Annotated in this window: 94 protein-coding genes, 1 tRNA gene and 2 pseudogenes (1 of these 97 only partly in view); 54 read left to right on the top strand and 43 right to left on the bottom strand. The window is 75.0% G+C overall.

Annotation, left to right across the window (positions count from 1 at the left end; all coding sequences use genetic code 11):
* From ACWD3O_RS06025 to ACWD3O_RS06010, 4 genes are all read left to right on the top strand, one after another.
* Positions 1-80 carry the 3' end of a hypothetical protein gene (locus ACWD3O_RS06025; protein WP_451408407.1) on the top strand. Its footprint begins 121 nt before the window's first position, so the window shows 80 of its 201 coding nt (coding positions 122-201); the start codon falls outside the window, past its left edge; the stop codon is at positions 78-80.
* A 161-nt stretch (positions 81-241) separates the two neighbouring features.
* Positions 242-3,241 carry a helix-turn-helix transcriptional regulator gene (locus ACWD3O_RS06020; RefSeq protein ID WP_451414977.1) on the top strand — a complete coding sequence of 1,000 codons (3,000 nt, stop codon included), beginning with the start codon at positions 242-244 and terminating at the stop codon, positions 3,239-3,241.
* A gap of 9 nt (positions 3,242-3,250) precedes the next feature.
* On the top strand, positions 3,251-3,934 hold the full coding sequence (locus ACWD3O_RS06015; RefSeq protein WP_451408408.1) for a maleylpyruvate isomerase family mycothiol-dependent enzyme: 684 nt from the start codon (positions 3,251-3,253) through the stop codon (positions 3,932-3,934).
* A 90-nt stretch (positions 3,935-4,024) separates the two neighbouring features.
* Positions 4,025-4,738, top strand: coding sequence for a copper homeostasis protein CutC (locus ACWD3O_RS06010; RefSeq protein WP_451414976.1), 714 nt, complete (start codon positions 4,025-4,027; stop codon positions 4,736-4,738).
* Between the two features lie 24 nt (positions 4,739-4,762).
* Here the strand turns inward: ACWD3O_RS06010 and ACWD3O_RS06005 are convergent, their stop codons facing one another.
* Together ACWD3O_RS06005 and ACWD3O_RS06000 are read right to left on the bottom strand one after the other, a co-directional pair.
* On the bottom strand, positions 4,763-6,775 hold the full coding sequence (locus tag ACWD3O_RS06005; RefSeq protein ID WP_451415046.1) for a HelD family protein: 2,013 nt from the start codon (positions 6,773-6,775) through the stop codon (positions 4,763-4,765).
* Between the two features lie 282 nt (positions 6,776-7,057).
* Positions 7,058-7,561, bottom strand: a complete 504-nt coding sequence (locus ACWD3O_RS06000) for a GNAT family N-acetyltransferase (RefSeq protein WP_451414975.1) — start codon at positions 7,559-7,561, stop codon at positions 7,058-7,060.
* Between the two features lie 277 nt (positions 7,562-7,838).
* On the opposite strand from ACWD3O_RS06000, the gene ACWD3O_RS05995 reads away from it, so the two are divergent.
* Entirely contained in the window at positions 7,839-8,228 is a 390-nt protein-coding gene (locus ACWD3O_RS05995) for a VOC family protein (protein ID WP_451408411.1), read from the top strand.
* 136 nt (positions 8,229-8,364) lie between these two features.
* Complete coding sequence (locus ACWD3O_RS05990; RefSeq protein ID WP_451408412.1) at positions 8,365-10,008, top strand: DNA repair helicase XPB; 1,644 nt, start codon at positions 8,365-8,367, stop codon at positions 10,006-10,008.
* Positions 10,009-10,108: 100 nt separating this feature from the next.
* On the opposite strand, the gene ACWD3O_RS05985 is transcribed toward ACWD3O_RS05990, so the two are convergent.
* Positions 10,109-12,904, bottom strand: coding sequence for a helicase-associated domain-containing protein (locus tag ACWD3O_RS05985; RefSeq protein WP_451408413.1), 2,796 nt, complete (start codon positions 12,902-12,904; stop codon positions 10,109-10,111).
* Positions 12,905-13,096: 192 nt separating this feature from the next.
* Between ACWD3O_RS05985 and ACWD3O_RS05980 the strand changes: the two genes are divergently transcribed.
* Positions 13,097-14,164, top strand: a complete 1,068-nt coding sequence (locus tag ACWD3O_RS05980) for a hypothetical protein (RefSeq protein WP_451408414.1) — start codon at positions 13,097-13,099, stop codon at positions 14,162-14,164.
* Positions 14,165-14,209: 45 nt separating this feature from the next.
* On the opposite strand, the gene ACWD3O_RS05975 is transcribed toward ACWD3O_RS05980, so the two are convergent.
* Positions 14,210-15,613, bottom strand: a complete 1,404-nt coding sequence (locus ACWD3O_RS05975) for an MFS transporter (protein ID WP_451414974.1) — start codon at positions 15,611-15,613, stop codon at positions 14,210-14,212.
* A 497-nt stretch (positions 15,614-16,110) separates the two neighbouring features.
* Here ACWD3O_RS05975 and ACWD3O_RS05970 point away from each other — a divergent pair, with 497 nt between their 5' ends.
* The 4 genes from ACWD3O_RS05970 (at position 16,111) to ACWD3O_RS05955 (ending at position 19,299) form a co-directional block, all read left to right on the top strand.
* A complete protein-coding gene (locus ACWD3O_RS05970; RefSeq protein WP_451414973.1) occupies positions 16,111-17,043 on the top strand; it encodes a DUF3027 domain-containing protein in 933 nt (310 codons plus the stop codon).
* A 141-nt stretch (positions 17,044-17,184) separates the two neighbouring features.
* Positions 17,185-17,676 (top strand): DUF2771 domain-containing protein, encoded by a 492-nt coding sequence (locus ACWD3O_RS05965; protein WP_451414972.1) that lies wholly within the window; start codon positions 17,185-17,187, stop codon positions 17,674-17,676.
* 19 nt (positions 17,677-17,695) lie between these two features.
* Positions 17,696-18,439 (top strand): futalosine hydrolase, encoded by a 744-nt coding sequence (locus tag ACWD3O_RS05960; protein ID WP_451414971.1) that lies wholly within the window; start codon positions 17,696-17,698, stop codon positions 18,437-18,439.
* Positions 18,436-19,299, top strand: a complete 864-nt coding sequence (locus ACWD3O_RS05955) for a 1,4-dihydroxy-6-naphthoate synthase (protein WP_451414970.1) — start codon at positions 18,436-18,438, stop codon at positions 19,297-19,299. The genes ACWD3O_RS05960 and ACWD3O_RS05955 overlap by 4 nt, the downstream gene beginning before the upstream one ends.
* A gap of 27 nt (positions 19,300-19,326) precedes the next feature.
* Here ACWD3O_RS05955 and ACWD3O_RS05950 read toward each other — a convergent pair whose 3' ends face one another.
* On the bottom strand, positions 19,327-19,710 hold the full coding sequence (locus ACWD3O_RS05950) for a cold-shock protein (protein WP_356130014.1): 384 nt from the start codon (positions 19,708-19,710) through the stop codon (positions 19,327-19,329).
* A gap of 153 nt (positions 19,711-19,863) precedes the next feature.
* Here ACWD3O_RS05950 and ACWD3O_RS05945 point away from each other — a divergent pair, with 153 nt between their 5' ends.
* Entirely contained in the window at positions 19,864-20,157 is a 294-nt protein-coding gene (locus tag ACWD3O_RS05945) for a hypothetical protein (protein ID WP_451414969.1), read from the top strand.
* On the opposite strand, the gene ACWD3O_RS05940 is transcribed toward ACWD3O_RS05945, so the two are convergent.
* The gene (locus ACWD3O_RS05940) at positions 20,130-20,801 is read right to left on the bottom strand and encodes an HAD family hydrolase (RefSeq protein WP_451414968.1); all 672 of its coding nucleotides are present in this window, start codon (positions 20,799-20,801) and stop codon (positions 20,130-20,132) included. The two genes, ACWD3O_RS05945 and ACWD3O_RS05940, sit on opposite strands and share 28 nt — an antisense overlap.
* A gap of 85 nt (positions 20,802-20,886) precedes the next feature.
* On the opposite strand from ACWD3O_RS05940, the gene ACWD3O_RS05935 reads away from it, so the two are divergent.
* Positions 20,887-24,024: a sacsin N-terminal ATP-binding-like domain-containing protein gene (locus ACWD3O_RS05935; protein ID WP_451414967.1), complete on the top strand. Its 3,138-nt coding sequence runs from the start codon at positions 20,887-20,889 to the stop codon at positions 24,022-24,024.
* 98 nt (positions 24,025-24,122) lie between these two features.
* A complete protein-coding gene (thpR, locus tag ACWD3O_RS05930) occupies positions 24,123-24,704 on the top strand; it encodes an RNA 2',3'-cyclic phosphodiesterase (RefSeq protein WP_451414966.1) in 582 nt (193 codons plus the stop codon).
* 141 nt (positions 24,705-24,845) lie between these two features.
* Here thpR and ACWD3O_RS05925 read toward each other — a convergent pair whose 3' ends face one another.
* The gene (locus ACWD3O_RS05925; RefSeq protein WP_451408424.1) at positions 24,846-25,844 is read right to left on the bottom strand and encodes an aldo/keto reductase; all 999 of its coding nucleotides are present in this window, start codon (positions 25,842-25,844) and stop codon (positions 24,846-24,848) included.
* 50 nt (positions 25,845-25,894) lie between these two features.
* Complete coding sequence (locus tag ACWD3O_RS05920; protein WP_451414965.1) at positions 25,895-26,587, bottom strand: GDSL-type esterase/lipase family protein; 693 nt, start codon at positions 26,585-26,587, stop codon at positions 25,895-25,897.
* Positions 26,588-26,648: 61 nt separating this feature from the next.
* Here ACWD3O_RS05920 and ACWD3O_RS05915 point away from each other — a divergent pair, with 61 nt between their 5' ends.
* On the top strand, positions 26,649-27,656 hold the full coding sequence (locus ACWD3O_RS05915; RefSeq protein WP_451415045.1) for a WD40 repeat domain-containing protein: 1,008 nt from the start codon (positions 26,649-26,651) through the stop codon (positions 27,654-27,656).
* 96 nt (positions 27,657-27,752) lie between these two features.
* Here the strand turns inward: ACWD3O_RS05915 and ACWD3O_RS05910 are convergent, their stop codons facing one another.
* The gene (locus tag ACWD3O_RS05910; protein WP_356130000.1) at positions 27,753-28,016 is read right to left on the bottom strand and encodes a DUF2530 domain-containing protein; all 264 of its coding nucleotides are present in this window, start codon (positions 28,014-28,016) and stop codon (positions 27,753-27,755) included.
* Positions 28,017-28,200: 184 nt separating this feature from the next.
* Here ACWD3O_RS05910 and ACWD3O_RS05905 point away from each other — a divergent pair, with 184 nt between their 5' ends.
* Positions 28,201-29,652 carry an NCS2 family permease gene (locus ACWD3O_RS05905; protein ID WP_451408427.1) on the top strand — a complete coding sequence of 484 codons (1,452 nt, stop codon included), beginning with the start codon at positions 28,201-28,203 and terminating at the stop codon, positions 29,650-29,652.
* A gap of 56 nt (positions 29,653-29,708) precedes the next feature.
* Here the strand turns inward: ACWD3O_RS05905 and ACWD3O_RS05900 are convergent, their stop codons facing one another.
* Positions 29,709-29,942 carry a hypothetical protein gene (locus tag ACWD3O_RS05900; protein ID WP_451408428.1) on the bottom strand — a complete coding sequence of 78 codons (234 nt, stop codon included), beginning with the start codon at positions 29,940-29,942 and terminating at the stop codon, positions 29,709-29,711.
* Between the two features lie 143 nt (positions 29,943-30,085).
* Between ACWD3O_RS05900 and ACWD3O_RS05895 the strand changes: the two genes are divergently transcribed.
* On the top strand, positions 30,086-30,526 hold the full coding sequence (locus ACWD3O_RS05895) for a MarR family winged helix-turn-helix transcriptional regulator (protein ID WP_451408429.1): 441 nt from the start codon (positions 30,086-30,088) through the stop codon (positions 30,524-30,526).
* 28 nt (positions 30,527-30,554) lie between these two features.
* On the top strand, positions 30,555-31,919 hold the full coding sequence (locus ACWD3O_RS05890; protein WP_451414964.1) for an MFS transporter: 1,365 nt from the start codon (positions 30,555-30,557) through the stop codon (positions 31,917-31,919).
* Between the two features lie 161 nt (positions 31,920-32,080).
* Here ACWD3O_RS05890 and serC read toward each other — a convergent pair whose 3' ends face one another.
* Positions 32,081-33,199 carry a phosphoserine transaminase gene (gene serC, locus ACWD3O_RS05885; RefSeq protein ID WP_451408431.1) on the bottom strand — a complete coding sequence of 373 codons (1,119 nt, stop codon included), beginning with the start codon at positions 33,197-33,199 and terminating at the stop codon, positions 32,081-32,083.
* Between the two features lie 152 nt (positions 33,200-33,351).
* Here serC and ACWD3O_RS05880 point away from each other — a divergent pair, with 152 nt between their 5' ends.
* The 11 genes from ACWD3O_RS05880 to ACWD3O_RS05830 all read left to right on the top strand — a co-directional run bounded on the left by ACWD3O_RS05880 (position 33,352) and on the right by ACWD3O_RS05830 (position 48,394).
* Positions 33,352-36,411, top strand: coding sequence for an FAD-binding and (Fe-S)-binding domain-containing protein (locus ACWD3O_RS05880; protein ID WP_451414963.1), 3,060 nt, complete (start codon positions 33,352-33,354; stop codon positions 36,409-36,411).
* 87 nt (positions 36,412-36,498) lie between these two features.
* Positions 36,499-37,464 (top strand): EamA family transporter, encoded by a 966-nt coding sequence (locus ACWD3O_RS05875; protein WP_451414962.1) that lies wholly within the window; start codon positions 36,499-36,501, stop codon positions 37,462-37,464.
* 75 nt (positions 37,465-37,539) lie between these two features.
* On the top strand, positions 37,540-38,016 hold the full coding sequence (locus ACWD3O_RS05870) for a GNAT family N-acetyltransferase (RefSeq protein ID WP_451414961.1): 477 nt from the start codon (positions 37,540-37,542) through the stop codon (positions 38,014-38,016).
* A gap of 202 nt (positions 38,017-38,218) precedes the next feature.
* Positions 38,219-39,013, top strand: coding sequence for a TIGR03084 family metal-binding protein (locus ACWD3O_RS05865; protein ID WP_451414960.1), 795 nt, complete (start codon positions 38,219-38,221; stop codon positions 39,011-39,013).
* The gene (locus ACWD3O_RS05860; protein ID WP_451414959.1) at positions 39,010-40,710 is read left to right on the top strand and encodes an acyclic terpene utilization AtuA family protein; all 1,701 of its coding nucleotides are present in this window, start codon (positions 39,010-39,012) and stop codon (positions 40,708-40,710) included. The genes ACWD3O_RS05865 and ACWD3O_RS05860 overlap by 4 nt, the downstream gene beginning before the upstream one ends.
* Positions 40,707-42,311: an acyl-CoA carboxylase subunit beta gene (locus ACWD3O_RS05855; RefSeq protein ID WP_451414958.1), complete on the top strand. Its 1,605-nt coding sequence runs from the start codon at positions 40,707-40,709 to the stop codon at positions 42,309-42,311. Before ACWD3O_RS05860 ends, ACWD3O_RS05855 begins: the two co-directional genes overlap by 4 nt.
* A 17-nt stretch (positions 42,312-42,328) precedes the next feature.
* Complete coding sequence (locus tag ACWD3O_RS05850; RefSeq protein ID WP_451415044.1) at positions 42,329-44,242, top strand: acetyl/propionyl/methylcrotonyl-CoA carboxylase subunit alpha; 1,914 nt, start codon at positions 42,329-42,331, stop codon at positions 44,240-44,242.
* Positions 44,239-45,399, top strand: a complete 1,161-nt coding sequence (locus ACWD3O_RS05845) for an acyl-CoA dehydrogenase family protein (RefSeq protein ID WP_451408438.1) — start codon at positions 44,239-44,241, stop codon at positions 45,397-45,399. The genes ACWD3O_RS05850 and ACWD3O_RS05845 overlap by 4 nt, the downstream gene beginning before the upstream one ends.
* A gap of 75 nt (positions 45,400-45,474) precedes the next feature.
* On the top strand, positions 45,475-47,040 hold the full coding sequence (locus tag ACWD3O_RS05840; protein WP_451414957.1) for a 4-coumarate--CoA ligase family protein: 1,566 nt from the start codon (positions 45,475-45,477) through the stop codon (positions 47,038-47,040).
* Positions 47,037-47,780, top strand: coding sequence for an enoyl-CoA hydratase family protein (locus ACWD3O_RS05835; RefSeq protein WP_451414956.1), 744 nt, complete (start codon positions 47,037-47,039; stop codon positions 47,778-47,780). Before ACWD3O_RS05840 ends, ACWD3O_RS05835 begins: the two co-directional genes overlap by 4 nt.
* Positions 47,768-48,394, top strand: a complete 627-nt coding sequence (locus ACWD3O_RS05830) for a TetR/AcrR family transcriptional regulator (RefSeq protein ID WP_451414955.1) — start codon at positions 47,768-47,770, stop codon at positions 48,392-48,394. The genes ACWD3O_RS05835 and ACWD3O_RS05830 overlap by 13 nt, the downstream gene beginning before the upstream one ends.
* A gap of 21 nt (positions 48,395-48,415) precedes the next feature.
* Here the strand turns inward: ACWD3O_RS05830 and pdxH are convergent, their stop codons facing one another.
* A complete protein-coding gene (pdxH, locus tag ACWD3O_RS05825; protein ID WP_451409005.1) occupies positions 48,416-49,135 on the bottom strand; it encodes a pyridoxamine 5'-phosphate oxidase in 720 nt (239 codons plus the stop codon).
* Between the two features lie 165 nt (positions 49,136-49,300).
* On the opposite strand from pdxH, the gene ACWD3O_RS05820 reads away from it, so the two are divergent.
* Entirely contained in the window at positions 49,301-50,404 is a 1,104-nt protein-coding gene (locus tag ACWD3O_RS05820) for a citrate synthase 2 (protein WP_451414954.1), read from the top strand.
* Positions 50,405-50,802: 398 nt separating this feature from the next.
* Positions 50,803-52,302, top strand: a complete 1,500-nt coding sequence (locus tag ACWD3O_RS05815; RefSeq protein ID WP_451414953.1) for a PAS domain-containing protein — start codon at positions 50,803-50,805, stop codon at positions 52,300-52,302.
* A 16-nt stretch (positions 52,303-52,318) separates the two neighbouring features.
* Here ACWD3O_RS05815 and ACWD3O_RS05810 read toward each other — a convergent pair whose 3' ends face one another.
* Positions 52,319-53,080, bottom strand: a complete 762-nt coding sequence (locus tag ACWD3O_RS05810) for an SIS domain-containing protein (protein ID WP_451414952.1) — start codon at positions 53,078-53,080, stop codon at positions 52,319-52,321.
* Between the two features lie 254 nt (positions 53,081-53,334).
* Between ACWD3O_RS05810 and ACWD3O_RS05805 the strand changes: the two genes are divergently transcribed.
* Together ACWD3O_RS05805 and ACWD3O_RS05800 are read left to right on the top strand one after the other, a co-directional pair.
* A complete protein-coding gene (locus tag ACWD3O_RS05805; RefSeq protein WP_451408445.1) occupies positions 53,335-54,027 on the top strand; it encodes a metal-dependent transcriptional regulator in 693 nt (230 codons plus the stop codon).
* Between the two features lie 774 nt (positions 54,028-54,801).
* On the top strand, positions 54,802-55,764 hold the full coding sequence (locus ACWD3O_RS05800) for an alpha/beta fold hydrolase (protein ID WP_451408446.1): 963 nt from the start codon (positions 54,802-54,804) through the stop codon (positions 55,762-55,764).
* A gap of 37 nt (positions 55,765-55,801) precedes the next feature.
* On the opposite strand, the gene ACWD3O_RS05795 is transcribed toward ACWD3O_RS05800, so the two are convergent.
* The 3 genes from ACWD3O_RS05795 to ACWD3O_RS05785 all read right to left on the bottom strand — a co-directional run bounded on the left by ACWD3O_RS05795 (position 55,802) and on the right by ACWD3O_RS05785 (position 59,108).
* Entirely contained in the window at positions 55,802-57,376 is a 1,575-nt protein-coding gene (locus ACWD3O_RS05795; protein WP_451414951.1) for a transporter, read from the bottom strand.
* Positions 57,377-57,501: 125 nt separating this feature from the next.
* Positions 57,502-58,269, bottom strand: coding sequence for an ABC transporter ATP-binding protein (locus ACWD3O_RS05790; protein ID WP_451414950.1), 768 nt, complete (start codon positions 58,267-58,269; stop codon positions 57,502-57,504).
* 140 nt (positions 58,270-58,409) lie between these two features.
* On the bottom strand, positions 58,410-59,108 hold the full coding sequence (locus tag ACWD3O_RS05785; protein ID WP_451414949.1) for a bifunctional DNA primase/polymerase: 699 nt from the start codon (positions 59,106-59,108) through the stop codon (positions 58,410-58,412).
* Between the two features lie 224 nt (positions 59,109-59,332).
* Here ACWD3O_RS05785 and ACWD3O_RS05780 point away from each other — a divergent pair, with 224 nt between their 5' ends.
* From ACWD3O_RS05780 to purU, 4 genes are all read left to right on the top strand, one after another.
* Entirely contained in the window at positions 59,333-60,715 is a 1,383-nt protein-coding gene (locus ACWD3O_RS05780; protein WP_451414948.1) for a transcriptional regulator, read from the top strand.
* Positions 60,716-60,890: 175 nt separating this feature from the next.
* On the top strand, positions 60,891-62,345 hold the full coding sequence (locus ACWD3O_RS05775) for a hypothetical protein (protein ID WP_451414947.1): 1,455 nt from the start codon (positions 60,891-60,893) through the stop codon (positions 62,343-62,345).
* A 142-nt stretch (positions 62,346-62,487) separates the two neighbouring features.
* Positions 62,488-62,934, top strand: a complete 447-nt coding sequence (locus ACWD3O_RS05770; protein WP_451408451.1) for an SCO4402 family protein — start codon at positions 62,488-62,490, stop codon at positions 62,932-62,934.
* Positions 62,935-63,072: 138 nt separating this feature from the next.
* Positions 63,073-63,954: a formyltetrahydrofolate deformylase gene (gene purU / locus ACWD3O_RS05765; protein WP_451408452.1), complete on the top strand. Its 882-nt coding sequence runs from the start codon at positions 63,073-63,075 to the stop codon at positions 63,952-63,954.
* A 25-nt stretch (positions 63,955-63,979) separates the two neighbouring features.
* Here the strand turns inward: purU and ACWD3O_RS05760 are convergent, their stop codons facing one another.
* Both ACWD3O_RS05760 and ACWD3O_RS05755 read right to left on the bottom strand, forming a co-directional pair.
* Positions 63,980-65,302, bottom strand: coding sequence for a zf-HC2 domain-containing protein (locus ACWD3O_RS05760; protein ID WP_451414946.1), 1,323 nt, complete (start codon positions 65,300-65,302; stop codon positions 63,980-63,982).
* Positions 65,299-65,886, bottom strand: a complete 588-nt coding sequence (locus ACWD3O_RS05755; RefSeq protein ID WP_451414945.1) for a sigma factor — start codon at positions 65,884-65,886, stop codon at positions 65,299-65,301. The genes ACWD3O_RS05760 and ACWD3O_RS05755 overlap by 4 nt, the downstream gene beginning before the upstream one ends.
* Positions 65,887-66,244: 358 nt before the next feature.
* On the opposite strand from ACWD3O_RS05755, the gene ACWD3O_RS05750 reads away from it, so the two are divergent.
* Complete coding sequence (locus tag ACWD3O_RS05750) at positions 66,245-66,619, top strand: STAS domain-containing protein (protein WP_451408455.1); 375 nt, start codon at positions 66,245-66,247, stop codon at positions 66,617-66,619.
* Positions 66,620-67,056: 437 nt separating this feature from the next.
* Positions 67,057-67,551 (top strand): ATP-binding protein, encoded by a 495-nt coding sequence (locus ACWD3O_RS05745; protein ID WP_451409007.1) that lies wholly within the window; start codon positions 67,057-67,059, stop codon positions 67,549-67,551.
* 707 nt (positions 67,552-68,258) lie between these two features.
* On the opposite strand, the gene ACWD3O_RS05740 is transcribed toward ACWD3O_RS05745, so the two are convergent.
* Positions 68,259-69,260 carry a GlxA family transcriptional regulator gene (locus ACWD3O_RS05740; RefSeq protein WP_451408456.1) on the bottom strand — a complete coding sequence of 334 codons (1,002 nt, stop codon included), beginning with the start codon at positions 69,258-69,260 and terminating at the stop codon, positions 68,259-68,261.
* Between the two features lie 168 nt (positions 69,261-69,428).
* Here ACWD3O_RS05740 and ACWD3O_RS05735 point away from each other — a divergent pair.
* Positions 69,429-70,719: pseudogene (locus ACWD3O_RS05735) on the top strand (MFS transporter).
* A gap of 50 nt (positions 70,720-70,769) precedes the next feature.
* Here the strand turns inward: ACWD3O_RS05735 and ACWD3O_RS05730 are convergent.
* Positions 70,770-71,948, bottom strand: coding sequence for a flavin-containing monooxygenase (locus ACWD3O_RS05730; RefSeq protein ID WP_451408457.1), 1,179 nt, complete (start codon positions 71,946-71,948; stop codon positions 70,770-70,772).
* Positions 71,949-72,166: 218 nt separating this feature from the next.
* Positions 72,167-72,817, bottom strand: a complete 651-nt coding sequence (locus tag ACWD3O_RS05725; RefSeq protein WP_451408458.1) for a TetR family transcriptional regulator — start codon at positions 72,815-72,817, stop codon at positions 72,167-72,169.
* A 121-nt stretch (positions 72,818-72,938) separates the two neighbouring features.
* On the opposite strand from ACWD3O_RS05725, the gene ACWD3O_RS05720 reads away from it, so the two are divergent.
* Positions 72,939-73,661: a VOC family protein gene (locus ACWD3O_RS05720; RefSeq protein WP_451408459.1), complete on the top strand. Its 723-nt coding sequence runs from the start codon at positions 72,939-72,941 to the stop codon at positions 73,659-73,661.
* Between the two features lie 261 nt (positions 73,662-73,922).
* A complete protein-coding gene (locus ACWD3O_RS05715) occupies positions 73,923-76,358 on the top strand; it encodes an outer membrane protein assembly factor BamB family protein (protein WP_451408460.1) in 2,436 nt (811 codons plus the stop codon).
* Between the two features lie 271 nt (positions 76,359-76,629).
* Here ACWD3O_RS05715 and ACWD3O_RS05710 read toward each other — a convergent pair whose 3' ends face one another.
* On the bottom strand, positions 76,630-77,214 hold the full coding sequence (locus ACWD3O_RS05710) for a hypothetical protein (RefSeq protein WP_451408461.1): 585 nt from the start codon (positions 77,212-77,214) through the stop codon (positions 76,630-76,632).
* Between the two features lie 119 nt (positions 77,215-77,333).
* The gene (locus ACWD3O_RS05705) at positions 77,334-79,925 is read right to left on the bottom strand and encodes a bifunctional FO biosynthesis protein CofGH (protein ID WP_451414944.1); all 2,592 of its coding nucleotides are present in this window, start codon (positions 79,923-79,925) and stop codon (positions 77,334-77,336) included.
* A 223-nt stretch (positions 79,926-80,148) separates the two neighbouring features.
* On the opposite strand from ACWD3O_RS05705, the gene ACWD3O_RS05700 reads away from it, so the two are divergent.
* Both ACWD3O_RS05700 and ACWD3O_RS05695 read left to right on the top strand, forming a co-directional pair.
* Entirely contained in the window at positions 80,149-82,218 is a 2,070-nt protein-coding gene (locus ACWD3O_RS05700) for a LamG-like jellyroll fold domain-containing protein (RefSeq protein WP_451414943.1), read from the top strand.
* 369 nt (positions 82,219-82,587) lie between these two features.
* Entirely contained in the window at positions 82,588-83,706 is a 1,119-nt protein-coding gene (locus tag ACWD3O_RS05695) for an ADP-ribosylglycohydrolase family protein (RefSeq protein ID WP_451414942.1), read from the top strand.
* A gap of 137 nt (positions 83,707-83,843) precedes the next feature.
* Here ACWD3O_RS05695 and ACWD3O_RS05690 read toward each other — a convergent pair whose 3' ends face one another.
* From ACWD3O_RS05690 to ACWD3O_RS05680, 3 genes are all read right to left on the bottom strand, one after another.
* Complete coding sequence (locus tag ACWD3O_RS05690) at positions 83,844-84,053, bottom strand: DUF397 domain-containing protein (RefSeq protein WP_451408464.1); 210 nt, start codon at positions 84,051-84,053, stop codon at positions 83,844-83,846.
* 270 nt (positions 84,054-84,323) lie between these two features.
* Positions 84,324-85,178: a helix-turn-helix domain-containing protein gene (locus ACWD3O_RS05685; RefSeq protein ID WP_451408465.1), complete on the bottom strand. Its 855-nt coding sequence runs from the start codon at positions 85,176-85,178 to the stop codon at positions 84,324-84,326.
* A 282-nt stretch (positions 85,179-85,460) separates the two neighbouring features.
* Positions 85,461-86,228, bottom strand: coding sequence for a GOLPH3/VPS74 family protein (locus tag ACWD3O_RS05680; RefSeq protein ID WP_451414941.1), 768 nt, complete (start codon positions 86,226-86,228; stop codon positions 85,461-85,463).
* Between the two features lie 215 nt (positions 86,229-86,443).
* Here ACWD3O_RS05680 and ACWD3O_RS05675 point away from each other — a divergent pair, with 215 nt between their 5' ends.
* Positions 86,444-89,539, top strand: coding sequence for a D-alanyl-D-alanine carboxypeptidase (locus ACWD3O_RS05675; RefSeq protein ID WP_451414940.1), 3,096 nt, complete (start codon positions 86,444-86,446; stop codon positions 89,537-89,539).
* Between the two features lie 198 nt (positions 89,540-89,737).
* Positions 89,738-91,666 carry an MFS transporter gene (locus tag ACWD3O_RS05670; RefSeq protein ID WP_451414939.1) on the top strand — a complete coding sequence of 643 codons (1,929 nt, stop codon included), beginning with the start codon at positions 89,738-89,740 and terminating at the stop codon, positions 91,664-91,666.
* Here the strand turns inward: ACWD3O_RS05670 and ACWD3O_RS05665 are convergent.
* Complete coding sequence (locus ACWD3O_RS05665; protein WP_451414938.1) at positions 91,663-92,574, bottom strand: MerR family transcriptional regulator; 912 nt, start codon at positions 92,572-92,574, stop codon at positions 91,663-91,665. The genes ACWD3O_RS05670 and ACWD3O_RS05665 overlap by 4 nt on opposite strands.
* Before the next feature lie 102 nt (positions 92,575-92,676).
* Positions 92,677-93,180: a glutathione peroxidase gene (locus tag ACWD3O_RS05660; protein ID WP_451408470.1), complete on the bottom strand. Its 504-nt coding sequence runs from the start codon at positions 93,178-93,180 to the stop codon at positions 92,677-92,679.
* A gap of 181 nt (positions 93,181-93,361) precedes the next feature.
* Here ACWD3O_RS05660 and ACWD3O_RS05655 point away from each other — a divergent pair, with 181 nt between their 5' ends.
* Both ACWD3O_RS05655 and ACWD3O_RS05650 read left to right on the top strand, forming a co-directional pair.
* The gene (locus ACWD3O_RS05655; RefSeq protein WP_451414937.1) at positions 93,362-93,955 is read left to right on the top strand and encodes a dihydrofolate reductase family protein; all 594 of its coding nucleotides are present in this window, start codon (positions 93,362-93,364) and stop codon (positions 93,953-93,955) included.
* A 309-nt stretch (positions 93,956-94,264) separates the two neighbouring features.
* Positions 94,265-94,687, top strand: a complete 423-nt coding sequence (locus ACWD3O_RS05650; RefSeq protein ID WP_451414936.1) for a hypothetical protein — start codon at positions 94,265-94,267, stop codon at positions 94,685-94,687.
* Positions 94,688-95,372: 685 nt separating this feature from the next.
* On the opposite strand, the gene ACWD3O_RS05645 is transcribed toward ACWD3O_RS05650, so the two are convergent.
* On the bottom strand, positions 95,373-95,627 hold the full coding sequence (locus tag ACWD3O_RS05645) for a hypothetical protein (RefSeq protein ID WP_451414935.1): 255 nt from the start codon (positions 95,625-95,627) through the stop codon (positions 95,373-95,375).
* Between the two features lie 304 nt (positions 95,628-95,931).
* Between ACWD3O_RS05645 and ACWD3O_RS05640 the strand changes: the two genes are divergently transcribed.
* Positions 95,932-96,702 carry a DUF1206 domain-containing protein gene (locus ACWD3O_RS05640; protein ID WP_451409010.1) on the top strand — a complete coding sequence of 257 codons (771 nt, stop codon included), beginning with the start codon at positions 95,932-95,934 and terminating at the stop codon, positions 96,700-96,702.
* Positions 96,703-96,752: 50 nt separating this feature from the next.
* Here ACWD3O_RS05640 and ACWD3O_RS05635 read toward each other — a convergent pair whose 3' ends face one another.
* Positions 96,753-97,598 (bottom strand): helix-turn-helix domain-containing protein, encoded by an 846-nt coding sequence (locus tag ACWD3O_RS05635; protein ID WP_451414934.1) that lies wholly within the window; start codon positions 97,596-97,598, stop codon positions 96,753-96,755.
* Between the two features lie 113 nt (positions 97,599-97,711).
* Between ACWD3O_RS05635 and ACWD3O_RS05630 the strand changes: the two genes are divergently transcribed.
* On the top strand, positions 97,712-98,314 hold the full coding sequence (locus ACWD3O_RS05630; protein ID WP_451414933.1) for an NADPH-dependent FMN reductase: 603 nt from the start codon (positions 97,712-97,714) through the stop codon (positions 98,312-98,314).
* Positions 98,315-98,384: 70 nt separating this feature from the next.
* On the opposite strand, the gene ACWD3O_RS05625 is transcribed toward ACWD3O_RS05630, so the two are convergent.
* Positions 98,385-99,698 (bottom strand): DMT family transporter, encoded by a 1,314-nt coding sequence (locus ACWD3O_RS05625; protein ID WP_451414932.1) that lies wholly within the window; start codon positions 99,696-99,698, stop codon positions 98,385-98,387.
* Between the two features lie 41 nt (positions 99,699-99,739).
* The gene (locus ACWD3O_RS05620; RefSeq protein WP_451414931.1) at positions 99,740-100,336 is read right to left on the bottom strand and encodes a TetR/AcrR family transcriptional regulator; all 597 of its coding nucleotides are present in this window, start codon (positions 100,334-100,336) and stop codon (positions 99,740-99,742) included.
* 91 nt (positions 100,337-100,427) lie between these two features.
* Between ACWD3O_RS05620 and ACWD3O_RS05615 the strand changes: the two genes are divergently transcribed.
* Positions 100,428-101,453 (top strand): GNAT family N-acetyltransferase, encoded by a 1,026-nt coding sequence (locus ACWD3O_RS05615; RefSeq protein WP_451414930.1) that lies wholly within the window; start codon positions 100,428-100,430, stop codon positions 101,451-101,453.
* A 72-nt stretch (positions 101,454-101,525) separates the two neighbouring features.
* Here ACWD3O_RS05615 and ACWD3O_RS05610 read toward each other — a convergent pair whose 3' ends face one another.
* Positions 101,526-101,981 (bottom strand): Lrp/AsnC family transcriptional regulator, encoded by a 456-nt coding sequence (locus ACWD3O_RS05610; protein ID WP_451408481.1) that lies wholly within the window; start codon positions 101,979-101,981, stop codon positions 101,526-101,528.
* A gap of 127 nt (positions 101,982-102,108) precedes the next feature.
* Here ACWD3O_RS05610 and ACWD3O_RS05605 point away from each other — a divergent pair, with 127 nt between their 5' ends.
* The 3 genes from ACWD3O_RS05605 (at position 102,109) to ACWD3O_RS05595 (ending at position 103,822) form a co-directional block, all read left to right on the top strand.
* Positions 102,109-103,137, top strand: a complete 1,029-nt coding sequence (locus ACWD3O_RS05605) for an alcohol dehydrogenase catalytic domain-containing protein (protein WP_451414929.1) — start codon at positions 102,109-102,111, stop codon at positions 103,135-103,137.
* 74 nt (positions 103,138-103,211) lie between these two features.
* Positions 103,212-103,499: a type II toxin-antitoxin system RelE/ParE family toxin gene (locus ACWD3O_RS05600; RefSeq protein ID WP_451414928.1), complete on the top strand. Its 288-nt coding sequence runs from the start codon at positions 103,212-103,214 to the stop codon at positions 103,497-103,499.
* A complete protein-coding gene (locus ACWD3O_RS05595; protein ID WP_451414927.1) occupies positions 103,499-103,822 on the top strand; it encodes a helix-turn-helix domain-containing protein in 324 nt (107 codons plus the stop codon). Before ACWD3O_RS05600 ends, ACWD3O_RS05595 begins: the two co-directional genes overlap by 1 nt.
* A 47-nt stretch (positions 103,823-103,869) precedes the next feature.
* On the opposite strand, the pseudogene ACWD3O_RS05590 reads toward ACWD3O_RS05595, so the two are convergent.
* From ACWD3O_RS05590 to ACWD3O_RS05545, 10 genes and pseudogenes are all read right to left on the bottom strand, one after another.
* A pseudogene (locus ACWD3O_RS05590) lies at positions 103,870-103,965 on the bottom strand (DUF6578 domain-containing protein); the annotation flags it as partial.
* Positions 103,966-104,093: 128 nt separating this feature from the next.
* Positions 104,094-104,546, bottom strand: coding sequence for a hypothetical protein (locus ACWD3O_RS05585; protein WP_451414926.1), 453 nt, complete (start codon positions 104,544-104,546; stop codon positions 104,094-104,096).
* Positions 104,547-104,884: 338 nt separating this feature from the next.
* Positions 104,885-105,445: a Uma2 family endonuclease gene (locus ACWD3O_RS05580; RefSeq protein WP_451414925.1), complete on the bottom strand. Its 561-nt coding sequence runs from the start codon at positions 105,443-105,445 to the stop codon at positions 104,885-104,887.
* Between the two features lie 247 nt (positions 105,446-105,692).
* A tRNA-Arg gene (locus ACWD3O_RS05575) sits at positions 105,693-105,765 on the bottom strand.
* A gap of 103 nt (positions 105,766-105,868) precedes the next feature.
* Entirely contained in the window at positions 105,869-106,588 is a 720-nt protein-coding gene (locus tag ACWD3O_RS05570) for an ABC transporter ATP-binding protein (protein WP_451414924.1), read from the bottom strand.
* On the bottom strand, positions 106,581-107,699 hold the full coding sequence (locus ACWD3O_RS05565; RefSeq protein WP_451415043.1) for an ABC transporter ATP-binding protein: 1,119 nt from the start codon (positions 107,697-107,699) through the stop codon (positions 106,581-106,583). The genes ACWD3O_RS05570 and ACWD3O_RS05565 overlap by 8 nt, the downstream gene beginning before the upstream one ends.
* Positions 107,700-107,743: 44 nt before the next feature.
* Positions 107,744-108,643, bottom strand: a complete 900-nt coding sequence (locus tag ACWD3O_RS05560; RefSeq protein WP_451415042.1) for an ABC transporter permease — start codon at positions 108,641-108,643, stop codon at positions 107,744-107,746.
* 106 nt (positions 108,644-108,749) lie between these two features.
* A complete protein-coding gene (locus ACWD3O_RS05555) occupies positions 108,750-109,718 on the bottom strand; it encodes an ABC transporter permease (protein WP_451415041.1) in 969 nt (322 codons plus the stop codon).
* A 68-nt stretch (positions 109,719-109,786) separates the two neighbouring features.
* On the bottom strand, positions 109,787-111,388 hold the full coding sequence (locus tag ACWD3O_RS05550) for an ABC transporter substrate-binding protein (RefSeq protein ID WP_451415040.1): 1,602 nt from the start codon (positions 111,386-111,388) through the stop codon (positions 109,787-109,789).
* 195 nt (positions 111,389-111,583) lie between these two features.
* Complete coding sequence (locus ACWD3O_RS05545) at positions 111,584-112,894, bottom strand: M6 family metalloprotease domain-containing protein (protein ID WP_451414923.1); 1,311 nt, start codon at positions 112,892-112,894, stop codon at positions 111,584-111,586.
* Positions 112,895-113,208 lie beyond the last annotated feature (314 nt).

Below are 113,208 nucleotides of genomic sequence, written 5' to 3'. Positions count from 1 at the left end.
CCGCCGGACACCGGGTGACGCGGTGGCGCCGGTACCGCCGCCCGGCGACCACCGCCCGCACCCCCCGCCCCACCACGTGACCGTCCCGCACCGCACCACCCCCACCGGCGACCCGGGCACGGGCCGTGCGGTGGGGTCCACCGGGGCCCGGGGACCGGGTGTCACCGCTACGGGAACCGGTACAGGAGCCGGTACAGGAACCGGTACCGGAACGGGTGCCGTCGGTGTGGACGCCTGTGCGATGCTCCCGGGCGTGGAGACCAGGAACGTGAGCCCTGTGTTCGTGGGGCGGGCCGACGAGCTGCGGGTGCTCGGCGAGGCACTCGACCGCGCGGACGCCGCCGAGCCGCAGGCGCTGCTGCTCGGCGGCGAGGCCGGGGTCGGCAAGACCCGGCTGGTCGAGGAGTTCGCCGCCGGGGCCGCCCGCCGGGGCGCGGTCGTCGCGGTCGGCGGCTGCGTGGAGATCGGGGCGGACGGCCTGCCGTTCGCGCCCGTCTCCACCGCCCTGCGGGTGCTCCGCCGCGAGCTGCCCGCCGAACTGGCCGCGGCGGTCGCCGGCCGCGAGACCGAACTGGCGCGGCTCCTGCCCGAGTTCGGCGACGCCCCGCTCGGACGGCACGACGACGAGGGCACGGCCCGCCTCTTCGAACTGACCGCCCGCCTGCTCGAGGACCTCTCCGCCACCCGCACGGTGGTCCTGGTCGTCGAGGACGTCCACTGGGCCGACACCTCCACCCGTCACCTCCTCGCCTACCTCCTGCGCACCCTGCGCACCGGACGGCTGCTGATCCTCGCCACCTACCGCAGCGACGACGTGCACCGCCGCCACCCGCTGCGCCCGCTCCTGGCCGAACTGGACCGCCTGCGCACCGTGCGCCGGATCGACGTCAGCCGCTTCAGCCGCGACGAGGTCGCCTCCCAGCTCGCCGGCATCGACGGCGCCGCGCCCGCGTCCGACCGGGTCGACGAGATCTACCGGCGCTCCGACGGCAACGCCTTCTTCGTCGAGGAACTCTCCTGCGGCGACCGCGCCGACAGCCTGCACGACCTGCTCCTGGTCCGCGTCGAGCGGCTCCCGGACGATGCCCAGCGGGTGCTGCGGATCCTCGCCGAGGCCGGGTCCCTGGTGGAGCACCGGCTGCTGGCCGCCGTCGCCGAGCTGACCGAGGACGGCCTGAACGACGCGCTGCGGGCCGCCGTCGGCGCCAACCTGCTGCTCGCCGAGGCGGAACAGGACGGTTACCGGTTCCGCCACTCCCTGGTGCGCGAGGCCGTCGCCGACGACCTGCTGCCCGGTGAGCGCGCCCGGATCAACCGGCGGCTGGCCGAGGCCCTGCGGACCGATCCCACCCTGGTCGCCGCGGACCGGCGCGCCACCCGCCTGGCGGGCTACTGGTACTGCGCGCAGGACGCCGCCAGGGCCCTGCCCGCCGTGCTGGCCGCCGCGCGCGAGGCGGGCTGCCGCTACGCCTACGCCGAGCAGCTGCGGATGCTGGAGCGGGCGCTGGAGCTGTGGGACGTCGCGCCCGAGGAGGTCAGGGCGGGGCTGCGGTGCTCCGACCTCGGGGAGGCCCCGCCCTACGGCACGGACGAGGGGCCCGGGGCGCCCGGGAGCCCGGCGTCGTGCCCGGACCAGGCAGACCTGCTGGCCCGGGCCGTGGTCGCCGGGCGGCTGTGCGGGGAGCGGGAGCGGGCGCTCAGACTGACCCGGCGCGCGCTGGAACTGCTCGACGAGCGGCGGGACCCGCTGCGCGCCGCCTGGTTCTGGGACCAGAGCTCCACGCTGACCCAGGAACTGGCCCGCGGCGACGGCCGCGCGGAACTGGCCCGGGCCCGGGAGCTGACCCGCGGGTTGCCGCCCTCCCAGGTGCACGCCTGGGTGCTGGCCAACGCCGCGTCCTGGGCGATGGTGCGCCACCAGGGCCCCGAGGCGATCGCCTCCGCCGAGGAGGCCGTCGCGTACGCCCGCGGCATCGGGTCCCTGCCCGTGGAGCTCAACGCGCGCATCACGCTGGCCTGCATGCTGGTGCACGCCGGCGACCTGGACCGCGGACTGCGCGAGCTGTTCCGGGTCCGGGACGAGGCGGGCGCCGCCGGTCTGGCGCAGCCGGCCGCCCGGGTGTACGTCAACCTGCCCGCGCAGCTGGAGTCGGTCGGCAGGTCCCGGGAGGCCGTGGCGATGCTGGAGGAGGGGGCCGGGTTCACCCGCCGTTACGGCCTGGTCGTCTCCGGCGTCTGGGTGCACGCGAACCTCGCCGAGTCGCGGTACTCGCTGGGCGACTGGGACGGCGTGCTGGAGGCCGCCGGCCGGGCCCGGCGGATCGGCCACGCGATCGAGGCGCAGGGGGCGGCCCGCCTGGTGACCGCCTTCGTCGCCCTGCACCGGGGGTCGCTCGACGAGGGCGAGCGGCTGCTGGGCGAGGCGCGGGACCTGCTGGCCAACAGCGACCGGCTGCCGCAGACGACGGTGCCGCTGGCCTGCGCCCGGATCGTGCTGGCGACCGCGCGGGGCGACGGGGGGCGGGCGCGGGAGGCGCTCCCCGCCGTGCTGGACACCGGACTCCCGCTGGGCGCCCCCGCGCACAACTGGCCGCTGCTCGTCGAGGCGGCGGAGGCGGAGATCGCCGCCGGAGCGGCCGATCCGCGCACGCTGGAGAGGCTGCGCGGCGCCGCCCGGAGGGAGGCCGCCGTCGCGCCGGTGTGGCAGGCGCACGAGCTGTGGCTGCGGGCGGCGCTGCGGCGGGCCGAGCGGGGCGATGGCCACGGTGACCCCCGGGCGGCGGCGGACGTGGACGCGTGGTCCGAGGTGGTCACCGCCTTCGAGCGGCTGGAGCGGCCGTTCGACCTGGCCCGGGTCCGCCTGCGGCTGGCCGAGGCCCTGACCGCGCGCGGCGGCGACGGCGACCGGGAGCGGGCCGCCGACCTCGTCAACCTGACCGCCGCGACCGCGCGGCGGCTCGGCGCCCGTCCTCTGGCCGCGGCGGCCGAGGCGCTGCTGCCCGCCCGGCCGGCCTCCGCGCAGGACGCGCCCCACGGGCTGACGGCCCGCGAGCGGGAGGTGCTGCCGCTCCTCGCGGCGGGCCGGAGCAACCGTCAGATCGCCGAGCGGCTCGTCATCTCTCCCAAGACGGCGAGCGTCCACGTCTCCAACATCCTGGCCAAGCTGGGCGTCGCCACCCGGGGTGAGGCCGCCGCGCTGGCCCACCGGAGAGGACTGGTGACCAACGGGGACCAGTCCTAGCGTGGCCGTATGACGACACCTGCCGACGTACGACGACTCGAACGCGATCCGGAGCTGCCGGGCAGGCTGCTCACCGTCGAACGGGACGCGCTGGTCCCGCTGTTGCGGTCCCGTCAGGAAGCCGACTTCGCCGTCCCGGTGCCCGCCTGCCCCGGGTGGACGGTGCGGGACGCGCTCGCCCACTGCGGGGCGGTCCTCACCCGTCTGGTGGAGGGCCGGTGGGAGAAGGGGACCGGCGGGCCCGAGCACAACGCCCGCGACATCGCGGAGCGGGCCGACTGGCCGGTGGCGCGGATCGTGGACGAACTCGAGCGGGGCCTGGGCGAGGCCGGTCCCGCGATCGCCGCCCAGGGCGGCGATCGCGACGGCGTGGCGCTCGGCGAGTGGATCCACGCCGGTGACGTGCGCGAGGCGTGGGGGCTGCCCGGGGCCTACGCCGGGCCCGGCCAGGCGGACGCGCTGGCGCTGCTGGCCTGGGTGACGCGGACCCACCGCCTCGTCCCGGTCCACGCCGACCTGGACGGCTACGACGAGCCGCTGCGGCTGGGCGACGGCACGCGGGCGCCCGGGCGGTACATCGGGGACGCCGCGACCCTGGTCCGCCTGTACTCCGGCCGGCCGGCGGCGGGATCCCCGTACGAGCTCGCCGGGGTGGGCGAGGAGGAGTTGAACATCTTCCGCCGACGGCGCTGACCGTCCGCGGCCGGGCGCGTACGCTAAGGGTCCCATTGGACTAGACCTCTGCGGCGAGCGGGAGGTGCGAGGTGCGAGGTACCCATGCCGGTGAGTGAGCGTGCGGAGCGGTCGGAGCGGTCCGTGCTGGAGGTGATCGCCCTGGACGCCGAGGACGCGGTCGCCGCGCAGGAGGGCGGCGCGGACCGGCTGGAGCTGGTGACGGACATGGCGGCCGACGGGCTGAGCCCGACGGCCGCCGTCTTCGCCTCGGTGCGGGCGGCGGTGGACCTGCCGGTGCGGGTGATGCTGCGGCTCGCGGACGGCTTCTCCGCCGGGGGCGACCCGGGCGTCACCGAACTGGTGCGCCGGGCCCGGGAGTTGCGCGAGGCCGGGGCGGACGAGTTCGTCCTCGGGTTCCTGGACGAGGGCGGGTCGCTGGACATCGTGGCGATGGAACGCGTGGTCGGCGCCCTGGACGGGTGCGCGTGGACGTTCCACCGGGCGCTGGACCACGCGGCGGACCGGAACGCGGTGCGGAAGGGGGTGGCGCTGCTGCCGGGGGCGGACCTCTGCCTCACCGCGGGCGCGGCGGGCGGGGTGTCCGACGGGCTCGCCGTCCTCCTCGCGGAGGCCGCGGGGGCGGCGCCGGGTGATCCCGGGCTGATGGCGGGCGGAGGGCTGCAGCTCGAGCACGTTCCGGTGCTGCGGGCGGGGGGCGTGCGGGCGTTCCACGTCGGCGGGGCGGTCCGCGACGGCGGCTGGGCCGGTCCGGTCTCCGCCCCCGCCGTCCGGACCTGGCGCAGTGCCCTCGACACCGTGTGACCCGCCGCGGGCCGGCCGCGGAGGTCAGGCGAGGTGGGGCGGGAGGGGGCCGGTGTGGGTGATGAGAAGGCCGGAGACGGCTCGGGTGAGGGCGACGTACAGCCGCCGCAGCCCCGTCCGCTCGTCCGGCTCCCCGTCCACCACCGCCGCCGGCTCGTCCAGCACCACGTAGTCGTACTCCAGCCCCTTCGCCAGCGACGCGGGGACCAGGGTGAGCCGCGCGCTCGCCGTGGTCTCCTCGCCGGGGGAGAGGTATCCGACCCCCGCCGCCGCGAGCGCGTCGGCCAGCACCGGGACCCGCGCGTCGGCGGCGATCAGACCCACCGACCCCTCGTTCCGCAGCAGTTCCCCGCACGCCGCGACGACCGCCTCCGCCGCCTCGACCCGGCGGATCTCGAAGAACCCGGGGTTCTCCCGGACCGACGCCACCGGCGTGAGCCCCGGCGCGATGTGCGGCAGCAGCCGCGAGGCGTAGGTGATGACGTCCGTCGGCACGCGGAAACCGGCGGTGAGCTCCTCGATCACCCCGTCCGGCTTGCCCAGGTGCCGCAGCGCCTCCTCCCAGGTCCGCGTCGCCCACGGCGTGGTGCCCTGCGCCAGGTCGCCCAGGACCGTCGCCGAGCCGGTGGTGCAGCGGCGGCCCACCGCCCGGTACTGCATGGGGGAGAGGTCCTGGGCCTCGTCCAGCACCACGTGCCCCAGCGAGGGCGTGCGCCGCACCAGGTCCGCCGCCTCGTCGATCAGCACCGCGTCCGCCGACGACCACTTCGCGGACCGCACCGACCGCGCCGGCCGGGTCCACAGCAGCAGCTTCCGCTCGTCCTCGTCGAGCACGCCCTCCGACTGCGCGGCCAGGAACTCCGGGTCGGAGAGCAGCCGCAGCACCAGCTTCGCCGGGTCGACCGGCGGCCAGATCGCCTTGACCGCCGCCTTCACCGCCGCGTTGCGGGCGACCGCGTCCTGCACCCGGTCGTCCGGCGCCTCCCCCGACTGCTCCATCCGCACCAGCACCGCGTGCGCGATCCGCTGCGGCAGCGCCTCCCGCGCCGCGCCGTAGCGGATGTCCCGCGCGAGCAACTCCCGGACGATCTCCTGCAGTTCGTACGCCGGGATGCGCCACCGCCGTGAGCCGCGGACCACCACCACCGCCTCCTCGGGCAGGGTGACGTGGGACCGCAGGGCCCGCCGCAGCACCTGCGCCATCCGCACGTCGCCCTTGAGCAGCGCGGTGGCCGGTTCGTCGACGCCGCGCACCTCGACGTGGGCGACCAGGTCGTCGACGGTGGCCTGCCGGACCTCCAGCTCGCCCAGGGCGGGCAGCACCTGCTCGATGTAGTGGAGGAAGGAGCGGTTCGGCCCGACGACCAGGGTCCCGGTGCGGGCGAGCCGGTCCCGGTAGGCGTACAGCAGGTACGCCACGCGGTGCAGGCCCACGGCGGTCTTGCCGGTGCCGGGCCCTCCCTGCACGCAGACCGTGCCGCCGAGCCCGGCGCGGACGATCTCGTCCTGCTCCGGCTGGATGGTGGCGACGATGTCCCGCATCGGGCCGACGCGGGGCTTCTCGATCTCCTGCTGGAGGAGCCGGCTGGTGCTCTCCGCCTCGGCGGGGTCGGTGAGGTGCTCGTCCTCGTAGGCGGTGAGCTCGCCGCCGGTGTAGCCGAAGCGGCGGCGCAGCCCGATGTCCATCGGGTCCTTCCGGGAGCCCCGGTAGAACGCCTGGGAGACCGGGGCGCGCCAGTCGACGACCATCGGGTCGCCGTCCGCGTCGTGGACGTGCCGCCGCCCGATGTAGAACCTGCGGTCGACGGCGTCCGCCCCCGGCCGCCCGGTGTCCGTCCCCGGCTGTCCGTCCGGCGCGTCCTGCGAGCGGTCGGTGCCCGGGGCGTGCAGGAAGTCCAGGCGGCCGAAGAACAGCGGGGTGTCGCTGAGGTCGGCGAGCGCCTTGATCCGCTCGTCGATCTGCCGGCCGAGCACCTCGGCGTTCACCCAGTTGGCCGTGACGTCGCGGATGTCGAGGGCCTCCACGTCCTCCCGCATCGTGCGCAGCGCGGCCCGTGAGGCCGCGAGGTGGGCCCGCTCCCGGGCGAGGGCGTCGTCGGACGGGCTCGATGAGCTGGACAAGGCATGCCTCCGGTCGTACCTGGTGAACTGCGGTGCGGTGACGGCCGCCGGGCGCGAGGCGCGGGGGCGGCCGGGCCGGCCGGTTTCCGTCCGGTCGGCGGCACTCCGGGGCACGGAGGCGGGGAGACGCGGGATCTTACGCCTCCCGGCGGGAACGATGCCAACGCGTTTTCCCGCGGCTCCCGCCGGGACGAGGGCTCAGGCCTCCGCGGCGTCCCCGGAGACCGTCCGGCGGTACACCTGCCGGGAGCCTCCCTCGGGGCCGGGCGCGGCCGGCTCGCCGGCGGTGAAGCCGAGCCGCTCGTAGAAGACCCGGGCGCCGCTCTCCACCGCGCCGGGGTGGTCGGCGCCGAAGGTGACGACCTCCAGGACGGCCGGGCGCCCGGTCACGAAGCGCGCCGTGGCCCCGTCCAGCAGGGCGCGGCCCACCCCGGTCCCCCGCGCCGCGGCGGAGACGACCAGCCAGTCGAGGTGGTGCGCCCGCGCGGATCCGGCGTCGGCGGGGTCGAACAGCAGCCCGCCGAGGGGGACCGGCGCCCCGTCGCCGTCCTCGGCCAGCAGCGCCGTCCCCCGGGTCAGATGGGTGCGCAGCGCCCGGTGGAACCCCGGCTCGGCGACCATCGGACCGAACCACCGCTCCACCTCCGCGGCCAGCCCGAGGAACCCGTCCAAGTCTTGCTCGCCCGCCACCCGTATCCGCATCACCCCAGCATGGCACCACCCCCCGACGCCCCGCCCGCGGCGCCCCGCCCGCGCCCGCGCCGCTCGCACGGCCCGCAGCGCCCCGCCCGCGCCCGCGCCGCACGGCACCGCCCGCGGTGAACCGCTCGTGCCGCCCCGCCCGCGGCGCCCCGCCCGCGCCGCTCGCACGGCCCGCGGCGCCCCGCCCGCGCCGCCCGCACGGCACCGCTCGCGGGGAACCCGTACCGCCCGCGGCGAACGCCGGGACGTGGGCGCCGGGCCGTCCTAGGGTGCCCGCATGGCCACCATCAAACAGGTCTCCCTGGGCGTGGACGACGACCGGCGGGCGGGCGAGTTCTGGCGGCGGGCGCTGGGCTACGTGCGGCGTCCCCCGCGGTTCGAGGGCGACGAGTGGATCGTCCTGGAGCCGCCGCCGGGCGAGCCGGGCGCCGCCCTCGCCCTGGACACCAGCGAGAGCCCCGCCGAGCGGTTCCCCCGGATCCACCTGGACCTGGACGCGGGGGAGCGGGACCTGGACGAGGAGGTGGACCGCCTGGTCGCGCTGGGGGCCCGGCGCGTCGACTGGCCGTACTACCCGGACGTCCTGCCGCCCGGCGCGCTGCCGTACGTCGTCCTGGCCGACCCGGAGGGCAACCGCTTCTGCGTCGAGGGCCACCGGCGCCGCTGACCCCTGCCGCCCCGGCGGCCGGGGCCGGCGCGGAGCCGGCGGCGCGGGTGGCCCGCGTCACTCCACCCGCGTCCCCGCGTGATGCACACTGGACGTTTGGCCGGCAAGGGGCGGCCATGAGGGAAAGGTGGCGCTGTTGAACGGTCCGCTGATCGTGCAGAGTGACAAGACGCTCCTGCTGGAGGTCGACCACGAGCAGGCCGACGACTGCCGTCGGGTCATCGCGCCCTTCGCCGAACTGGAGCGGGCGCCCGAGCACATCCACACCTACCGCATCACCCCGCTCGGCCTGTGGAACGCCCGCGCCGCCGGGCACGACGCCGAGCAGGTCGTCGACGCGCTGGTCACGTACAGCCGCTACCCGGTGCCGCACGCGCTGCTGGTCGACATCGCCGAGACGATGGACCGCTACGGCCGGCTGACCCTCTCCAAGCACCCCGTGCACGGCCTGGTGCTCACCACCACCGACCGGCCGGTGCTGGAGGAGGTGCTGAAGTCCAAGCGGATCGCCCCGCTGGTCGGCGCGCGGATCGACGCCGACTCGGTGGCCGTGCACCCGTCCGAGCGCGGCCAGATCAAGCAGACCCTGCTGAAGCTGGGCTGGCCCGCCGAGGACCTCGCCGGGTACATCGACGGCGAGGCCCACCCGATCGACCTGCACGAGGACGGCTGGCAGCTGCGGCCCTACCAGAAGCAGGCGGTGGAGAACTTCTGGCACGGCGGCAGCGGCGTCGTCGTGCTGCCCTGCGGCGCGGGCAAGACGCTGGTCGGCGCGGGCGCCATGGCCGAGGCGAGGTCGACCACGCTGATCCTGGTCACCAACACCGTCTCCGCCCGGCAGTGGAAGGCCGAGCTGGTGCGGCGGACCTCGCTCACCGAGGACGAGATCGGCGAGTACAGCGGCACGAAGAAGGAGATCCGGCCGGTCACCATCGCCACCTACCAGGTGCTGACGACCCGCCGGAAGGGCGTCTACCCGCACCTGGAGCTGTTCGACTCCCGCGACTGGGGGCTGATCCTCTACGACGAGGTGCACCTGCTGCCCGCCCCGGTCTTCAAGTTCACCGCCGACCTCCAGGCCCGCCGCCGCCTCGGCCTGACCGCCACCCTGGTCCGGGAGGACGGCCGCGAGTCCGACGTCTTCTCGCTGATCGGGCCCAAGCGGTTCGACGCGCCGTGGAAGGAGATCGAGGCGCAGGGCTACATCGCGCCCGCCGACTGCGTCGAGGTCCGGGTCAACCTCACCGACTCCGAGCGGCTGGCCTACGCCACCGCCGAGACGGAGGAGAAGTACCGGTTCTGCGCGACCACGGCCACCAAGCGGAAGGTGACCGAGGCACTGGTCCGGAAGTTCGCCGGGCAGCAGATCCTGGTGATCGGCCAGTACATCGACCAGCTCGACGAACTCGGCGAGCACCTCGGCGCGCCCGTCATCAAGGGCGAGACCAGCAACGCGCAGCGGGAGAAGCTGTTCGACGCGTTCCGCAACGGTGAGATCAACGTGCTGGTCGTCTCGAAGGTCGCCAACTTCTCGATCGACCTGCCGGAGGCGACGGTCGCCATCCAGGTGTCGGGGACCTTCGGTTCCCGGCAGGAGGAGGCGCAGCGGCTGGGCCGGGTGCTGCGGCCCAAGGCGGACGGGCACCAGGCGCACTTCTACTCGGTGGTCGCGCGCGACACCGTCGACCAGGACTTCGCCGCGCACCGGCAGCGGTTCCTGGCCGAGCAGGGGTACGCCTACCGCATCGTCGACGCGGACGAGGTCCTGGCCGCCGACTGACCGCCCCGCCGTCCTCCCGCCCCGCCGTCCTCCCGGCGGGCACGTCCTCCCGGCGGGCACGTCCTCCGGGAGGGCGGCGGGCGGCGTCCGCGGTCCGGCGTCACGCGTCCTCGTCGGCGAGTTCCGCCGCGCCCGTGATGCGGTGGAGGGGGTAGGTGCGGACGCCCGAGGCCGTGTGGTCGTGGGCGGTGACGAAGCCGCCCTCGACGCTGAGCGGCGTCAGGAGCCGCTGGGTGGCCACGCCCTGCGCGTCGAGGTGGCCGATCAGCACGCGGGTGCCGGTCATCACCGCCATCTGCAGGGTGGCCAGCGTGTCCTCCGCCGCCGACCGCGGCAGGTCGCCCTGCGGGATCTCCGGCGCCTTCAGCGGCGCGGTCGCGGCCTCGTCGCCCGCGCGGATCGCCCGCAGGGCGGCGGACAGCTGCGGGCCGTCCGGCAGCGGCGGGCCCTCCGGCACCGGCTGCGGCAGGGCGCGCGGGGGCGTGCGGTGGGCGGCGGCCCGCGCGATCAGGACGTCGCCCTCCGGTGACTCCGCGGCGGGCGCGAAGCCCATCGAGCGCAGCCCCTCCAGCAGCGTCGACGGGTCGGTCCGTGCCGCCAGGACGGTCGGCGCCAGCCGCCGCAGGCCCAGCCCGGCGGACCGCCCGTCGGCGAGGATCTCCTCCAGCACCTTCTCGTCGTCGCACCGCACGTACGAGGAGGACGCGCCCACCCGCAGCACGCCGTGCCGCCGGGCGACGTCGTCGATCAGGTAGGCCAGCGGCTGCGGCACCGGGGTGCGGGAGTGCGCGGCGAGGAAGGCGTGCAGGTCGGCGGCGGTGCGGCCGGAGTCCAGCGCGCGCCGGACCGAGCCGGGCGTGAAGCGGTAGACGGTGGCGCCGCCCTTGGACTCGACCTCGGCGAGGAGGTCCAGCGTCTCGGCGAGCGGCCGCTCCAGCGGGCCCGGCGCCACCGCCGTCAGGTCCGCCTGGAGCAGGACGTGGTCCAGCGGCGCAGGCAGCAGCGGGGTGAGCACCCGGGCGGCGGTGTCGGCGGCGACGGCCTGCTCGGCGGGCGGCAGCGGCGCGGGGACCGGTTCCGGGCGGCCCCCGGCCCGGTGGTGGCGGTGCACGGGGAGTCTGCCGCCCGGGCCGGTGTCCTCGGCCGCGGTGTCCTCGGCCCCGGTGCCGGCGGCGCCGCCCGCGAACCCGCGCGGGGGCCCGGGCTCCCGGACTCCAGGCTCCCGCACCCCGGCCTGCGGGAACCCGGGCTCTGCGGTCTCGGGCCCCGCGATCCCGGGCTCCGCGACCTCGGACTCCCCGGCCCCGTGGCCCCCGGCCTGCGGGGCCTCGGACTCCCCGGCCCCGGCCTGCGGGGCCTCTCCGAGGACCAGTGCGCGGCCGTGCGAGGAGAGCGCGCCGCGCCCCGTGACGCCGAGGCGTTCGGCCTCCTCCAGCGTCCACCGGGCGATCCGGGTCCGCAGGTCCTCCTCACCGCCCGTCGTGCCGCCGCCCGAGGAACCGGCGGAGCCGTCGGCCCGCCGCAGCGGGCGCTCCCACCGCAGCCGCCGCAGCAGCGACGGCTCGTCCGGCGACGCCCCGGCGGGCAGCGCGGCCAGCAGCGTCAGCACCCGGTGCCGCACCTCGGGCGCGGCGGACCGGTCCAGGCCGGGGCCCAGCGCGGACAGGGCGCGGTCCTTGGCGTCGCGCCCGCCGACCACCCCCGCCGTGCGGGTCCCCGTCAGCCAGGGCAGGGCGAGCCGTGCCCACCGCTCGGCCGGCGGGCGGTCCAGCCACTCGTCGGACGCCGGGGTCGGCGCGTACCGCTCGTCGGCCTCGCCGTCGGAGGCGATCAGGCCCGCGCCGAAGGCGACCTCCAGCCAGAACGCCGCCTCCGGCTCGGAGACGCCCAGCGCCCCCGCCGTCCGCTTCAGGTCCCGCACGCTGAGCCCGCCGGCCCGCAGCACGGCCGGGCCGCCGCCGTCCCACGTCTTCAGCAGCTCCTCGACCGTGGACAGCGCCTGGTACGCCTGCCCCGCCGCCGTGGCGTCGACGACCTGCGGGGCGTGCGGGGCGGCGATCTCCACGGCCGGCGGGAACGGCTCGGTGACCCGGTGGGCGCGCCCGCCGCGCAGGTGCAGCGCCACCTCGCGGGGCAGCACCACGGTGCCGGGGGTGATCGGCAGCAGCAGCCCGCGGTCCATCAGCCAGCGCAGCCGCGGCGCCGGATCGTGGGTGACCTGGCCGTAGGGCGGCCCCCACACCAGGCGGTCCAGGATCTCCAGCGAGTCGGCGGGCGCGTCGGACAGCAGGTCCGACATCCGCTCCGGGTCGGTGAAGAGCCCGGTCAGCGCGGCGACGGCGGAGACCGCGTCGTGGGTGGACGACAGCCCGGCGGTGGCCAGGATGTCCTGCACCCGGTTCGGCGACATGGGCACGGCGGCCTCCGCGACCGTCGGTCCCAGGCCGGTCGGCGAGGGCTGCCGGGGCGAGGGCGCGAGCAACTCGCGCACCGTCCGCACCAGACGCAGGTGGCCGTCGTCCCCCCAGACCAGGGCCTGCTCCCGCAGCTTGTCCACGGCGTACGGCAGGGCGCGCGCCACGGGCGACTCGGCGGCCTCCGGGTCGTCGCCCTGCTCGCCGGCCATCAGCCGCAGCAGCTCCCCGTAGGAGGCGGGGTCGGCGGCGACGGCCAGCGCCTCCGCGGTCTGCAGCGTGAAGCGGTCCAGCCGCTCCAGGGCGCGCGTCACGGAGGCGCGGGTGCCGGCCCGGGTGGCCAGCTGCGTCAGGTCGGTGGGGACGGGGGTCACCAGATCGGGGCGGGCGCGCAGCAGCGCGGACAACGACGCGTCGTCCCGGGCGCGCAACGCCTCCGCGAGGGAACGGGGGGTTGCCGCCGGCTTCTCCTCGGTGCTCATCCGCCCAACGGTAGTGGGTGGGACCGTCACTGCCCGGGCAGGGCTGTGGAGGGGCAGGCAGGGCGGCGGGTCCGGGAGTGTCCCGGGCCGCGTCCGGGGATGGTGACGGGACGTCTGCGCTAGCGTGCCCGGAGGGCGGCCCGGGGGTGCGCGGGGCGGGCGCGCGGGCGGTGTTCACGGGAGGTGGAGCGGGTGGGTATCGAGAGCGACCGGCTGGTCTACGACTACCTGAGCCGGGTCGGTGACATCGCCCAGCAACGGCAGTTGCCGTCGGCGGCACGGATGCGACTGGTGACGGAGCTGCGGGGCGAGATCGACCGGCGGCGCGCCAAGGCGATGGGCGACAGCCCGGCCGCGGTGAAGCGGATCCTGGACCGGATCGGGCCGCCCGACGCGGTGGTCGCCGCGGCGGGCGGCCCGGTCCCGGCCCAGCGGAAGGAGCCCGACCCGGCGGCGCCCACGCCGCCGCCCTCCCCTGGACGGGCGGAACGGGCGGAACGGGCGGGTCCCCCCGCCCCCGGGCGGCCGTCGGACCGGGCACCCGACCCGGCGTCGGCGCCGGCGCCGGAGCCGGACTCGGAGCCGCTGTCTGGCGCCCGCGCGGGCGGCGGGCGGCTGTGGGGTCTGCGCAGGAGCGTGCCGAAGCAGCGCACCGACGAGGTGCCGGCCGCCGCCCCGGCGGCCGACTGGTGGCGGGTGGACCCCGCCGCCGGGGCGGACGAGGTCCCGGGCTTCACCGGCGGCGTGGAGATCCCCGAGATGCTCAAGCCCCCGCCGCGCGAGAAGCGGGACGGCGGGACCGCCGCCCCCGGTGCCGCCTCCGGTGCCGCCGCCCCCGGGGCGGAGGCGGCGGCGGTGGCCGCCGCGCCCCGGCGGCGCTGGTTCGGCCTGGCCACGCGCAAACGGAGCGCCGGCACCGGGCGCGGCCTCGGCAGCCCCGTCCTGGTGACGGCGGCCGCGCTGCTGATCGCGGGGGCGGCCGTGGGGCACCTGATCCCGCTGGCGCTGGGCTGGCTCGTGGTGTGGGGCTCCCGGCGGCTCGGTCCCGCGGAGACCCGGTGGGCGCTGATGATCATGCCGGGCACCGCCGTCGCGGGCGGCATCGCCTGGCTGTGGGGCCGTGGCGAAGGCCGCTGGGGCGCCCCCCTCCGCGAGGGCGAACTCGCGGCCGCCCTCACGGAGACCGGCCCGGTGGTCCTGCGCGTCGCCGCCGTCCTCTCCGCCCTCTACGTCCTCCACACCGCCCGCCGCCGGCCCTGAACGGCGGCACCGGCGCGCGCCCTGTGACCCGGCGGAGGCCGACCGTCAGGCCAGGTGGCGGCCCGTCGAGCCGGCGGAGCGGAGGAGGCCGCGGGCGGTGACGGCCCAGCCGGTGCCGACGACGGCCGCGGCGACGGCGAGGCCGAGGGGGCCGACCAGCGGCAGGGAGATGCCGATGGCGCCGCCCACCACCCAGGCCATCTGCAGCGTCGTCTCGGACCGGGCGAACGCCGAGGTCCGCACCTGCTCGGGGACGTCGCGCTGGATCATCGCGTCCAGCGACAGCTTGGACAGCGCCTGGGCGAAGCCCGCGACCCCCGCGAGGACCGCCACCATCGCCGCGCCGAAGAACGCCGCCGCCAGCGCCGCCGCGAGGACGACCAGCGCGACCACCGTCACGATGATCCGCTCCGGCGCCCGCGCCCTCAGCCACGCCCCGACGGCCGTGCCCAGGGCGTTGCCCGTGCCGGCCGAGACGCCCACGACACCCATCGAGACCGCCACGGACTGCCCGCTCATCGGATGCTCGCGCAGCAGGAACGCCAGGAAAAACAGCAGGAACCCGGAGAGGATCCGCTGCGAGGCGTTCACCACCAGCCCGTGGGTGACGCCGGTGCCGACCGTGCGCAGCGCCAGCCGGGGCCGGTCCTCCGGCCGGCGCCGGTGCGGGCCGTGCAGGTGCTCGGGGTCGGCCGCGAGCAGGGCCGGTTCCTCGCCCTTCGCGGAGTCCACCTTCTTCGGCAGCGACAGCGACAGCATCGTCCCCGCGACGAAGACGGCGCACGCGGCGTAGAGCGGCCACCGGGGGCCGATCAGGTGCAGCCCCGCGCCCACCGGCGCGGCCACGCCGGTGGCCACCAGCCCGCCGAGGGTCACCCGGGAGTTGGCCTTGACCAGCGAGAACCGCCGGGGCAGCAGCCGCGGCACCACCGCGCTGCGCACCACGCCGTAGGTTCTGGAGCACACCAGCACGGCCAGCGCCGCCGGATAGAGCTGGATGCCGCCCCCGGCCACCGCCCCGGTGAGGATCAGCGCCAGCACCGCCCGCGCGCCCATCGCGCACGCCATGGCGGCCCGCCGGCCCCAGGGGATGCGGTCGATCAGCGGCCCGATGACCGGGGCGAGCAGCGCGAACGGCGCCATGGTGATCGCCAGGTACAGCGCGACCCGGCCGCGCGCCTCGTCGGTGGGGACGGAGAAGAAGACCGTGGAGGCCAGCGCCACGGTGATCAGGACGTCGCCCGCGCCGTTCACCGCGTGCAGCTCGATCAGCCTGCCGAGGCCCGACTCGCCCGCGCCGTGCGCGTGGGTGACCCGGCGGATCAGCCGGCCCACGCCGCGGAACGGCGACTTCAGCGCACGCCCGACGGCGCCGAGCGCTCCGCCGTCGCGGTCCGCTCCGCCGGTGGTCCGTCCCCGGCTCGCGCGGGACGTGCGTACGGCTGCCACTCCGTCATAGTGCCCCGCCGACGGCGGTTATGCGCTGTTCCGTCCGGGCGGTTCGGACGGTGGGGCCGGCCGCCGGACTCCCGCCACGCCCGCGCCGGACCCCCGAGGGCCCCTCGCCGGGCCTCCGTCGGACCCCGGAGGAACCCTTGCCGGGCCTCCGTCGGACCCCCGAGGAACCCATGTCGGACCCCTGCCGGACCCCTGCCGGGCCCCCGCGGGACCCCCGTCGGGGGCCCGGCGGGACCGTCCGCGGAGGATCCAGATCGCCGGAACCGCCCGCCGGTGTGGGCCGACGGCCACGGAGAAGGTAGCGTTCGGTTGCGCGCCGTGGTGGTTGTACTCGGCCGCGCGCCTGAACTTCATCCCGCAGAATGGATGACATAGGTGCGCCCGAGCGCGATCGGGCGCGGACGTCGACGCGGCCCTCCGGTCCGCTCCGTCCGCCCCGCCGCCGTATGCGCGCACCCGTGAGACGGCGTAGGAGAGAAGCGATACCTGTGAGCGCAGCGACAACGCGAAGCCGCACCCCCGACCGCCTGTGCGCCGAGGCCGTCGACCTCGCCCGCGCCGCAGCCGAGGAGACGGCCGCCCCGGGAGTCGTCGGCGAGCACGTCGGCATGGTCTCCGAGGGGGACCGGGTCGTCACGCACTTCTTCGAGTGCCGGGAACCCGGCTACCGCGGCTGGCGCTGGGCCGTCACGGTGGCCCGTGCCTCCCGCGCCAAGATCGTCACCCTGGACGAGTCGGTGCTGCTGCCGGGGCCGGACGCGCTGCTCGCCCCCGAATGGGTGCCGTGGAGCGAACGGCTGCGCCCCGGCGACCTCGGCCCGGGCGACCTGCTGCCCACCAACGCGGACGACCTGCGGCTGGAGCCCGGCTGGACCGGCGAGGACGAGCCGGCGCCGAACTCCGCGGTCTCCGACGAGATGGCCGCGCTGGTGGAGGCGGAGGACGCCGAGGTCGCGGGCGCGGGGCCGGCCGAGCTGCCGGTCTCCCCGGCGCGGGGCACGATCGCGGCGGTCGCCGAGGAACTGGGGCTGCGGCGGGCGCGGGTCCTCTCCCGGTACGGGCTGCACAGCGCGGCCGACCGCTGGGAGGACTCCTTCGGACCGAAGACGCCGATGGCGCAGGCGGCACCGGCCACCTGCGTGAGCTGCGGGTTCCTCGCCCGGGTGGGCGGCTCGCTGGGCCAGGCCTTCGGGGTCTGCGCCAACGAGTTCTCGCCCGCGGACGGACGGGTGGTGTCCCTCGGGTACGGGTGCGGGGCGCACTCGGAGGCGGCCGTCATGCCGAAGGCGCCGCGGCCGGCGCCGCCGGTGCTGGACGAGACGCGGGTCGAGTCGATGGTCCTGCACCCCGTCACCGTCCCCGGCGAGGGTTCCGTCCCCGCCACGGCCGACTCCTCCACCGAGGACCTCGGCCACTCCTGACCCACCGCCCGCCCCCGCCCCCGCCCCCGCCTGCGTCCGGGCCCGGCGGCGGCTCGTGGCGCGCGCGTCGCGGGTCCCCGGGCGGGCGGCTCGCCGACCCCGCGTGACCTTGTCGTTGCCAAGGGCAGATAGCCTTCGGGCATGACCTCGTTGCACTCCGCCGCGCGCCGCCGCCGAGCCGTCGCCGCCGTCGGCGCCGTTTCCGCCGGGCTGCTCGTCCTCACCGCCTGCGGCGACAAGCCGTCCCCTGTCGCCACCGTCACCGTGGGTTCGGACTCGGTCCACTCCGAGGCGTCCTGCTTCGACCACGGTAAGGAGATCAAGCAGGAGGAGCTGACCACCTGCCTCCAGGACAAGGACGTCCGCACCCTGCGCGTCGACCAGGACGAGACCGTCCGCTTCGGCGTGGACCCGGAGATCGCGGAAAGCCGCTGGGTGATCCTGATGAACGGCCGCCCGCTCGTCGAGGACAGCGGCCGCACCTACCGGACCATCCCGGCCAGCGTCTTCTTCAGCTCCCAGTACGGCGCCCAGGGCAACGCCACCACCGTGGCCATCCAGTCGCTCGACCCGGACGACAAGGCCAAGACCACCGGCCTGTGGACGTTCAAGCTGCAGCGCGGCGACAACTGACCGCCTGCCGGACCGACGTATGACCCGTGTGCTCGTGGCCACCGCCGTCCCCGCGGAAGGGGACGCGGTGGCCCGCGCGTTCGGCCCCGGCGCCGGGGAGTCCCGGCTGCCCGGCGGCCTGACCCTGCGCCACCTCCCCGACGGCACGGGACGGCAGACCCGGGAGGACGGCGACGGCGCCGCCCTCGACCTCCTCGCCGCCGGTGTGGGCCCCGCCCTCGCCGCCGCCTCCACCGCGACCGCGCTCACCGCGGCCGCCCTGGCCGGCGCGCCCTACGGCCTGGTCGTCTCGGCCGGCATCGGCGGCGGCTTCGCGCCCGCCGCGCCCGTCGGCTCCCTGGTGCTCGCCGACGAGATCACCGCCGCCGACCTCGGCGCGGAGACCCCCGACGGCTTCCTGCCCGTCACCGAGCTCGGCTTCGGCACCGTCACCCACCGTCCGCCGCCCGCCCTGGTCCGCGCCGCGGCCGAGGCCACCGGGGCCGCCGTGGGCCCGGTGCTCACCGCCTCCACCGTGACCGGCACCGCCGCTCGGGCGGGACTGCTGCGCACCCGTCACCCCGGCGCGCTGGCCGAGGCGATGGAGGGCTTCGGCGTCGCCGAGGCGGCCGCCGCGCACGGCGTGCCGGTGCTGGAACTCCGGGCCGTCTCCAACCCCGTCGGCCCCCGCGACCGCGCCGCCTGGCGGATCCCCGAGGCGCTGGCGGCGCTCACCACCGCCTTCGCCCGACTCGCGCCCGTCCTGAGGAGCTGGAGACCATGACCGACACCCTCCGCATCGCCTACTCGCCCTGCCCGAACGACACCTTCGTCTTCGACGCCTGGGCCCACGGCCGGATCCCCGGCGCGCCCGCCCTGGACGTCACCTTCGCGGACATCGACATCACCAACGGCATGGCCGAGCGCGGCGAGCTGGACGTGCTGAAGGTGTCGTACGCGGTGCTGCCGTACGTGCTGGACGAGTGGGCGCTGCTGCCCTGCGGCGGCGCGCTCGGCCGGGGCTGCGGCCCGCTGGTCCTCACCCGGGACGCCGCCGCCCCCGCCGACCTCGCGGGACGCACCGTCGCGGTGCCCAGCGAGCGGTCCACCGCCTACCTGCTGTTCCGGCTGTGGGCGGCCTCCGAGGTGCCCGGCGGCGTCGGCGAGATCGTGGTGATGCCGTTCCACGAGATCATGCCCGCCGTCCGCGACGGCCGGGTGGACGCCGGACTCGTCATCCACGAGGCCCGGTTCACCTACCGGAACTACGGCCTGACCAAGCTGGCCGACATGGGCGAGCACTGGGAGGCCACCACCGGCCACGCCATCCCGCTCGGCGCGATCATCGCCAGGCGGTCCCTGGGCGCGGACACGCTGAACCGCCTCGCCGACGCCGCCCGCGCCTCGGTGCGCGCCGCCTGGGCGGACCCGGAGGCGGCGCGGCCGTACGTGATGGAGCACGCGCAGGAGATGGACCCGGCCGTCGCCGACCAGCACATCGCCCTGTACGTCAACGAGTTCACCGCGGACCTCGGCGAGGAGGGGTACGCGGCGATCCGCGGCCTGCTGGACCGCGCGGCGGACCAGGGCCTCGTCCCGGCCCTCAAGCCCGACGCGTTCACCCTCCCCGCGGCGGACGTCTAGACCGGCCCAGGACAGGCCGGACCGGTCCTAGACGTCCAGGTCGTCGGCGACCGCCCGCAGCAGCGCGGCGACCTTCTTGCCCACCGCCTTGTCGGGGTAACGCCCCCGGTCCAGGCCCGGCACCATCCCCTCCAGCAGGGTGGTGAGGTCCTGGATGATCGAGGCCAGCTCGGCCGGCTTACGGCGCTGGGCCGCGGCCACGGACGGGGCGGGCTCCAGCAGGCTCACCGCGAGGGCCTGCTCGCCCCGCTGGCCCGCCACCACGCCGAACTCGACCCGCTGGCCGGGCTTGAGGGCCTCGACGCCGACGGGCAGGACCGAGGAGTGGACGAAGACGTCACCGCCGTCGTCGCGGGAGAGGAAGCCGAAGCCCTTCTCCTTGTTGAACCATTTGACCTTGCCGGTGGGCACGTCCGTCGTCCTCGTCCTCGTACTGATCGGTTGCGGTGGGGGGTGGGGGCCGACAAAGCGGCCGTTTCCCGGTTGTTCCAGGCTAAGGGGCCCCGTACCGGGGACAAGTCGTCCCCCGGCCGTTTCCCCCTGGCTGGGAACTACCCTGGTCGGGTGCGCGAACAAACACCAATGAATTCCGGCGACCGCCTGGTCCGCATCGGCGGAATCGTCTTCGTCCTCGGCGCGGTGGCCACCCTGGTCACCGTGGCGCCCCTGTTCCTGGGCACCACGCCGTTCCCCGTCCACATGTTCCTGCTGAGCATGCTGATGGGCGTGGGCTTCCTGATCGCCGCCGTCGGCGTGTTCCGGACCGCCGCCGACGGGCGCCGCGCGGCGCGCGCGGCGCGCGAGGCGGCCACCGCCCGGGCGGCGTCCGCTCAGGCGGCTTCCGGCTCCGGCAGGTAGGCCGCCAGCCAGGCGGGGAACTCCGACAGGTCCGCCAGCACCACGTCGGCGCCCGCCTCGCGCAGCTCCTCGGCCGGGCAGGGGCCGGTCGCCACCGCCACCGACAGCGCCTCGGCGCGCCGCGCGCCCAGCACGTCGCCCACGTGGTCGCCGACGTAGACCGTGGCCCCCTGCTCGCGCAGCGCGTCCGCCTTGGCCTCCGCCCACAGGCCGCCGATCACCGCGTCCGCGTCGATCCCCAGATGCGCCAGGTGCAGCCTGGCGTTGGGCTCGTACTTGGCGGTGACGACCACGGCCCGGCCGCCCGCCTCCCGCACGGCGTCCACCGCGGCCCGCGCCCCGGCCATCTCGGGCGTCGCCGCGACCGCGTACCGCGGGTACATCGACCGGTACAGGTCGGCGACCTCCGCGATCCGCTCCTCGGGAAACCAGTACGCCAGCTCCGTCTCCAGCGGGGGCCCCAGGCGGGTCACCGCCAGATCCGCGTCGACGAACGTCCCGGTGCGCTCCGCGAGCGCCGTGTAGCAGGCGTGGATGCCCGGCCGGGAGTCGATCAGGGTCATGTCGAGGTCGAAGCCGACCGTCACGGTCGGCCGGGTCGTCGGCGGGGTCGTCGTCGGGGTCGTCGTCCGGTTCGTGTTCACCCCGCCATCCTGCAGGTACCCGGTGACGGGCAGGTGAACGGGTTCACGTCGTGGACCGCCCCGCCGTGGCGTTAGCCTCCTTCCCGTGAACGTGACGAGCACCGACCCCGGAGCCCCGGACCCGTTCGGCACGGCGCGCCTCCGCCGCGCCGTCCTGGACACCTGGACCACCGCCCCTCCCCGCTTCCGTGAGGACGCCAACGCCGAGGAGGACCTGGTCCTCGGCGGCTACCGCGACCGACTGGTCGTCGAGCTCGCCCAGAACGCCGCCGACGCCGCCGCCCGCGCCGGCGCGCCCGGCCGTCTCCGCCTCACCCTGCGCGACGGCGTGCTGGTCGCCGCCAACACCGGCGCCCCGCTGGACGCGGCCGGTGTGGAGTCGCTCTCCACCCTCCGCGCCTCCGCCAAACGCGGGACCGACACCGCCGTCGGCCGCTTCGGCGTCGGCTTCGCCGCGGTGCTCGCGGTCACCGACGAGCCCGCCGTGGTCTCCCGCCACGGCGGCGTCCGCTGGTCCCTCGCCGAGTCCCGCGACCTCGCCACCGCCGAGGCCGGCGCCCAGGGCAGCGCGGGCCTCGCCGAGGAGATCCGCCGCCGCGACGGCCACGTCCCGGTGCTGCGCCTGCCCCTCCCGGCCGAGGGCACCGCCCCCGACCCGTACGACACCGCCGTGATCCTCCCGCTGCGGGACCCCGCAGCCGAGGCCCTGGCCACGCGGCTGCTGGACGCCGTGGACGACGCTCTGCTGCTCGCCCTGCCGGGGCTCGCGGAGGTCGTCGTCGAGACCGACGGGGAGCCGCCGCGGGTGCTGAGCCGCCGCGCCGAGGGCGACCGGGTGGTCGTGGAGGACTCCCGGTCCGGCGCCGCCACCGTCTGGCGGGTCGTCGCCGACCACGGCGGACTGGACGAGCGGCTGCTCGCCGACCGCCCCGTCGAGGAACGCCTGCGCCCGCACTGGTCGGTGACCTGGGCCGTCCCGGTCGACGAGGCCGGCGCGCCCGCCCGCCCCCGCACCCGGGCCGTCGTGCACGCGCCGACGCCGAGCGACGAGCCGCTGGGCGTCCCGGCCCTGCTGATCGCCACCTTCCCGCTGGACACCACCCGGCGCCACGTCGCCCCCGGGCCGCTCACCGACTTCCTGGTGGACCGCGCCGCCGCCCTCTACACCGACCTGCTCGCCGCCTGGCGTCCGGTCGGCGAGGGCCTGATCTCCCTGGTCCCCGGCCCGCTCGGCAGGAGCGAGCTGGACGGCGCGCTGCGCGCCGCCGTCCTGGAGCGCCTGCCCCGCACGCCCTTCCTGCCGCCCGCCCTCCCGCCGCGCGGCGACGGCTCCGACAGCGACCTCCCCGAGGCGTTGCGTCCCCGGGACGCGGAAGTCGTCGAGGGCGCGGGCGCGGAGACCGTCCGGGTCCTCGCCGAGGTGCTGCCCACCCTGCTGCCCGCCGGGCTGGAGCGCCGTACCGAGCTGCGGTCGCTGGGCGTCGCCCGGATCGCGCTGACCGAGGCGGTGGACCGGCTGGCCGGGCTGGAGAAGTCCCCCGCGTGGTGGCGCCGGCTCTACGACAGCCTGCTGGGCGTCGACCCGGACCGGCTCACCGGCCTGCCGGTGCCGCTGGCCGGGGGCGGGCGGACGGTCATCGGGCCGCGCCAGGTGCTGCTGCCCACCCCCGACGGTCCGCGCGTCGCCCCGGAACTCCTCGGCCGCCTCGGGCTCAAGGTCGCCCACCCGGACGCCGCCCATCCCCTGCTGGAGAAGCTGGGCGCGCTGCCCGCCACCGCCCGCTCCGTCCTCACCACCGGCCAGGTCCGGGCCGCCGTCGCGGCCTCGCTGGACGACGAGGGCGCCGGCTGGGACGAGGACGCCCTGGACCCCGACGAACTCGCCGACCTGGTCCTCACCCTGGTCCGCGACGCCGCCCTGGAGCCCGGCGAGGAGCCCTGGCTGGGTGCCCTGGCGCTGCCCGACGAGGACGGCGAGCTCGCCCCCGCCGGTGAACTCCTCTTCCCCGGCAGCGCCTTCGCCCGCGTCGTCCGCGAGGGCGAACTCCTCGCCGTCGACCAGGAGCTGGCCGACCGCTGGGGCGAGGAGACCCTCGCCGCGTGCGGCGTGCTGGCCGGCTTCGCCCTGGTCCGCGCGCACGACGTCGTCCTCGACCCGGACGAACTCGAGCCGCGCGACGGGGACTTCGCCGAGCCGGACGACGCGGGCCTGCTGGACGCGGTCGACGTGTGGTGCGAGGACGTCCTGGACCGGTTCCCCGGCACCCCCGTGCCGCCGGTCGCCACCGAGCTGGTCGCCGTCCGCGACCTGGAACTGGTCGACGACGACCACTGGCCCGAGGCGCTCGCCCTGCTGTCCCGCCCGCCGCTGCGCGACGCCCTGACCCAGCCGGTGCGGGTGCTGATGCCGGACGGCACCCACGAGACCGTGCGCCCGTACACCGCCTGGTGGCTGCGCGGGCATCCGGTGCTGGACGGCCGCCGCCCGGCCGGCCTGCTCGCCGCCGGGGGCGACCCGCTGCTGCGCGGCCTCTACGACGAGGCGGACGCCACCGGCTTCGACGACGCCCAGGTCCTGCGCGCCCTCGGGGTGCGCACCACGGTGGCCGCGCTGCTCGACGAGCCGGGCGGCCCCGCCGAACTGCTCGACCGCCTCGCCGACCCGGACCGCCGGGTGACGTCGGCCCAGCTCCACGGCCTGTACAGCGCGCTCGCCGAGCTCGACCCCGAGCGGGTGGGGCTGCTGCCGGACGAGCTGCGCGCGGTGGTGGACGGCCGGGTGGAGGTCGTGGACGCCGCCTACGCGGTGGTCGCGGACGCGCCCGACCTGCTGCCGCTGATCGCCGGGACCCCGCTGCTGCCGGTGCGGCCGGGCCTGGCCGCCGGTCTCTCGGAGCTCTTCCAGGTACGCCGCCTCGGCGACACGGTCCCCGGCACGGTCACCTCCCTGGGCGTGGAGCACGAGGTCCCGGAGGCGGTGCGGGCGCTGCTGGGCCCGGCCGTGCCGGAGTCGTACGTGGAGCACGAGGAGCTGGTGGTCGACGGGACCGAGCTGGACTGGCGGTTCACCTCCGACGGGACCGTCCACGCGGCCACCCTGGAGGGCGTCGCCGCCGGGCTCGCCTGGGCGGCCCGCCAGTGGCCGCGGCGCTTCGAGGTCGCCGCCCTGCTGGAGGACCCGACCCGCACCGAGGAACTGGCCACGGCACGCTGGTTCGACTGACCGGGAGGCGCCGCGGGACCGGGAGGCGCCGCGGAAGCGGGCGGCTCGCCGGAGAAAGCGGATGGCGCCCGGGCCGCCCGCGCCGTCACCCTGGTGCCATGCGCCTCTTCGCCGCCGTGCTCCCCCCGCAGGACGTGATCCAGGACCTCGCGGAGGCCGTGGCCCCGCTCAGGGAGCTGCCCGCCGGGCGGGACCTGCGCTGGACCACCCCCCGGAACTGGCACCTGACCCTCGCCTTCTACGGGGAGGTCGACGAGGAGCTGCTGCCCGCCCTGCGCGAGCGGCTGGCCCGCGCGGCGGCGCACACCGGGCCGTTCGCGCTGGCCCTGGGCGGCGCGGGCCAGTTCGGCCGGGGCCGCGCGGTCTGGGCCGGGGTGCGGGGCGACGTGCGGGACCTGCGGTTCCTGGCCTCGCGCACCGAGGCCGCCGCCCGCAAGGCCGGCGTCGGCATGGAGGACCACCGGCGGTACCGCCCGCACCTCTCCCTCGCCCGCTCCGGCCGCGGCTCCGTCCCGCCGGACGTCCGGCCGCTGCTGGACGCCCTGGACGGCTACCGGGGCCGTTCCTGGACCGTCGACGAGCTGGCCCTGGTCCGCAGCCGGCTGCCGCGCTCGGGGATCCCCGGCGAGCAGCCGCGCTACGAGACGGTCGCCCGCTGGCCGCTGGACGCGTCCGGTTAACCTCGATGGCGTGGATTCCAAGACCCGTAACCGGATCATGGCCGGTGTGCTCGTACTGATGTTCGTCGTCGTCGCCCTCGCCTCGGCCGTCGGCCGGTAGGCCGGCCCACGGCCCACGGCCGACGGCCGAGGCTCAGGGGATCACCAGGCGAACGCCTCCGGGGTCGGGCCCGGGCCGGGGAAGATCTCCTCCAGCCCGTCCAGCACCTCCTCGCCGAGCTCCAGCTCGATCGCCCGCAGCGCCGACTCGAGCTGGTCGATGGTGCGCGGGCCGACGATCGGACCGGTGACGCCGGGCCGGGTCAGCAGCCAGGCCAGCGCCGCCTCGCCCGGCTCGATGCCGTGCTTGTCGAGCAGGTCCTCGTACGCCTGCACCTTGTCCCGCATGGCCGTGTTGGCCAGCGCGTCGGCGGAGCGGCCGCTCGCCCGCCGCCTGCCCTCGCTCTCCTTCTTCAGCACGCCGCCCAGCAGACCGCCGTGCAGCGGCGACCAGGGGATCACGCCCAGCCCGTAGTCGCGGGCGGCCGGGATCACCTCCATCTCGGCGCGGCGCTCGACCAGGTTGTAGAGGCACTGCTCGCTGACCAGGCCGATGGTGGTGCCGCCGCCGCGGCGCGAGGCGACCTCGTTGGCCTGGGCGATCTTGAAGCCGGGGAAGTTGGAGGACCCGACGTAGAGGACCTTGCCCTGCTGGACCAGGACGTCCATCGCCTGCCAGATCTCCTCGAACGGCGTCCGGCGGTCGATGTGGTGGAACTGGTACAGGTCGATGTAGTCGGTGTTCAGCCGCTTGAGGCTGGCGTCCACGGCCCGGCGGATGTTCAGCGCGGAGAGCCGGTCGTGGTTGGGCCAGGGCCTCTCGTCGGCGCTCATGTTGCCGTAGACCTTGGTGGCCAGCACCACCTTGTCGCGGCGGTCCCCGCCCTTGGCGAACCAGCTGCCGATGATCGACTCGGTGCGGCCCTTGTTCTCGCCCCACCCGTACACGTTGGCCGTGTCGAAGAAGTTGATCCCGGCGTCCAGCGCCGCGTCCATGATCGCGTGGCTGTCGGCCTCGTCGGTCTGCGGTCCGAAGTTCATGGTCCCGAGGACCAGCCGGCTGACCTTGAGACCCGTGCGTCCCAGCTGTGTGTACTTCATGGTCCCCCAGCCAACTCCCTGACGGGGCGTGGGGCAAGAGGGACTCGGCGTCACTCCGGGACGGGCTCGTACCGCTCTCCCAGCTCCCACGCCTCGTACATGGTGTCGGCGAAGGTCGCCGCCAGCTTGTGTTCGCCCGCGGCGTTGGGGTGGGTGCCGTCGTAGGTGTCGTGGTCGATGTCCCAGCCGGGCGGGACGGGGGCGAGCAGGACGGGGGAGGGATCGGTGTGCAGCTCGGCGACCTCCTTGGCGAGGAGCTCGTTGAAGCGGGCCACCTCGCGGGCGAAGTCCTCGTCCCCGGCGGCGCGGACGTTGGGGATGACCGGGAGCATCACCATCCGCACCCCCGGCCGGGCCTCGCGCGCGTCGATCACGAAGCGGCGGACGTTGTCGGCCGTCTGCCGGGCGTTGGTGTAGAAGCCGAGGTCGATCAGGCCCAGCGAGATCAGCAGCACGTCGGCCCGGTGCGCGCGGACGGCGTCGCCGATCAGCGGCAGCATGTGGTGCCACCCCTCGCCCCAGCCGGCCAGGTGGGCCCGGGGGAACGCCGGGTCGACACCGGGCGCGTACGCGTACGAGTCGGGGCCGTCGGTGACCGGGTCGTGGAGCGCCTCGCGGGGCCCGACGATCCGGAAGGGGGCGTCCAGCGTGGCCCGCAGGTGCTGCCACATGCGGTAGCGCCAGGTGTGCTCCCCCGCGCTGCCGATCGTCATGGAGTCCCCGACGGGCATGAACCTGAGCATCCGATCATGATGCCCCGTTCCCGGCCCACGACGCGACGTGAGGGGGGACACTGGGCGCATGCTGCGTCGATCGCTCGCGTCCCGCGCCGGGGCCGTCGTCCTGGCCGCCGCCTGCGGGGCGGTCGGCCCCGCCGGTGCCGCGCCCGCCGCGGCGGAGGAGACGGACGGGGGCTTCACCCTCCAGGACCCGCGGATCACCGAGTCCAGCGGCCTGGCCGCCTCCCGCCGCCATCCGGGGATCTACTGGACGCACAACGACAGCGACGACGGCTCCCGGGTCTTCGCCGTGGACGGCCGCACGGGCCGCACGGTGGCCACCGTCACGCTCGCGGGGGTCGGGCAGGCGCGGGACGTGGAGGCGGTGTCGGTCGGCCCGGACGGGCGGGTGTACGTCGGGGACATCGGCGACAACTTCGACGGCGGATGGGACCACGTCTGGATCTACGCCTTCCCCGAGCCGAAGGAGCTGCGGGACGCCACGGTGCGGGCCACGCAGTACGTGGTGCGGTACGAGGGCGGGGCGCGGGACGCCGAGTCGCTGGCCGTCCACCCCCGGACCGGGCGGGTCTACATCGTCGACAAGCGGCGCGACGGGGACGGGCGGCTCTTCGCCGGACCGGAGCGGCTGTCCGCGTCGGGGGTGAACGTCTTCCGGCCGGTGGCCGAGGTGGGGGTGTGGGCGACGGACGCGGCGTTCTCGCCGGACGGGTCGCTGCTGGCGGTGCGGGGCTACCTGGAGGGCGTCCTGCTGGACTGGAACGCGGGGCGGCCCGAGGAGCGGGAGCGCCTGTCGCCGCCGTTCCAGGGACAGGGGGAGTCGCTCGCGTTCACCGCGGACGGGACGCGGCTGCTGTTCGGCAGCGAGGGGGAGCGCAGCCGGGTGGTGGCCCGGCCCGCGCCGCGGGGGGCCGGACCCGACGCGTCCGGCCGGCCCGCGCCGTCCCCGGCGGAGGGCGCTCCCGCCGGGACCGCGCCCGGCGGTTCCGGCGGTATCACCCTCGGTGGCGTGGCGCTGATCGCCGTGGTCGTCGGGCTCTGGGCCGCCGCCCGCCGTCGCCGCACCGGCTGACCCGGCCACCCGGCCACCCGGGGTACGCCGCCCGGACCGTGCCGGTTGCGCCGTGGCGGACGGGGCGTCAGCGTGGGGGAGGTGGCGTGAATTGGGTCACGGAGCGGGGTGGCGCTCCGCCGCGGCGCGCCGGAGCGCGGCATCGCGTTTGCGGACGTACCAGATGCCGATCAGGCCGAGCCCGCCGCCGGCCAGGCACGTCCAGACCCACCACGCGTGCCCGTTGTCGTCGAACCAGCCGTAGAAGGGGAGTTGGACGAGGAAGAGGACGAACCACAGGATCGTGCCGCCGGTGATGGTGGCTACCACGGGCCCCTCCAGGGGCTCCGGCGCCTCGTGCTTGGGGGTCCACTTCGCCATGGCGTCAGTCTACGAGGCACCTCGCACCCGCTTTCGACCTTCCTCACCTGCATGCCCGGAGATTCGCTAACGCGAGGTTTATATGTTCATACTGTTGGAGACACCGCCTGGCTGATATGCGTCGTAGAAACCTACGAGAGCCGCCGGACGGACCCCCAGCCCCCATGCACATCTGAGGTCCCGTATGTCCACCTCGGCCACCGCCACGGCCACCGCGCCCGAGCAGCCGGGCCAGCAGCCCCGGTTCGGCGCCCTCGACCGCTTCTTCAAGATCTCCGAGCGGGGCAGCACCCTGTCCCGTGAGGTCCGCGGCGGCTTCGCCACCTTCTTCGCGATGGCGTACATCATCGTGCTGAACCCGATCATCCTGGGCAGCGCGAAGGACATGTACGGGAACCAGCTGGACAACGCCCAGCTGGTGACCGCGACCGCGCTCTCCGCGGCCTTCTCCACCCTCCTGATGGGCGTCATCGGCAACGTCCCGATCGCCCTCGCCGCGGGCCTCGGCGTCAACACCGTGGTCGCCCTGCAGCTCGCGCCGCGGATGTCGTGGCCGGACGCCATGGGCATGGTCGTGCTGGCCGGTTTCGTGGTGATGCTGCTGGTCGCCTCGGGTCTGCGGGAACGCGTCATGAACGCCGTGCCGTTCGGGCTGCGCAAGGCGATCGCCATCGGCATCGGCCTGTTCGTGCTGCTGCTCGGTCTGGTCGACTCCGGCTTCGTCACCCGGATGCCGGACGCCGCGAACACCACCGTCCCGCTGCAGCTCGGTGTCGGCAACCAGCTCCTCGGCTGGCCGGTCCTGGTCTTCGTCCTGGGCGTGCTGCTCACCTTCGCGCTGATGATCCGCAAGGTGCCCGGCGCCATCCTGATCTCGATCGTCGCGATGACCGTGGTCGCGATGGTCATCCACGCCGTCGCCGACGTGAAGAGCTGGGGCCTGACCACGCCCGAGTGGCCCGGCAACCCCTTCGCCGCCCCCGACTTCAGCCTGGTCGGTCAGGTCAGCCTCTTCGGCGGCTTCGAGAAGGTCGGCATCCTCACCGGCGTGCTCTTCGTCTTCACCGTCCTGCTGTCCTGCTTCTTCGACGCCATGGGCACGATCATGGGCATCAGCGACGAGGCGAAGCTGACCGACGCCCAGGGCCAGATGCCCGGCATGAACAAGGTGCTGTTCATCGACGGCATCGCGGTCGCCGCCGGCGGCGCCACCTCCTCCTCGGCCACCACCTGCTTCGTGGAGTCCACCGCCGGTGTCGGCGAGGGCGCCCGCACCGGTTTCGCCAACGTGGTCAGCGGCGCTCTCTTCGCCGTCGCGCTCTTCCTGACCCCGGTCGCCACCATGGTGCCCTCGCAGGCCGCCACCCCGGCGCTGGTCGCCGTCGGCTTCCTGATCCTGGCGGGCAACATCAAGGAGATCGACTGGAGCGACTGGTCGATCGCGATCCCGGCCTTCATCACCATGCTGGCGATGCCGTTCACCTTCTCCATCACCACCGGCATCGGCCTGGGCTTCATCACCTTCGCGGTGCTGCGCCTGGCGACCGGCCGCGCCAAGGGCGTCCCGGCGGCGATGTGGGCGGTCTCGGCGGTCTTCGTCTTCTACTACCTGATGCCGGCCCTCGGCCTCGCCTGATCCACCTGCTCCACCCCGGGCGGCCCAGGTGCATCGCCTGGCGGCCCCCGGACCGGCTACGGCCCCGCGTTCCCGTGCGCGGGGCCGTAGCCGTACAACTTCTCCGTCTCCTCGACCGCGGCGCGGAACCGCCGGTCGAAGTCGTCCCTCACGAGCGTCCGGACCACGTAGTCCTGGACGCTCATTCCGCTTCTCGCCGCGTGTGTGCGGAGACGGTCGAGCAGGTCCCCGTCGACACGCAGGCTGAGCACACCGGAGTCGGTGCTGCCCGTCGACCGCGTCGTCTGCATGGGGACGAGAGTCGCGCCGGCTCCCCGAAGGTGTCTCGTTCACATGGCCGGGACCACTCGATCGGGTGATCTCGCACACCCTCCTGCCGTCAACCGCCCCCTCGGGTGTTCCTTAGGTTGAGTAATGAGTTACGCTAAGGAACATGCTGGACCTCACCCACGGCGACGACGCGGACGCCGTGAACGACCTGCGCTCCGCCGTGATGCGCCTGGCCCGTCGGCTCAAGCACCAGCGGGTGGACGAGTCGCTGAGCCCCACCGAGATGTCGGTGCTCGGCACGCTCGCCCGGTGCGGCCGGGCCACCCCCGGCGAGCTGGCCCGCAAGGAGCACGTGCAGCCGCCGTCCATGACCCGCATCGTCGCCCTGCTCGAGGCGAAGGGGCTGGTCCGTCTGGAGCCGCATCCGGACGACCGCCGGCAGAAGGTCGTCTCCCAGACCGACGCGGCCGAGGCGATGCTCGAGGAGAGCCGCCGCAAGAGGAACGCGTTCCTCGCGTCGCTGGTGGACGAGGGACTCGACGAGGAGGAATGGGCGAAGCTCCGTGCCGCGGCGCCGGTGCTGGAGAAGCTCGCCCATCTGTGAGCAGGACGCCATAAGGAGGCGAGACCTTTTGAGTTCGGGATCCGGAGCAGACTCCGCCCCCGCACCGATCGCACCCCGACCCCACCGCACCACCCCCCGTGAGCCCCGCCGGGGCTCCATGTTCAGTTCGCTCCGGATCAGGAACTACCGGCTCTTCTTCGCCGGCCAGGTCGTCTCCAACATCGGCACCTGGATGCAGCGCATCGCCCAGGACTGGCTGGTGCTGAGCCTCACCGGCTCGTCCACCGCCGTCGGCATCACCACGGCCCTGCAGTTCCTGCCCATGCTGCTCTTCGGCCTCTACGGCGGCCTGCTGGTCGACCGGCTGCCCAAGCGGCCCACCCTGCTCGTCACCCAGTCCTCCATGGCCGTCACCGGCCTCGGCCTCGCCGCGCTCGTGCTGAGCGGACACGTCGAGGTGTGGCACGTCTACCTGGCCGCCTTCCTGGTCGGCATGGCCACCGTGGTGGACAACCCGGCGCGGCAGACCTTCGTCTCCGAGATGGTCGGCCCCGGCCAGCTCCAGAACGCGGTCGGCCTCAACTCCGCCAACTTCCAGTCCGCCCGCCTGGTCGGGCCCGCCGTGGCCGGTGTGCTGATCACCGGCATGGGCACGGGCTGGGCGTTCCTGATCAACGGCCTCTCGTTCGCCGCGCCCATCGCGGGCCTGCTGATGATGCGGGACCGGGAACTCCACCCGGTGGAGCGGGCGCCGCGCGCCAAGGGCCAGCTGCGCGAGGGCATCCGCTACGTCTCCGGGCGGCCGCACCTGTACTGGACGATCGTCCTGATCGGCTTCGTCGGGGCCTTCGGCTTCAACTTCCCCGTCGTCCTGTCCGCCTTCGCCGACGACGTCTTCCACACCGGGGCGGGCGGCTACTCGCTGTTCAACACGCTGATCGCCGTCGGCTCGCTGGTCGGCGCGCTGCTCGCCGCCCGGCGCGGCCACGCCCGGCTGCGGCTGCTGATCGCGGCGGCGCTCGCCTTCGGCGTGCTGGAGGTGGCGGCGGCGCTCAGCCCCGAGATGTGGATGTTCGCGGTGCTGCTGGTGCCGATCGGCGCGTTCAGCATGACGGTGAACGTCACCGCCAACACCGGCATCCAGATGGCGACCGAGCCGGCGATGCGGGGGCGGGTGATGTCGCTCTTCATGATGGTCTTCCTGGGCGGCACGCCGATCGGGGCGCCGCTCGCGGGATGGGCCACGGACGTCTACGGGCCGCGCGCCGGATTCGCGGTGTGCGGGGCGGTGGCCGCGGTCTCCGCGGTCGCCGTGGGCATCGCCCTGGCCCGCGTCGGGCACCTCCGCCTCTCCGTCACCTGGCGGGGCGCCCACCCGAGGCTCCACGTGATCCCCCGCGACCGGGAGGTTCAGCCGGCCCCGGCCGGCTGAACCCGCCCGGGGGACGCGCGGGCCCCGTCGGGGCGGCGCGGAAGCCCTGGCGGGCGGCGCGTGAGGAAGCGGCGCACGGGAAGCGACGCACGGGAAACGGCGCCGCGTTCGGTCGGAACGCGGCGCCGTCTCGTCGTGGACCTACGAGGGTCCGGGGCGGATCAGAGGTGGTCGATGACGTGGTCGACGCAGGCGGTGAGCGCCGCGACGTCGGCGGGGTCGATCGCCGGGAACATCGCCACCCGCAGCTGGTTGCGGCCCAGCTTCCGGTACGGCTCCGTGTCCACGATGCCGTTGGCGCGCAGCGCCTTCGCCACGGCCGCCGCGTCGATCTCCTCGGCGAAGTCGATCGTGCCGATGACCTGCGAACGCTTCGCCGGGTCCGTCACGAACGGCGTCGCGTACTTCGACGCCTCCGCCCACCCGTACAGCGTCCGCGAGGACTCCGCCGTGCGGGAGACGGCCCAGTCCAGGCCGCCCTGGCCGTTGATCCACTCGAGCTGCTCGTTCAGCAGGAAGAGGGTGGACAGCGCCGGCGTGTTGTACGTCTGGTTCTTGCGGGAGTTGTCGATCGCCGTCGGCAGCGAGAAGAACTCCGGGACGTGGCGGCCGGAGGCGTGGATCCGCTCGGCGCGCTCGATCGCCGCCGGGGAGAACACGCCGATCCACAGGCCGCCGTCGGAGGCGAAGGACTTCTGCGGGGCGAAGTAGTAGACGTCGGTCTCGGAGACGTCGACCGGCAGACCGCCCGCGCCGCTGGTCGCGTCGACCAGCACCAGCGCGCCCTCGTCCGCGCCCGCCACCCGGCGGATCGGCATGGCGACACCGGTGGAGGTCTCGTTGTGGGTGAAGGCGTAGACGTCGACACCCGGCTCGGCCTTGGCTTCGGGGTGGTCGCCCGGCTCCGCGGAGACCAGCGTCGGGTCGCCGAGCCACGGGGCGAGCTTGGAGGCCTTGGCGAACTTGGAGGAGAACTCGCCGAAGGTGAGGTGCTGCGAACGGTTCTCGATCAGACCGTGCGTCGCCACGTCCCAGAACGCGGTGGAGCCGCCGTTGCCGAGGACCACCTCGTAACCCTCGGGGAGCGAGAACAGCTCGCGGATGCCTTCCCGCACCTTGCCGACCAGGTTCTTGACCGGGGCCTGGCGGTGGGAGGTGCCGAGCAGGGAGGTACCGGTCGCGGCGAGAGCGTTCAGCGCCTCCGTCCGCACCTTGGAGGGGCCAGCGCCGAATCGTCCGTCGGCGGGCTTGATGTCAGCGGGAATCTGGATCTCAGCCACGTGCGCGAGCGTAGCCGTTCGCGAAACCCGGACGAAACGCGGTCCGGCCGCTGAGACGCCGTGTCCACGCCCGACGGTGCCGTGTCCGCGTTCTGACGGAGGGTCCGGCACCCGCGCCTGCCGGGGCCGTCCGCGCGGGGCATGCTGGGGGGATGCACGCTTCGGGAACCGGGGACACGCACGCTCTGGAGACGGCGCTGCGCGCCGCGGTCCGCGGCGAGGTCGCATTCGACGCGACGGCCCGCGCGCTGACCACCATGGACGCCTCCAACTACCGGCGGGTGCCGCTGGGCGTGGTCGCCCCGCGCGACGCCGACGACGTGGCGGCGGTGCTGGAGGTGTGCCGGGAGCACGGCGTCCCGGTGGTGCCGCGCGGCGGCGGGACCTCCATCGCGGGGCAGGCTACCGGCACCGGCGTGGTGCTCGACCTCACCCGGCACATGAACCGCCTGGTGTCGGTGGACGCGGAGGCCCGCACCGCCGTCGTGCAGCCGGGGCTGGTGCTGGACCGGCTGCAGGAGGCCGCCGCCCCGCACGGCCTGCGGTTCGGGCCCGACCCCTCCACCCACGGCCGGTGCACGCTGGGCGGAATGGTCGGCAACAACTCCTGCGGCTCCCACTCCGTGGCCTGGGGGACGACGGCGGACAACGTCGAGTCGCTGACGGTGCTCACCGCGCGCGGCGCCCGGCTCCGCCTCGGCCGCGGCCGGCGCGGCGCGCCGGACGGCCTGATGGACCTGGTCGACGCCGAACTGGCCCTGCTGCGGACCGGGTTCGCGACCGGGCCGCCGCGCCGGATCTCCGGCTACGCGCTGGACGCGCTGCTGCCGGAGCGCGGCGGCGACGTGGCCCGGTCGTTCTGCGGCTCCGAGGGCACCCTCGGGGTGCTGACGGAGGCCACGGTGCGCCTGGTGGAGTCGCCGCCGGCCCGCGCGCTGGCGGTGCTCGGCTACGCCGACGAGTCGGCCGCCGCGCAGGCCGCCGCAAGCCTCCTGCCGCACCGCCCGCTCACCGTGGAGGGCATGGCCACCGATCTGGTGCCGTCCGCCGAGGGGCTGCCGCGGGGCGGGGCCTGGCTGTTCGTGGAGACCGGCGGGGCCAACGGGACCGAGGCGCGGGCCCGCGCCGAGCGGATCGTGCGGGCGGCCGACGTGCTCGACGCGCTGGTGGTCACCGACCCGGCCGCGCAGCGCGCCCTGTGGCGCATCCGCGAGGACGCCTCCGGCACCGCCACCCGGATGCCGGACGGCACGGAGGCCTGGCCCGGCTGGGAGGACTGCGCGGTGCCGCCCGCGCGCCTGGGCGCCTACCTGCGGGACTTCCGCCGCCTGATGGCCGAGCACGGCCTGCGCGGCATCCCGTACGGGCACTTCGGGGACGGCTGCGTCCACGTCCGCGTCGACTTCGACCTGCTGACGGAGCGGGGCGTCGCGCGCTACCGCCGGTTCTCCGAGGAACTGGCGGACCTGGTGGTCGCGCACGGCGGCTCGCTCTCCGGGGAGCACGGCGACGGGATGGCGCGGGCCGAGCTGCTGGAGCGGATGTACGGGGCGGAGGCGGTGCGTTTGTTCGAGCGGGCCAAGGGCGTGTGGGACCCGGACGGCCTGCTCAACCCGGGTGTCCTGGTCCGCCCGGAACCGCTGGACGCCAACCTCCGGTTCGCCGTGCTGCCCCGCGAGCCGGTCGACGTGGAGTTCGGCTACCCCGCCGACAACGGCGACTTCCGCGCGGCCGTGCGGCGCTGCGTGGGTGTCGCCAAGTGCCGCACCACCACGGTGGCGGGGAGCGGGGTGATGTGCCCGTCGTTCCGGGCGACCGAGGCGGAGGAGCACTCCACCCGGGGCCGGGCGCGGCTGCTCCACGAGATGCTGGCCGGCGAGGTGATCACCGACGGGTGGCGGTCCGAGGAGGTCCGCGACGCGCTGGACCTCTGCCTGTCCTGCAAGGGGTGCCGCAGCGACTGCCCGGTGGGCGTCGACATGGCCACCTACAAGGCGGAGTTCCTGCACCACCACTACGCGGGACGGCGCCGGCCGGCCGCGCACTACGCCCTGGGGTGGCTGCCGGTGTGGCTGCGGGCGGTGGCCCGGACGCGGCTGGCGGGGGTGGTCAACGCGCTGGCCTCGGTGCGGCCGCTGGCGGCGGCGGGCAAGCGGCTCGCGGGGGTGGCGCCGGAGCGGCCCGTCCCGCGCCTCGCCACCGAGACGTTCACCCGATGGTGGGGCAGGCGCACGGGGGGTGGGGTTCACCCGCGGGGGGTGTGGACGGGGAGCCCTCGGAGGGACGGCGTTCACCCTGAGGGGGTGTGGAAGGGGGAGTACGCGCGAGAAGGCGTTCACCCCCAGGGGTTGTGGAAGGGGGAGTCTGCGCGGGACGGCGTTCACCCCGGCGAGGGGCGGACCGTCGTGCTCTGGCCCGACACCTTCACGGACCACCTCTCGCCCTCCGTCGGCCGGTCCGCCGTACGGGTGCTGGAGGCCGCCGGGCTGACGGTGGTCCTGCCGCCGGTGACCCGGCCGGGCGGCCCGCGGATCGCCGACGGCCGGACCACCGGCCCCGGCGGCGCCCTCGCCGTCCTGACCACCGCCGTCCGCCGCCGCGGCAGGGTCTGCTGCGGCCTCACCTACCTCTCCACCGGCCAGCTCGACCGGGCCCGCACGGTGCTCCGCCGCACCCTCGACCTGATGGAACCGGTGCTCGACGCCGGCCTCCCCGTCGTGGTCCTCGAACCGAGCTGCGGGGCCGCGCTCCGCAGCGACCTGCCCGAGCTGCTGGCCGACGACCCGCGCGCCGAGCGGCTGGCCGCCGCCGTGGTCACCTTCGCCGAGGCCCTGGAGCGGTACGCCCCCGACTGGACGCCGCCCCGCCTGGACCGCCCGGTGGCCGGCCAGACCCACTGCCACCAGCACGCCGTCCTCGGTGACGCCGCCGACCGCCGGCTGCGGGAGGCGGCGGGCCTCACCGGCGACCTCTCCGGCGGCTGCTGCGGCCTGGCCGGCAACTTCGGTTTCGAGCGCGGCCACCACGAGGTGTCCGTCGCCTGCGCCGAGGACCAGCTGCTGCCCGCCGTCCGCGCCGCCGGGGAGGACGCCGTGCTGCTCGCCGACGGCTACTCCTGCCGCACCCAGCTGGACCACCTGGCGGGTGAGCGCGCCCGCCACCTGGCGGAGGTCCTGGACCAGGCACTGGACCAGGCGCCGCGTAAGGACTGAAACGGTTTTACGCAGCTGACATTCGACGCTTACCCTCATGACCGACGACCCTCCCGCACCACCGCGCACCCACCAGGACGGCACCTCGTGAACGCACCCCGCACCGACCGGCCCCTCGCGGGCGCCACGGCGACCGGAGCCGGGCCCGCCCCCGCCTCCTCGCCCGCCCCCGCTCCCGAGGCCGGTGGCCGCTCCGCGCTCGGCCCGGTCGGCCTGGTGATGGGCGGCGTGGTCTCGGTGCAGTTCGGCAGCGCGCTGGCCGTGCAGTTGATGGACCGCACCAGCGCCCTGGGTGTGGTGGCCATCCGCCTGGTGGTCGCGGCCGTGCTGCTGCTGATCGTCTGCCGCCCCCGGCTGCGCGGTTACTCGCGGGCCGACTGGGGCACGGTGATCGCCTTCGCCGCGACCCTGGCGGGCATGAACGGCCTCTTCTACCAGGCCGCCGACCGGATGCCGCTGGGCCTGGCGGTCACCCTCGAGGTGCTGGGCCCGCTGGCGCTCTCCGTGATCAGTTCCCGGCGGCTGGTGAGCCTGCTGTGGGCGGGACTGGCGCTGGCCGGCGTCTTCCTGCTCGGCGGCGGCGACTTCTCCGGCCTCGACCCGGTGGGCGCGGCGTACGCGCTGGGCGCGGGCGTCATGTGGGCGGGGTACATCGTCTTCAGCGCCCGCACCGGCCGCCGCTTCCCCCAGGCCGACGGGCTGGCCATCGCCATGGCCCTCGCCGCGCTGCTCGTCCTCCCGCTGGGCGTCGGCTCCGCGGGCGCCGAACTCCTCGACCCGGTGACGGTGGGCCTCGGCGCGGGCGTGGCGGTCCTGTCGTCCGTGCTCCCCTACACCCTCGAACTGATCGCCCTGCGCACCCTCGCGGCCTCCGCCTTCTCCATCCTGATGAGCCTGGAACCCGCGGTCGCCGCCCTCGCCGGCTTCCTGATCCTCCACCAGACCCTCGGCGTCGCCCAGGCCGCCGCGATTGGCCTGGTCGTCGCCGCCAGCATGGGCGCGGTCCGCACCCAGGTCGGTGCGGTGAAGCTGAAGCCGTCGGACACGGCGTAGGCGCGCGGCCCGTACCCGGCCGAGGCGGCGGGAAAAACACCGGCCGGGTGCCCGCCGACCGCCTAGGGTGCCCGCATGGACGAGGGACTGAGGCTGGAGCCGGTGACGGCGCGGAACTTCGACGCGGCGGTCGCGATCGAGGTGGCGCCGGCGCAACGGCGGTTCGTGTCGCCGGTGGTGAAGTCGCTGGCGGAGGCGTACGTGTCCCCGGAGAGCGCCTGGCCGCGGCTGATCCTCGACGGGGAACGGCCGGTGGGGTTCCTGATGGCGTTCCTCGACATCGACTGGCTCGACGACGGCAGCCGCCGCGACGTCCGGTCCGGGCTGTGGCGGCTGAACATCGCCGAGGGCGAGCAGCGGCGCGGCTACGGCGCCTTCGCGGTGCGGGCGGTGGCGGAGGAGATCCGGCGGCGGGGCGGTTCGCTCTGCCACGTCACCTGGGAGCCGGGGGAGGACGGGCCCGAGGGGTTCTACCTCGGGCTGGGCTTCCGGAAGACCGGCGAGGTCAGCGGCGGTCAGACCGTCGGCGTGCTGGACCTCACCGCGTCCTGACCCGGCCCCGCGCGGGCACGCCTGCCGGCCCCGCGCGGCCGCCTGCCGGCCCCGCGCGGGGCCGCCTGCCGTTCCCGCGACGCCGCAAAAAGCAGGCGCAAAAAATCAAGCATGCACGCTTGATTGTTTCCCGTCCCGCTGCCATGCTCCGGAGCGCACCACCCCGCACATCGCCGTGCCCGGAGGGAGCAGGACGCCGAAGATGGACGATCCGACGTCGTCGGTGATCGACGACATGCGTGAGGAGTTCGAGGAACTCGACGCCCTCGTCGCGGAGGTGGACGACGCCCGGTGGGCGGCCCCGACTCCCGCGCCCGGCTGGGGCGTCGCCCACCAGATCGCCCACCTGGCCTGGACCGACCGGGCCGCGCTGGCCGCCATCGGCGACCAGGAGGCGTTCCGCGCGGAGGTCGAGCGGGCCCTCGCGGACGTCGACGGGTACATGGACGCGCAGGCCGCGCTGGGCGCCCGGAAGCCGCCCGCGGAGCTCCTGGCCGGCTGGCGGGAGGGCCGCGCGGCGCTGGAGGAGGCGCTGCGGCGGGTGCCGCGGGGCGCGAAGATCCCGTGGTTCGGGCCCCCCATGTCGGCCGCCTCGATGGCCACCGCCCGGCTGATGGAGACCTGGGCCCACGGCCAGGACGTCGCCGACGCGCTGGGCGTCACCCGCCGCCCCACCGGGCGGCTGCGGCACATCGCACGGCTCGGGGCGCGGACCCGTGACTTCGCCTTCCTGGTGAACGGCCTGGCGGTGCCCGCCGAGGAGTTCCGCCTCGAACTCGCCTTCCCCGACGGCGAGGTGTGGACCTTCGGGCCCGAGGACGCCGCGCAGCGGGTCACCGGGCCGGGGCCGGACTTCTGCCTGCTGGTCACCCGGCGCGCCCACCGCGCGGACCTGGACCTGCGCGCGGAGGGCCCGGACGCCGACCGGTGGCTGGACATCGCGCAGTGCTTCGCCGGGCCGCCCGGCGGCGGCCGCGCCCCGAGGGAGGCGGCGTGACCGTGCCGCCGCCCCTGCGCATCGGCAACGCCTCCGGTTTCTACGGGGACCGCTTCGACGCCGTGCGCGAGATGCTCACCGGCGGCGAGCTCGACGTGCTGACCGGCGACTACCTCGCCGAGCTGACCATGCTGATCCTGGGCCGTGACCGGCTGAAGGATCCCGAGGCCGGCTACGCCCGCACCTTCCTGCGCCAGCTCGAGGAGTGCCTGGGCCTCGCCCACGAGCGCGGCGTGCGGATCGTCGCCAACGCCGGCGGGCTCAACCCGGCGGGCCTGGCCGCCCGGGTCCGCGAGCTGGCCGAGCGCCTCGGGCTGCCGGTGCGCGTCGCGCACGTCGAGGGCGACGACCTGACCGCCGCGCACCCCGGCGCGCTCGCCGCCCACGCCTACCTCGGCGGCTTCGGCATCGCCGCCTGCCTGCGGGCCGGCGCCGACGTCGTGGTGACCGGCCGGGTCACCGACGCCGCCCTGGTCACCGGCCCGGCCGCCGCCCACTTCGGCTGGACCCCACGGGACCACGACGCCCTCGCGGGAGCCGTCGTCGCCGGACACGTCCTGGAGTGCGGCACCCAGGCCACCGGCGGCAACTACGCCTTCTTCGGCGACGTCGAGCCGCGCCGCCTGCTCCGCCCCGGCTTCCCGCTGGCGGAGATCCACGCCGACGGCACCTCCGTCATCACCAAGCACCTCGGCACCGGCGGCGTGGTCGACGTCGGCACGGTCACCGCGCAGCTGCTCTACGAGACGGGCGGCGCCCGGTACGCGGGGCCGGACGTCACCGCGCGGCTGGACACCGTCACCCTCGCCCAGGACGGCCCGGACCGGGTCCGGATCGGCGGGGTGCGGGGCGAGGCGCCGCCGCCGACGCTGAAGGTGGGCGTCAACCGGTTCGGCGGGTTCCGCAACCAGGTCGAGTTCGTGCTCACCGGCCTGGACGTGGAGCGCAAGGCCGAGCTGGTGCGGGCGCAGATGGAGGACGCGCTCGCCCGGGCCGGGTCCCGGCCGCGCGAGGTGTCCTGGGAGCTGGTGCGCACCGACCGGCCCGACGCGCCGACCCAGGAGACGGCCAGTGCGGTCCTGCGCCTGGTGGTCCGCGACCCCGACCAGCAGGCCGTCGGCCGCACGCTCAGCAGCGCGGGCATCGAGCTCGCCCTGGCCAGCTACCCCGGCTTCCACGTCACCGCCCCGCCCGGCAAGGGCGCGCCCTACGGCACCTTCCACGCCGCCCACGTCCCCCAGGGCGACGTCCCGCACGTCGCCGTGCTGCCCGACGGCACCCGCGAACCGGTTTCGCCGGCACCGGAGACCCGGGAGCTCGCGGCGGTCCCCGCCCCCCCGCTGCCCGGACCGCCCGCGCCGGGGCCGTCCCGGCGCGCTCCGCTGGGGCTGGTGGCGGGCGCCCGCAGCGGCGACAAGGGCGGCGACGCCAACGTCGGGGTGTGGGCCAGGACGGACGAGGCCTGGCGGTGGCTCGCCCACACCCTCACCGTCGACCGGTTCACGGCGCTGCTGCCGGAGACCGCACCGCTCACCGTCACCCGGCACCCGCTGCCGAACCTGCGCGCGCTCAACTTCGTCGTCGAGGGGATCCTCGGCGAGGGCGTGGCCGCGCAGCACCGCTTCGACCCGCAGGCCAAGGCGCTCGGCGAATGGCTGCGCGCCCGATGCCTGGACATACCGGAGGCCCTGCTGTGACCGTGCTGCCCACGGCCCTGGACACCGACAGCCCCGAATACGCCGCCCGCCGGGCCGCCCTGCTGGAGAAGCTGACCGCCCTGGACGCCGAGCACGCGAAGGCGCTGGCGGGCGGCGGCGAGAAGTACATGGCCCGCCACCGCGAGCGCGGCAAGCTGCTCGCCCGGGAGCGGATCGAGCTGCTGGTCGACCCGGACACCCCGTTCCTGGAGCTCTCCCCGCTCGCCGCCTGGGGCAGCGAGTACCCGGTGGGCGGCTCCATGGTCACCGGGATCGGCGTGGTCGAGGGCGTCGAATGCCTGATCACCGCCAACGACCCGACCGTGCGCGGCGGCGCCACCAACCCGTGGGGGCTGAAGAAGGCGCTGCGGGCCGACGAGATCGCGCGGATCAACCGGCTCCCGGTGGTCACCCTGGTCGAGTCGGGCGGCGCGGACCTGCCCTCGCAGAAGGAGATCTTCATCCCCGGCGGCCAGGTCTTCCGCGACCTGACCCGGCTGTCCGCGGCCGGCATCCCCACCGTCGCCGTGGTGTTCGGCAACTCCACGGCCGGCGGCGCGTACATCCCCGGCATGTCCGACCACGTGATCATGGTGAAGGAGCGGGCCAAGGTCTTCCTCGGCGGTCCGCCGCTGGTGAAGATGGCCACCGGGGAGGAGAGCGACGACGAGTCGCTGGGCGGCGCCGAGATGCACGCCCGCACCTCCGGGCTCGCCGACCACTTCGCCGTGGACGAGCGGGACGCGATCCGGCAGGCGCGGCGGGTGGTCGCCCGGCTCAACCACCGCAAGGCGTACGCCGATCCGGATCCGGCCTTCGTCGAGCCGCCGAAGTACGACCCGGAGGAGCTGCTCGGGATCGTCCCGGAGGACCTGAAGACGCCGTTCGACCCGCGCGAGGTGATCGCCCGGATCGTCGACGGCTCCGACTTCGACGAGTTCAAGCCGCTCTACGGCACCAGCCTCACCACCGGCTGGGCCACCCTGCACGGCTACCCGGTGGGCATCCTGGCCAACGCGCAGGGCGTGCTGTTCAGCGCCGAGTCGCAGAAGGCCGCCCAGTTCATCCAGCTCGCCAACCAGCGCGACATCCCGCTGCTCTTCCTGCACAACACCACCGGCTACATGGTCGGCAAGGAGTACGAGCAGGGCGGCATCATCAAGCACGGCGCGATGATGATCAACGCGGTGTCGAACTCGACGGTGCCGCACCTGTCGGTGCTGATGGGCGCCTCCTACGGGGCCGGGCACTACGGCATGTGCGGGCGGGCCTACGACCCGCGGTTCCTGTTCGCCTGGCCGAGCGCCAAGTCCGCCGTGATGGGCCCGCAGCAGCTCGCCGGCGTCCTGTCCATCGTGATGCGGCAGTCCGCCGCGGCGAAGGGACAGCCCTACGACGAGGAGGGCGACAAGGCGCTGCGGGCCATGGTGGAGCAGCAGATCGAGGCCGAGTCGCTGCCGGTGTTCCTCTCCGGGCGGCTCTACGACGACGGGGTGATCGACCCGCGCGACACCCGGACCGTGCTCGGCATCTGCCTCTCCGCGATCCACACCGCGCCCTTCGAGGGCGCGCGCGGCGGCTTCGGCGTCTTCCGGATGTAAGGGCGGTAACAGCGTTGATCACCAAGCACCTCATCACCAAACTGCTGGTCGCCAACCGGGGCGAGATCGCCTGCCGGATCTTCCGCACCTGCGCCGGGCTGGGCATCCGCACCGTCGCCGTGCACTCGGACGCCGACGCCGGGGCGCTGCACGTCCGCAGCGCCGACGAGGCGGTCCGGCTGCCGGGCTCGGCGCCCGCGGACACCTACCTGCGCGGCGACCTGATCGTGAAGGCCGCCCTCGCGGCGGGCGCCGACGCCGTGCACCCCGGGTACGGATTCCTGTCCGAGAACCCGGAGTTCGCCCGGCAGGTGCTGGACGCCGGGCTGATCTGGGTCGGGCCCCCGCCGGAGGCCGTCGAGGCGATGGCGTCCAAGACCCGCGCCAAGGAACTGATGGGCATCGAGCCGCTGCGCGAGGTCACCGAGGCCGACCTGCCCGTCCTGGTGAAGGCGGCGGCGGGCGGCGGCGGCCGCGGCATGCGGATCGTGCGCCGGCTGGACGACCTGGAGGCAGAGGTGACGGCCGCGCGGGCCGAGGCGCTGAGCGCCTTCGGCGACGGCGAGGTCTTCGTCGAGCCCTACCTGGAGGGCGGCCGCCATGTCGAGGTGCAGGTCCTGGCCGACATCCACGGCACGGTGTGGGCGCTGGGCACCCGCGACTGCTCGCTCCAACGCCGTCACCAGAAGGTGGTCGAGGAGGCCCCGGCGCCCGGCCTCGCGCCCGGACTCGTCGACGAGCTGCACGCCCTGGCGGTGCGCGCCGCCCGCGCGGTCGACTACGTCGGCGCCGGCACCGTCGAGTTCCTGGTCGCCGACGGCACCGCCCACTTCCTGGAGATGAACACCCGCCTCCAGGTCGAACACCCCGTCACCGAGGAGGTGTTCGGGCTCGACCTGGTCGCCCTGCAGCTGCGGATCGCGGAGGGCGAGCCGCTGGACGCCGAACCGCCCGCCCCGCGCGGGCACGCGGTGGAGGCCCGCCTGTACGCCGAGGACCCGGCCCGGGGCTGGGCCCCGCAGACCGGGACGCTGCACCGGATCGCCTTCCCGGAGGCCGCGGGCGTCCGGGTCGACACCGGGTTCGCCGACGGCGACACGATCGGCGTGCACTACGACCCGATGCTCGCCAAGGTCGTCGCCCACGCCCCCACCCGCGCCGAGGCGGTCCGCAAGCTGGCCGGCGCGCTGGAGCGGGCCGCCGTGCACGGGCCGGCCACCAACCGGGACCTGCTGGTGCGCTCGCTGCGCCACGAGGAGTTCCGCACCGGCCGGACGGACACCGGCTTCTACGACCGGCACCTCGCCGGGCTCACCGCGGCGGCCCCCGACCCGCACGCCCCGCTGGCCGCCGCCCTGGCCGCGGCGGCCGGGCGGAGCGGCCGGTTCGGCGGAGGGTGGCGGAACGTTCCCTCGCAGCCGCAGACCCGGCGGTACCGGGTGGGGGAGACCGAGCACGAGGTCGCCTACCGGTGGACCCGCTCCGGCCTCGCCGCGGACGGCGTGCGGGTCGTGCACGCCGACGCGTCCCGGGTCGTGCTGGAGACCGACGGCGTCCGGCGCGGATTCGACGTCGCCCGGTACGGCGCGTCGGTCTTCGTGAACGGCACCGCGCTCACCGAACTGCCGCGCTTCCCCGACCCGGAGTCCCGCCGGGAGCCCGGGTCGCTGCTGGCGCCCATGCCCGGCACCGTCGTCCGCGTCGCCGACGGGCTCACCGTCGGGTCCGCCGTCACCGAGGGACAGCCGCTGCTGTGGCTGGAGGCCATGAAGATGGAGCATCGCGTCACCGCTCCCGCCGCCGGCACCCTCACCGCGCTGCACGCCGCCCCGGGCCGCCAGGTCGAGATGGGCGCCCTGCTCGCCGTCGTCCAGGAAAGCCCGCAGACCGAGCAAGACACCACCCCGGAACCCGCTGAGGAGAACCAGTGAGCGTTGTCGTCGAGACCGAGGAGCACCTGGCGCTGCGGCAGGCCGTCGCCGCGCTGGGCCGCCGTTACGGGCGGGCGTACGTGACCAAGGCCCTGGAGGAGGGCAAGGGACCCGAGGAGCTGTGGAACGAGGCGGGCAAGCTGGGCTACCTCGGGGTGAGCCTGCCGGAGGAGTACGGCGGCGGGGGCGGCGGCATCTACGAGCTGTCCCTGGTGCTGGAGGAGCTCGGCGCGGCCGGCTGCCCGCTGCTCCTGCTGGTGGTCTCCCCGGCCATCTGCGGCACGATCATCGCCCGCTTCGGTACCGAGGAGCAGAAGCGGGAGTGGCTGCCGGGCCTCGCCGACGGCAGCCGGATCATGTCCTTCGGCATCACCGAGCCCGACGCCGGCTCCAACAGCCACCGGATCACCACGACCGCGCGGCGCGAGGGCGACCAGTGGGTGCTCAACGGGCGCAAGGTCTTCATCTCCGGCGTGGACATCTCCGACGCCACCCTGATCGTGGGCCGCACCGAGGACGCCCGCACCGGCAGGCTCAAGCCCGCGCTGTTCATCGTCCCGCGGGACACCCCCGGCTTCCAGCGCACCATGATCGACATGGACCTGGCCGCAGCCGAGAAGCAGTTCGAGCTGGTCCTGGACGACGTGCGGCTGCCCGCCGACGCGCTGGTCGGCGACGAGGACGCCGGGCTGCTCCAGCTCTTCGCCGGGCTCAACCCGGAACGGGTGATGACCGCCGCCTTCGCGGTCGGCATGGCCCGTCACGCGCTCGGCAAGGCCATCGAGTACGCCAAGGAACGCCAGGTCTGGAAGACCCCCATCGGCGCCCACCAGGCGATCCAGCACCCCCTCGCCGTCGCGCACATCGAGCTGGAGACGGCCAAGCTGATGATGCAGAAGGCCGCGCACCTCTGCGACGCCGGCGACGACCTGGCCGCCGGGGAGGCCGCCAACATGGCCAAGTACGCGGCCGGCGAGGCCTGTGTGAAGGCGGTGGACACCGCCGTGCACACGCTGGGCGGCAACGGCCTCACCAAGGAGTTCGGCCTCGCCTCGCTGGTCAACGCGGCGCGGGTGGCGCGGATCGCCCCGGTCAGCCGGGAGATGATCCTCAACTTCGTCTCGCACCAGACGCTGGGTCTTCCCAAGTCGTACTGACATGGCCATATTTGGCGGCCACACCCCAGCCGGGGCGTGCGTTTCGTGCACAGCGTCGTGCGACAAGGAGCCCTGATGTTCCGCAGCGAGTACGCAGATGTCCCCGCCGTCGAGGAACCCATCCACGACGTGGTGCTCGGCCGGGCCGCCGAACGCGGCGACCTCCCCGCCCTGATCGACGGGGTCGACGGCATGACCCTCACCTACGCCCAGGTCGACGCCTTCCACCGCAAGGTGGCGGCCGGCCTGGCGGAGGCGGGCCTGGCCGTGGGGGACGTGCTCGCCCTGCACAGCCCCAACACGGTCGCCTTCCCCATCGCCTTCTACGCCGCCACCCGGGCGGGCGCGGCCGTCACCACGGTCCACCCGCTGGCCACCGCCGAGGAGTTCGCCAAGCAGCTCACGGACTCCTCGGCGCGCTGGATCGTCACCGTCTCGCCGCTCCTGGAGACGGCGAAGGCCGCCGCCGGGATCGCGGGCGGCATCCGGGAGATCCTCGTCTGCGACACCGCCCCCGGCCACCGCTCGCTGATGGACTTCCTCGGCACCACCGCCCCCGAACCCCGGGTGGAGATCGACCCGGCCGAGGACGTGGCCGTCCTGCCGTACTCCTCGGGCACCACCGGCACGCCCAAGGGCGTCATGCTCACCCACCGCTCCATCGCCACCAACCTGGCGCAACTGGAACCGGTCGTGCCGACGGGGGAGGGCGAACGCATCCTCGCCGTGCTGCCCTTCTTCCACATCTACGGGCTCACCGCCCTGATGAACGCCCCGCTCCGGCTGGGCGCCACCGTCGTGGTGCTGCCCCGCTTCGAGCTGGAGGCCTTCCTCGCGGCGATCGAGAAGCACCGGATCACCGCGCTGTACGTCGCCCCGCCGATCGTGCTGGCCCTCGCCAAGCACCCCGCGGTGGACGGCTACGACCTGTCCTCGGTGCGGTACGTGATCAGCGCCGCAGCCCCGCTGGACGCCGAACTGGCCGAGGCATGCCGGGCCCGGCTCGGCGTGCCGCCGGTCGGCCAGGCGTACGGCATGACCGAACTGTCGCCCGGCACGCACGTCGTCCCGCCGTTCGCCGAGGACGCCCCGCCCGGGACGGTCGGCAAGCTGATCCCCGGCACCGAGATGCGGATCGTCTCGCTGGACGACCCGGGCGAGGACGTGGCCGCCGGGGAGACCGGCGAGATCCTCATCCGCGGCCCCCAGGTGATGAAGGGCTACCTGGGCCGCCCCGACGCCACCGCCGCGATGACCGACGCCGACGGCTGGCTGCACACCGGCGACGTCGGCCGCGTCGACGCCGACGGCTGGCTGTTCGTGGTGGACCGGGTGAAGGAGCTCATCAAGTACAAGGGCTACCAGGTCGCCCCGGCCGAACTGGAGGCCCTGCTGCTCACCCACCCCGGCATAGCCGACGCGGCGGTGATCGGGGTCTACGACGACGACACCAACGAGGTCCCCGCCGCCTTCGTGGTCCGGCAGGCCGGGGCCGGGGAACTGACCGCGGCGGAGGTGACGTCCTACGTCGCCGAACGCGTCGCGCCCTACAAGCGGGTGCGGCGGGTCACCTTCGTCGACGCCGTGCCGCGAGCGGTCAGCGGCAAGATCCTGCGCAGAGAACTGAGGGAGAACGCATGACGGAGCCCACCGAGGTACGCCGGTCGGACGAGCGGGGCGTCGCCACGCTCACCCTGGACTCGCCGGGCAACCGCAACGCCCTGTCGTCGGCCCTGGTCGGGCGGCTGTCTCAGCTGCTCGCCGAGTGCGCCGGGGACGACGGCGTGCGGGCCGTGGTCCTCGCCCACACCGGCACCACCTTCTGCGCGGGCGCCGACCTGCGGAACCCGCCGACCCCGCAGGAGCTGGTCGGGCTGCTGCGGCAGATCCTCGAGCTGCCCAAGCCGGTCCTCGCGCGGATCGACGGGCACGTCCGGGCGGGCGGGCTCGGGCTGCTGGGCGCCTGCGACATCGTGGCGTCCACCTTCGCCTCGGACTTCGCGTTCACCGAGGTGCGGATCGGGGTGGCGCCCGCGGTCATCTCGCTCACCCTGGTGCCCCGCGTCCACCCGCGGGCGCTGACCCGGTACTACCTCACCGGGGAGAGGTTCGACGCCGAGGACGCCGCCGCGATCGGTCTGGTCACCGAGACGCACTACGACCTGGACGAGATCCTGGCCCCCGTGCTGGACGGCATCCGCCGCGCCTCCCCCCAGGCCCTCGCGGAGACCAAGGCGCTTGTCACGGCTAAGGTGCTGGAGAACTTCGACCGGGACGCGGAAGCCCTGTCCGCGCTCTCGGCCCGGTTGTTCTCCTCCGACGAGGCGCGGGAGGGGATGACCGCCTTCCTCGAACGACGGGATCCCGCGTGGGCGATGTGAACCAGGTGTCCGCCGTCGCGCGCGCCCCCAAGCAGGACCGCAGCCGGGCCACCCGGCGGCGGCTGCTGGAGGCCGCGGTGGCCTGCCTCGCCGAGCACGGCTGGGCGGGCTCGACGGTGGCCGTGGTCGCCGAACGGGCCGGCGTCTCCCGCGGCGCCGCCCAGCACCACTTCCCCACCCGCGAGGACCTCTTCACCGCCGCCGTCGAGCACGTGGCGGAGGAACGCTCCACCGCCCTGCGGGAGTTGTTCCCGCACGGCGCGGCGGGGGACCGCCGGGCCGTGGTCGCGGAGATCGTGGCCCTGTTCACCGGGCCGGTCTTCCGCGCCGCCCTCGCCCTGTGGGTGGCCGCCTCCAACGAGGAGCAGCTGCGCCCCCGGGTCACCGAGCTGGAGGCCCGCGTCGGCCGGGAGACCCACCGCACCGCGGTGGAGCTGCTGGACGCCGACGAGTCCCGGCCGGGCGTCCGCGAGTCCGTGCAGGGCCTGCTGGACATGGCCCGGGGGCTGGGCCTGGCCAATCTGCTCAGCGACGACACCGCGCGCCGCGAACGCGTCGTCGCCCAGTGGGCCGCCCTGCTCGACGAGGCGCTGGGACCACCCCGCACCCGCTGACGCCCCGGCCGCCGGGCGCCCTCAGGGGCTCAGCCGCTCGATCCGCCAGCCGCCGCCCGGCAGGGCGACGTAACGGAGCCGGTCGTGCAGCCGGTTGCCGCGGCCCTGCCAGAACTCCACGCTCTCCGGCGCGACCCGGAACCCGCCCCAGTGCGGCGGCACCGGCACCTGCTCGTCGGCCGGGTACCGGGCGTCCAGGTCGGCGAAGGCCCGGTCCAGCTCCTCCCGCGAGCCGATCACCGTGGACTGCTCGCTGGCCCAGGCGCCGAGCTGGGAGCCGTGCGGCCGGGTGCGGAAGTAGGCGGCCGTCTCGTCCCGCCCGGTGCGGACGGCCGTGCCGGTGACGATCACCTGCCGGGCCATCGGGTACCAGGGGAACAGCAGCGAGACGTGCGGGTTCTCCGTCAGCTCGCGGCCCTTGCGGGAGCCGTAGTTGGTGTAGAAGACGAACCCCTGCTCGTCGATGTGCTTGAGCAGCACGGTCCGTGAACTGGGGCGGCCCTCCGCGTCGGCCGTGGACACCACCATCGCGTTCGGCTCGAACACCGCCGGGTCCTCCGTGGCCTCCCGGAACCAGCGGCCGAACTGCTCCACGGGCGTGCCGGCCAGGTCGGACCGGAGCAGCCCCTCCGCCTGGTAGTGCCGGCGCATCGCGGCGGGATCCGGCGCGGGGGCGCGAACGGTGTCGTCGGACCTGTCGAGGGCGGCTTCTCGGTCGTTCACGCGATCATCTTGCCGTATCCGCAGGCACGTTCGGGTCGCGGACGGGTGAAGCGCGCGCGACGGGTGGAGGAATCGTGTGCGGCGCCCCACGGGTGGCACTCAGTGCCGCGCCTCTCCCCAAATGTGGCACTCCTGGATACGATCCGGGCTACGGGGCAGACCACAACCGTCGAGGAGCCGCACATGTCCGACTTCGTTCCCGGGCTCGAGGGAGTCGTCGCTTTCGAGACGGAGATCGCCGAACCGGACCGGGAGGGCGGGGCCCTTCGCTACCGGGGCGTCGACATCGAGGACCTGGTGGGCAAGGTCGGCTTCGGCCACGTCTGGGGTCTGCTGGTCGACGGATCGTTCAACCCCGGCCTGCCGCCGGCCGAGCCGTTCCCCATCCCGGTGCACTCCGGCGACGTCCGCGTCGACGTCCAGGCGGCGCTCGCGATGCTCGCCCCGGTGTGGGGCCTCAAGCCGCTGCTGGACATCTCCGTGGAACAGGCCCGTGACGACCTGGCCCGGGCCGCCGTGATGGCGCTGTCCTACGTGGCCCAGTCGGCGCGCGGCCAGGGCGTGCCGATGGTGCCGCAGCGGGAGATCGACAAGGCGAACTCCATCGCCGAGCGGTTCATGATCCGCTGGCGCGGCGAGCCCGACCCCAAGCACGTCGCCGCCGTCGACGCCTACTGGACCTCGGCCGCCGAGCACGGCATGAACGCCTCCACCTTCACCGCCCGCGTGATCGCCTCCACCGGCGCGGACGTGGCGGCGGCGCTCTCCGGCGCGGTCGGCGCGATGTCCGGCCCGCTGCACGGCGGCGCGCCCTCGCGGGTGCTGGGCATGATCGAGGAGATCGAGCGCACCGGCGACGCCGAGGGCTACGTCCGCGGCGCGCTGGACCGCGGGGAGCGGCTGATGGGCTTCGGCCACCGCGTCTACCGGGCCGAGGACCCCCGCGCCCGCGTCCTGCGGCGCACCGCGCGCGAACTCGGCGCGCCGCGCTTCGAGGTCGCCGAGGCGCTGGAGAAGGCCGCGCTGGCCGAGCTGCACGCGCGGCGCCCCGACCGGGTGCTCGCCACCAACGTGGAGTTCTGGGCGGCCATCGTCCTCGACTTCGCCGAGGTCCCGGCGCACATGTTCACCTCGATGTTCACCTGCGCCCGCACGGCCGGCTGGTCCGCGCACATCCTGGAGCAGAAGCGGACGGGGCGCCTGGTGCGGCCCTCGGCGCGGTACGTCGGTCCCGGCGCCCGGCCGGTCGCGGAGATCGACGGCCACCAGGACATCGCCCGGGGCTGAGACGTCCCGGGCCGAGGCGTCCGGGGTCGGGCGGCCCCGGGTCGGGACGTCAGGGTCGGGACGTCCTAGGCCGAGGCGCCCGGGGGCGGACACGGAACGACCCGCGAGCTCGGTCCCACGGAAGGGGGGCCGGCCGGACGTGCCGGCGAGCTCGCGGGTCGGGTGACTGCTGGGTCTGGGCCGAGGCCCCTGACCGGCGTACTCGTGGTCACGGGCCGTCAGCCCGCAGCCACCTCACGCGTCCGGGTGTCACTCATGTACCCGATCACCTCCTTTCCCGTGTAGCCCCACCGTACGACCGCGCCCGGCCCGGGACAACGCCTTTTCCGCCCCGCCGTCTCCCGGGGGGTGCCGTCTTGGGCGAAAGCCCTGTTCACGGGTACCGCCCGTGGGTTTGAATGGGAGCCCCACGGCCCAGCACAGGGGGTACCACCGTGACCGCTCCCACCGGCGAGGACCAGTGCGGCGACCGGCTGCTGGCCGCCCTGCTGAACGGCATGGACGCCGCGCTCTGCGCCTTCGACGCCGACGGCGTGGTGACCCACTGGAACCGTGAGGCGGAGCGGATCCTCGGCTGGACCGCCGCCGAGGCGGTCGGCCGCCGCGGCCTGTCCGGGTGGGCGGTCCGCCCCGCGGACGCCGCCGACACCGAAGCCCGGCTGACCGCCGCCATGCACGCCGACGGGCGCCGCGTCCACGACTTCGCGCTGCTCACCAAGGACGGCGGACGGGTCCTGGTGCGCACCCAGTCCGCGGCCGTCCCCGGACCGGACGGGACACCCGCCGGCGTCTACCTGGCCTTCGGCCCGGCCGACGCCCAGACCGACCTGGAACGCTCGCTCGCCCTGAGCGAGGCGCTGTTCCAGGAGGCCTCCTGGGGGGTCGTCCTGCTCGACGCGGACCTGCGCCCCGCCGTGGTCAACACCCACGCCGCGCGGGCCTTCGGGCGGGCGCGCGGGGGGCTGCTCGGGCGTCCGCTGGGGGAGGTGCTGTCCGAGGGCGTGCGCGAGGTCGAGTCCGCGCTGACCCACGTGCTGGCCCAGGGCACGCCCCCGGCGCCGGCCGACCTGTGGGTCACCGTGCGCGCGGAACCGGGGACCGGCTCGGGTGCGGGTGCGGGGTCCGGCTCCCGTCCCGGCGCGGGCTCCGGCTCCGGCTCGGGTTCCGGCTCCCGTGCCGCCTCCGGCTCCGGTCCCGCCTCCGCCTCCGCCTCCGGTTCCGGTTCCGGGGAGGGGGCCGAGGAGCGGCGGCGTTGCTGGCGCAGCGGCTTCCTGCGCCTCGCCTCGCCGCTGACCGAGGAGCCGGTGCCGCTGGGCGTGGCCTGGCTGTTCCAGGACGTCACCGAGGCCCGAGTCACCGAGCGGGAGGCCGCCGTCACCCGCTTCCGCGCCGCCCAGTTGCACCGGGCGTCCCGCGCGGCCGCCGAGTGCGAGGACCCGGCCGAGGCCGCCGCCGTCCACCTCGACTTCGCGCTGGCAGGCTTCGCCGACCACGCGCTGCTGGACCGGGCGGCCGGCGGGGCGGTGCCGGACGACGAGGGGACGCCCGTCCGGCTGGTCCGCGCGGTGGCCACGCCGTTCGGTACGCCGGGGGCCGGGGAGCCGGCCGACCGGTCCGGGCTCCCGGTGCCGTATCCGCCGGGGCATCCGGCGCTGCGGTGCGCGGAGCGAGGAGGGACGGTGCGGGTGTCGGCCGCCGCCGGCTTCGCCCGGCAGTGGCCGCCGGGCGCCGCGCACGCGCTGTGCGTCCCGCTGCGCAGCCGGGGCCGCACGCTGGGCGTCGTCACCTTCCTCCGCGGTGCGGCGCGGGGGCCCTTCGGCCGCCACGACGTGGCCCACGGCGAGGACGTGGCCGGCCGCGTGGCCACCGCCCTCGACCTGGCCTCCGTCCTCGCCTGACGCCAGGCGCGTCAGTTCAGTGCTGGTGGTGGATGCGGTCGCGGTAGCGCGCGAAGACCTCGTCGTTCCACGCGCGGCCCCCCTCCACGTTCCCGGACCGCAGCAGCGGGGGCTCCACCCCCCGCGCGACCAGCCCGGCCGCCGCCACCGCCATGACCGCCTGCATGACCGCCGACGTCACCACCGTGGAGGCGGACGCGAACGGCGCCCCGGCGCCCTCCAGCGTCAATTCCGCGTCCCCCACCGCCACCTTCGAGTCGATCACCACGTCGCAGTGGTCCTTGAGGAAGGTGCCCGAGGGGTTGGCCGGCGCGGTCTCCCGGGCGTAGGCGAGGGAGGTGACCCCCACCACCCGCACGCCCCGCTCCCGTGCCCGCGAGGCCATCTCCACCGGCAGCGCGTTCCGCCCCGACAGCGAGATCACCACCAGCAGGTCCCCGGCCCGCAGCGGCGAGACGTCCAGCACCGTCGTCGCCAGCCCCTCCACCCGCTCCAGCGCGGAGCCGAGCGTGGCGGGGCGCACGTCCACCCCGGTCAGCCCGGGCACGGACAGCAGGTTCATCAGCGCCAGCCCGCCCGCCCGGTAGACCACGTCCTGCGCGGCCAGCGACGAGTGCCCCGCGCCGAAGGCGAACAGCCGACCGCCCTCGGCCACGGTGTCCGCGACCAGTTCCCCGGCGGCGGTGATCGCCTCCGTCTCCTCCTCCCGGACCCGACGCAGCAGCCCCGCCGCCGCGTCGAAGTACCGGCCGACCAGATCGTCCCCGAGACCGCTCACCGCAGGCTCCCTCCTGTGTGCCGATGATCACGGTGAGGTCTGGACCACAGTGGTGTCAACGGGGGGCATCTCCCGTTCCCCGAGGGGCAGACGGGAACCGAACCGGCGTGGACGGGTTCCTCCGGCGGGGCACGGTTGTCCGCCGCATGCGTAAGAATTGGTTGCGGAGTCGGCGCGCCGCCCGGAGCAGCCGGGCAGGCCTGACCGCCGAGGCTGCGCGCGGCTTATCGACAGATGTATTGCGAGGGGCACGTATGTCCGGACTGATCGACACCACGGAGATGTATCTCCGCACCATCCTCGAGCTGGAGGAGGAAGGTGTGGTCCCCATGCGCGCCCGGATCGCGGAGAGGCTGGACCAGAGCGGGCCCACGGTCAGCCAGACGGTGGCCAGGATGGAGCGGGACGGCCTGCTCTCCGTGGCCAGCGACCGTCATCTGGAGCTGACCGACGAGGGCCGGCGGCTGGCCACGCGGGTCATGCGCAAGCACCGGCTGGCCGAGTGCCTGCTGGTGGACGTCATCGGCCTGGAGTGGGAGCAGGTGCACGCCGAGGCCTGCCGCTGGGAGCACGTGATGAGTGAGGCCGTCGAGCGTCGCGTCCTCGAACTGCTCCGGCACCCGACGGAGTCGCCCTACGGCAACCCGATCCCGGGCCTGGAGGAACTCGGCCAGGAGGCGGCGGCCGACCCGTTCCTCGACGAGGGCATGGTCTCGCTGGCCGAGCTGGAGCCCGGCCGCGAGGGCAAGACGGTCGTGGTGCGCCGGATCGGCGAGCCCATCCAGACGGACGCGCAGCTCATGTACGCGCTGCGCCGGGCGGGCGTGCAGCCCGGTTCGGTGGTCAGCGTGACCGAGTCGCCCACCGGCGTGATGGTCGGCAGCGGCGGCGAGGCCGCCGAGCTGAACAGCGAGATCGCGTCGCACGTCTTCGTGGCCAAGCGCTGACGCCTCTCCGGCGCGGCGGCCTCGTGCCGTTCCCGCCGCCGGGCTCGCTCCGTACGCCTGCGCGCGCCGCCTGAGCGGGGCGGCGGGCCGGCGGGGCGGGTCATGAGCGTTCCGCCCCCGCTCGCGCCCCCGCCCCCGCTCGTGCCCCGCCTCCGCTCGTGCGAAGTCGAGAGCTTGGGGGAGTGTGTGCCGGCCCCCGCGACCGGCGAGTACGGCTCGCCGGGCATGCCTTGGGTGCGCGTCCGCAGGGCGGGTGCCGCGGCGGTTTCCCCGCGGATCCCGGCCCGGTGGGGCCGGCGACCGCGTCCCCGGGGGCGTCCGGTACGCCCCAAGGCGCCGCCCCCGGTCGTCGCGCGCGCCGTCTTTCGCGCCGTTCGCCTTTCCAAGGAGGCCGCCGGTGCGGCAGTGTGGTGTGCGAGGCATATGACCCGAGGACCCCGCCCCGAGGGGCGACCCACGCGACAGGGCCCCGGCGCGGCGCAGGCCGTGCCGGGGCCCGTCCTCCCCTGTGCCGACCCGGAGCCCCGAGCTCTCGAGGTCGGTCCTTCCCGCGGACCCCTGTCCCCGAGTGGTCCGCCCCCCGCTCAAGATCTCCCCCCGCCGACAGCGGTCAATCCCCGGCCGTGGTCACTCGAACGAGGGGTGTCGGCGATATGAGGCCGCGTTTTCGAATGCATCTTCGATAGTCTGCGAGGGATGGCGCAAAGCAGCGCACAACCGGTCAGACAGCCGTAAGGATGGGCGCGTGTCAGGGCGCGCATGGAGGGGGCACGGATGGCACGGCGGATCGATCTGACCGGAGCGGGTGGCCTGCGCCTGGCCGCCTGGGAGTTCGCCGACCCCCCGAAGCCGGCCGGGCAGGCCGGCTCCCCGGGGCCGGACGACGGCGGAGCGGGAGGTTCCTGGCCCGGCGAGGGCGGCGGTGCCGGGCCGGTGGCGGGCGGTGGGCCGGCCGTCCGGCAGGCCGAGGGCCCCGGGGTGCTGTTACTCCACGGGCTGCTGGGCCGGGCGTCGCACTGGGCGGAGACCGCCCGCGGCCTGGCCGGCGACTGCCGCGCGGTGGCGCTCGACCAGCGGGGGCACGGGCTCAGCGCGCATCCGGCCGGCACCGCCGGGCTGACCCCGGAGGCGTTCGTGGCCGACGCCGCGGCCGCCCTGGAGCAGCTGAGGCTCGGCCCCGCCGTGGTGGTGGGACACGGCATGGGCGCCCTGATCGGCTGGCGGCTCGCCGCCGAGCGGCCGGACCTGGTGCGCGGTCTGGTCCTGGCGGAGATGAAGGCCTCGGCCCTCGGGGCGGCGCTGCAGCGGGAGTGGGAGGACTGGCTGGCGGCCTGGCCCACGCCCTTCGCCACCCTGGAGGACGTCCGCGAGTGGTTCTCCCGCGACCCCTGGGTGGAGCGGCCCAGCAGGGCGCGCGCCTCCTACTTCGCCGAGGTCATGACGCAGGCGCCGGACGGCTGGCGTCCCGTCTTCGACCCCGAGCAGATGCGGCAGGTCCGCCGCGGCTTCGCCTTCGACGCCCACTGGGAGGAGCTCGCCCAGGTGCCCTGCCCCACGCTGGTGGTGCGCGGGGTGGACGGCCACCTCGGCCGGGCGGAGGCGCACGAGATGGTCCGCGTCCTGCCCCGCGGCGAGTACGCCGAGATACCCGACGCCGGCCACCTCCTCCACCACGACCAGCCCGCGGCCTGGCGGGAGGTGCTGAACCCCTTCCTGCAGGGCGTGCTGACGTCCTGAGCGCCCGCGCGGACGGGGGCGGGCGGCGGCGCCGCGCTCAGCCCTTGCTGACGGCGGCCAGGATCTCCGGCAGCCGCTCGGCCGCCCTGGGCGCGACCAGCCGCAGCCCGGCCACCGTCAGCAGGGCGCCGTACGCGGCGCCCACCGGCAGCAGCAGCCAGCTCCACGCCGCGGCGTGCCCGGCGACGTGCATCCAGACGGTCAGCGTGATCACCGGCGCGGAGAGCACCGCGGCGGCGGCCGTCCCGCCGACGATCGCCATCCACACCAGGCCCACCTGCCCCGGCGCCACGTTCCGGTTGCCCTCCGGTGGGATGGAGTACGGGAGGCGCACGGAGGCCCACGCCCCGGTCGCCGTCATGGAGCCCAGCAGCGCCAGCGACAGCCCCACCGTCTCCGGGAGCTTCGCCCAGTCGTCGAGCACCGCCACGGTCGCCACGCACACCAGCACCGCGTACGGCACCGCGTAGGACAGCAGCGCCAGCGCCCGGCCCCACAGCTCGCGCAGGGCGTCCCGGGGCGAGGAGACGGCCATCGCGACCATCCAGAAACCCGAGTAGTCCTGGCCGAACTGGTTGTACATCATCGAGCCGAGCATCCCCGCCGCGAAGCAGGCGAAGTACACCGACCCCGACCCCTGCAGCGCGTTGAACAGCGGCACGATCAGCCCGACGGCCAGTGAGATCACCAGCGCCGCACGGGTCTTGGGGTCGCGCCAGGCGTAGCGCAGGCTGCGTTCCATCACCGTGCGGACCCGGCCGGCCGGTGCCAGCCGGGTCACCCAGGAGCCGCCCGGGCGGCCCGCGCGGGCGGCGGCCGGTTCCGCGGCCTGCAGCGTGGAGGCGTCCGGGGCGGTCATCAGCCGGGTCAGCGTGGCCGACCACCACCCGAGCGCCAGCGCCAGGGCGAGCCCGGTCAGCGCCAGCTGGACCGCCGCCGTGCCGTACGCGCCGTCGCCCGCCGAGTCGACCGCGCCGATCGCCGAGGCCGGCGGCACCCAGCGCAGCACCTCGGCGTACGGGTCGAGCTGCGCCAGCCCGGAGGCGCCGAGCCGCTGCACGCCGAAGTTGACGCCCTGCGCGCCGATCGCCACGATCAGGCCGCTGACCACGGCCAGGTCACGCCCCCGGCGGCTGGCCAGCAGCCGGGTGTTGGCGGTGACCACGGCGCGGGCCAGCGCCACACAGGTCAGCAGCGCCAGCGCCACCGCGACCACGCCGGTCACCGCCCCGGCCGCCCCGCGGGCCACGGCGACCGCCGAGCCGGCGAGCAGGCAGAGCGTGAACAGCGGGCCGATCCCCACCAGCGACGCCGCCAGCAGCGCCCGCACCAGCGGCCGGGGCCGCAGCGGCAGCAGCACCAGACGGGTCGCGTCCAGGGTCTCGTCGCCGCTGGACGAGAAGAGCGGCATCACCGCCCAGCCCAGCGCCAGCAGCGCGGTGAGCGGCACCACCACCGACGCGGCGTGCGGATGCCCGCGCAGCAGGAGCAGCCCCAGCAGCTGGAGCGCCGCCAGCAGCAGCACCACCACCGCCGAGGCGATGTACGCGGCGCGGCGGCCCGCGGACTGGCGGAGCCCGTTGCGCAGGAGCGACAGCTTCAGCCGCACCATCACCCCGGTCACCCCGCCCGGCCGCCGCACGCCGCCCCCGGGCGCCCCGACCGGCCCCACGCCGGCCCCGGCATCGACCCCGGGCGCCCCGACCGGCCCCACGCCGCCGCCGGGGTCCGGCCCGGTCACCGGGAGCCGCCCAGCCAGTCCAGGCTGCTCCCCGCGTCCCGGCCGCCGGCCCCCACCAGTTCCAGGAACGCCTGCTGCAGCGAGGGCGCCTCGCCGCGGACCTCCTCCAGCGTCCCGGCGGCCCGGATCCGCCCGGCGGCCAGCACCGCCACCCAGTCGCACAGCGACTCCACCAGCTCCATCACGTGGGAGGAGAACACCACCGTCGCCCCGGACGCGGTGTACCGCTCCAGGACGGTCCGGATGGTCTGCGCGGACACCGGGTCGACGCCCTCGAACGGCTCGTCCAGGAACAGCACCTCGGGGTTGTGCAGCAGCGCGGACGCGAGTCCGATCTTCTTCCGCATCCCGGTCGAGTAGTCGACGACCAGCTTGTCCCGGGCGCCGGACAGGTCCAGCACCTCCATCAGCTGCGCCGCCCGCCGGTCGGTCTCCTCGCCCGGCATCCCCCGCAGCCGTCCCGCGTACGACAGCAGCTCGCCCCCCGACAGCCGCTCGAAGAGCCGCAGCCCCTCCGGCAGGACACCGATCCGCGCCTTCACCTCGGCCGGGTCGCGCCAGACGTCGTGCCCGACGACCTGCACCCGGCCCTGGTCGGGGCGGAGCAGTCCCGTGATCATCGACAGGGTGGTGGTCTTCCCCGCGCCGTTCGGCCCGACCAGCCCGACGAACCGCCCCGCGGGCAGCTCCAGGTCGATCCCGGCCACGGCGACGTGATCACCGAAGCGTTTCCAGAGGCCTTCCACCCGCACGGCGGTGTTCATCTCGTCCCCTCCGCAGAACCGGACCCGGTGACGCCCCGACCCTATGCCGTTCCGCCGCCGTCCTCACCCCCGAGGACGCCGCTCCCGCACGCGCCCCCGCACGCGCCCGAGGACGCCGCCCCCGCACGCCCGTCGGCGGGCTACCGCGTGGAGGCGTAGGTGAGCGCGGGAAGGAGCGCGGCGGCCTCGGGGAGGGCGTGGGAGAACGGGGCACGGACCCATTGGGCGGGCCCCCGGGAGCCGTGACGGGTGGGCGGCGCGGTGATCCAGCCGCCGTCGCCCATGGCCACCAGGTCGAGGCGCTCGGGGGACCGGACGGCGGCGCGGACCTCGCGCGCGACGCGGGCCACCGCGCCCGGGAGGACGAGGAAGCGCATCCGCCCGTCCGGCGTGAGCAGGACCGGTCCCGCGGCCTCCGGCGGGCCCAGGCGCTCCAGGCGGGCCAGCGCCAGGAAGCCGGCCGTCTCGGACACCTCCAGGACGTCGAAGCTCCGCCCCGTGGGCAACAGGACCGCCGCGTCCGGCCGGGCGCCCCACAGGCGGCGGACCACCGCCCCGCTCGCCGTGGCCCGGCCCGCCCAGTCCGGGCCCTCCGGGTGCGCCCCCGGCAGCGGGCAGGACGCGTCACCGCACGAACAGCGCACCACGCCGGCCGTCGTCTCCAGCGCCACCCCGGGGACGACCTGCCACCGCAGGTCCTCCGCGTAGCGCGCCGCGGCCTCCTGCGGGGACACGGACGCGGGCGCGGGCCGGGAGGCCCCGCGGGAGGACGGCGGAACGGCCTCGCCCCGCTGGTGCGGAATAGGTGTGACTTCGGTGCCGGAGATCGTATTTTCCACGCACGACTCAACTCCCCTCACACGTCCGGGTTACGCGGGACACGCGGACAGGTGACGGCGGTGCCGGGGAGCACGGGGCGCACAGGTGCATTCGAGGGGGCGCGCGGGCGGCGGGCGAGCGGGCGCTGGGTAGCCACTGGGGGGCCCGCCCCGGCACCCCGGGCGGACCGCTCCAAGGGGTCCACCGTCAGGCAGTACCAGCACCCAGTTACCAGGGGGTACTCATGGCCGCCAGGCCACTCGTCGCACGGCAGCCCAACGAACGGCTGCAGGCGCTCATCCAGGAGGCGGGCTGCTCCAACGCCGGGCTGGCCCGCCGGGTCAACCTGTGCGGCGCGGAACACGGTCTCGACCTCCGTTACGACAAGACCTCGGTCGCGCGCTGGCTCCGCGGCCAGCAGCCCCGGGGGCGCGCGCCCGCCGTCATCGCGGAGGCGCTCGGCCGCAAGCTGGGGCGCACCGTCACCATCGACGAGATCGGCATGGCGAACGGGAAGAACCTTGCCACCGGGGTGGGCCTGCAGTTCGCCCCCACCGTGCCCGGGGCGGTGGAGCAGGTCTGCGAGCTGTGGCGCAGCGACGTCGGGCGGCGCGACTTCCTGGCCGGCACCTCGGTCGCGGCGTCCGCCCTGGTGGAGCCCAGCCGGGACTGGCTGATCTCCTCGCCGGACCCGCAGGTCGCCCGCTCGGTGGGCGCCCGGGTCGGCCCCTCCGACGTGGCCGCGGTGAAGGCGATGACGCAGGCCCTGGTCGACCTCGACCACCGCTTCGGCAGCGGGCACGTGCGCCCGGTGCTGGTCCACTACCTCAACAGCGTGGTGTCCGGGCTGCTGTCGGGGTCCTACCGGGAGGCGGTGGGACGCGACCTGTTCGCGGCGGTCGCCCGGCTGACCGAGCTCGCCGGGTACATGGCGGTGGACACCGGGCAGCCGGCGCTCGCCCAGCGCTACTACATCCAGGCCCTGCGCCTCGCCCAGGCGGCGGGCGACCGCGGCTACGGCGGATACGTGCTGGCCGCCTCGATGAGCCACCTGGCGGCGCAGCTCGGGAACCCGCGCGAGATCGCCCAGCTCGCCCGTGCCGCCCAGGAGGGCGCACGCGGCCGGGTCACGCCCCGCGCGCAGGCGATGTTCCACGCCGCCGAGGCGCGCGGGCACGCGGTGCTGGGCGACGCCGCCGCCGCGGACGCGGCGTGCGGGCGGGCGCTGGACGCCATGGAGGGGGCCGGGGCGGCCACCGACGCCGGGGACGACCCGGTGTGGATCGGCCACTTCGACGAGGCCTACCTCGCCGACGAACTCGCCCACTGCCACCGGGACCTCGGGCGGGCCGAGCAGGCGGAGCGGTACGCCCGGCAGTCCCTCGACGGCCACCCGCAGACCCGGGCCCGCAGAAGGGCCATCGGCCAGGTGCTGCTCGCCACGGCCCAGCTCCAGCGGCGCGAGCTGGAACAGGCCTGCGCCACCGCGCTGGTCGCCGCGGACCTGCTGGGATCACTGCGCTCCAACCGGGGCGCGGAGTACCTGGACGACTTCCGGCACCGTCTGGACCCGTACCGGGCCGAGGCGCCGGTCCGCGCCTTCACCGAGCGCCTGGCGGCGGCCTGAGGCCCCCGGCAGGCGCCCGGGGAGGGCCCGGGCCGATGCGCCTCGGGCCCACCGGGACCGGGTCCCAACTGCCCTGCTCACAGGGGGCGGTGGGAGGTTGGGTGGAGGGCACGGAGGACGAACGGGTAGCGTGAGTCGACGATTCCGTTAGTCCCCCATGTTGTAGGAGCCCCCGGTGACGCAGAGTGGACACGGCGGTCCGTGGACGCCGGAACAGCCGGACCCGACGCCGTACCCGCGCGACCCGCAGGCCGATCCGGGCCGGCACGGCGGCGGCACGGACGGCGCCGCGGACGGCGGCGGCTGGGGGAGCTCCGCACCCGAGATCTACACCGGTGCGCCCGGGCCCGGCCCGCTGCCCCCGGAAAGCCCGGCGGGCGCGGCCGGGTACGGCGGGGGAGAGGCCACGCAGTACCTCCCGCCGGTGCCGCCCGGGCCGTCGGACCCGTCCCGGCCCTCCGGTCCGGGCGCGTTCCCGGTGTCCCCGATGCCCCCGGCGGCCCCCGTGCCGATGCCGCCCGCGTCGGGCGGGTACGGCGACGAGCAGGCCACCCAGTACATACCGCCGATACCCGCGGCGGACGACGCCGCCGCCACCCAGTACCTTCCGCCGGTCGCCGACGTCGACCAGGCCACGCGGTACCTGACGCCGGTCCCGGGGAGGACCGCCGGCGACGGCCGGCCGGCCCGGCAGCCGCAGCAGCAGGGCATGGACCGCGACACCCAGATGCTCCGCCGGGTCTCCGCCCCCGGGCCGCAGTCGCCCGCAGCGGGCGCGGGCGACGCCGAGGCTACCCAGTACCTGCCGCCCGTTCCCGGTGGCCCGGGCGGCCCCGGTGGCCCCGTCGGCACCGGCGGTGGCGACAACCGGCAGACCCCGGCCGAGTTCGACAACCTGTTCCGCGCCGACGCCCCGCGTCCCGCCCCCGGCCGGGCCGTCTCCGGCGGCCAGGACCGGCCCGCCTCCGGCCGCCGCGGCGGGGGCCGCGTCCCGCTGCTCGCCGCGGCCGGCGTCGGCATCGTGGTGCTGGGCATCGGCATCGGCGCCCTGATGGACGGCGGCGGCGGGGACGGCACCCCGGTGGCCGCCGAGTCCGGTGCCGCCGCGCCCGCCTCGGACGAGAAGCCCGCCGAGGACCCCGAGAAGGCCGAGGACGACGAGAAGGCCCAGGTCAAGGCGCAGGCCGAGGCCCTGGACCAGCTCCTCGCCGACAGCGGCGACAGCCGGGCCGCGGTGGTCGGGGCGGTGGAGGACGTCAAGAAGTGCCACAAGCTGGGCGAGGCCGCCCAGGCGCTGCGCGGTGCGGCCCAGCAGCGCGCCGACCTGGTGACCCGCCTCGGCGAGATCGAGGTCGACCGGCTCCCGAACCACGCCGCCCTCACCTCCGCGCTCACCAAGGCGTGGCAGGCGTCGAAGTCCGCCGACGAGCACTACGCGAACTGGGCCGACCAGGTGGCCCGTGAGCGCGGCAAGCTCTGCAAGCGCGGCCAGGCCCGCAGCACCCCGGAGACCCGCGCCGCCGCCCAGCAGAGCGGGGTCGCCACCACGGAGAAGCAGAAGGCGTCGAGCCTCTGGAACCCCATCGCCAAGGAGTGGAAGCTCACCGAGCGGCCCCCGCTGCAGCTGTGACCTGCGGATCCGGCGCGCGCGGCGACCTCGGGCACGGGCGGCCGCCGGTGCCCGCGGGCCCCTCCGACGGTGACGGAACGTACGATCGGGACTCGTGCAAACTTCGGTGAACTCTTCCCGTCCTGGGCGTCGCTCCTCCACCATGGGCGTCATGCCCCTCAACGACATGCCGTGGTGGCGCTGGCGCGGGAACGTCCGGTCGGCGCTGCACATGCTCTCCGACCCGAACTTCCAGCAGAACGTCTGGCTGGCCGGGGTGGACGGGTACGGCGACGTCACGGACGCCGTGTACCGCCTGGTCGAGGACACCTGGCTGGACAACTGGTCGGCCGAGAAGTACGTCGGGACGATCTTCCGGGACTCGCAGGAGGCCGCGCTGGTCGACACCGCGGTGCTGCGGGTGCTGCGGATCATGCACCAGGTCGGGCCGGACGCGCCGGTGTCGGCGTACATGGCGCACCCCGGCTGGCCGGAGGCGGTGCGCGCCGCACGGGACGCGCACGTGCGGATGGCCGTGGGCGACGGGGACGACCCCGACGCGCCCCCGCAGTCCCTCGAGGTCCTGCGCATCCTCACGCGCGTGGCCTGAGACCGGGCGGGGGCGGTCCCGCGGCACCTCCCGGGGACGCCCCGCGGGACCTCCGGGCGTGCCCCGCGGGACCTGGGGGGACGTCCCGCATCCGGACACGCACGCGTCGGCCGGGACCGATGTGGGACCCTGGCGGGCATGAGTGAACAGTCCACGTCCGCCACCGCACCTGTCGAGCAGTACGTCCTCACCCTGGCCTGCCCGGACAAGCAGGGCATCGTCCACGCCGTGTCGAGCTACCTCTTCATGACCGGCTGCAACATCGAGGACAGCCAGCAGTTCGGCGACCACGACACGGGACTGTTCTTCATGCGGGTGCACTTCTCGGCCCCCGCCCCGGTCAGCGTGGAGAAGCTGCGGGCCAGCTTCGCGGCGATCGGCGACTCGTTCCACATGGACTGGCAGATCCACCGGGCCGGCGAGCGGATGCGCGTCGTGCTGATGGTCAGCCGCTTCGGGCACTGCCTCAACGACCTGCTCTTCCGGGCGCGCACGGGCGCCCTGCCGGTCGACATCGCGGCCGTGGTCTCCAACCACACCGACTTCGCCGAGCTGGTGGGCTCGTACAACATCCCGTTCCACCACGTGCCGGTGACGCGCGACACCAAGCAGGACGCGGAGGCGCGGCTGCTGGAGATCGTGCGCGAGGAGGACGTGGAGCTGGTCGTCCTCGCGCGGTACATGCAGGTGCTCTCGGACGACCTGTGCAAGCAGCTCAGCGGGCGGATCATCAACATCCACCACTCGTTCCTGCCGAGCTTCAAGGGCGCGAAGCCGTACCACCAGGCGCACGCGCGGGGTGTGAAGCTGATCGGGGCGACGGCGCACTACGTCACCGCGGACCTCGACGAGGGGCCGATCATCGAGCAGGAGGTCGAGCGCGTCGGTCACGAGCTGACGCCCGAGCAGCTGGTCGCGGTCGGACGGGACGTGGAGTGCCAGGCGCTGGCCCGCGCGGTGAAGTGGCACGCGGAGCGGCGGGTGCTGCTCAACGGCCACCGCACGGTGATCTTCTCCTGAGACCCGCTCCGTCCCGCGGCCCGGTCTACAGGCGGCTCAGGGACGCCGCCGCGTGGAGGACGTCGCTGACGGCGGACTTGTCGCCGGTCTGACCGGCCGCCGCGTCCCTGGGGCGGATGTGGCCGGCCACGAGCTGCGCGAACTCCTCGTCGTCCAGCACCACCTGCGCCACCACGTGGTTCTCCGATGGGAGCGCGGCGGGGGAGTCGAGCGGGATCAGCCACTCGCCGCCGCCGCGGCCCTCGATCTCCAGGCACAGGCTGCGGCCGGGACGGCCCGCGGAGACCAGGTGGCGGGCGCCCGGGGCGGGCTGCGCGGCACGGCCGGCCCTGCGCCGGGCGGCGAGAGCCTCCGGGAGCCGTCGGGCCGCCAGGTCGATCATGGCGTGCAGGTGGCGCGGGGCCGGCGGCCGGTACGGGTAGTTCACCGCGTCCGCGATGTCGCCGCCGTGCACCCAGCAGGCGAAGGACCGCTCCAGCAGGGCGTCCCGCAGCGGGATCTCGCACGGCCCGTAGGCGACGGGCAGGCCGCCGGACGTGCCGCCGGTGTACGAGGCGGTCCGCACCAGTTCGTGGCTCTGGCTCCGCCACGGGTCGCGCACCTCAAGGGTGGGCGGGCGGTTGAGCGCGGCCCAGTAGGCCCGGGTGCGGGAGGTCGGGGTGCCGGAGCCCGCGGTGAGGGCGACCCCGGGCAGCGCGGACAGCGGGTCGGCGAGGCCCAGGGCGAGGGCGACCAGGCCGTCCACGGCCATCAGGTGGGCGATCACCTTGGCCACGGTGGCTCGGTGCTGGCGCTCCTCGTCCTCCTCGATCCAGCGCAGCCGGACCGGGGCGTGCCACTCCGCCTCGTCGATGTCCTGCAGCAGCGCGTCGAGGCGCGCGGTCTCCGCGTCGTAGGGCGCGGCCCAGTCGGGGACCGGGATGCGCGGCGGGCGGCGGTCGAGGCAGCCGTCCAGCACCCGGGTGCGCAGCAGCGGGTCGAGGTCCAGGCTCTCCGGCCGCTGGAGGAGCGGGACCGCGTCACGCAGCGCGCGTGCCTCCTCGGCGCAGCGGTGGCAGCCGGACAGGTGCGCGTCGACGGCGGCCGTCTCGGCGGGGCTGCAGACGGAGAGCGCCCACGCGCCCAGCAGGGACTTCAGCTCGGCGTGCGTGGCGGGGGCCGCGGCGGCCCGGCCGTCGCCCGCCGTCCCGGCCCGGGCGGTGCCCGGGGCGGTGGTTCCCGACCGGTGACCGGCGTGGGGCCGGTTGGCGTGGGCGTCCGTGGCGGGGCGGCGTCCGGGCACGCGGTCCCGCGCCGCCGGGCCGTCGTCCCGGGGGTCCTCGTGGCGCGCGCCCGGGTCGCCGTTCATCCGGTGCCTCCCGGCCGCGGCGGGGCCACCGTGCGGGCCGTGGACAGCAGCTGGAGGCCCAGGCGCATCCGGCGGCGGGACTCCTCCTCGGTGACGCCGAGGTCGGCGGCGGCCCCGCGGTAGTCCCGGCGGTGGTGGTAGGCGAGGTGCAGCGCGTCCCGCAGCGGGGTGGGCATGGAGGTCACGATGTAGTCGGCGCGGGCCGCGACGGCCGCCTCGCGGACCTTGGTCTCCAGCTCCTCGCGGGCCGCGGGGTCCTCCGGGTCGGCGCCCTCGCGGAGCAGCGCCGCCGCGCCGGCCGCGTGCAGCCGCCGGACCGCGAGGGTGCGGGTCAGCTCGGAGAGCCAGCTGCGCATCGGGCCCTGCCGTGGGTCGTAGGCGGAGGGGTTCTCCCAGACGTGGGTGAAGACCTCGCGGGTGACCGCGTCGGCCGCCCGCTCGTCGTCCAGGACGCGGTTGGCCAGCCCGTGGACCAGCGAGGCGTACCGGTCGTACAGCTCGCCGAGGGCCGCGGCCTCGCCGCGCTCCAGCCGCTGCCGCAGCTTCCGGTCCGCGCGGACCGGTCCGTCCGTGGCGTTCGCCACAGTCCCCTCCCTTCGTCGTCCCCCGTGCCCCGTTCCACCGCGCCCCCGCGTCGGCGGGAGTCTCCTCCGACGAATGTAGTCGGCACCCGGTGCCGCGCAGGGCTCTTCGCGGTAAACCCGCCTCCTGGGAGCGTGCCCACGTGGTAAGGGTCGCGCGTTGCGGGCCGGGCGGCAGCAGGTGTGCGCCTTGTCCCCCGACAACGACCACAAGTGGGCTGTGTGTGAGGATTTTCGATCGAATAAGGCCGGAAGTGGCCGGTCGATGCCTGGTTCTCCCGGTCGGACCCTGTGTTTCATGGAGGTGTCGTGGGGCAGGGGCGCTGCCACGAGTCCGCCTCCGGCGAGTTAGGGGCATGAAGTGGCGTTCACGGTGACCGGCACCGAGCACGGCGAGTGGGTGGTGCTCCGGGTGTGCGGCGAGATGGACCTGATGACCTCGCCGGAACTGCGCCGGCGGGTGCACGACGCGGTGGCCGCGGGGCACCGCAGCGTGGTCGTCGACCTCTCCGGCGTGTTCTTCTGCGACTCCAGCGGCGTCGGCGTGCTCATCGCGACCCGGCGGCTGCTGCGGTCCTGCGGCGGCCGGCTGCGGCTGGTGCTCCCCGCCGCGGGCGCGGAGGACGGCTCGCACGTCAACCGGGTGCTGGGCGCGCTCGGTGTACGGCGGCTGTTCGAGGTCTTCCCGGACGCCGAGGCCGCCCTGGACGACGACGTGCGCCCCATGTCGGCGTGAGCCGGGGCCCGGTCGGGATGGCGGCCCCCGCAACACGCCGGAGAGGCGCAGCAGTTGACGGCGGGGTTCCGCGCCGCTCTCACCCTTGCGTGGTCACGAAGCGCACGTCACGCAGCGTTGTCGCCGCGCGGTCACGGAGAGTTGACGCGTCGCGCGGGAGGGCCGGGGCCGGCTGCCGCCCGGAAGGGCGGGCCGCTCGGGTACCTTGGGTGAAATGCGAGAGATGCCAGGGCCCAACGGCCCTAGCGCGAGGACGCCTCGCACGGCGGGAGTCGTCGCACAGTATGCCGCACGGGTACTCCTTCGCGCTGGAATATGCCCGAAGCGCTTGTTGGGGTGACTCAGTGTCAACCATGCTGTGCGTCAAGGGAGTCACGGACCGTGACTCCGTGTCGTGTCCGCCGGTTCGGATGGTGTGAGCGGTGCAGGTGCTTCAAGTGCAGTTGGAGATCCGGCCCGACCCCGCGGAAGTGGGGAGGGCCCGGAGATGGGCCCGGTCGCGGCTCGTGGGGTCCGGCATGGACGCGGACGAGTCGCTGGCCGAGACGGTGATCCTGCTCGTGTCCGAGCTGGTGACCAACGCGGTGGTGCACACGGGGTGCCCCGCGGTGCTGCGGCTGGTGCTGCCGGCCGAGGGCACCGACGAGGCCCCCGTCGGCGTGATGCCGCCGGTGCGCCTCGAGGTCGCCGACGCGGACTGCCGGGCGCCGGTGCCCCGATGTAGCGACGAGGACGAGACGGGCGGCCGCGGGCTCGCCCTGGTGGACGGCCTCGCGGACCGCTGGGGCTGGATCCGGGAGGGCGCGGGCAAGCGGATCTGGTGCGAACTGGACCGCGGGGCGCAGGTCGCCGCGACCCCCGGGAAGGCGGCGGCCGTCGGATACGGCACGGGTGTCGCCGCGTGCGGGGGGCTCGCGTACGAGGCGGTCTGACGACCCCGCCTCCCCGGCCGCCGGTACGCCCACCGCCGACCGCGCGCGGCTCCGAGCGGCGCGTGCGTGCGCCGCGTGTCCGTCGCCGCGTGTCCGTGCGGCGCGTACGTGGGCCGCGTATCCGGGTGGCGCGTAAGCGAGCGCCGCGTTTTCGTGGGGCCGCGTGTCCGTGCGGCGCGTATCCGGGTGGCGCGTAAGCGAGCGCCGCGTTCTCGTGGGGCCGCGTGTCCGTGCGGCACTTGTGCGGGCCGCGCATCCGGGTGCCGCGTATCTGAGCGCCGCGTTCTCGTGGGGTCATGTATCCGTGCGGCGCGTATCCGTGCGGCGCGTACGTGGGCCGCGTATCCGGGGGCGTATGAGTGCCGGACGTGTCTGTCCCGCGCGATCCGTGGGCAGCGTCTCCGCGCCGCGTGCGTCCGGGCGGCGCGTACATGGGCCGCGTGCATCCGGCGGCGAGCATCTGTGGGCCCACCGTCCCAGCCGCCGGCGACCGCACCCGACCGTGCGCCTCCGTGCGAAGCGCGCGCCGCGTCACCGCGCTGTTCGTCTCCGCCGGTCCCCGTGCGGCGCGTACCCGCTGCCGCTCTCCCTGCCGCCGCCCGTCCGTGCGGCGCGTGCCGGCGCCGTGAGCCCGTGCCGGGCGTCCGGGCCCCGCGCAGGGGCGGTCCGTCCGGGTCGGGAAGTTGTCCACAGGGTGTGGACAAGGTTCAGCGGGTGGTGCGGAAGGTGCGGCGGTAGGTGGTCGGGGTGACGCCGAGGACCGCGCGGACGTGCTGGCGCAGTGACTGCACGCTGCCGAAGCCCGCGTCGCGGGCGATGCGCTCCACGGACAGGTCCGTGGTCTCCAGCAGGTGACGCGCCCGCTCGACCCGCTGGCGGGTCAGCCACTCCCCGGGGCTCACCCCGGTCTCCTCGCGGAAGCGCCGCGTGAAGGTCCGCACCGACAGCGACTCCCGCTCCGCGAGGTCCCGCAGCCGTACCGGCTCGTGCAGCCGCTCCAGCGCCCAGGCCCGCGCCCGGGCCGTCCCCGACGCCCGCGCCTCCGGCACCGGCCGCCGCACGTACTGGGCCTGACCGCCGTCCCGGTGGGGCGGGACCACCGTGACCCGCGCCACCTCCGCGGCCACCGCCGCGCCGTGGTCGCGCCGCACCAGGTGCAGGCAGAGGTCGATCCCCGCCGCCACCCCGGCCGAGGTCAGCACGTCACCGTCGTCGACGAAGAGGACGTCGGGGTCCACCCGCACCCGGGGGAAGAGCCGCTGGAAGTGCTCGGCGTGCGCCCAGTGGGTGGTGGCCGGACGGCCGTCGAGCAACCCCGCCGCGCCCAGCACGTAGCTGCCGGTGCAGATGGACACCAGCCGCGTGCCGGGCCGGACCGCCGCGAACGCGGCCGCGAGCTCGTCGGTGAGCACGCCCTCGTGCACCGCGCTCCGCTCGTGCGCCGCCGGCACCACCACCGTGTCCGCGGTGGCCAGCGCCTCGGGGCCGTGGTCCACCCGGACCGCGAAGTCCGCGTCGGTCCGCACCTCGCCCGGCGCGCCCGCCGCGCAGGTCGTCACCTCGTACAGGCGGCGCCCGTCCGCGGACCTCGCACGGCCGAAGATGCGGTGCGGTATGCCCAGTTCGAAGGGGATCAGCCCGTCCATCACCAGCACCGCCACCCGGTGCCGGTCCGGGACCCGCCCCGGGTGCGCCTCGTCCGCCGTCATGCCCGGATCGTAGCCCTGGCCCGATCCTGTCGAACAGTGTCCCCCGGGCCACTCGTCCGGCCGCGGCCGGACGCCGATGCTGGTGCGGTGACCCAGACGGACCCCGCCTCACCCGCCCTCGCCCCGGCCGCCGGTCCCGCGCCCGCGACCGTGCCCAAGCCCGCGACCGTGCCCGAGCCCGCGACCGCGCCCGGCCCCCCGCCCCGCCGCCGGCCGCGCGTTCCCCACCGCGCCTGGCTGGTGGTGGCCGTCGCCTTCGTGACCATCATCGGCGCCGCCGCCTTCCGCACCCTGCCCGGACTGGTGACCGGGCCGCTGGAGCGGGACTTCGGCTGGTCGCGCGGCACCATCGGCGCGGCGGTCTCCGTCAACCTGGTGCTCAACGGCCTCATCGCGCCGTTCTCCGCCGCGCTGATGGACCGGTTCGGCATCCGCCGGGTGGTGACCGGCGCGCTCACCCTGATCGCCGTCGGCGTGGGCACCGCCGTGGTGATGCGCGAGGCCTGGCAACTCCTGCTGCTCTGGGGCGTGTTCGTCGGGCTCGGCACCGGCGCGCTGGCCACCGGTTTCGCGGCCACCGTCACCAACCGGTGGTTCGCCGAGCGCCGCGGCCTGGTCTCCGGCGTCCTGACCGCCGCGGGCGCCTCGGGACAACTGGTGTTCCTGCCGTTCCTGTCCTGGCTGGTCGTCTCCCACGGCTGGCGGCCCGCCGCCGTCACGGTGGCGCTGGCCGCGCTCGCGGTGGTGCCGTTCGCCTGGCTCCTGATGCGCGACCATCCGTCCGACGTGGGCCTTCCGCTCTACGGCGCCCGCGAGGTGACGCCGCCGCCCGCCCCGGTCCCCGGGGTGGCCCGGCGGGCGCTGCGGGTGCTGGGCCGGGCCGTGCGCACCGGACCGTTCTGGCTGCTGGCCGGGTCCTTCGCCATCTGCGGGGCCTCCACCAACGGCCTGGTGCAGACCCACTTCGTGCCCGCCGCCCACGACCACGGGATGCCGGTCACCGCGGCGGCCTCGCTGCTCGCCGTCATCGGCGTCTTCGACGTGATCGGCACCGTCGCCTCCGGCTGGGCTCACCGACCGGTTCGACTCCCGGCGGCTGCTCGCCGTGTACTACGCGCTGCGCGGCCTGTCGCTGCTCTTCCTGCCGATGCTGCTGGCGCCGGCCGTGCACCCGCCGATGATCTTCTTCATCGTCTTCTACGGCCTGGACTGGGTGGCGACCGTGCCGCCCACCATCGCGCTGTGCCGTGAGCACTTCGGCGAGGACGGGCCGATCGTCTTCGGCTGGGTCCTCGCCTCCCACCAGGCCGGCGCGGCGACCGTCGCCTTCCTGGGCGGCGCGGCCCGCGACGTCTTCGGCAGCTACGACGTCGTCTGGTACGCCTCCGGCGCCCTGTGCGCGGCGGCCGCGCTGATGGTCCTGGTCGTCCGCCGCCGCACCGCGCCGCCTGCCTTGTAGGCGGGACGTTCCCCGGCGGGATCGCCGGGAGCGCGTCCGGTGACGGGGGCTCAGCGCGCCGCGCGGGCGATGGCCCTGGCCACCCGTTCGGCGTCGCGGGAGAGTTCGCGCAGCGTGCCGCTGATGGGAGTGGTGAACCCGGTGAAGAACAGGCCGGGCGCGTTCTTGGGGGCGCGGGGGCCGTGCGCGGTGGGAAGCCCGCGGGCGTCGAGGACGCCCAGGTGGCCCACCAGGTCCTCCAGGCCGCGGACGTAGCCGGTGGCGGCGACGACGGCCTCCGGGGTGATCCGGGAGCCGTCGGCCAGCAGGACCTCCGCCCCGTCGAAGCCGTCCACCGCGGCGACGACCTCGACCTTCCCCTTGCGGACCGCGTCGATCAGGCCGACGTCCTGTACCGGGATCGCCCCCTGGCGCACCCGGGAGTACAGCCCGGTGTCCGGCCGCGGCAGGCCGTGCGCGGACAGGTCCGGGACGCTGATCCTCGCCATCGCGCGGGCCAGTCGGTCCACCACGGGCACCGGCAGCCGCCGCACCAGGATGGCGGTGTTCTGCGCGGGCCAGCCCGCGGTGGAGCGGCGCACGATGTGCGGCGCCGTCCGCACCGCCAGGCGGACCCGGGCCGCGCCGCCCTCCACCAGGTCGACGGCGAGTTCCGCGCCGGTGTTGCCGACGCCCACCACCAGCACGTCCCGCCCGGCGAAGGCGGTGCCGGAACGGTAGGCGCCGGCGTGCAGGAGTTCGCCGGTGAAGCCGTCCCGCCCGGGCCAGTCGGGCGTGCGCGGGGTGTGGTTGTAGCCGGTGGCCACCACCACCGCGCTGCCGGTCAGCTTCCGCCCGCCGGTGGCGTGCAGCACCCACGTACCGCCGGAGTCCTCCTCGGCCCGCTCCAGGCGGGTCACCTCGACCCCGGTGACGACCTCCAGACCGTGGTGCTCGGCGTACGTCTCCAGGTAGCGCACCATGTCGTCGCGGGCCGGCCACCGGCCGAAGGACCGCGGCATCGCCAGCCCGGGGAGCGAGGACCGCTTCCGGGTGGTGTGCAGGCGCAGCCGGTCGTAGTGGCGGCGCCAGGAGTCACCCACCCGGTTCGCCTTCTCCAGCACCACGGCGCGGATGCCGCGGGCCCGCAGCGCCTGTGCGGCCGCAAGACCTCCCGGGCCGCCGCCGATGACGTAGACGGGATGCCGGGCAGGGGGCCGGGAGTCCTGGGGGACGGGCTTTTCGAGCATGATGCCGAGATTTTATTCGGATGAGCACTTGATTGGTCTCGGTCAAGATCGGAATTGATTCCGAATCGGTCACGCTCAGGAGTGAATTGTGGATGACGGGAAGAGCGGTGACGGGGCCGCCGGCCGATATCGATCACCGCGTCGCGGAAGGCCCGCGCGGCGGTCCGGATGACAGGACGGGAGAAGGCGCGGGCACCACGGGAGAGGCCGCCGCGGAGTTACCTGGTCGGCTTCTTCCCGGTGACGCCCAGGTGCACCAGCTGCGCCAGGCTGGGACGCAGTTCGGCGGCCTTGTAACCCCAGCCCGTGTGGCCGCCCTTCTGGTGCGAGGCCGCAGCGGAGAGCATGGCGATCAGCGAGGCGGCGGTCGCGGCCGGGCTCACGTCCTGATCGACCTTGCCCTTGGAGCGCAGGCCCTCGATCGCCTCCGTCAGGCCCTTGTGGAGGGTGCCCAGGATGCGCAGGCGGAGCTTGGAGAACCGTTTGTCCCCTTCGGCCGCGGCCAGGTCGACGACCCGCAGGATCGCGTCGTTGGCCCGCCAGAAGTCCATGAACCCGTCCACGAGTTCCTGGGCCGTCTGCCATCCCGCCCGGCCCGTCCAGGACCGGCCCTCCAGTAGGCCGCCCAGGCCGGCGCCGCCGGCCGCCAGGTCCTCGGCGATCTCCAGGACGGCGCTCTCGACGTCCGGGAAGTACTGGTAGAAGGTCGCCGGGGAAGTGCCTGCCTTGCGCGCCACGTCGATGACCTTGACGTCGCGGTAAGGGGCCGAACCGAGCATTTCTCCGAGGCAGTCCAGCAGCTTCTGCCGTGTCGCCTGCCCTCGCCGACCAGCCACGCGGCCGTCGACCGTGCGTACGTGTCCTGTCATGTCGTCAGCTTATCGACGGCCGATTCCCGCGCTATTCGGCAGACTGCAAATGGGGTGCGGGTGCTCTGCGTGACCGTTCCGGGGCCGCTAACTTGGCGCTATGGCCGAAAATGGGGCATCCGTGAATACGGAGGGCGGCGATGCCGCCATGGGCGTTCCCTGCTGGGTGGACGCCTCGCTTCCCGACGTCGAGGCGGGCAAGCGTTTCTACGGGGAACTCTTCGGGTGGAGTTTCGACCCGGTGGGACCGCGCGGGATGGAGGGCGGCCCGCTCGGTGCCGCCTGGGCGCACCGGGAGGGCGAGCCGGTGGCCGCCCTGCTGCCCAAGCGGGACGGGCGGATGCCGACGGTGTGGACGGTGTACCTGTGCACCCGGGACGCGACGGCGCTGTCCCGGCGGATCACCGAGGAGGGCGGGCAGCTGATCGCCGCTCCCGTGCCGATGGGCCGGCTGGGGCGGCAGGCACTGGCGGTGGGACCGGAGGGCGCGGTCTTCGGCCTGTGGGAGCCGGCCGCCCACGACGGCTTCGGCCGGCGGCGGCCGGCCGGCGGCGGTTTCGCCCGGGCGGTGCTCCACACCCGCGCCCCGGAGGAGGCCCGGCCGTTCTGGCAGCGGGTGTTCGGCGGGCTGCGGGACGGCATCGCCCCCCTGGCGGGCGTTTTTCCGGAAGTCATGCCGTCGCACTTTCTGGTGCATTTCTCGGTGGGGGATCTGGAGGCCGCCCTGGGGGCGGTCTACCGCCTCGGCGGCCGGGTGCAGGCGCAGCCGTTCACCACCGACCGCGGCAGGGTCGCCGTGGTGACGGACAACCAGAACGCGTCGTTCGCCCTGCTGGAGGGCTGACGGCGAGGGCCGCACCGCCCGCCGCGGGCCCCTCGGGCCGGTGGCGGGCGGGCCGGGACGGTGTGCCGGCGCCCCGGCACCGTCTCCCGGGCCTGTGACGGGCGCACCCGGCGATCGAAATCCGTCCCCGGGTTCGCGCGGCGCCGCTCGGGCAAGGAAGAATCGGGGTGCGTGCCGCCGCGGCGGTGCGGTGGTGAGACGCTGCACGGGGTCGCGTACAACACGAAGGCGACGCGGCTCTCACGGGGAGGTGGCAGGCAAGTGGTGGATCAGCTGACACAGACCGATCCGCGTCGGATCGGTCCGTTCGAGGTTCTCGGACGGCTGGGCGCCGGAGGCATGGGCCTGGTCTATCTCGCGCGCTCGGCGTCCGGGCGGCGGGTGGCGATCAAGACCGTGCGGACGGAGCTCGCCGAGGACCAGCTGTTCCGCGTCCGCTTCACGCGCGAGGTGGAGGCGGCCCGCGCCGTCTCCGGCTTCTACACGGCCGCGGTGGTCGACGCCGACCCGCGCGCCGCCGTGCCCTGGCTCGCCACCGCCTACGTGCCGGCGCCGTCTCTCGAGGAGATAGTGAACGAGTGCGGCCCGCTGCCCGTGCAGGCGGTCCGCTGGCTGGCCGCGGGCGTCGCCGAGGCGCTGCAGTCCATCCACGGCGCGGGCCTGGTGCACCGCGACCTCAAGCCGTCCAACGTCCTGGTGGTGGAGGACGGCCCGCGGGTCATCGACTTCGGCATCGCCTCCGGCGTCTCCTCCACCCGCCTGACCATGACCAACGTCGCCGTCGGCACGCCCGCCTACATGTCGCCCGAGCAGGCCAAGGACTCCCGCAGCGTCACCGGCGCCAGCGACGTCTTCTCGCTGGGCTCCACCCTGGTCTTCGCCGCCACCGGGCACCCGCCGTTCCACGGCGCCAACCCGGTGGAGACGGTGTTCATGCTGCTGCGCGAGGAGCCGGACCTCGAGGGCCTGCCCGACGAGCTGCGGCCGCTGATCGACGCCTGCATGAAGATGGAGGCCCCGGCCCGGCCCACCCCGGCCGACCTCCAGGCGCAGCTCGCCCCGCACCTGTTCGGGGCCGGCTCCGACGACAGCGGCACCGCCTCGGCGTGGCTGCCGGAGCGGGCCGTCCACCTCATCGAGCAGCGCCGCAACGGCGGGCGCACCACCACGGTGACCGCGCCCCCGCACGGCCCCGGTCCGGGCCCGCGCCCCGGCCCGGCGCCCGGTCCCGGCGTGGTGCCGCCGCGCCCGCCGCACGACCCGCCGCCGCTCCCGCCGGTGCCGCCGCACGGCCCGGGCGCCGGGCACGGCGGCCCCGTCCCGCACCCCTCGCTGCCCAGCGGATCCCCCGACCGCGGGCCGGTGCTGCTGCCGGGCGCCCGGGTGCCGATCGGGCCCGGCCCGCGGGTCGCCGAGGTGCGCGCCGCGGTCGCCACCCGGCCGCCGCTGGCGGAGGCGGGGCTGGCGGCCTCCTGGGCACGGCCCCAGCAGGGCGCGGCGCCGGTGCCCGCGCAGCAGCCCGGGCAGGCCGGTGCGGCGCGGACGGAGGACCAGCCGGACGGGCGGGGCGGCTGGCGGCCGTGGCGCTTCCGGATGTCCAACGACGTCTGGGGCACCCCCGAGGTCGCCGACGACCTGGTGTACGTCACCTCCTTCGAGGTGCACGCGCTGGACGTGCAGACCGGCCGGCGCCGCTTCAAGACCCGTGACGTGGCCTGGTCGATGAAGGTCGCCGACGGGCGGATCCACGCCTCCGACGGCCCCACCCTGTTCGCCCTGGACGCCCGCGACGGCTCCGACCTGTGGCGGCTGTCCGCCGACGCCTGGGTGTACTCGCTCCAGGCCGACCGCGGCCACGTCCTCACCGGGACGCGCGGCGGAGGCGTGCAGGCCTGGGACGCCGCGACCGGGCGCCGGCTGTGGCACCTGACCGGCGCGCAGACCGACTTCGAGACGCCGGAGGCCGGGCCGGCGCTGTACGACGGCACCGCGTACGTCTGGCAGGACGCCCGGCTGCGGGCCTTGGACGTGCGCACCGGCGAGGAGCGGTGGTCGTACCCCGTCGGCGACGCGGCGTCCTGCGGCGGCGTGCCGGTGCGGCTGCGGCCCGCCTCCGACGGGTGCGTGTACGTGTCCGCGGGCACGCGGGTGCTGGCGATCAACGTGTCCAACGGCCACGTGCACTGGCACTTCGAGGCGCCCGCGGTGTTCCTCGGCCCGCCGGCCTTCGTGCCGGGCGCGGCGGTCACGGGCGGCGGCGTGTACCTCGCCGACTACCTCGGCACGGTCTACGCGCTGGACGCGGCGGACGGGCGGGACCGGTGGCGGATCGCCACGGAGGCGCGCTCCTCCGTCGAGCCGGTGCTGGTCGCAGCGGGGCACGTCCACGTCGCCAGCGGCAAGGGGCTGTACACGCTGGACGCGGTCACGGGCACGCCGAAGTGGCGGTTCCAGGCGGGCGGCGACATCGTGGGCGCGCCCGTCGTCGCGGAGGGGCGGATCCACTTCGGGTCCACCGACCACCTGCTGTACACGCTCAAGGCGGACGACGGGCGGCTGCGGTGGAAGCTGGCGACGGGCGGGGAGATCACCGGGTCGCCGGTGGTGCGGTCGGGGGTCGTGTACGCGTGCAGCAAGGACCGCTGCGTCTACGCCCTCGACGCCGAAAAGGGCACCGGCACCTCCCGCCCCACCTGACCCCCGGCGTCCCGCCGCCCTCAGCGCGGCCGACCCCGCCGCTTCCCCCGCGGGCGCGTCGCCCTGCCGACCCCCCTGCGGGCGGCCGGGCCGCCCAGGGGGCGATGGGGGTCCCCCCTGCTCGAGCGAAGCCGAGAGCTCGGGGGAGGGCGGGCGCAGGGCCCCGGCCCTCCGCGGCGAGCGGTTCGCACCACCACGCCCGAGCCGACCGCGCCCAGCGGCACGATGGCCCACAGGGGGTGGGACCGGTGCCCCCGTGGGGGGGCGGGGGTCAGGGGGTGACGATGACGGGGGTGCCGGTGGTGGCGAAGTCCCAGAGGGCCTTGCCGGTGTCGACCGGCAGCCGGACCCCGGCCGTCCGCTTCCCCTCCGCGGGCGCGGGAGACGCCCCGTCCTCCGCGTGGGAGAACGCGAAGTTCACCCCTTCGGAGAACGCGAAGTACACGACGTGCTCGATCGGCACCCCGTCCGACCCCGTCGTCGCCGCCGTCCGCGTACCGGCCGCGTACTCACCCGGCTTCGGGTCCAGCGTCCCCGGCCACACCGTGAAGCTCCGCAGCGCCTTGTCCCCGGCGTCGACCAGCCACACCCGGTCGGCCTTGAGGGAGTACACGAGCCGCCGCCCCGTGCCGGAGTTCGCCGGCACCGCCGCGGCCGCGCCGCCGTCGCCCTCGTCGCCCGGCGTCAGCGACTTCCGCGGCCGCGGCGCCTCGGACGAGGAGGCCGCCGGGCGGTCGTCCAGGGCGGCGGGCTTCGTCCCGGTGCCGGCCTGGACGGCCAGCCCGATGACCACCACGATCGCCGCGCTGGTCAGTCCGGTCACCCAGGCCCAGGTGGGAAGCCCTCGAGCAGCCACGTGCACGCATCTCCTCAGCAACGGGCCCAGGGGGGCCGGGCGGGAACAGAGTCGGATCATCCTACGGTGACCCGCCCGGCCCCCGGCCAGGGCCCCGTCCCCCCGAGCCTTCGCGGAAGCTACCGGTCGAGGACCGGCAGCAGCTCCGGCAGGTGCCCGTCCGAGGCCGCGGCCGCCCGCTGCCGCTCCTCGGGCACCTCCCCGTACAGCGTCGTGCGCGGCCGCGCGGGCCGGCCCGCCGCGTCGGCGATCTTCACCAGGTCCGCGACCGACCGGTACGAGCCGTAGGAGGAGCCCGCCATGCGGGAGATGGTCTCCTCCATCAGCGTGCCGCCCAGGTCGTTGGCGCCCGACCGCAGCATCTCGGCGGCGCCCTCCGTGCCGAGCTTCACCCAGCTGGTCTGGATGTTCGGGATGTACGGGTGCAGCAGCAGCCGCGCCATCGCCGTGACCGCCCGGTTGTCCCGCACGGTCGGCCCGGGCCGCGCGATGCCCGCGAGGTACACCGGCGCGTTGGTGTGGACGAACGGCAGCGTCACGAACTCGGTGAACCCGCCGGTGCGCCGCTGGATGCCGGCCAGCGTCCGCAGGTGGCCCAGCCAGTGCCGCGGCTGGTCGACGTGGCCGTACATCATCGTGGACGAGGAGCGGATGCCCAGCTCGTGCGCGGTGGTGACCACCTCGACCCAGGTCGCGGTGGGCAGCTTGCCCTTGGTCAGCACCCACCGCACCTCGTCGTCGAGGATCTCGGCCGCCGTGCCGGGGATGGTGTCCAGGCCCGCCTCCTTGGCGGCGGTCAGCCACTCCCGGATCGACATCCCGGTGCGGGTCGCGCCGTTGACGACCTCCATCGGCGAGAAGGCGTGCACGTGCATCCCCGGCACCCGCTCCTTCACCGCCCGCGCGATGTCGAAGTAGGCGGTGCCCGGCAGGTCCGGGTGGATGCCGCCCTGCATGCACACCTCGACCGCGCCGACGTCCCACGCCTGCTGCGCCCGGTCGGCGACCTGCTCCAGCGACAGCGTGTACGCGTCCGCGTCGGTGCGGCGCTGCGCGAACGCGCAGAAACGGCAGCCGGTGTAGCAGACGTTGGTGAAGTTGATGTTCCGCGTGACGATGTAGGTGACGTCGTCCCCGACGGCCGACCTCCGCACGTCGTCGGCGATCCGGCACAGCGCGTCCAGCGCCGGACCGTCCGCGTGGAAGAGGGTGAGCGCCTCCTCGTCGGTCAGTCGCGTGGGGTCGTCCGCGGCCGTCCGCAGCGCGGCCCGCACGTCGCCGTCGATCCGCTCCGGCACCATGCCCGGCGCGGCGGCCTCGCGCAGCGACTCCCAGTCGCCGTACACCTCGTCGAAGTCGTCCCGCCGGTCGGCGGTGCGGCCCTCGGAGTCGATGGTGCGGTGCAGGTCGGTGCGGCCGGACGGCGTGAACGCCTCGTCCGGCTCCTGCCAGGGCCGCCCCTCGACCACCGCGTCCGGCACCGCGAGCCCGGTCTCCGGGTCGGCCAGCGCCCGCACGTGCGGCAGCACCCGCGGGTCCAGCCAGGGCTCGCCGCGCCGCACGAACTCCGGGTACACGCACAGACGCTCACGCAGGGCGAACCCGGCCGCGGCGGACCGCTCGGCCAGCTCGTCGATCTGCGGCCAGGGCCGCTCCGGGTTGACGTGGTCGATGGTGAGGGGCGAGACGCCGCCCCAGTCGTCGATGCCGGCCCGGATCAGCCGCTCGTACTCGGCGTCCACCAGGTTCGGCGGCGCCTGGAGGCAGGCGGAGGGGCCCATCACCACCCGCGCCACCGCCACCGCGGCGACCAGCTCGTCCAGTTCGGCGTCCGGCATGCCGCGCATCGCCGTGTCCGGCTTGGCGCGGAAGTTCTGGATGATCAGTTCCTGCACCGAGTGGTACGCCCGCGCCACCTTCCGCAGCGCGAACAGCGACTCCGCCCGCTCCTCGTAGGTCTCGCCGATGCCGATCAGGATCCCGCTGGTGAACGGCACCGAGGACCGGCCCGCGTCCTCCAGCACCCGCAGCCGCACGGCGGGTTCCTTGTCGGGCGAGCCGTGGTGGGGGCCGCCGGGCTCGGACCACAGCCGGGTCGCCGTCGTCTCCAGCATCATCCCCATCGAGGGGGCGACCGGCTTGAGCCGCTGGAAGTCCGTCCAGCTCAGCACCCCGGGGTTGAGGTGGGGCAGGAGGCCCGTCTCCTCGAGGATGCGGATCGAGATCGCCCGCACGTAGGCGATGGTGTCGTCGTAGCCGTGCGCGTCCAGCCACTCGCGGGCCTCCGGCCAGCGGTCCTCCGGCTTGTCGCCGAGGGTGATCAGCGCCTCCTTGCAGCCCATCGCCGCGCCCTTGCGGGCGACGTCCAGGACCTCGTCCGGCGACATGAACATCCCGTGGCCGGCGCGGCGCAGCTTGCCCGGCACGGTCACGAAGGTGCAGTAGTGGCACTTGTCCCGGCACAGGCGGGTGAGCGGGATGAACACGCTCCTGGAGTACGTGATGACGCCGGGCCGCCCGGCCGCCTCCAGGCCCGCGTCCCGCACCCGGGAGGCGGTGGCGCACAGGTCCTCCAGATCCCCGCCGCGCGCCTGCAGCAGCACGGCCGCCTCGGCCACGTCCAGCGTGACCCCGTCACGGGCCCGCCTGAGGGCGCGGCGCATCGAGTTCTCGGTGGGGCGGCCGGTTCCGGAACTGGCGGAAGTCGTCATCCCACGAGCATACGAGCGGGACGAGCTGGGCAAACAAGGGCGTCCCGCAGGGTGGGCGCGGGGCGCCCGGCGCCTCCCCTCGGGCGGGCGCCAGCCCCTCCCGGGAGCCCCTCGGGCGGTCGCCCGCCCCTCCCGGCGAGAAAAGGTTCCGCGGCGGGCGCCGACGCCTGGTACGTTCACGCCCGATTTGCTGAGTGCACGTCAGAAGAGGGGGCGGGTTGGCATGAGGAAGTCCGGTCGGCGCGGACGGGGCGGGGTCGTCCTGGCCGCCGCCGTGCTGCTGGCGGGGACGCCGGGGGTGGCGTCCGCGGCGGAGGATCCGCCGCTGCGGCCCCTGGCGGAGGATCTGAGAACCGGCGGCGCGGCGTGCGCGCACGGGCAGGACACGCCGTACGTGCCGGAGAAGCCCCAGCTGGAGGTGGTCCTCCGGGACCCCGACCCCTGGGCGCGGCTGGGCGCCGAGTTCGAGGTGTGGTGGACCGACGCGGAGGGCGCCGAACGGCGCGAGACGCTGACCACCACGGTGAAGACCGTGGGCACCCCCGTCCGGCTGACCCCGTCGTTCGACGTCCCGGGGGACACGCCGGTCTCCTGGCGGGTGCGCGCGGTGGGCCCCCAGGGCGCCGTGTCCCCGTGGAGCGACGAGGAGGGCGGCCACGCCTGCCGGTTCGTCGTGGACGCCACGCGCCCCGAGGCGCCGGCGGTCACCTCCGACCGCTACGACGACACCACCTGGTGGGACGGTGTCGGGGTCTACGGCGGCTTCACCTTCGACTCGCCCTCCAACGACGTGGTGGCCTACCGCTACCACTTCATCGGCGGGACCGAGCGGACCGTGGAGCCCGAGGAGCTGGGCGGAGCGGCCACCGTCCGCTTCGCGCCGTCGAAGTCGGGGACCGACTACCTGACCGTGCGGGCGACGGACCGCGCCGGCAACACCAGCGCCGAGAGCGTCCTCTGGTTCCGCGTCGCCGAGGGCCGCGCCCCGGTCGCCCACTGGAAGCTCGCCGACGAGGCCGCCGAGACCGGCCCGGCGCTGCGCGCCGAGGACGGCGTGACGTTCCAGGACACCGCCCCCTACGGCACCGGCCTCGACGGCAGCGCTCGGCTCGGCGGCGCGGGCAACGGCTACCTGACCACCGACGAGCCCGTGGTCGACACCCGGAAGACCTACGCGGTCGGCGGCTGGGTCCGGCCCGGCCGGACGGACCGTGCCATGACGGTGGCGAGCCAGGACGCCGCCGACGGCACCTCCGCCTTCACCCTGGGCCTGCGGCCCACCGCGGACGGCGACGCCGACTGGGCGTTCGGCTTCGGCGGCGCCACCGTCACGGGCGGCGGCCCGGAGACCGGCGACTGGGCCCACGTGCTGGGCGTGTTCGACGCCGAGGACGACACCGTCCGCCTCTACGTCGACGGCCGGCAGGTCGGCGAGAAGGCGAAGGCCGCCCCGGTCGCCTCGCCGGGCGCCTTCCAGCTCGGCCGGGCCCGTGGCGACGGCGGGAACCGCTGGCACGGCGACCTGGCCGACGTCCGGGTCTGGGACCGCGTGGTGGTCCCGGAGGAGGCGGAGAAGCTCGGACGGCAGGAGCCGCAGCGGGTCGGCGGCTGGGACTTCGAGTCCGTCACGGACGACGCCGCCCCCGGCAGCGAGGGCGGTCCGCTCACCCTGCACGAGGGCGCCGAGGTCTACCGGTACGTCGACGACTGGGACTGCTGGCTGGACCCCGAGTGCGTACCCGCCCGCTTCGCCCTGAAGGGGAACGCGCACCTCGCACTGGACGGGACGACCGGTCACGCGACCGCGGGCGGCCCGGTCGTGGAGACCGGCGGCAGCTACACCGTCGGCGCGTACGTCCGCTTCGCCGAGGCCGCGCCGGACGAGCCGATGACGGTCCTCTCCCAGGGCGGCGGGCACGGCGACGCGTTCCAGGTCCGCTACGACCCGGCCACGGAGAAGTGGCAGCTCGTGGTGACCCACGGGGACACGGCCGGCGCCGCCAGGACGATGGTCTCCCAGTACGCCCGGCCTTCCTACGGAGAGCCCGCCGACCAGGAGATCGTGGTGGTCCACGACGACGCCGCCGACCGGATCACCCTCTACGTCGACGGTGAGGGCGGAGAGGCGACCTCCGCCTCGTTCGACTCCGCCTGGGCCGCCGAGGGCCCGCTGCAGGTGGGCCGCGGCCGCACCGCGGACGGCTGGGGCGAGTACTTCCACGGCGCCGTCGACAACGTCCGGGTGTTCACCGGCGCCCTCACCCGGGACGACATCTGGCGCGCGATGCAGTGACGCCCGCCTTGGCCCGGCCCGGTCCGGTCCGCCTTGGCCCGGCCCGGCGCGCGCCCGCCCCTCGCCCCGCGAGCGGCGGGCGCCGTCGTATCCGCGGGGCGTCCGCCCGGAACCTCCGCCCCTCGCACGGCGCGTGACCTTTGCCCCTCGCCCGGCGCGTGACCTCCGCCCCTCGCCCCGCGCGGAACCGGGGCGCGGGTGCTGTGCGTGTCCGGAGGGGATCCCGTGGAAGCCCGGACGCGCGGGGGGCCGTACATGCGCATCGGCCAGAATTGCCCGTTCCGCCCGGAGCGCCGGACGACTAGCGTCGGCGGGAACCGGGCCCCGGCCGACCGCGGGTGCGGAAGCAAGCAGGCGTGGGCGACGGCCGTGGGAGGTCGGGCGGTGGCTGGTGCGTGGGGCCGGGCCGAGTTGCAGGACTTCCGGAGCAGAGTGCGCGGCGTCGTGCTCGGGGCCGCCGTGGGCGACGCGCTGGGCGCGCCGCTGGACGGGATGACCGCCGCCCGGATCGTGGAGGCGCACGGCCCCGAAGGGCTGGCCGCGCCGGTCCCGGCGTTCGGGCGGCTCGGCGCGGTCACCGCCGTCACCCAGCTGTCGCTGTTCACCGTGGACGGGCTGATCCGGGCCCAGGTCCGCCGGGACACCGGGATTTGGCACCCCCCGAGCGACCTGCACCGCGCCTGGCGGCGCTGGACGGCCACCCAGCACGACTGGGGGCCCGACGAACGCCGCAAGGACGACGGCTGGCTGGCCCGCGAGGAGTGGCTGTACGCCCGCCGCGCCCCGCACGGCCCCACCCTGCGGGCGCTGGGCGAGCAGACCATGGGCACGCCCGCCGAACCGAGGAACCCCGCCGAGCGCGGCCCGCACGCGGCGGCCCGCAGCGCGCCGTTCGGGCTCCTGGTCGGCTGGGAGCCGCAGCTGGTCGCCCAACTCGCCGTGGAGTGCGCCACCCAGACCCACGGCCACCCCATCGCCTACCTGGTGGCCGGGGCCTACGCGGTCACCGTGCACGGCCTGGCACGCGGGGAGGCGCTGCCGCAGGCCGTGCGGGCGGCGATCGGGGCGCTGACGCCGTGGCCCGGTCACCAGGAGGTCACCGCGGCCCTGGAAGGCGCCCTGGCGTCCCCGGAGGAGCCGTCGGCCCCCCTGGAGGCCGGGGCGGGGGCCGAGGAGGTCCTGGCGGCCGCGGTGCGCGCCGCACTGAGTGGGGAGGACGTGCGGCACGCGCTGTGCCTCGCGGTGAACCTCGGCGGCCCGGCGAGCGTCACCGGAGCGCTGACCGGAGGACTGCTGGGGGCGCTGCACGGCGAGACGGCGCTGCCGCCCGCGTGGCTGGCCGAACTCGAGGGCCGGCCCACCCTGGTGCTGCTGGCCGACGACTTCGCGATCGAGATGACCCAGGGGCCGGCGCTGCACGGCCCCTCGTACGCCTCGCCCGGCTGGCTGACCCGCTACCCGCGGGGACCGAGGCCGGAGGAGGACTGAGCGGCACCGGCCGACGGCACCGGCCCGGGACGGCCGGACATGGGCGAGCCCCCTCGGCCAGGACGGCGAGCCGGACGAGAGGGCTGTACAGGGTGGCGCCCCGTGGGGCCGGCGGTACCGGCTCTCACGTCGGCCGCTCAGTTCCCGCCGAACGCTCCACGGTTGACGCCGGAGACGAAGGCGCTCCAGGAGTCGGCCGGGAAGGCGAGGGTCGGGCCCGCCGGAACCTTCGAGTCCCGCACCGCGAGCTCCTCGCGCAGCGGGGACTTGACCTCCACGCACGCGCCGTTGCCGGTCGAGTAGGAGGACTTGGTCCACGTGGGGGTGGCGCCCTGACGAATAGCCATTTTCACTCCGAGTTAACTGAGGGTGACGAATCAGGTGATCTCCGCCAACCGCGTGTGACCGTTGGCGTGATCGACGCTACTCGCCGTCCAGCGGATCGGAGGGGTCGATTCACTCGTGTGGATGGCATGTCCCAATAGGCCCTACCGCCACAGCAGTTGTGCGTGTACGGTTCGTCCTTTTGCCTCTGGCAAAGTCCGTCGGCAACCGATACAGGGCGATGGGGTCACGCTGCGTGATGTCCCGGCGATCGTGCGCCGGCCACGCGCCGGTCACGCGTAGGACTTGGCGATGTCCTCGATGAACTGCCGTGACTGCTCCACGTTCAGCGCCTGGGCCCGCAGGTGCTCGTACATCACGCTGTACTTGTGGACGTCGTTCGGCTTCTCCAGGTACAGGTCGCTGGTGACGCCCTCGATGTAGACCACGCTGGAGTCCGACGCGTCGGGGAACTCCAGGATGGCGTACTGGCCGTTCAGCCCCGGGTGGGCACCCAGATTGAACGGGATCACCTGCACCGTGACGTGCGGCAGCTGCGCCTGCTCGACCAGGTGCTCCAACTGCTCCCGCATCACCGCCCGGTTGCCCACGATCCGCCGCAGCGCGGCCTCGTCGAGCACCGTCCACAGGCGCAGCGGGTTCTCCTGCGCGTTGATCCGCTGCTGCCGGCGCAGCCGCACCTTCACCCGCTTCTCGATGTCCGAGGCCGCCGTCTCCGGCAGCGCCCCGGTGATCAGCGACTCCGCGTACTGCCGGGTCTGGAGCAGCCCCGGCACGACCTGCGGGTCGTAGACGCGCAGGCTGGCCGCGTCCGTCTCCAGGCCGATGTAGACGCTGTACGGGATGTCGCCGAAGGAGTGCCACCAGCCCTGCTGGCGGGAGTCCTTGGCCATCTGCATCAGCGAGTCGACGATCCGCTGGTCCTCGACCTCGTACACCCCGCAGAGATCGCGGACGTCGCGCTGGCTGATGGACCGGCGGCCGTTCTCGAGACGGCTGATCTTCGACTGCGAGACCAGCAGCCGCTCCGCCACTTCCTCGGCCGTCATGCCCTTCTGCTCACGGAGCCGGCGGAGCTCCTGTCCCAGGCGGCGGCGCCTGACGGTGGGGTTGACACTGGACGCCACGGACGGCACCTCCGGCTGCGTACCTCAACTTTGCGTATCTGCTGTTCAGCAGATTGCCACCTGGGTGCGGGCCACCGCTGGAAAACGGCGCACAATCGCTGCGCACGCGTGACGGGGTGGCCGCATGGCATCCCTATCGGGTAAGGGGCCGGGACGGCGGTTAACGCCTTCGGGTGGGACTCGACGCCGCGCGGCGACATGCGTCCGGGAACGGCTCACGCCCGGACGGGGCGTCGGGCCGGTGGGGCCCGCCGCCCGTCCGGGCGTGCGTGTTCGCCGGGGTCAGCGCGCGACGGCCCTGGCCATCGCGCCGGGATGCGGCTGCGCCGCCACACCCCTGACCGCCTGCTGCGGCGCCGTCGCCCGCCCGTGCGCCGGAGCGGCCGGGCGGCCGTTCTGCGCCGGGGCGGCCCGGCGTGGTTGCGCCGCCGCGCCGTTCTGGACGTCCATCACGGCGTGCGCCACGAGACCGCCCATAGGGTCGTGCCTGATCAGGTCCCGCAGCCGGGAGCGGGCCGAGCGGCCCTCGTTCCCCGGGTACAGGTGCTTGCCGAGACCGACCGCGTGGGCCAGTGCGGCGAGCGCGGCGGTCCGGGGGTCCGGTGGGACGCCCGTCTTGATCGCCGTGTCCAGCCGGGATCTGATCTCCCGGCTGATGGCCGTGTCCGTCGCCTGGTAGCGAGTCGTCGGCAGTACCCCGCACATCGGACCGGCCACGGCATGCACCATGCCGCACCGCTCCAGGTGAGCGAGGTAGGTCTGGCGGAGCCCCAGCCGGGGTCCGCCGATCCAGTGGACCGCGCGGACCGGGGCGCCGCGTCTGCGCAGCAGCTCCAGTGCGTGGTCCAGAGTCGGATCTCCTGTCGGCCGTGGCATCACCACGGAGATACGATCCCCGTCCGGGGCTATCCGTCCGGCCATGGCCAGCTCGACGAGCTGTGCTCCGGCCAGACCCAGGTCGAGCGACTGAGGCTGTGCAGTGGTGCCCGTGGCCGGGTCCAATGCCAGCAGCAGAAGCTCCTCCGGAAGTGTTCTGCGGCTCTTGCCCATCCATGCCTCCCCGCGTGGATGTACGACAGGGTGACCCCTCTCACAGTCATCTGTCGAGAGTGCGGGTCCGCAATCGGATGGAACCGGCAGGTATGTCGTTCTCGTCCCTGCGGAGGGGCCGGGTGCGCGGACGCGACACTGGAACCGGTCCGGACGGTGGCCGCCCGGCGTTGACGGTCGGCTGGTTGGGCAGGCGCACGGGGAGTGCGCGGCGTATGGAGGAGGCATTGGTGGCGGGCGAGTCCCCCGACAGGTCGAAGCAGCGAGAGTCCTCGGCGGGTACGACGCCGGGCACGGGGGAACCGGTTGCGGAGACCGCCGCGGTGTCGGCGGCCGCCGACCCGCGTGCCGTGTTCGCCCGGACCGCCGTGGCCGAGGCGCCGCGGGACGGTGACGGCGACGGCGCCGACGCGCCCTCCGCCGCCTCCGCGGTGCCTCCCGAGGACTCGGCGGAGCCCGACGGCGCCGACGGCTCCGACCGCCCTGACGGCCCCGAGGGCCCTGACGGCTCCGAGGACGCCTCCGCGGCCGACGAGGACGCCGAGGGCCAGGGGAGTGGGGAGCGGCCCGGGGAGGCCCAGGAGGGCGCCACCGGCGCCGGGGACGCCGAGGACGCCGAGGGCGACGGAGAGGCCTCCGGTGCCGCGGACACGGCCGCGAACGCGGAGGACGACTCGCGCCTGCGCACCGCCGTTTCCACGTGGCTCGCCACCGAGGAGCGCGACGAGGCGGACGCAGCCCCGGAGGACGCCGCCGAGGGGCGCGACGCCGTGGACGACGCGACGGTGGACCGGGACGGCGAGCCTGAGCAGGGCGACGAGCCGTCCGGGGTCCGCGTCGGGGCGGAGGAGGACGAGCCGGAGGCGACTGCCGCCGCCGGGAAGCCGGAGTCCGGCGACGAGGAGCCGGAGCCGGAGCGTGCCGTGCCGGCGTTCGGTGCCGCCGCGGGCGTGGACGCCGAGGAGGCCGCTGCCCACGAGGGGCAGGGCGACGACGCCGCGAAGGACGAGCCGGAGCCGGAGCGTGCTGTGCCCGCGTTCGGTGCTGCCGCTGGCGTGGGCGCCGAGGGTTCGGGCGAGGACGCCGCGAAGGGTGAGCCGGGGGCGACTGCCGCCGGGGAGCGGGAGTCAGGCGACGAGGCGCCGGAGTCGGAGCGTGCCGTGCCGGCGTTCGGTGCCGTCGCGGGCGTGGACGCCGAGGCATCGGCCGCCGATGAGGGTTCGGGCGACGACGCCGCGAAGGGCGAGCCGGAGTCGGACGACGCGGAGCCGGAGCGTGCCGTGCCGGCGTTCGGTGCCGTCGCTGGCGTGGGCGCCGAGGGTTCGGGCGAGGACGCCGCGAAGGGTGAGCCGGAGTCGGGCGACGAGGAGTCGGAGCGTGCCGTGCCGGCGGTCGGTGCCGCCTTGGGTGTGGGCGCGGAGGGGCGCCTGGCCGACGGTGCGGTGTCCGAGGCATCCGCTGCCGACGAGGGTTCGGGCGACGAGCCGGGGTCCGGCGTGGACGCCGAGGAGGCCGTTGCCGACGAGAAGGACGAGGCTTCGGCTCCGGAGGAGGTCGCTGCCGACGACGCGTCGAAGGGCGGGCCGTCCGGCGAGCCCGTCGCGCCGGCCGAGGACGGGGACGACAAGGACCCCGCGGCCGACGCGGAGGCCACCGACGGGGACGAGGACGAGGACAGGCGGCCCGCGTGGGCTGCCGGGCCGCTGCCGGCGGAGGAGAAGCGTGACGCGACGCGCGCCCCCGGCACGGTCGCGCCCCCCGCGGACAAGGCGGCCAAGAAGCCCGCGGCCAAGAAGCCCGTGGACCAGCCCACCACCGCGATCCGCCTCGGCCGCCCCGGCGCCGAGCGCCCCGTGGACCAGCCGACCACGCAGCTGAAGGTCGGCACGGCACCGGAACCGTCGACACGGAAGCCGCCCACGGCCCCCGCGGCCCCCACGGCCCCCGTGGCCGGGGCGTCGGCGACCGAGACCACCGCCATCCCCCAGATCGGCCCCGAACGCACCACCCAGCAGCCGCTGCCCCCCAAGCCGCCGCTGGACCTGCTGGCCGAGCTGACCAACACCCCGCCGCCGCCGGACACCCTGCCGCGCCGGGTGATGCGCCGGGTCAAGATCTGGACCCCCGTGGTGGTGCTGCTGGCGATCGTGCTGGCGATCGTCCAGATGGTCCGCCCGCTGCCCGAGCCCGCGCTCGTGCTGACCGCGCAGGAGTCCCACCGGTTCGACGGCGACCCGGTCTCCCTCCCGTGGCCGGGTGAGGGCCAGGGCTCGATGGACGTCATCGGCATCGGCACCGTCGACCGGTTCGGCGAACAGAAGCCGGTGCCGATCGCCTCGGTCACCAAGTCGATGACCGCCTACGTGATCATGCGCGAGAACCCGCTCAAGCCCGGCGAGGAAGGCCCGATGATCACCATCGACGCCCTCGCCGAGAAGGAGGGCGGCTACGACAAGCCCGGGCAGGACGAGTCCACGCTGAACAACGTCAAGGAGGGCCAGAAGCTGAGCCTCCGCGACGCGCTGTCCGCCGTGATGATTCCGTCCGCGAACAACATCGCGCGCCTGCTGGCCCGTTGGAACGCCGGTTCGCAGGAGGCGTTCGTCGAGAAGATGAACAAGACCGCCGACGAGCTCGGGATGACGAACACCACCTACACCGACCCCTCCGGCCTGAAGGAGACGACCGTCTCCACCGCCGATGACCAGGTGAAGCTGGGCGTCGCGATGATGAAGATGCCCGGCATGGTGGACATCACCAAGCAGGGCTCCTGGAAGGACCCGTCGGGGCGGATCCACTACAACTACAACACCCTGGTCCCGTACGACGGAGCGATCGGCATCAAGACCGGCTCGACCACCAAGGCCGGCGGCAACCTGCTCTTCGCCGCCACCAAGCCCGTCGACGGCGAGACGGTGACCCTGGTCGGCGCCATCCTCGGGCAGCACAAGCCGTACATCCTCGACACCGTCAACGCGGTCTCGAAGACGGCCATGCTGGCCACCCAGGACGCCCTGACCTCGGAGACCATCCTCAAGAAGGGCGACGTGGTCGGCTACGTGGACGACCGGCTCGGCGGCCGCACGCCCGTGGTCGTCTCCGAGGACGTCAAGGCGGTCGGCTGGGCCGGGCACGAGGTCAAGCTGACCTTCGACCCCAAGGAGAACCTGCCGCACACGGCGGCCGCCGGGACCGAGGTCGGCTCGCTGACGGTCGGTGACGGCAAGGACGGAGCCGTCACGGTGCCCGTGCAGCTCCAGAGCGACCTGGCGGAACCGGACACGGCGGCCAAGCTGACCCGCGTCGCCTGAGCCGGGCGCCCGGAGCCGGCCGGCCCGGCACCGGGCGGCCCCGGCTGCCGGAGCACGGCACCGCGCACGCCCCGCCACAGGACGCCGACCAGGCGTTCCGCGGCGGGGCGTCGTGCTAGCGTCGCCCGGCAGCGGGCCGGGGGCGGCCCGGGGGCCGCGCGACGGGAACCGGCGGACGGGACAAGGGAGTTCCAGGACGTGAGCACAGCGGATCGGGCGCGCGCGCCGCACTCCACGGCCTCCGCCGACGCGCCCCGGGTGCCCGCGCCGGCCGGGCGGCCCGCCGCCGAGCACCTGCCACCGCCCGCCGGGACCCCACGTCCCCCGGGCCAAGGCCCCGCCCCGGAGTCCGAGCCCGCCGCGCATTCCGGCCCCGCCCGCGCGGTCGGTGTCCTGCGCCACCCGGCGACCCTCGTCACGGCCCTCGCCGGCGCCCTGCACGTCCTCTGGTTCTTCGCGTTCGCGAACAGCGGCGGCGACCTGGCGGCCCAGGACGCCTGGGCGGAGTTCGTCGGCCGTCACCCCGACTCGGCCTACAACATGGCCTGGTACGGCGGGATGCACCCGGTCTCGTACAGCGTGGTCTCGCCCTACCTGATGCACCTCCTCGGGGTGCGGACCACGATGATGCTCTCCGGCACGCTCTCCGCCGGACTGCTGACCCTGATCCTCTGCCACGCCCGCACCGGCCCCGCCCCGCGCCCGGCCGGCGGCACCGGCCCCGACGGCGGCACCGGCCCGGCCGACGGCACCGGTCACCGCCATGTGTGGCCCGCCGCCCTCGCCGGGGTGTTCGGCCTGTTCTGCAACGCCGTCTCCGGCCGCGTCACCTTCGGCCTCGGCGTGCTGTTCGCGCTGGCCGCGGTGGCCGCCGTGTTCTGCGTGCCGCGCCGTTGGCGGCACCGGCGCGGGGCCCGGGCGGCGTGCGTCGTCCCGCTGGCCGCGCTCGCCACCATGGCCTCGCCGGTGGCCGGACTGTTCCTGGGACTGATCGCCGTCGCCCTGTTCGTCCAGCGCCGCCGCCCCGGCGCGTGGGCGCTGGGCCTCGGCCCGTTGCTGGTGGTCGCCGTCTCCGCCTGGATGTTCCCGTTCTCCGGGACCCAGCCGGTGGGCCTGGGCACCATCGCGCTGCCGGTGGCCATGGCCGTGCTGGTGTACGCGGTGACGCCGCCCGACTGGACCACCGTCCGGGCCACCTGCGCCGTCTACGGGGTCGCGGTGGTGCTGGTGTGGGCGATCAGCTCCCAGATCGGCTCCAACATCACCCGCCTGGCCATGCTGTTCGCCGGTGTGGCGCTGTTCGCCGTGCTGCCGTTCACCGAGCCGCGCTCCCGGCGCTGGTACACGGCGCTGCTCTCCTTCGCGCTGTTCGCCGGCTGGGTCGGCGTCAGCACGGTCGGCGACGTGGTCAGCATGAAGCCCGACGCCATCTGGGCCCGCGACGTCGCCCCGCTGATCGACCGGCTGCGCCGGAGCGGGACCGGCGCCGACCAGGGCCGCGTCGAGGTCGTCCCGGCCAGCTCGCACGCCGAGTCCTCCGCCCTGGTCCCCTACGTCAACCTGGCCCGCGGCTGGAACCGCCAGGCCGACCGGGAGCGCAACCCGCTGTTCTACGACGCCACGCTGAACGCCGTCACCTACCGGCAGTGGCTGAGCCGCTGGGCCGTCCACCAGGTCGTGCTGCCGCTGCACGGCAACCCCGACGGGGAGGGCGGCCGGCAGGAGCGGGAGCTGATCGAGGGCGGGCTGCCCTACCTGAAGGAGGTGTGGTCGGACGACAACTGGCGGCTGTACGCCGTCACCGACCCCACCCCGCTGGCCGATCCGCCCGCCGAGGTGGTCCGGGCCGACGAGGAGGAACTCACCGTGCGGGTGCCGCGTCCCGGCCGGTACACCGTGCGGGTGGCCCACTCGCCGTGGCTGGGCCTCTTCGACGCGTCGGGCGAACTGGTGGCCCCGCCGGAGCCGGACGGCCGGAACCTGCGCGGCTGCCTGACGCCCGGCGCCGAGGACGCCTGGGGCGTCGCCTGGACCGTCCTGGACGCCCCGGCCCCGGGCACGTACCACCTCGCGGCCCGCTACCGGATACCGCGCGGCACCCCGTGCCCGGAGCCGGACCCCGCCTAGTCCTCCGCCTGGTCCTCCGCCGGGTCCCCCACCGCGCCCTCCACCGGGTACGCCACGTCACAGACCGGATCGGTCGGCCCCGCGGCGGTCCAGTCGGCGAAGTACACCTCCCGGCACGGCCCGGCGACCCGCAGGTCCCGCTCGCCGATCCACCGCTCCACCGCCTCGAAGGCGTTGAGGATCATCGGCTGGGCCACCTCCGCCTTGGTGATGCGGGTGAAGGCCAGCCGGCGGGGCGGCTCCTCGCGCACGGCGACGCCCTTGCCGTGCCGCGCGGCCCACGCCCGCGCGGCCTCCGCGTCCCGCACCGGCACGCAGACCTCGGCGGGGCCGTCGCTCTCCTGCGAGACCTCCGCGTGGTAGGCCACGAACGGCGCCGCGGCGACGCCACCGCACTCCTCGGCGGCCACCCGCCCCAGCCGGTCCAGCGTGCCGCCGATCCAGTCCGGCAGCTCGCCCAGCAGGACGTGCCGCTTCAGGGAGAGCACCGTGCCGCCCGGCGCCCCCGCCGTCTCCACCGTGTACCGCTCGTTCATCGGGGAACTCCTTCCGCCCAGTCGCGCACGGAGGAAGTCCACGAGCGCCCGCTGCCCGGCGAGCCGCGCCTCGACACCGGCCCAGTAGCCGCGCACCCGCTCCGCGGCCGCCGCGCCGTCGCCGTCCATCAGCGCCACCACCTCGGCGACCACCGCCAGCGGCATGTCCAGGTGCCGCAGGTGCACGATGGTCCGGGCCCGCTCCACCTGCTCGCGCCGGTAGTAGCGGTAGCCGGTCGCCGGGTCGACGTACGCCGGGGTCAGCAGCCCCAGCCGGTCGTAGAGCCGCAGCGCCTTCGCGGACAGCCGCACCCTGGCGGCGAACGCGCCGATGCTGATCAGCCCGTCGCCGGTACGGATCGCGTCAGTCATGCCCGAAGCCTCCTCCGTCACCGGACCCTCGGCCCGGTGACGGGGAGACTGGGCCCTGCCCCTGGGGCAAGGTCAACGCCGCCGCCCCAGGGCGGGGCCGAATCAGCCGAGGACCTTCTCGATCGCGGCCACGACCTCGTCGGACTCCGGCTCGGTCTGCGGCGCGAAACGGGCCACGACCCGGCCGTCCCGGTCCACCAGGAACTTCTCGAAGTTCCACCGGACGTCACCGGTGTGCCCCTCGGCGTCGGCGAACGGGGTCAGCCGCCGGTACAGCGGGTGGCGTCCGTCCCCGTTCACCTCGACCTTCTCGGTCATCGGGAACGTCACGCCGTAGGTCGCCGAGCAGAACTCCGCGATCTCCTCGGCCGACCCCGGTTCCTGCCCCATGAACTGGTTGCAGGGCACGCCCAGCACGGCGAACCCGCGCTCGGCGAACCGCTCGTGCAGCTTCTCCAGCCCGTTGTACTGCGGCGTCAGCCCGCACCGGGACGCCACGTTCACGATCAGCAGCGCCGTCCGGCCGGCGTACTGCCCCAGGTCCGCGGAGCCGCCCTGGAGCGCCCCGATCTCGACGTCGAACACCGCATTCTCTGCCTTGGTCATGCCCGGAGCCTAGCCGGGCGGGCGCCCGCACCAGAGCGACCCGGACCGATGACTTTCCGGCCCGCCGCCGGTCTCCAGTGCGTACCGTCCCGTACCGTGCGGCCCGTCGCGCGGACGCGAACGAGCAGTGCAGTCACCAGTGCCATGACCAGTGCCATGACCAGTGCAGGGAGCCCTCCGGATGCGTGTCGTCATCACCCAGTTCATCAGCCTCGACGGCGTCACCCAGGCGCCCGGCGGTCCCGAGGAGGACACCGACGGCGGCTTCGCCCACGGCGGCTGGACCGTCCCGCACTTCGACGACGAGGTCGTGGGCGGCGCCTTCGACGCGGCGCTCGAGGGCGCCGACGCCCTGCTCTTCGGCCGCCGCACCTGGCAGGTGATGGCGGGCGCCTGGCCCGGGCGGGCCGGCGACCCGTTCGCCGACCGGATGAACGCCATCCGCAAGTACGTCGTCACCGACAGCCTCGGCGACGCGGACCTGACCTGGGAGAACACCGTCCGTCTCCCCGGCGCGGAGTTCCTGGACCGGATCCGGGCGCTGCGGGAGGAGGAGGGCCGCGACATCGTGGTGATGGGCAGCGCCTCGATCGCCCGCGCGCTGATGAGCGAGGGGCTGGTCGACGAACTCCGCCTGACCCAGATGCCGGTCGTCGTCGGCGGCGGCAAGTCGGTCTTCCCCGCCGACGGCACCCTCACCACCTTCCGCCTGGCCTCCGTCACCACCAGCCCCAAGGGCGTCAACGCCCTCGTCTACCAGCGCGCCGACGCGTGACGTGACGGGCCGCGCGGGCCGTCCGTCACAGTCCGCGCAGCGCCCCGTACAGGTCGGCGGCCGCCCAGCAGAGCACGCTGCGTTGTCCACCACCTCGGCGCGGTGGTCCCCGGAGACCTCCCGCACCCGCTCCAGCGTCCACCCGTCGGGGAGCCGCCCTGTGCCGTCGCCCGTCATGTCGTCATCCTGGCGGGGCCGGTGTACGGCCCGGGCGGCGGCGACGTGACCGGGCGCCGGTGCTCGGGTACTCAGGTGAAGGTGAGTAGGCGCGCTCTGCGGGAGGACGGGCGCGGCGACGACGATGAGGCCATGACCTCGAACAGACCCTCCGCCTCCACGATCTCCCGCCACCTGCTGTCGGTCCTGGCGCTCGCCGGGATCGCGGCGGCCGCCTGGGCCGGCTGGCTCGGCTGGGACCAGCAGCGCGACGTCCATCCGGACGGCCACACCACCGGCCCCTACGAGGCCTGGCAGGTGATCGGCCTGGTGCTGACGCTGCTCGGCGCGGTGGTGCTCGCCGCGTCCCGCCGCCACCACGTGGGCGCGGTGCTCGGCACGGCGACGGGCCTCGCCGTCGCGACCTGGTACGACTGGTCGGACGACGGCAGCGGCCTGTTCGTCATCGGCGTCTTCCTCGTCACGGCCGCCGCCCTGGCCGGCACCACCCTCACCTGCGTCGCGACCGCCGCGGTGATGCGGAACGGGCGGAGCCCCCACCCCACCACCGCGTAGGCCCCCGCCGGGGGCCGCCCGGCGGGGCCGCCGCCCCCGGTCGACCGGGCCGGGGCTGGTGGGCCTTGCCGGGGCGGCCTTGGACAGCGTCCAAGTGGGGGCCCGTGCAGCGGTTGACGGGCCTTGCCGGGGCGGCCTCCGGTTGGCGCGCGGTCGGCGGGGTGCTTCCGACCGGCGTCCGGACCGGGGCGCTCCTGGCCGGCTCCGGTTTAGGCCCTGTGGGCCTGGCCGGGCTCCGGCCGGGGCTGCTTCGCAGCCGGTGGGCCGTGGAGGAACGGCTGTCGCTCGGCGTGCGGCCGGGCCGTGCCACCGGCCAAGGAGTGGCCGTGTCCGGGAGCCGACCAGGAGCGCCCCGACCGCACGCCAACCGGAGGCGGCCCCAGCAGGCCCACCGACCGCGGAACGGCCCCGGCAAGGCCCGCCAGCCCCCGGACGGCCCTGACCGGGGCCAGCCAGAAGCGCCCCTTGGACCGCACGCCGACCGCAGGCCGACCCGACAACGCCCCCAGCCGTGGCCCGGCCGGCGGGCGGTCGAGGCGTTTCCGGCTGGCCCCGGTCAGGGCCGGTCCGCGGCCGGCCGGACCGGTCGGGACCCTCGGGTGGGGCGCCCGGTCAGGGGCCACGGGCGGCGCCCGAAGGCACCCGGCGGCGCCCGGTCAGGGGCTCCCCGGGTTGCCCCGCCGGGTCAGGGGCGTGCGCGGGTGGCGCGGCGTGCGGTCCGGGTCGCCTGACGGGCCACCGCTCCCGCCCGCCCCGCCCGCTCACGGCACCACACCGTCGTCGCCCGGTACGTGGCGGCGGCCTGCCCGGGCGGGTTGTGGTGCGGCAGCAGCCGCTGCGGGTCCGTCGTGACCGCCGCCCGCGCCGCGAACTGCTCCCACAGCCGCGCGGCGGAGGACACCGGCAGGGGCCCGAACCGGGTGATCAGGACGGCGCTCACGCCGAGGCCGATCCCCACACCCACGTAACGTCGCACGGGACGGCCGCGCCGTCGCCCAGGAGTTGTCGCCATGCCCGCACGCTACGACCGGGCCCGGCCGCCCCGCATGAGTCGCCGTACTCACCGCCCCTGGGTAGCGAAAGCCCCCCGGGGGCACGCGCCGGTGCGGCCCGCGCGGGCGCCCACCGTGGCCGACAAGGCCCCGTTTCCGGCCGGGGGCAGCGGGCAACCGGGCGACATGGCCGGTGAATCGACGACATGGCTTCCCTGGAGCACCGCACGGCGCGCCGCGAACAGCACCGCGATGGACCGTGCGGCCCGCGCCGGTTTCGCCGCGCGCGGCGTCCTCTACCTCCTCATCGGCGCCATCGCGCTGCGCGTGGCCTTCGACCCCCGCAACGGCGAACAGGCCGACCGCTCCGGCGCGCTCACCGAGATAGCGGACAAGCCGTTCGGGTCCGTGCTGCTGTGGGCCCTGGGCATAGCGACGGCGGGGATGGCGCTGTGGCGCCTCTCCGAGGCGGCGTTCGGCGCGTCCGGCCCGGACGGCCGGAAGGCGCGCAAGCGGCTGTTCTCCGCCTGCCGCGCCGTGTTCTACGGCTTCGTCGCCTACTCGGTGCTCGCCTTCGCCGCCGGTGAGGGGGGCGCGGGCTCCTCCGACCGGCAGTCCCGGGACGTCACCGCGCGGGCGCTGGAGATGCCCGCCGGCCGCTGGCTGGTCGGCGCGGTCGCGCTCGGCGTGATCGTCGCCGGCGGCTGGATCCTGGTCCGCGCGGTGCGGAGGAAGTTCCGCAAGCACCTCAGGACGGCCGCGATGAGCCGCACCGTGCGCCGCACGGTCGACGTCCTCGGCGTCTGCGGCGGCGTCGCCCGCGGCGTCCTCTTCGGCACGGCGGGCGTGTTCGCGCTGATCGCCGCGGTGCGGTTCGACCCCGACGAGGCCAAGGGCGTGGACGACACGCTCCGCGCCTTCACCCAGACCGCGGCCGGTCCCTGGCTGCTGGTGGCCGTCGCCGTGGGCCTGATCGCCTTCAGCGGCTTCTCCTTCGCCAGCGCCCGCTACCGCAGGACCTGACGCCAGCGCCCGCTACCGCAGGACCTGAGACACGCCACCGGTCGCGGGCGTCAGGAGATCACCCGCAGCCGGCCCTCCCGAGGGCGCGGGAGCCGCTCGACGGCCCGCTCCGTCTCCTCGTCCGCCGGCAGCAGGACGACCAGCTGCTGGGCGTCCGCCTCCAGCTCCAACGTCTCCCGCTCGAAGCGCAGCTCGGGTCCGGACGGATGCCGCAGGCGCAGGATCCCGCGGCGCGGGACGGCGTGCCGGTGCAGGCGGCGGGTGAGCTCCGGCCCGGCGGCCGGGGCGAGTTCGGCCGTGAACCACTCGGAGTTCTCCACCGACGGCGCGTGCCACAGGTCAAAGGCCTGCGCGTCCGCGACGTCGTCCCAGTCGGCGAAGAGCGTGCGGGCGCGCGGGTCGGTGAAGACGTACCGGGTGAGGTTGGGTGCGTTGCCGTCGCCCGCGTCCAGCAGGCCCGTCCCGTCCATGACCGCCTCGAAGCCGCCGGTGCGGGCCAGGACGTCCCCCAGCCGGTTGGTCACCGCGGCGATCCCCGGTTCGAGGAGCCGGAGCGTCCGCAGGACCGTCGGCCGGACCTCGCGGGGCGGCGGCACGGGCCGGCGGTGGGCGGTGCACTCACCGCCGGTGATCTTCGTGAGGTAGCGCAGGTGGTCGCGTTCGGCGGGGGTGAGGCTGAGGGCGTCGGCGAGCGCGTTCACCACCGCCACCGACGGGTTGCGGTCCCGCCCCTGCTCCAGCCGCGTCAGGTACTCGACGCTGATGCCGGCCCGGGCGGCGAGGTCGAGCCGCCGAAGCCCCGGCGAGCGGCGGCGGCCGTGGTCCGGCAGCCCCAGCGACTCGGGCTGGATGCTGTCCCGCTTGGCCCGGACGAAGTCCCCCAACGGTGTCCCCATGCGCCGCAGCCTAGGCGCGGGCGCACCGTCCGCGTAGTGCCCAGGGTGGCCCTGCGGGGGCCAGTCTCCGCACGGTCTGGCCGGCCCCGCGGCGCCGCGCCACGGTGATGGGCATGGAGAAGAACGGCACCACCCACAAGCTCGTGATCATCATCGGCAGCGTCCGCGAGGGCCGCTTCGGTCCCGTCGTGGCGTCCTGGGTCGCCGAACAGGCCGCCCATCACGGCGGTTTCGACGTCCAGGTCGTCGACCTCGCCGACATCGACCTCCCGCTGGCCCTGCCCGCCGCGCCCCCGGCGCTCGCCGGCGACGACTACCCCCGCCCGGCCGGGATGGCGCCGCTGACCGCGGCGCTGGACGAGGCCGACGCGTTCGTCGTCGTCACCCCCGAGTACAACCACAGCTACCCGGCGGCCCTGAAGGCGGCCGTCGACTGGCACTTCACCCAGTGGACCGCCAAGCCCGTCGCCTTCGTCAGCTACGGCGGCGCGGCCGGCGGCCGTCACGCGGCGCTGCACCTGGAGAACGTGCTCACCGAGCTCCACGCGGTGACCATCCGGGACGGCCTGGCCTTCCCGAACTACTTCTTCACCTGGCAGGACGGCCGCCCCCTCGACCCCGAGACACCCGGCTACGCCAAGACGCTCCTCGACCAGCTCGCCTGGTGGGCCGCCGCCCTGCGCACGGCCCGCGCGACGGCGCCGTACCCGGCGTAGGCGGTCCGGTTCCCGCGCCGACCGCCGGACGGGCCACCCGAGCGAGCGGGTGGCCCGCCCGGCGCCTGGTTCAGCGTCCGGTCGCCGCCTCGGAGATCTGGCGCGCGTAGATGTCGACGATCTCCGGCACGATGGGGTGCGCCTCCTCGTCCCGGAGGGCTTCGACAAGGGCCTGACGCACCGCTGCGTACGGCTGCCCCGCGTGCGAGGCGCGGGTCCGGGCAACCGCCCGTTCCATCCTGTCGAGATGGGCCGCCACGGCCGGGATCGCCTTCTCGTACTCGCTGGGATCCGTGTTCATGGGCCGAGCTTGGCCTGCGGAGGCGCCCCACGGGAGGCCGGTGGCCGAGGCGGCGAAGGGCCGGCCGGCTCGGCCCGACGCCCGCGTCGAGCCAGTCGCCCGTGACGCTGTCGCCCGTGGCGCGGACGCCCGGCCGGCTCCCTCGGCGGCGGCGAGGAACACCACGGCGAACAGCAGCAGGGCCGTGCCGGTGAGGACGGTCGCGCCCGGCCGCTCGCCGAGCACGAGCACGCCGATGACCGCCGCGGTGAGCGGCTCCACCAGGGCCACGACGGACGCCGTGGTCGCCTTGACGGCGCCGAGGCCGGCGAAGAACAGCGTGTACGCCAACGCCGTCGGCACCGCCCCCAGGTAGAGGATCAGGCCCAGCGTCCACGCCGGACGCCCCGCGTCGGGCAGCAGGCCCTCCAGCCAGGCCGCCGGCAGGAGGCAGACCATGCCGACCGCGAAGCCGGTCACCGTGGACCCGAACGCACCGCCGGTGTTCTCCCGGCCGGAGAGGCGGCCCAGCAGCGTCACCCCCGCGTAGCCGGCGGCGGACAGCAGCGCGTAGCCGATGCCCAGCACGGGAGCGGGGCCGGTGCCCCCTTCCGCGCCGCCCGTCAGCAGCACCAGGCCGACGACGCCGCTCGCCACCGCGGCGGTCCCGGCCGCGCCCGTGCGCTCGCCCAGCGTGAGCCTGGCGCCCACGGCGACCAGCACCGGACCCGCGCCCAGGGTCACCACCGTGGCCACGGTCAGCCCGGCCTGCTGCACCGAGGCGAAGTAGGCCGTCTGGTACACCGCCAGCCCGAAACCCGTGACCAGGGCCCGCCGCGGGTTGGCCGCGAACGCCGCGCGCAGCGACGGCGTCGTCCCCAGCCCCCGCCGGGATCGCCGGGCACGCCGGACGAGGTGGGCCGCCAGGAGCAGCCCGAGTCCCGTCAGGAACCGCCAGAACGAGACCGAGACGGGGCCGATCCCGCCGGCGCCGTACAGCGCGGCGGCCACGGCACCGCCCGTGCCCCATGCCGTGGCCGCGATCGCGACGTAGAGAACACCCTGCCGAACGGGCAGGGCAGTTGTGGCGGTGGAGGACTGCACCTGAGGTCTCCTCGATCGATCGGCGCCTCCCCGTCGACGGGCTAGGAACCGGCGAGCCGGGCGACGAAGTCGTCGACCATGGCGATCTGCACGTCCTCGGTGAACCGTTCGGGGTCGAAGAGGGCCTGGACAACGAGTCCGTGGACGAACGCGACGGCAGACGCGGCCAGTTGATCCGTGTCGGCGCTCGCGGGGATCTCCCCGAGGTCGCGTGCCGTCTCGAGGATGGGGCGGAACGAGTCGCGCAACCTCGTGTAGCGATCGCCCTGTTGGGCGGAGAGCGTCCCGTCGGCGAGGGACAGGTCCCAGGAGCTGACCCAGATGCGGTTACGGGCGGTGTCGGCCGGGGTGAGCGGCAGGATGTCGAGCAGCCGGGCCCGTACGGCGGGCAGGCCGCCGGCGGGAGGGGTCCGGCGCGGGCGCCCCGCCGTGTCCCGTTCCAGCAGGTCCAGCGCGTGCGTGAGGAGAGCGCGCTTGCTCGGGAAGTAGTGCGTCAGCAGACCCGTGGAGACGCCCATCTCGGCGGCGACCGCGCGCAGGGTCAGACCACCGAAACCCTTGGCGGCGAGAACGCGCCACACCGCCTCGCTCACGTCCTTGCGGCGGGCTTCGTGATCTCCGGGTGCGGGTGGCGGCATGCGGCTACCCTACATACCAAACGCTTGTTACGTACATTTCTTGCCGTCCACGCCCGTCCACGCCCGGCCCGACCCGGAAGGCAGAACGCCCATGTTCACCGTCCCGCTCGACGACCACGCCCGACTCCGTCCTCTGGAGCCCTGGCAGGCACCGGAGTTCCTGGAGCACATCGACCGGGCCCGCCCCCTGGTCGACCCGTGGATCCCCTGGGCGTCGCTCACCACCGACCTGGCCACGGCCAGGTCGACCCTCCAGCGCTACGCCGACCTCGCGTCCTCCGACAGCGGCCGGATATACGGGATCTGGCTGGACGGGGTGCTCGTGGGCGGCGTCATGTTCACCCGCTTCGACGCCGCCTCGGGAGTGTGCGAGGTCGGCTGCTGGATGGAGGAGGCCGGGCAGGGCCGGGGACTGGTGACCCGCGCCTGCCGGGCGCTGATCGACTGGGCCTTCACCGAGCGCGGGATGCACAGGGTCGAGTGGTGGGTCGCCGCGGGCAACACCCGCAGCATCGCGGCCGCGCGCCGCCTGGGGATGACCCGTGACGGCGTGCTCCGGCAGCGTTACCCGTACCGCGGGGTGCGGCACGACAGCGAGGTGTGGTCCGTCCTGGCGCAGGAGTGGCCCCCGGCCGAGGCGGTGTCCACGTCGGCGTCGGCGCCCGAGCCCGCGCCCGCGCCCACGTCAACGTCGGCGTCGGGCGACCATGCGGAAATCGACCGGCTGATGGACCTCTTCATGGACTCCTTCACCAACACCGGCGGAAGGCGCCCCGACCTGGAGACCATCCGCGACCTCTTCCTCCCCGAGGGGCGGATCATCTCGAACACCGGCGACAACCCCGTCGTCATGGACCTGGACGCCTTCGTCGAGCCGCGCCAGAAGATGCTCACCGACGGAACGCTGACGGAGTTCTCCGAGTGGGAGGTCTCCCGGCGCACCGAGATCTTCGGCTCGGTCGCCCACCGGTTCAGCGCGTACCGCAAGTCCGGTGTCCGCGACGGAGCGCGCTTCGAGGGAGGCGGCCACAAGACCACCCAGTTCCTTCGGACCCCGGCCGGCTGGAGGATGTCCTCCATGGCCTGGGAGGACGAACCGGCCCGGCTCCCGCAGTGACAGGCCCACGCCCCCGGATCCGCGGCCCACGGTCACGCCACGGCCGGGTCCCGCCGAGCCGCGTCCGCCGTCTCACTCCTCCCGCAGGAGCCACGCGGCGACATCCACGTCACGCGGATGCACCGGCTCCGACAGCACCACGCCGGTAGTGGTGTCGCCCATCTCCGACAGGCGCTCGATGACCTGCTCGAGGTGCTGCGCGTCCCGGACCGCGATCGTCACCTCGTAGCAGTTCTCCCCGGTGACGTGGACACACGACAGGACGTGGCCCATGGCCAGCAGCCGGTCGCGCAGGGTCTGCGCGTTCCGGGCGGAACGGATCCGGGGTCGCAGCGAGACGTGCGCCCTCAGGCCCAGCCCCAGCCGCTCGAGATCGAGGTGGACGCCATAGCCCTTGATCACGCCGGAGTCCTCCAGGCGCCGCACCCGCTCGGCGACCGCGGGCCGGCTGAGGGACACCCTGCGGCCCAGGTCGGCCAGGCTGACACGGGCGTTGCGGGAGAGCTCACGGATGATCGCGAGATCCACCGCATCGACCGCACCCGACGTTCGGGAACCGGACATACAGCAGCACCTTCCATTCGACGGGAACAAGGCGTGCACCCCGTCGGAACGCCATGGCCGGACGGGCGGCGGCAGCCTACCGTGATCGCCCATGAGAGCCACCGTGCTGGAAGGGATCGGGCACGTCCGTCTCGTCGACGTCCCCGACCCGGTGATCGAGCGACCGAGTGACGCGCTGGTGAGGGTGTCCCTCGCCGCCGTGTGCGGATCCGACCTGTGGCCGTTCCGGGGCCAGGAGCCGTTCACGCCGGGCGACCGCATGGGCCACGAGTGGATCGGCGTCGTCGAGGACGTCGGCGCGCGCGTCACCCGCCTCCGTGCGGGCGACCTCGTCCTCGCACCCTTCGCGTTCGCGGACGGCACCTGCCGACCGTGCCGCGACGGGTTGTTCACCTCCTGCCCCGACGGCGGCTTCTGGGGCGGCCGCCATGACGGCGGCCAGGCCGAGGCCGTGCGCGTGCCGTTCGCCGACAGCACGCTCGTCCCGGTGCGCGCGGAAGCGGATGCCGAACTGTTGCGGCGGCTGCTCCCGTTGACGGACGTCATGGCGACCGGTGCCCACGCCGTCGCCCTGGCCGGTGTCCGGCCGGGCTCCACGGTGGTCGTCCTCGGGGACGGCGCCGTCGGGCTGTGCGCGGTGCTCGCCGCCCGCCGCGCCCGGGCCGGACGGATCATCCTCGTCGGCCGGCACCCCGACCGCGGTGACCTGGCGCGGCGCCTGGGGGCGACCGACGTCCTGTCCGCGGACGACCCGGCGACCGTCGCCCTCGTCCGGGACGCGACCGAGGGCGGTGCCGGCGGCGTCGCCGAGTGCGCGGGCACCCAGTCCGCCCTCGACCTCGCGATCGACCTGGTCCGGCCCGGCGGCACGATCGGCTCCGTCGGGGTCCCCAACGGCGTGGACCGCGTCGACCTGTACCGCCTGTTCCGTCACAACATCGCCCTGCGGGCCGGGGTGACTCCCGCCCGCCGCTACCTGGAACCGCTGCTCGCCGAGGTCCTCGCCGGTCGGCTCGACCCCTCACCGGTGCTGTCGGCCGAACTGCCCCTGGACGACGTGGCGACGGCCTACCAGGCCATGAACACGCGCCAGGCCATCAAGATCGCCATCCGGCCATGACGCCCCGCGGATGGGCAGCGAAACGCGCTGGCGCAGCGCCGACCGACCTGCTTCCGTTTCGCCTCTGATGAACGGTGGAGGACAAGGCGGACCGTCTGCTGAACGCACCGACGACCTTGGGTGAGCCGTACTCCCGGCACCTGGGCGGCAAGCTGCGTGAGCTCCGGTTCGCTGTGGATGGCGAGGCTGTGCGCATCCCGTACTGGCTCGCTCCCGGACAGCGGATCGTTCTGCTGACGGTTTTCCGCAAGACGAGGATGCGGGAGGTGGCGGAAGCCCAGCGCGCGCACCAGGCTCAGAAGGTCTGCGAGGCCGAGCACGACCACGCCCAGTACACCTACGATCGCCGCGAGGAGAGCTGATGAACCACAGCACATGGCGGACGCGCCGAACCCGGCAGCTTGCCGGTGAGGCGGTGGATTACGACCAGGAGTACGTCGACGCTCGGCTGGCCGGTGATCTGGGGCAAGCGGTCTACGACCGTCGCATCGAACTCGGTCTGTCCCAGGCCGAACTGGCCGAGCGGGCCGGGATGACCCAGCCCCAGGTGTCCCGGATGGAGGGCGGCGACGCGGTGCCCGCGTTCCCACTGCTGCGGCGCCTGGCCAAGGCTCTGGACGGCTCCCTGGTCGTGGCCATGGACGAGGGTGACTCCCACGTCACCTTCACCCCGCACGCTGCCTGAGACCGAGTTGCCGTACCGCGCTGCATTCTTGGCCGGCCACACACGTCCGCCTCCAGCAGCGTCCACGAGACGACATCCCCTGGCGCGAAGCTGTCGCCACAGCACTGGATCTGCCAGTCATCGACCCAGATCGTCAACGTCATGGCGCCATTGTCCGCTGACCGGAGGCCAGTCGTCATCGACGGTGGGCCTCAGGGAACCAGATGGCGGATGGGGCAGCGCTGCGCTGGATGCCTGTCTGGGCCGACCCCATGTTCACCGAAGGGGCGAGTCAGTGGCACCAGACGACGAGACGGACATTCTCCGCGCCGTGGACTTCGCTGAGGATGCGCATGACGCTCCAGACGCGGCCCCAGTCGGTGTCTGTTCCTGCGGCCGATGCGCGACTTCGTGTTCCGGAGGCGTTCGTCTCCTGCCAGTCGGTGGCGGACAGTTCGGCCCAGGTCACCCATGTCGTCCCGTACGCGAAGTCGGGGCCGGCATGGTCGGCGAACTCATGGCGCAGCCTTTCCGATGCGTCGTCCGGGAAGCCGCGGTCCTCGGCAAGCGGACGGAATCCGAAGGAGTTGCGGATTCCGAAGAGGCACGCGAGGCCGTCGTAAGCGTTGCCCCTGTGCAGCAGGAAGAGGTCGATGCCCGCTTCCCAGACTGTGTCCTCATCGTCCAGACCCCACAGACGGGCTCCTGGCCGGCACTCGATCATTCCGCTGACATCGGTCGACATGCGTGATCCTTCCGCCAGGCCCGGGAGCCGCTACCCGTATTTCGCTCCGCGCTCGCGGCGGTCCTCGGCCGATCGCCGCCGTTGCTTTCAGCCGTAGATGCCGAAGGCCTCCTACCAAGATCGGTAGGGGGCCTTCGCGCCGGTGTCCCCCGGCAGGAAGCGAACTTGCGACACCTGCTTCAGGAGATCCCTCCGGGCGGGGCTGTGACCTGGGGAGACGAATACAGCTGAGAGGTTGACCTGCGGAAAACGCCTCGCTGGTTCTCAGCGGTTCGCAGTGCTTCCCGGCCCCATGCGTACCGAATGTGTGCTGCGCCGGCTGCTGTGCTCGAGTCTGTCTATCGAGCGAGTCGGCCCGGATCGATGGTGAGAGGGAACGGCTCGTCGATCTGGACGGTCTGGCCAGGCAGGACGGTCGCCAGATCGCGGTAGCCGGAACCGTTGCGCATGGCGGTGTGGAGCGTGGGGGCGGGCTCCAGGTCGACGCGCCAGTAGTGCTCGATGCCGGCCGCGGCGTACAGGGCCGGCTTGAGTTTGCGGTCGGTGAGGCGGGTGGCCGGTGACGCGATCTCGACGACAAGGAGCACAGCAGCGTTGTTGAGGACGACGCCCGCCTCGGCGGCTGCTTCGGCATCTGCGACGACAAGGTCAGGGATGAGAAGCCCGTCAGGCACGCTGATGTTCACGGCTTCCAGGACCTCGACGTCCGCGCCCGCTTCGTCGGCGGCCCGCTCCAGCAGGGAGGCGAGCCGGCGTGAAGCCCGCTGATGGGGAACGCTGGGGGCGGGAGACATCAGGAGCGCCCCTCCGACGAGTTCGACCCGCTGATGCGTGTCCTCACCGAGAGCGAGGACATCGTCCATGGTCCACGGGCCCACGTGGTCGTACGCGACACTCATGCCTCCACCCACCTTCCGACATCTAGGCCCATGGTTGCACCGGTCGCGCTTCGTCCGTGCCCCATTGCCGATGGTTCACCCGGATACGGCCCCGGACGCTCGGTGCCACCGACCATCAGACCATGCCTCGCAGAAGCAGGCACAGAGGTGATGTCTCAGCCGTTGTTCGGTCTCGTGCGGCGGATCGGGTAGTGCCGGTGACGGTCAAAGGTCCCGGACCATGATCGGTCCGGGACCTCTTCGGTTGTGCCCCCGGCAGGATTCGAACCTGCGACACCCGCTTTAGGAGAGCGGTGCTCTATCCCCTGAGCTACGAAGGCAGTCGGCGACGGCTTCGCCGCCGGAGACAGTGTAGCGGGTGGGCCGGTGACGGCCAGGGGAGTTGCGCGGGAGAGAGGAGGGGAGGGGCGAGGGCGGTGTGGGTCAGGGGGTGGGGGTGACGGCTTCCCAGGGGAGGACGCGGTCGCACCAGCGGTGGAGGAGGGTCGCGTCGTGGCCGACGGCGAGGAGCGCGGCGCCGGTGTCGGCGCGGTAGGACTCGACGGCGGCGACCAGGGCCGCGGTGGTGGAGGCGTCGAGCATGGCGGTCATCTCGTCGCAGACCAGGATGCGCGGGCGGAGGGTGAGGGCGCGGGCCAGGCAGGCGCGCTGGAGCTGGCCGTCGCTGACCTCGTGGGGGCGGCGGGTGAGGAGGTCGGGGGTGAGGCCGACCAGGGGGGTGAGTTCGGCGAGGCGGGCGGGGGCCTCGGGGCGGCGGCCGGTGGCGCGGAGGGGTTCCGTGATCAGGTCGGCCAGGGTGAGGCGGGGGTCGGCGGCGAGGCGGGGCTGCTGGAGGACGACGCCGAAGGCGGTGCGCCGGGCGCGGGGGGCGCGGTGGCGCCAGCGGGTCACCGGGGTGCCGTCGAGGAGGAGCCGGCCGGAGTCGGGGCGGTGGAGCAGGGCGGCGACGCGGGCGAGGGTGGACTTGCCGCAGCCGCTGGGGCCGAGCAGCCCGACCGCCTCGCCCGCGGCCAGGGTGAGGGAGGCCCCGCGGACCACGGGACGGCGGCGCTCGTAGCCGGCGGTGATGTCGTGGAGCTCCAGGACGGGGCCGGAGGGCGCGCTGCCGGGGGACGCGGGGGCGGACGGGAGGGTGTCAGGCATGGGTCGGCTCCGCGGGCTCGGGGCGGCCCGGGCGGGAGGGGAGGGCCGCGGGGGCGGGGTGGTGGCAGGCGACCCCGCCCGTGGCGGGGGCGTCCGGGGTGGCGGTCAGGGCGGGCACGGTCCCGCAGGCGCGGGTGGCGTGGGCGCAGCGGGGGGCGAAGGCGCAGCCCGGCGGCAGGGCGCTGAGCTCCGGCGGCAGGCCGGGGACGGGCGTGAACGCGCGGTCGGGGAGGGCGTCGAGCAGGCCCCGGCTGTACGGGTGGCGGGGGCCGCGCGCGCCGAAGAAGTCGACAGCGTCGCAGATCTCGACGATCCGGCCCGCGTACATCACGGCGACCCGGTCGGCGGCGCGGGAGGCGGCCGCCAGGTCGTGGGTGATCATCAGCATGCCGCGCCGCCCCGTGCCGTCGGCCGGGGCGGTGTCGACGTGGCGCCGGAGTTCGTCCACGGTGCGGTCGACGAGGTCGCGGTCGAGGCCGGTGGTGGGCTCGTCGGCCAGCAGCAGCGGCGCCTCGCCGACGAGGGCCAGCGCGGTGGCGGCACGCTGGGCGAGGCCACCGGACAGCTCGTGCGGGTAGCGGTCCAGGTGGGAGGCGGGGAACGCGGCCCGCTCGGCGGCCTCCTCCGCGGCGGCGCGCAGCGCGGCCCGCCCACGCGGCACGGCGCGGGCGGCGGCACCGGCCGGCGCGGAGGGTACGGCGAGGGCGCCGCGCGCGGGCCGGCCGCCGGGGCCGGGCAGCAGGCCGCGTCCGCGCAGGCCACGGCGCGTGCCGCGCAGCTCGGCGAGGGTCTCCTCGAGCTGGGAGCGGACGGTGCGCACGGGCGTGAGGTGGGCGGCGGGGCTCTGCGGGACCAGGCCGACCAGGCGGCCGCGGACCCGCCGGGCGAGGGTGCGTTCGTCCGCGGCGAGCAGGTCGATGCCCGCGTCGCCGAGTGCGTCGCCGAGTGCGGCGCTGCCCGCGGTCTGCGCGTTGCCGGGGAGGAGCCCGAGGAGCGCGGAGGCCAGCACGGACTTGCCGCAGCCGCTCTCGCCGACGAGGACCAGGCATTCCCCGGCCCGGACGTCGAACGAGGCGTCGGTGACGGCGGAGACGATCCGTCCGCGCGGCATCAGGAACCGCACGTGGAGTCCCCGGACGGAGAGAAGGACGTCGCTCACAGCATCAGCTCCGATCGGCGGCGCGGGTCGATCCGGTCCCGCCAGGCACCGGCCAGCCCGGCCACGGCGAGGGTGGGGACGATCAGGAACAGGCCGGGGAAGAGCGTCGGCCACCACTGCCCGGCGAGCAGCGAGCCGCGGGCGCCCTCGATGAGGTTGCCGAGGCTGGCCATGTGGGCGGGCAGGCCCAGGCCCAGGAAGGAGAGGGCCGACTCGTGCCACATGGCGTGCGGCACGGAGAGCACGGCCGCCAGCCCGGCCTGCGGGAGTACGGCGGGCACCAGGTGCCGTACCGCGACGCGCCACCGGGAGGCACCGCCGGAGATCGCGGCGTCCACGAACGGCCGGCCGCGCAGCGAGAGCACCTCGGCGCGGACGATGCGGGCCGTGGAGAGCCAGTGGGTGGCGGCGATCGACAGCAGCACCGGCCACACGCCCGGCCGGAACAGGGCGACCACGAAGACGCCGAGCAGCAGGTGCGGCACCGAGGCCAGCGCGTCGACGACCCGCATGACGACCCGGTCCACCCACCCGCCGAGCGCCCCCGCCAGCGCGCCCACGGCGGTGCCGACCACGGCGGCGACCAGGGCGGCGGCGACGCCGACGAAGAGCGAGACCCGCAGACCGTAGACGCAGCGCAGGAGCAGGTCGCGGCCGAGGTCGTCGGTGCCGAAGGGGTGGGTGAGGGAGGGGGCTTGGAGTTTGGAGGCGAGGTCGACGGCCTGCTGGTCGAGCTGGGCCAGCGGGGGCACCAGCAGCACGGCGAGGACGACGGCGCCGACCAGTACGGCGGAGGTGCGCACCCGCAGCGTCCGCCAGGAGCGGTGCCGGGGGCCGCGCGTCCGCCAGGCGACCGGCGTGTCCGGGGCGGTCGCGTCCGGGGAGGCCGCCTCCAGGGCGGACGCGGCCGGGAAGGTGCTCGCGCCCGCGCCGCCGACCGCGGCGGCGGCGCCCGCCTTCGCGGCGCCCTCTCTCCCGGCGCCCGCCTTCGCGTCGAGGCCGTCACATGTCACGGAAGTCCACCCTTGGATCGAACAGGCCGTACAGCAGGTCGGCGAGGAGGTTGCCGAGGAGGACGGCGACGGTGGCGAAGACGGTCAGCGCGGCCAGCAGCGGGAAGTCCACGGACGTGGCCGCCCGCACGGTCGCGTCGGCGATGCCGGGCCAGCTGAAGACGGTCTCCACCAGCAGCGCCCCGGTGATCAGTTCGGGCACCCGGGAACCGATCAGGGTGAGCACCGGCAGCAGCCCCGAGCGGAGCGCGTGGCCCAGCAGCACGGTCCGCTCGGCGAGGCCGCGGGCGCGGGCGCCGCGCACCGGGTCCTCGGCGAGCGCGTCGCCCACGCCCTGCCGGACGTAGAGCGTGAACCAGGGCAGCTGGGAGACCGCCAGGACCCCGGCGGGCAGCACCAGGTGCTCGGCCACCCCGCCGAAGGAGACGTACGACGAGCCGCTGTCGGTGAGCCCGCCCGCCGGCAGCACGTCGAGGCGCAGCGCGAAGAACCACACGGCGAGCAGCGCCAGCCAGAAGACCGGGGCCGCGGAGAGCGTGTACGCCAGACCGGTGACCGCCCGGTCGAGGAGTCCGCCGGGGCGGCGCGCGGCGAGCACCCCGAGCAGGGTGCCCACCACCACGGCGACCGCGAACGCCACCGCGCACAGCAGCGCCGACCAGACGGCGCGCTCGGCGATCACCTCGACGACCGGCTGCCGCAGGACCGTGGAGTGGCCCAGGTCGCCGGAGAGGGCGGAGGTCAGCCAGTCCCACCAGCGGGCCGTGAAGGACTCGCCCACGCCCAGGTTGGCGGCGAGCCGGTCCAGGGTCTCCTGGTCGGCGGTGAGCGCCGCGTCACCGGCGTAGCCGCGGACCGGGTCGAAGGGGGAGGCCGCGGCCAGCACGAAGACGCCGAGGGTGACGGCCAGCAGCAGCGGCACGCCGGACAGGATCCGGCGGAGCGCCAGCCGGGCCATGGCGGCCCACGGCAGGCGCCGCCGGGCGGCGGTGGGCCGCTGCGCCGCCGCGCCGGTCGTCACGGCGGTCACCCCTGGGGCCGCCAGTCCTCGAGGTTCCACCACGGTCCGGCGCCGAAGCCGTGCTCGTGCGGCTCCACCTGGGTGTTCAGGCCCGCGGCCTCCTCGGTGCGCCAGCGGTCGGCGACGACGTAGAGGTGGTCCAGGTGGGTGAGGAAGGTGTAGCCGGGGTCCTTGGCGAGTTCCTTCTGGAGGGTGTCGTAGGCGGCCTTGCGCTCGGCGGTGTCGCGGGTGCGGCGGCCTTCCTCCAGCGCGCGGTCGACGGCCGGGTTGTCGTAGTGCGGCATGTTGTTGAAGCCGTCGCCGGCCTCGGAGGAGTGCAGCAGCGTGTAGAGGCCGAAGTCGGGGTCGCCGACGTCGCCGAAGCCGGCCAGCACGGCGTCCTTCGCCATCCGCGGCTCGATGACGTCCCAGGTGCCGGACTCGACCTTCACCTCCACGCCGATCTTCTTGGCGTCGCCCGCGTAGGCGAGGGCGAGGTCCTGCCGGACCTTGTCGCCGGCCGGGTAGTACAGGGTGAACGAGGCGCGGCGGCCGCCCTTGGCGCGGACGCCTTCCCCGCCCTTCTTCCAGCCGGCCTCGTCGAGCAGGCGTTCCGCGGCGGCCGGGTCGTGGGCGCGTTCGGTGCCCTTGGCGAACCACTCGTCGTCGACGGGCAGCGGGCCGTAGGCGGGGCGGCCGGCGCCGTCGAGGACCTTGTCGACCATGGTGTCGCGGTCCACGGCCAGGTCCAGGGCGCGGCGGACGGCGGTGTCGCCGGTCACCGGGTTGCCGGTGGGCAGGCTGACGGCGCGGTAGTCGTAGGAGGTGGCCCGGTAGGTCTTGAGGTCCGCGTCGTCCTTGAAGGTGGCGGCCAGGTTGGGGGGCAGGACGGCGCCGTCGAGGTCGCCGGAGCGCAGCCGGGTGGCCCGCACGTCGTCGTCGGGGACGATCGCCATGGTCACGTTCTTCACGGCGGGCTCGCCGCCCCAGTAACGGGGGTTGGCCTCGAACACCAGCTTCTCGCCCTTGCGCCAGTCGGCCAGCACGTACGGGCCGGTGCCGATCGGCTTGGTGTTGAACGCGCCGTCGTTGGGGTCCTGCTTCCCGGCGACGTGCTCGGGGACGATCGGCAGCACCGTGCGGGCGGCGAACGGGGCGAAGGGGTACTTCAGCGTGAAGACCACCTGGTCCGCACCCTTGGCGCGGACGCTCTCCACGGCGGCGAGTTCGCTGCGGCTGGGGTTGTTGGTCTTCTCGTCGAGGACGGTCTCGTAGGTGAAGACCACGTCGGCGGGGGTCAGCGGCTCGCCGTCGCTGAAGGTGACGCCGTCGCGCAGGGTGAAGGTGTAGGTGAGCCCGTCCTCGGAGACCTTCGGGAGGTCCTCGGCGAGGGCCGGTTCAAGGCCGAGGTCGGCGTCGCGGGAGAGGAGGCCGTCGAACAGCTTCGAGTTGCCGTCCTTGCCGTAGCCGAGGAGGGGGCTGAGGCTGTCCGGTTCGGTGGCCACGCCGATGACGACGGAGTCGGCCGGTGCCGCGGCCCGGGCGTCGCCGCCGGGCGCGGAGCAGGCGGTGGCGGCGGTGAGGGCGGCGGCGCTCAGCGCGGCGGCCCGGCGTAGTGCCCGGGGCATGGTGGAGGAGCCTCCCGTTGACTGACCGAAGATCGTTGCGGTCATCATGTTATTGCATAGGAGTCGCAATAAGGGAGGGGGCCTCGGGATCCCGCGGGCGTGCAAGGGCGTGGGAAGGGGCGTGCGGCCGTGAGGGCCTGCGGGCGTGCGGACGTCGCGGTGTGGGCGGTCGGGTGGCTGTGTGTCGCCGGGGTCTCAGTCGCGGGTGACCCGGAGTCGGTAGGCGTTGCCGGGCCCCTTGCCGACGACGTTGATGCGGATGCCGTTCTCGCGGTCCCGGAAGCTGTCCCCGGGGGCGAGGGTGGCGTCGGAGAGCTCCGCGTGGACGTTGGGGGACTGGGTGCACCCGCCGCTGTCCCGCCGGTGGTCGTGGACGGTGATCGGGCCCTGGCCGGTCTCCACACCCGCCTCGACGCGGTAGACCAGCACGCCGGGGCGGCACACCAGCTCGTCGTTGCCCTCCTGGGTGCGGACCTCGACCGCGTAGCCGGTGTCCTCGTCCAGCGGGAGCACCACCAGCTTGGGGCCGCCCGCCCGGGCCAGCGGGGTCAGCACGTGGTCGGAGACGGAGCCGGCGCGCGCCGCGCAGGCGACCTGGCCGGAGTCCAGCCAGCCCAGCTTCCACTTGTGCCAGCCCATGAGGTCGTTGTTGGCGCCCCAGTCCTCGCTCATGATGTCCCAGTGCCCGGCCGCGCCGCCGCCGTCCTGGGTGTACAGGTCCGGCAGTCCGAAGACGTGCGCGTTCTCGTGGGGCAGGACCCGGTAGCCGGTGCGGTCGTAGGTGCCCGATCCGTCGTCCTGGCGCGAGTAGACGAACGAGGTGTGCGACACGGGCACGCCGTCGGCGACCGGTGCCTCCGAGTTGGCGGCGAAGGTCACCGAGAGCACGGTGTCCAGCGCGGACGGGCCCGCGTTCGGGGTGACCAGGACGTTGAGCAGGTCGTACCGGCTGAAGTCGACCTCGGCGTCGGCCTTCTCGACGATGTCCTCGACCAGCCCGCGGTACGCGGGGTCGAAGGGGGCGCCGCGCTCTATCCCGTACTCGTCGAAGTCCTTCGGCATCCTCAGCCACTCCTTCACGGGGGCCTCGGGGCGGTAGTCGAGGCGGCCGTAGGAGCTGGTGCGGAACCAGTCCTGGGTCTGCGGGAAGAACTCGGCGTAGCGGTCCATGGCGTCGCCCTCGCCCCGGGCGTCGGGGAAGTCGACCATCAGGGTCAGCGCCCGGACGGTGCCGGTGGCCGGGGAGTAGCCGGAGGGGGTGGGCAGGCCCTCGGACATCTGGGCGTCCAGGCCGCCGCTGATCATGCACGGCGCGAGTCCGACGGCGGACCGGGCCGGGGGGACGGGGCCCGCCGCGGTGGGGTCCTCGGCGCGCTGGTTCACCGCGGAGGTGCAGACGGCCAGGCTCAGTGCGCAGACGGCCGCCAGTGAGGCCAGGCGCCGGGCCCGGACGGCCCCGGGCGGCCGGTCCTCCGGTATGGAGCGGCGGTACGCGCTGCGTCCCATGCTCGGCCTCCCACTCCACGCGACCGGTCCGTCGACCGGGCCGCACCCTTCCGCTCACCCTGTGCCGGGGCATCGGCCGCCGCCCGCTGGAAGGGGCCGGCCGGGGGTTTTCGCGGAGAAGAGGTTTGGGGTGAGGAGGGGAGGGAGGAGAGGGGCGGCGGGAGGGAGGGGAGGGGCGTGGAGAACCGCCGGGGGATGCCGACACGGCGCGCGGGGAGGGGAGGCCGGGGCACCACCGCCGGATGCCGTGCGGCGGGCGGGTGCCTGGTCGGCCACCGCCGGGCGCGCAGGCGAGGCGGGGACGCGCGGGCCGC

It is taken from the genome of Streptomyces sp. NPDC002640 (assembly GCF_053592575.1).
The sequence above is the reverse complement of the archived record's forward strand: the minus strand, read 5'-3'. Positions and strand labels throughout refer to the sequence as shown.

What these genes read in the sequence shown, in the direction of transcription:
- ACWD3O_RS05615 (WP_451414930.1), top strand. Translation starts at nt 100,428, where the DNA reads ATGTTCACCGTCCCGCTCGACGACCACGCCCGACTCCGTCCTCTGGAG.
- ACWD3O_RS05840 (WP_451414957.1), top strand. Translation starts at nt 45,475, where the DNA reads ATGTTCCGCAGCGAGTACGCAGATGTCCCCGCCGTCGAGGAACCCATC.
- ACWD3O_RS05585 (WP_451414926.1), bottom strand. Translation starts at nt 104,546, where the DNA reads ATGTCGACCGATGTCAGCGGAATGATCGAGTGCCGGCCAGGAGCCCGT.
- ACWD3O_RS06005 (WP_451415046.1), bottom strand. Translation starts at nt 6,775, where the DNA reads ATGCGGGAGGACGTGGAGGCCCTCGACATCCGCGACGTCACGGCCAAC.
- ACWD3O_RS05905 (WP_451408427.1), top strand. Translation starts at nt 28,201, where the DNA reads ATGTCCACCTCGGCCACCGCCACGGCCACCGCGCCCGAGCAGCCGGGC.
- ACWD3O_RS05820 (WP_451414954.1), top strand. Translation starts at nt 49,301, where the DNA reads ATGTCCGACTTCGTTCCCGGGCTCGAGGGAGTCGTCGCTTTCGAGACG.
- ACWD3O_RS05835 (WP_451414956.1), top strand. Translation starts at nt 47,037, where the DNA reads ATGACGGAGCCCACCGAGGTACGCCGGTCGGACGAGCGGGGCGTCGCC.
- ACWD3O_RS05655 (WP_451414937.1), top strand. Translation starts at nt 93,362, where the DNA reads ATGCGTGTCGTCATCACCCAGTTCATCAGCCTCGACGGCGTCACCCAG.
- ACWD3O_RS05795 (WP_451414951.1), bottom strand. Translation starts at nt 57,376, where the DNA reads ATGGTGCGGCTGAAGCTGTCGCTCCTGCGCAACGGGCTCCGCCAGTCC.
- ACWD3O_RS05580 (WP_451414925.1), bottom strand. Translation starts at nt 105,445, where the DNA reads ATGAGTGTCGCGTACGACCACGTGGGCCCGTGGACCATGGACGATGTC.
- ACWD3O_RS05565 (WP_451415043.1), bottom strand. Translation starts at nt 107,699, where the DNA reads ATGCCGCGCGGACGGATCGTCTCCGCCGTCACCGACGCCTCGTTCGAC.
- ACWD3O_RS05880 (WP_451414963.1), top strand. Translation starts at nt 33,352, where the DNA reads ATGCACGCTTCGGGAACCGGGGACACGCACGCTCTGGAGACGGCGCTG.
- ACWD3O_RS05995 (WP_451408411.1), top strand. Translation starts at nt 7,839, where the DNA reads ATGGCCACCATCAAACAGGTCTCCCTGGGCGTGGACGACGACCGGCGG.
- ACWD3O_RS05965 (WP_451414972.1), top strand. Translation starts at nt 17,185, where the DNA reads ATGACCTCGTTGCACTCCGCCGCGCGCCGCCGCCGAGCCGTCGCCGCC.
- ACWD3O_RS05630 (WP_451414933.1), top strand. Translation starts at nt 97,712, where the DNA reads ATGGAGAAGAACGGCACCACCCACAAGCTCGTGATCATCATCGGCAGC.
- ACWD3O_RS05955 (WP_451414970.1), top strand. Translation starts at nt 18,436, where the DNA reads ATGACCGACACCCTCCGCATCGCCTACTCGCCCTGCCCGAACGACACC.
- ACWD3O_RS05675 (WP_451414940.1), top strand. Translation starts at nt 86,444, where the DNA reads ATGGAGGAGGCATTGGTGGCGGGCGAGTCCCCCGACAGGTCGAAGCAG.
- ACWD3O_RS05595 (WP_451414927.1), top strand. Translation starts at nt 103,499, where the DNA reads ATGAACCACAGCACATGGCGGACGCGCCGAACCCGGCAGCTTGCCGGT.
- ACWD3O_RS06015 (WP_451408408.1), top strand. Translation starts at nt 3,251, where the DNA reads ATGACGACACCTGCCGACGTACGACGACTCGAACGCGATCCGGAGCTG.
- ACWD3O_RS05770 (WP_451408451.1), top strand. Translation starts at nt 62,488, where the DNA reads ATGGGCGTCATGCCCCTCAACGACATGCCGTGGTGGCGCTGGCGCGGG.
- ACWD3O_RS05640 (WP_451409010.1), top strand. Translation starts at nt 95,932, where the DNA reads ATGGACCGTGCGGCCCGCGCCGGTTTCGCCGCGCGCGGCGTCCTCTAC.
- ACWD3O_RS05865 (WP_451414960.1), top strand. Translation starts at nt 38,219, where the DNA reads ATGGACGATCCGACGTCGTCGGTGATCGACGACATGCGTGAGGAGTTC.
- ACWD3O_RS05555 (WP_451415041.1), bottom strand. Translation starts at nt 109,718, where the DNA reads ATGGCCCGGCTGGCGCTCCGCCGGATCCTGTCCGGCGTGCCGCTGCTG.
- ACWD3O_RS05920 (WP_451414965.1), bottom strand. Translation starts at nt 26,587, where the DNA reads ATGCTCAGGTTCATGCCCGTCGGGGACTCCATGACGATCGGCAGCGCG.
- purU (WP_451408452.1), top strand. Translation starts at nt 63,073, where the DNA reads ATGAGTGAACAGTCCACGTCCGCCACCGCACCTGTCGAGCAGTACGTC.
- ACWD3O_RS05730 (WP_451408457.1), bottom strand. Translation starts at nt 71,948, where the DNA reads ATGCTCGAAAAGCCCGTCCCCCAGGACTCCCGGCCCCCTGCCCGGCAT.
- ACWD3O_RS05550 (WP_451415040.1), bottom strand. Translation starts at nt 111,388, where the DNA reads ATGCCCCGGGCACTACGCCGGGCCGCCGCGCTGAGCGCCGCCGCCCTC.
- ACWD3O_RS05740 (WP_451408456.1), bottom strand. Translation starts at nt 69,260, where the DNA reads ATGACGGCGGACGAGGCGCACCCGGGGCGGGTCCCGGACCGGCACCGG.
- ACWD3O_RS05790 (WP_451414950.1), bottom strand. Translation starts at nt 58,269, where the DNA reads ATGAACACCGCCGTGCGGGTGGAAGGCCTCTGGAAACGCTTCGGTGAT.
- thpR (WP_451414966.1), top strand. Translation starts at nt 24,123, where the DNA reads ATGCGCCTCTTCGCCGCCGTGCTCCCCCCGCAGGACGTGATCCAGGAC.
- ACWD3O_RS06020 (WP_451414977.1), top strand. Translation starts at nt 242, where the DNA reads ATGCTCCCGGGCGTGGAGACCAGGAACGTGAGCCCTGTGTTCGTGGGG.
- ACWD3O_RS05900 (WP_451408428.1), bottom strand. Translation starts at nt 29,942, where the DNA reads ATGCAGACGACGCGGTCGACGGGCAGCACCGACTCCGGTGTGCTCAGC.
- ACWD3O_RS05635 (WP_451414934.1), bottom strand. Translation starts at nt 97,598, where the DNA reads ATGGGGACACCGTTGGGGGACTTCGTCCGGGCCAAGCGGGACAGCATC.
- ACWD3O_RS05665 (WP_451414938.1), bottom strand. Translation starts at nt 92,574, where the DNA reads ATGACTGACGCGATCCGTACCGGCGACGGGCTGATCAGCATCGGCGCG.
- ACWD3O_RS05700 (WP_451414943.1), top strand. Translation starts at nt 80,149, where the DNA reads ATGAGGAAGTCCGGTCGGCGCGGACGGGGCGGGGTCGTCCTGGCCGCC.
- ACWD3O_RS05650 (WP_451414936.1), top strand. Translation starts at nt 94,265, where the DNA reads ATGACCTCGAACAGACCCTCCGCCTCCACGATCTCCCGCCACCTGCTG.
- ACWD3O_RS05660 (WP_451408470.1), bottom strand. Translation starts at nt 93,180, where the DNA reads ATGACCAAGGCAGAGAATGCGGTGTTCGACGTCGAGATCGGGGCGCTC.
- ACWD3O_RS05925 (WP_451408424.1), bottom strand. Translation starts at nt 25,844, where the DNA reads ATGAAGTACACACAGCTGGGACGCACGGGTCTCAAGGTCAGCCGGCTG.
- ACWD3O_RS05960 (WP_451414971.1), top strand. Translation starts at nt 17,696, where the DNA reads ATGACCCGTGTGCTCGTGGCCACCGCCGTCCCCGCGGAAGGGGACGCG.
- ACWD3O_RS05680 (WP_451414941.1), bottom strand. Translation starts at nt 86,228, where the DNA reads ATGGGCAAGAGCCGCAGAACACTTCCGGAGGAGCTTCTGCTGCTGGCA.
- ACWD3O_RS05815 (WP_451414953.1), top strand. Translation starts at nt 50,803, where the DNA reads ATGGGAGCCCCACGGCCCAGCACAGGGGGTACCACCGTGACCGCTCCC.
- ACWD3O_RS05870 (WP_451414961.1), top strand. Translation starts at nt 37,540, where the DNA reads ATGGACGAGGGACTGAGGCTGGAGCCGGTGACGGCGCGGAACTTCGAC.
- ACWD3O_RS05780 (WP_451414948.1), top strand. Translation starts at nt 59,333, where the DNA reads ATGGCCGCCAGGCCACTCGTCGCACGGCAGCCCAACGAACGGCTGCAG.
- ACWD3O_RS05690 (WP_451408464.1), bottom strand. Translation starts at nt 84,053, where the DNA reads ATGGCTATTCGTCAGGGCGCCACCCCCACGTGGACCAAGTCCTCCTAC.
- ACWD3O_RS05985 (WP_451408413.1), bottom strand. Translation starts at nt 12,904, where the DNA reads ATGAGCACCGAGGAGAAGCCGGCGGCAACCCCCCGTTCCCTCGCGGAG.
- ACWD3O_RS05910 (WP_356130000.1), bottom strand. Translation starts at nt 28,016, where the DNA reads ATGGCGAAGTGGACCCCCAAGCACGAGGCGCCGGAGCCCCTGGAGGGG.
- ACWD3O_RS05895 (WP_451408429.1), top strand. Translation starts at nt 30,086, where the DNA reads ATGCTGGACCTCACCCACGGCGACGACGCGGACGCCGTGAACGACCTG.
- ACWD3O_RS05620 (WP_451414931.1), bottom strand. Translation starts at nt 100,336, where the DNA reads ATGCCGCCACCCGCACCCGGAGATCACGAAGCCCGCCGCAAGGACGTG.
- ACWD3O_RS05805 (WP_451408445.1), top strand. Translation starts at nt 53,335, where the DNA reads ATGTCCGGACTGATCGACACCACGGAGATGTATCTCCGCACCATCCTC.
- ACWD3O_RS05760 (WP_451414946.1), bottom strand. Translation starts at nt 65,302, where the DNA reads ATGAACGGCGACCCGGGCGCGCGCCACGAGGACCCCCGGGACGACGGC.
- ACWD3O_RS06000 (WP_451414975.1), bottom strand. Translation starts at nt 7,561, where the DNA reads ATGCGGATACGGGTGGCGGGCGAGCAAGACTTGGACGGGTTCCTCGGG.
- ACWD3O_RS05545 (WP_451414923.1), bottom strand. Translation starts at nt 112,894, where the DNA reads ATGGGACGCAGCGCGTACCGCCGCTCCATACCGGAGGACCGGCCGCCC.
- ACWD3O_RS05800 (WP_451408446.1), top strand. Translation starts at nt 54,802, where the DNA reads ATGGCACGGCGGATCGATCTGACCGGAGCGGGTGGCCTGCGCCTGGCC.
- ACWD3O_RS05605 (WP_451414929.1), top strand. Translation starts at nt 102,109, where the DNA reads ATGAGAGCCACCGTGCTGGAAGGGATCGGGCACGTCCGTCTCGTCGAC.
- ACWD3O_RS05570 (WP_451414924.1), bottom strand. Translation starts at nt 106,588, where the DNA reads ATGCCTGACACCCTCCCGTCCGCCCCCGCGTCCCCCGGCAGCGCGCCC.
- ACWD3O_RS05705 (WP_451414944.1), bottom strand. Translation starts at nt 79,925, where the DNA reads ATGACGACTTCCGCCAGTTCCGGAACCGGCCGCCCCACCGAGAACTCG.
- ACWD3O_RS05725 (WP_451408458.1), bottom strand. Translation starts at nt 72,817, where the DNA reads ATGACAGGACACGTACGCACGGTCGACGGCCGCGTGGCTGGTCGGCGA.